At 57.8% G+C, this 92,419-nt stretch carries 72 protein-coding genes and 4 tRNA genes; 30 read left to right on the forward strand and 46 right to left on the reverse strand.

What is annotated here, in order from left to right; genetic code table 11:
* Positions 1–81: 81 nt before the first annotated feature.
* The 4 genes from ABIE59_RS15335 to ABIE59_RS15350 all read right to left on the reverse strand — a co-directional run bounded on the left by ABIE59_RS15335 (position 82) and on the right by ABIE59_RS15350 (position 3,215).
* The gene (locus ABIE59_RS15335; protein ID WP_354448288.1) at positions 82–291 is read right to left on the reverse strand and encodes a hypothetical protein; all 210 of its coding nucleotides are present in this window, start codon (positions 289–291) and stop codon (positions 82–84) included.
* Positions 292–348: 57 nt separating this feature from the next.
* Positions 349–1,149, reverse strand: a complete 801-nt coding sequence (locus tag ABIE59_RS15340) for a C39 family peptidase (RefSeq protein ID WP_058089514.1) — start codon at positions 1,147–1,149, stop codon at positions 349–351.
* A 242-nt stretch (positions 1,150–1,391) separates the two neighbouring features.
* Positions 1,392–2,855: an SLC13 family permease gene (locus tag ABIE59_RS15345; protein WP_354448291.1), complete on the reverse strand. Its 1,464-nt coding sequence runs from the start codon at positions 2,853–2,855 to the stop codon at positions 1,392–1,394.
* Positions 2,856–2,894: 39 nt separating this feature from the next.
* Positions 2,895–3,215, reverse strand: a complete 321-nt coding sequence (locus tag ABIE59_RS15350) for a TraR/DksA family transcriptional regulator (RefSeq protein ID WP_058089512.1) — start codon at positions 3,213–3,215, stop codon at positions 2,895–2,897.
* Between the two features lie 136 nt (positions 3,216–3,351).
* Between ABIE59_RS15350 and ABIE59_RS15355 the strand changes: the two genes are divergently transcribed.
* From ABIE59_RS15355 to ABIE59_RS15365, 3 genes are all read left to right on the forward strand, one after another.
* Positions 3,352–3,708 carry a phasin family protein gene (locus ABIE59_RS15355; protein WP_354448293.1) on the forward strand — a complete coding sequence of 119 codons (357 nt, stop codon included), beginning with the start codon at positions 3,352–3,354 and terminating at the stop codon, positions 3,706–3,708.
* A 73-nt stretch (positions 3,709–3,781) separates the two neighbouring features.
* Positions 3,782–5,584 (forward strand): PHA/PHB synthase family protein, encoded by a 1,803-nt coding sequence (locus ABIE59_RS15360; protein WP_354448295.1) that lies wholly within the window; start codon positions 3,782–3,784, stop codon positions 5,582–5,584.
* Positions 5,585–5,625: 41 nt separating this feature from the next.
* Positions 5,626–7,350, forward strand: coding sequence for a diguanylate cyclase domain-containing protein (locus tag ABIE59_RS15365; protein ID WP_354448297.1), 1,725 nt, complete (start codon positions 5,626–5,628; stop codon positions 7,348–7,350).
* A gap of 26 nt (positions 7,351–7,376) precedes the next feature.
* Here the strand turns inward: ABIE59_RS15365 and ABIE59_RS15370 are convergent, their stop codons facing one another.
* Positions 7,377–9,524 (reverse strand): methyl-accepting chemotaxis protein, encoded by a 2,148-nt coding sequence (locus tag ABIE59_RS15370; protein WP_354448299.1) that lies wholly within the window; start codon positions 9,522–9,524, stop codon positions 7,377–7,379.
* A gap of 362 nt (positions 9,525–9,886) precedes the next feature.
* On the opposite strand from ABIE59_RS15370, the gene ABIE59_RS15375 reads away from it, so the two are divergent.
* The 5 genes from ABIE59_RS15375 (at position 9,887) to malK (ending at position 18,621) form a co-directional block, all read left to right on the forward strand.
* Positions 9,887–11,137, forward strand: coding sequence for an ABC transporter substrate-binding protein (locus tag ABIE59_RS15375; protein WP_354448301.1), 1,251 nt, complete (start codon positions 9,887–9,889; stop codon positions 11,135–11,137).
* 149 nt (positions 11,138–11,286) lie between these two features.
* Positions 11,287–12,819 carry a glycerol-3-phosphate dehydrogenase gene (gene glpD / locus ABIE59_RS15380; protein ID WP_354448303.1) on the forward strand — a complete coding sequence of 511 codons (1,533 nt, stop codon included), beginning with the start codon at positions 11,287–11,289 and terminating at the stop codon, positions 12,817–12,819.
* A gap of 55 nt (positions 12,820–12,874) precedes the next feature.
* Positions 12,875–15,649, forward strand: a complete 2,775-nt coding sequence (gene malT / locus ABIE59_RS15385) for an HTH-type transcriptional regulator MalT (RefSeq protein WP_354448305.1) — start codon at positions 12,875–12,877, stop codon at positions 15,647–15,649.
* A 211-nt stretch (positions 15,650–15,860) separates the two neighbouring features.
* A complete protein-coding gene (locus ABIE59_RS15390) occupies positions 15,861–17,474 on the forward strand; it encodes an alpha-glucosidase family protein (RefSeq protein ID WP_354448307.1) in 1,614 nt (537 codons plus the stop codon).
* A 31-nt stretch (positions 17,475–17,505) separates the two neighbouring features.
* Entirely contained in the window at positions 17,506–18,621 is a 1,116-nt protein-coding gene (gene malK / locus ABIE59_RS15395; RefSeq protein ID WP_354448309.1) for a maltose/maltodextrin ABC transporter ATP-binding protein MalK, read from the forward strand.
* 427 nt (positions 18,622–19,048) lie between these two features.
* Here malK and malG read toward each other — a convergent pair whose 3' ends face one another.
* From malG to malE, 3 genes are all read right to left on the reverse strand, one after another.
* Entirely contained in the window at positions 19,049–19,939 is an 891-nt protein-coding gene (gene malG / locus ABIE59_RS15400; RefSeq protein ID WP_058089505.1) for a maltose ABC transporter permease MalG, read from the reverse strand.
* Between the two features lie 10 nt (positions 19,940–19,949).
* A complete protein-coding gene (gene malF, locus ABIE59_RS15405; protein WP_354448311.1) occupies positions 19,950–21,491 on the reverse strand; it encodes a maltose ABC transporter permease MalF in 1,542 nt (513 codons plus the stop codon).
* Positions 21,492–21,600: 109 nt separating this feature from the next.
* Positions 21,601–22,800, reverse strand: a complete 1,200-nt coding sequence (gene malE / locus ABIE59_RS15410) for a maltose/maltodextrin ABC transporter substrate-binding protein MalE (protein ID WP_354448313.1) — start codon at positions 22,798–22,800, stop codon at positions 21,601–21,603.
* 263 nt (positions 22,801–23,063) lie between these two features.
* On the opposite strand from malE, the gene ABIE59_RS15415 reads away from it, so the two are divergent.
* Both ABIE59_RS15415 and ABIE59_RS15420 read left to right on the forward strand, forming a co-directional pair.
* On the forward strand, positions 23,064–24,893 hold the full coding sequence (locus tag ABIE59_RS15415; RefSeq protein WP_354448315.1) for an alpha-amylase: 1,830 nt from the start codon (positions 23,064–23,066) through the stop codon (positions 24,891–24,893).
* Positions 24,893–25,777 (forward strand): aldo/keto reductase, encoded by an 885-nt coding sequence (locus tag ABIE59_RS15420; RefSeq protein WP_354448317.1) that lies wholly within the window; start codon positions 24,893–24,895, stop codon positions 25,775–25,777. Before ABIE59_RS15415 ends, ABIE59_RS15420 begins: the two co-directional genes overlap by 1 nt.
* A 1-nt stretch (position 25,778) precedes the next feature.
* Here ABIE59_RS15420 and ABIE59_RS15425 read toward each other — a convergent pair whose 3' ends face one another.
* Genes ABIE59_RS15425 through edd form a run of 3 tightly spaced genes read right to left on the reverse strand, consistent with a single transcriptional unit; the run spans position 25,779 to position 29,206 of the window.
* A complete protein-coding gene (locus tag ABIE59_RS15425; RefSeq protein ID WP_354448319.1) occupies positions 25,779–26,381 on the reverse strand; it encodes a uracil-DNA glycosylase family protein in 603 nt (200 codons plus the stop codon).
* Between the two features lie 42 nt (positions 26,382–26,423).
* Positions 26,424–27,389 carry a glucokinase gene (locus tag ABIE59_RS15430; protein ID WP_354448321.1) on the reverse strand — a complete coding sequence of 322 codons (966 nt, stop codon included), beginning with the start codon at positions 27,387–27,389 and terminating at the stop codon, positions 26,424–26,426.
* Positions 27,386–29,206 (reverse strand): phosphogluconate dehydratase, encoded by a 1,821-nt coding sequence (gene edd, locus ABIE59_RS15435; RefSeq protein WP_354448323.1) that lies wholly within the window; start codon positions 29,204–29,206, stop codon positions 27,386–27,388. The genes ABIE59_RS15430 and edd overlap by 4 nt, the downstream gene beginning before the upstream one ends.
* A gap of 162 nt (positions 29,207–29,368) precedes the next feature.
* Here edd and gap point away from each other — a divergent pair, with 162 nt between their 5' ends.
* Both gap and pyk read left to right on the forward strand, forming a co-directional pair.
* Complete coding sequence (gene gap / locus ABIE59_RS15440; RefSeq protein ID WP_354448325.1) at positions 29,369–30,373, forward strand: type I glyceraldehyde-3-phosphate dehydrogenase; 1,005 nt, start codon at positions 29,369–29,371, stop codon at positions 30,371–30,373.
* 22 nt (positions 30,374–30,395) lie between these two features.
* On the forward strand, positions 30,396–31,844 hold the full coding sequence (pyk, locus tag ABIE59_RS15445) for a pyruvate kinase (protein WP_354448327.1): 1,449 nt from the start codon (positions 30,396–30,398) through the stop codon (positions 31,842–31,844).
* Positions 31,845–31,924: 80 nt separating this feature from the next.
* Here the strand turns inward: pyk and ABIE59_RS15450 are convergent, their stop codons facing one another.
* From ABIE59_RS15450 to zwf, 3 genes are read right to left on the reverse strand one after another with little or no spacing between them, the layout of a single operon-like run.
* Positions 31,925–32,575 carry a bifunctional 4-hydroxy-2-oxoglutarate aldolase/2-dehydro-3-deoxy-phosphogluconate aldolase gene (locus ABIE59_RS15450; protein WP_354448329.1) on the reverse strand — a complete coding sequence of 217 codons (651 nt, stop codon included), beginning with the start codon at positions 32,573–32,575 and terminating at the stop codon, positions 31,925–31,927.
* A gap of 52 nt (positions 32,576–32,627) precedes the next feature.
* On the reverse strand, positions 32,628–33,341 hold the full coding sequence (gene pgl, locus ABIE59_RS15455; protein ID WP_354448331.1) for a 6-phosphogluconolactonase: 714 nt from the start codon (positions 33,339–33,341) through the stop codon (positions 32,628–32,630).
* A complete protein-coding gene (zwf, locus tag ABIE59_RS15460; protein WP_354448333.1) occupies positions 33,334–34,809 on the reverse strand; it encodes a glucose-6-phosphate dehydrogenase in 1,476 nt (491 codons plus the stop codon). The genes pgl and zwf overlap by 8 nt, the downstream gene beginning before the upstream one ends.
* Before the next feature lie 204 nt (positions 34,810–35,013).
* Here zwf and ABIE59_RS15465 point away from each other — a divergent pair, with 204 nt between their 5' ends.
* The 4 genes from ABIE59_RS15465 to ABIE59_RS15480 all read left to right on the forward strand — a co-directional run bounded on the left by ABIE59_RS15465 (position 35,014) and on the right by ABIE59_RS15480 (position 41,353).
* Positions 35,014–35,886 carry a MurR/RpiR family transcriptional regulator gene (locus ABIE59_RS15465; RefSeq protein ID WP_354448335.1) on the forward strand — a complete coding sequence of 291 codons (873 nt, stop codon included), beginning with the start codon at positions 35,014–35,016 and terminating at the stop codon, positions 35,884–35,886.
* A 268-nt stretch (positions 35,887–36,154) separates the two neighbouring features.
* Complete coding sequence (gene lamB, locus ABIE59_RS15470; RefSeq protein ID WP_354448337.1) at positions 36,155–37,480, forward strand: maltoporin LamB; 1,326 nt, start codon at positions 36,155–36,157, stop codon at positions 37,478–37,480.
* Positions 37,481–37,704: 224 nt separating this feature from the next.
* Positions 37,705–40,863 (forward strand): pullulanase-type alpha-1,6-glucosidase, encoded by a 3,159-nt coding sequence (pulA, locus tag ABIE59_RS15475; protein WP_354448339.1) that lies wholly within the window; start codon positions 37,705–37,707, stop codon positions 40,861–40,863.
* Positions 40,864–40,924: 61 nt separating this feature from the next.
* Positions 40,925–41,353 (forward strand): early set domain-containing protein, encoded by a 429-nt coding sequence (locus tag ABIE59_RS15480; protein ID WP_354448341.1) that lies wholly within the window; start codon positions 40,925–40,927, stop codon positions 41,351–41,353.
* Positions 41,354–41,424: 71 nt separating this feature from the next.
* Here the strand turns inward: ABIE59_RS15480 and ABIE59_RS15485 are convergent, their stop codons facing one another.
* The 10 genes from ABIE59_RS15485 to ABIE59_RS15530 all read right to left on the reverse strand — a co-directional run bounded on the left by ABIE59_RS15485 (position 41,425) and on the right by ABIE59_RS15530 (position 50,705).
* Complete coding sequence (locus ABIE59_RS15485; protein ID WP_354448343.1) at positions 41,425–43,278, reverse strand: SurA N-terminal domain-containing protein; 1,854 nt, start codon at positions 43,276–43,278, stop codon at positions 41,425–41,427.
* 146 nt (positions 43,279–43,424) lie between these two features.
* On the reverse strand, positions 43,425–43,697 hold the full coding sequence (hbs, locus tag ABIE59_RS15490; protein ID WP_008174603.1) for a non-specific DNA-binding protein Hbs: 273 nt from the start codon (positions 43,695–43,697) through the stop codon (positions 43,425–43,427).
* Positions 43,698–43,934: 237 nt separating this feature from the next.
* Complete coding sequence (gene lon, locus ABIE59_RS15495; RefSeq protein ID WP_354448346.1) at positions 43,935–46,352, reverse strand: endopeptidase La; 2,418 nt, start codon at positions 46,350–46,352, stop codon at positions 43,935–43,937.
* Between the two features lie 172 nt (positions 46,353–46,524).
* Positions 46,525–47,808 (reverse strand): ATP-dependent Clp protease ATP-binding subunit ClpX, encoded by a 1,284-nt coding sequence (gene clpX, locus ABIE59_RS15500; protein ID WP_058090436.1) that lies wholly within the window; start codon positions 47,806–47,808, stop codon positions 46,525–46,527.
* A 76-nt stretch (positions 47,809–47,884) separates the two neighbouring features.
* Positions 47,885–48,520 carry an ATP-dependent Clp endopeptidase proteolytic subunit ClpP gene (gene clpP / locus ABIE59_RS15505; RefSeq protein WP_354448349.1) on the reverse strand — a complete coding sequence of 212 codons (636 nt, stop codon included), beginning with the start codon at positions 48,518–48,520 and terminating at the stop codon, positions 47,885–47,887.
* A gap of 165 nt (positions 48,521–48,685) precedes the next feature.
* Positions 48,686–49,990 carry a trigger factor gene (gene tig, locus ABIE59_RS15510; protein ID WP_354448351.1) on the reverse strand — a complete coding sequence of 435 codons (1,305 nt, stop codon included), beginning with the start codon at positions 49,988–49,990 and terminating at the stop codon, positions 48,686–48,688.
* A 216-nt stretch (positions 49,991–50,206) separates the two neighbouring features.
* Positions 50,207–50,291 (reverse strand) — tRNA-Leu (locus ABIE59_RS15515).
* A gap of 68 nt (positions 50,292–50,359) precedes the next feature.
* A tRNA-His gene (locus ABIE59_RS15520) sits at positions 50,360–50,435 on the reverse strand.
* Between the two features lie 84 nt (positions 50,436–50,519).
* A tRNA-Arg gene (locus tag ABIE59_RS15525) sits at positions 50,520–50,596 on the reverse strand.
* Positions 50,597–50,628: 32 nt separating this feature from the next.
* Positions 50,629–50,705, reverse strand: a tRNA-Pro gene (locus ABIE59_RS15530).
* A gap of 247 nt (positions 50,706–50,952) precedes the next feature.
* Here ABIE59_RS15530 and folD point away from each other — a divergent pair.
* Positions 50,953–51,807 (forward strand): bifunctional methylenetetrahydrofolate dehydrogenase/methenyltetrahydrofolate cyclohydrolase FolD, encoded by an 855-nt coding sequence (gene folD / locus ABIE59_RS15535; RefSeq protein ID WP_354448353.1) that lies wholly within the window; start codon positions 50,953–50,955, stop codon positions 51,805–51,807.
* 254 nt (positions 51,808–52,061) lie between these two features.
* Here folD and ABIE59_RS15540 read toward each other — a convergent pair whose 3' ends face one another.
* From ABIE59_RS15540 to ABIE59_RS15550, 3 genes are all read right to left on the reverse strand, one after another.
* Positions 52,062–54,242 carry a malate synthase G gene (locus ABIE59_RS15540; protein ID WP_354448355.1) on the reverse strand — a complete coding sequence of 727 codons (2,181 nt, stop codon included), beginning with the start codon at positions 54,240–54,242 and terminating at the stop codon, positions 52,062–52,064.
* A 151-nt stretch (positions 54,243–54,393) separates the two neighbouring features.
* Positions 54,394–55,779 carry a cysteine--tRNA ligase gene (gene cysS / locus ABIE59_RS15545; RefSeq protein ID WP_354448357.1) on the reverse strand — a complete coding sequence of 462 codons (1,386 nt, stop codon included), beginning with the start codon at positions 55,777–55,779 and terminating at the stop codon, positions 54,394–54,396.
* Positions 55,779–57,458 (reverse strand): glutamine--tRNA ligase/YqeY domain fusion protein, encoded by a 1,680-nt coding sequence (locus tag ABIE59_RS15550; protein ID WP_354448359.1) that lies wholly within the window; start codon positions 57,456–57,458, stop codon positions 55,779–55,781. The genes cysS and ABIE59_RS15550 overlap by 1 nt, the downstream gene beginning before the upstream one ends.
* Before the next feature lie 159 nt (positions 57,459–57,617).
* Here ABIE59_RS15550 and ABIE59_RS15555 point away from each other — a divergent pair, with 159 nt between their 5' ends.
* Both ABIE59_RS15555 and ABIE59_RS15560 read left to right on the forward strand, forming a co-directional pair.
* Positions 57,618–58,118, forward strand: coding sequence for a peptidylprolyl isomerase (locus tag ABIE59_RS15555; RefSeq protein ID WP_072677569.1), 501 nt, complete (start codon positions 57,618–57,620; stop codon positions 58,116–58,118).
* On the forward strand, positions 58,115–58,846 hold the full coding sequence (locus ABIE59_RS15560) for a UDP-2,3-diacylglucosamine diphosphatase (protein WP_354448361.1): 732 nt from the start codon (positions 58,115–58,117) through the stop codon (positions 58,844–58,846). Before ABIE59_RS15555 ends, ABIE59_RS15560 begins: the two co-directional genes overlap by 4 nt.
* A 29-nt stretch (positions 58,847–58,875) precedes the next feature.
* On the opposite strand, the gene ABIE59_RS15565 is transcribed toward ABIE59_RS15560, so the two are convergent.
* Complete coding sequence (locus tag ABIE59_RS15565; RefSeq protein ID WP_354448363.1) at positions 58,876–61,206, reverse strand: PQQ-dependent sugar dehydrogenase; 2,331 nt, start codon at positions 61,204–61,206, stop codon at positions 58,876–58,878.
* Positions 61,207–61,375: 169 nt separating this feature from the next.
* On the opposite strand from ABIE59_RS15565, the gene ABIE59_RS15570 reads away from it, so the two are divergent.
* Together ABIE59_RS15570 and ABIE59_RS15575 are read left to right on the forward strand one after the other, a co-directional pair.
* A complete protein-coding gene (locus ABIE59_RS15570; protein WP_061330957.1) occupies positions 61,376–63,235 on the forward strand; it encodes an LTA synthase family protein in 1,860 nt (619 codons plus the stop codon).
* A gap of 25 nt (positions 63,236–63,260) precedes the next feature.
* A complete protein-coding gene (locus tag ABIE59_RS15575) occupies positions 63,261–65,042 on the forward strand; it encodes a glycerophosphodiester phosphodiesterase family protein (RefSeq protein ID WP_354448365.1) in 1,782 nt (593 codons plus the stop codon).
* Between the two features lie 23 nt (positions 65,043–65,065).
* Here ABIE59_RS15575 and ABIE59_RS15580 read toward each other — a convergent pair whose 3' ends face one another.
* Positions 65,066–65,836 carry a ferredoxin--NADP reductase gene (locus ABIE59_RS15580; RefSeq protein ID WP_061330955.1) on the reverse strand — a complete coding sequence of 257 codons (771 nt, stop codon included), beginning with the start codon at positions 65,834–65,836 and terminating at the stop codon, positions 65,066–65,068.
* A 221-nt stretch (positions 65,837–66,057) separates the two neighbouring features.
* On the opposite strand from ABIE59_RS15580, the gene ABIE59_RS15585 reads away from it, so the two are divergent.
* Both ABIE59_RS15585 and ABIE59_RS15590 read left to right on the forward strand, forming a co-directional pair.
* On the forward strand, positions 66,058–66,846 hold the full coding sequence (locus tag ABIE59_RS15585) for a universal stress protein (protein ID WP_061330954.1): 789 nt from the start codon (positions 66,058–66,060) through the stop codon (positions 66,844–66,846).
* 90 nt (positions 66,847–66,936) lie between these two features.
* Complete coding sequence (locus ABIE59_RS15590; RefSeq protein WP_061330953.1) at positions 66,937–67,815, forward strand: LysR family transcriptional regulator; 879 nt, start codon at positions 66,937–66,939, stop codon at positions 67,813–67,815.
* A 52-nt stretch (positions 67,816–67,867) separates the two neighbouring features.
* Here ABIE59_RS15590 and ABIE59_RS15595 read toward each other — a convergent pair whose 3' ends face one another.
* Positions 67,868–68,476: a MiaE family protein gene (locus tag ABIE59_RS15595; RefSeq protein ID WP_061331163.1), complete on the reverse strand. Its 609-nt coding sequence runs from the start codon at positions 68,474–68,476 to the stop codon at positions 67,868–67,870.
* Positions 68,477–68,736: 260 nt separating this feature from the next.
* Here ABIE59_RS15595 and ABIE59_RS15600 point away from each other — a divergent pair, with 260 nt between their 5' ends.
* A complete protein-coding gene (locus ABIE59_RS15600; RefSeq protein WP_061331162.1) occupies positions 68,737–71,331 on the forward strand; it encodes a bifunctional aconitate hydratase 2/2-methylisocitrate dehydratase in 2,595 nt (864 codons plus the stop codon).
* 300 nt (positions 71,332–71,631) lie between these two features.
* Here ABIE59_RS15600 and putP read toward each other — a convergent pair whose 3' ends face one another.
* The 12 genes from putP to ABIE59_RS15660 form a co-directional block, all read right to left on the reverse strand.
* Positions 71,632–73,122, reverse strand: a complete 1,491-nt coding sequence (gene putP, locus ABIE59_RS15605; RefSeq protein WP_138436473.1) for a sodium/proline symporter PutP — start codon at positions 73,120–73,122, stop codon at positions 71,632–71,634.
* A gap of 301 nt (positions 73,123–73,423) precedes the next feature.
* Positions 73,424–74,203 carry an AraC family transcriptional regulator gene (locus ABIE59_RS15610; protein WP_061331911.1) on the reverse strand — a complete coding sequence of 260 codons (780 nt, stop codon included), beginning with the start codon at positions 74,201–74,203 and terminating at the stop codon, positions 73,424–73,426.
* 98 nt (positions 74,204–74,301) lie between these two features.
* Positions 74,302–74,943, reverse strand: coding sequence for a dTMP kinase (gene tmk / locus ABIE59_RS15615; protein ID WP_061331910.1), 642 nt, complete (start codon positions 74,941–74,943; stop codon positions 74,302–74,304).
* Entirely contained in the window at positions 74,943–76,001 is a 1,059-nt protein-coding gene (gene mltG / locus ABIE59_RS15620) for an endolytic transglycosylase MltG (RefSeq protein ID WP_061331923.1), read from the reverse strand. Before mltG ends, tmk begins: the two co-directional genes overlap by 1 nt.
* A 5-nt stretch (positions 76,002–76,006) precedes the next feature.
* Positions 76,007–76,825, reverse strand: coding sequence for an aminodeoxychorismate lyase (gene pabC, locus ABIE59_RS15625; protein ID WP_061331909.1), 819 nt, complete (start codon positions 76,823–76,825; stop codon positions 76,007–76,009).
* Between the two features lie 7 nt (positions 76,826–76,832).
* Entirely contained in the window at positions 76,833–78,080 is a 1,248-nt protein-coding gene (fabF, locus tag ABIE59_RS15630; RefSeq protein WP_061331908.1) for a beta-ketoacyl-ACP synthase II, read from the reverse strand.
* A 125-nt stretch (positions 78,081–78,205) separates the two neighbouring features.
* On the reverse strand, positions 78,206–78,439 hold the full coding sequence (gene acpP / locus ABIE59_RS15635) for an acyl carrier protein (protein WP_008938713.1): 234 nt from the start codon (positions 78,437–78,439) through the stop codon (positions 78,206–78,208).
* 132 nt (positions 78,440–78,571) lie between these two features.
* Positions 78,572–79,315: a 3-oxoacyl-ACP reductase FabG gene (gene fabG / locus ABIE59_RS15640; RefSeq protein WP_354448371.1), complete on the reverse strand. Its 744-nt coding sequence runs from the start codon at positions 79,313–79,315 to the stop codon at positions 78,572–78,574.
* A gap of 15 nt (positions 79,316–79,330) precedes the next feature.
* Positions 79,331–80,269: an ACP S-malonyltransferase gene (gene fabD / locus ABIE59_RS15645; RefSeq protein ID WP_354448373.1), complete on the reverse strand. Its 939-nt coding sequence runs from the start codon at positions 80,267–80,269 to the stop codon at positions 79,331–79,333.
* Between the two features lie 125 nt (positions 80,270–80,394).
* Positions 80,395–81,399: a phosphate acyltransferase PlsX gene (gene plsX, locus ABIE59_RS15650; protein WP_354448375.1), complete on the reverse strand. Its 1,005-nt coding sequence runs from the start codon at positions 81,397–81,399 to the stop codon at positions 80,395–80,397.
* A gap of 43 nt (positions 81,400–81,442) precedes the next feature.
* Positions 81,443–81,622 (reverse strand): 50S ribosomal protein L32, encoded by a 180-nt coding sequence (gene rpmF / locus ABIE59_RS15655; RefSeq protein ID WP_011785345.1) that lies wholly within the window; start codon positions 81,620–81,622, stop codon positions 81,443–81,445.
* 30 nt (positions 81,623–81,652) lie between these two features.
* Positions 81,653–82,210 carry a YceD family protein gene (locus tag ABIE59_RS15660; protein ID WP_354448378.1) on the reverse strand — a complete coding sequence of 186 codons (558 nt, stop codon included), beginning with the start codon at positions 82,208–82,210 and terminating at the stop codon, positions 81,653–81,655.
* Between the two features lie 147 nt (positions 82,211–82,357).
* Here ABIE59_RS15660 and ABIE59_RS15665 point away from each other — a divergent pair, with 147 nt between their 5' ends.
* Positions 82,358–82,960, forward strand: a complete 603-nt coding sequence (locus tag ABIE59_RS15665; RefSeq protein ID WP_354448380.1) for a Maf family protein — start codon at positions 82,358–82,360, stop codon at positions 82,958–82,960.
* A 19-nt stretch (positions 82,961–82,979) separates the two neighbouring features.
* Here ABIE59_RS15665 and ABIE59_RS15670 read toward each other — a convergent pair whose 3' ends face one another.
* Genes ABIE59_RS15670 through rluC form a run of 3 tightly spaced genes read right to left on the reverse strand, consistent with a single transcriptional unit; the run spans position 82,980 to position 85,783 of the window.
* Positions 82,980–84,035, reverse strand: a complete 1,056-nt coding sequence (locus ABIE59_RS15670) for a S49 family peptidase (RefSeq protein ID WP_354448382.1) — start codon at positions 84,033–84,035, stop codon at positions 82,980–82,982.
* Positions 84,036–84,059: 24 nt separating this feature from the next.
* Positions 84,060–84,707, reverse strand: coding sequence for an HAD family hydrolase (locus ABIE59_RS15675; RefSeq protein ID WP_106695474.1), 648 nt, complete (start codon positions 84,705–84,707; stop codon positions 84,060–84,062).
* Positions 84,707–85,783 carry a 23S rRNA pseudouridine(955/2504/2580) synthase RluC gene (gene rluC / locus ABIE59_RS15680; protein ID WP_354448384.1) on the reverse strand — a complete coding sequence of 359 codons (1,077 nt, stop codon included), beginning with the start codon at positions 85,781–85,783 and terminating at the stop codon, positions 84,707–84,709. Before rluC ends, ABIE59_RS15675 begins: the two co-directional genes overlap by 1 nt.
* Positions 85,784–86,371: 588 nt before the next feature.
* On the opposite strand from rluC, the gene rne reads away from it, so the two are divergent.
* Together rne and ABIE59_RS15690 are read left to right on the forward strand one after the other, a co-directional pair.
* On the forward strand, positions 86,372–89,425 hold the full coding sequence (gene rne / locus ABIE59_RS15685) for a ribonuclease E (protein WP_354448386.1): 3,054 nt from the start codon (positions 86,372–86,374) through the stop codon (positions 89,423–89,425).
* A gap of 2 nt (positions 89,426–89,427) precedes the next feature.
* The gene (locus ABIE59_RS15690; RefSeq protein WP_354448388.1) at positions 89,428–89,970 is read left to right on the forward strand and encodes a YecA/YgfB family protein; all 543 of its coding nucleotides are present in this window, start codon (positions 89,428–89,430) and stop codon (positions 89,968–89,970) included.
* A gap of 3 nt (positions 89,971–89,973) precedes the next feature.
* On the opposite strand, the gene ABIE59_RS15695 is transcribed toward ABIE59_RS15690, so the two are convergent.
* Positions 89,974–90,846 carry a PHP domain-containing protein gene (locus ABIE59_RS15695; RefSeq protein ID WP_502915376.1) on the reverse strand — a complete coding sequence of 291 codons (873 nt, stop codon included), beginning with the start codon at positions 90,844–90,846 and terminating at the stop codon, positions 89,974–89,976.
* Between the two features lie 81 nt (positions 90,847–90,927).
* On the opposite strand from ABIE59_RS15695, the gene ABIE59_RS15700 reads away from it, so the two are divergent.
* The 3 genes from ABIE59_RS15700 (at position 90,928) to ABIE59_RS15710 (ending at position 92,338) form a co-directional block, all read left to right on the forward strand.
* Entirely contained in the window at positions 90,928–91,227 is a 300-nt protein-coding gene (locus ABIE59_RS15700) for a YciI family protein (RefSeq protein ID WP_354448392.1), read from the forward strand.
* 134 nt (positions 91,228–91,361) lie between these two features.
* Positions 91,362–92,030 (forward strand): TIGR04211 family SH3 domain-containing protein, encoded by a 669-nt coding sequence (locus ABIE59_RS15705; protein WP_354448394.1) that lies wholly within the window; start codon positions 91,362–91,364, stop codon positions 92,028–92,030.
* A gap of 5 nt (positions 92,031–92,035) precedes the next feature.
* Positions 92,036–92,338, forward strand: coding sequence for a PilZ domain-containing protein (locus ABIE59_RS15710; RefSeq protein WP_354448396.1), 303 nt, complete (start codon positions 92,036–92,038; stop codon positions 92,336–92,338).
* Positions 92,339–92,419: the final 81 nt, after the last annotated feature.

Consider the following 92,419-nt stretch of genomic DNA (forward strand, 5'->3'; position numbering starts at 1 on the left):
AGCCGGCATTGAATCGCTTTATTATCGAGTTCGGTGACCGCCTGGACGGCCACCTGTAATGGGATGGGCAGTTACACAGATTTATTTACAGGCTCCCTTTTTCTGCAACGAATAGTTTTTCTCCGCTGCCTGGAACACTTCTTCCAGCTGCCTTGTTGCATCCTCATCGCCTTCCTGACGGGCCAGCGCTTCCCGCGCCTGATCGACATTGCCATCCTGCGCCATCGACATGGCCGGAAGCAGACCCGAGGCGGAAACAAGGATAAAGCCTCGCACTAACCAACGATTCATCCTGACTCCCTACTATTATTGGTTTTATTCCTGTCCCGGGCTTTGCCGCCCGGAAAATTAGTTGCGGCGGTAGTACAGCTGTTTTCGCGTGTTCTCTACGCTGCCGTCCGGGTTGTTTTTCTGACGTTCGAGCACATTCTGGATGCGTCTCTCTGTGGATTCATGGAACACAGGCATTTGCTGTAACGCCAGCAGGGTCATTGTCTGGTCATCCACAAATCGCAGATCTTCTTCTTTGAGTTCAAGGTTATCCAGCGGCTTGTCACTACCCGGAAAAACGATAAACAGAACGTTGTCGTCCCATTTCTCTTCGAACTGATCGAGGGTGAAGGAGATGTTGCCAACGGCAGGATCTGCCAGGTATACCCGCCCGTCACGGATGGTCCTCAGCACCACAAAATGCTTGAAACCGGCGTGATCAATGGGAACGATGGCCGGGTGGTCGAGCTCCATGAGGTCATCAATCTTGGCCCGGAATCCACCCGACGGATAGCCCAGGGCGGTGACCAGTCGTTTCATATCCAACATGGAGAACGCCCGGCGCTGAACAATGCGTTCGCTCTCACCGTAATGAAGCAAACCTTCCATCACCTGCCGCTCAGACAAGTTCCTGCCCAGATAGAAGTTCAGGACGGTTGTCAGTGCCGCACTGCCACAGCTGTAGTCGTATGCCTGCCGTACGATGTTGCGGAATTTCTGTTCAACCAGAGGCTCAACGCGAACATCGGAACGTAGCAGAGCTGGGCTGGTATCCACGTTTTGCTGGATAACAATCGTGCCACGATCAAACGGCTCAACCTCGGTGGCTTCCTGCACCATAGTGAACGTGAGAATGGATCCGGCTAGCACCAGCAGCATCTTGGAAAGTCCCTGTTTTTATTAGACGTGCAACTTATCGGGTTACATGTTGTTACGGTACGATACCGAAATCGGGACTGGCTTAAAGATAACTGTGCCTCAAATCTGTTGCTGCAGAAGGGGCCTGATAGGAGCGGATTGAGAACTGGTTCAAGGCTCGACGGAGCCACAAACACTCGCCTGTTCCGGACGGTATCCGAAACAGGCGGGTGGGACGGAAAACCGCTGGGCGAGCTACCCCTTCACAGGGTAAAGACAACCCCCAGCAGCAGGTAGCTGAACAGGGTCACAACCATGATGCCGATAATGTTCAGGGCAAAACCGGCACGGATCATATCGGCGATTCGCATGTGGCCACTGGAAAACACAATGGCGTTGGGCGGTGTGGCTACAGGCATCATGAAGGCGCAACTGGCCGCGATGGCCGCCGGTACCGTCAACAGCAGCGGTGACACACCCTGCGACATGGCCAGGGCGCCCAACAGGGGCAGGAACGCCGCCGCGGTGGCGGTATTGCTGGTCACTTCGGTCAGGAAAATAATGACTGCTGCGACCAGGGCAATCATAACCAGCGTCGGCAGCAAGCCGGCAACGCCGAGGCTTTGGGCGATCCACTCAGCCAGCCCGGAACTGCTGATAACACCGGCCATGGCAAGACCACCACCAAACAACAGGAGCACCCCCCAGGGCAGCTTGTTCGCCGAGTCCCAATCCAGTACAAACACCCGCTCTGAGGCGTTGACCGGAATAATGAACATGGCAATGGCGGCGGCAATGGCGATACCGGTATCACTGAGCCACGGCATCAGGTTGGCCGACAACAGAGGCCGGAAGATCCAGGCCGCTGCCGTTACCAGAAACACCAGGGCAACCAGCTTTTCACCCCGGCTCATGGCGCCGAGCTTGGCCAGCTCATCACGAATCATCTCACCGCTGTCTGCCGAACCACCGATACCGAAATCCTTACGGGTCAACCACCACCAGGCAAGAACCAGCATGACCAGCGATACCGGCACACCCAGCAGCATCCATTGGGCAAAACCCACTGAAATACCCTGATTTTCGCTCAGGTACGCCGCCAACAAAGCATTGGGCGGTGTACCAATCAGGGTAGCGATTCCGCCAATACTTGCGGAATAGGCAATGGCCAACAGCAAGGCCGTCGCATAGCGCCGCACACCCTCAGGATTGGAGCTGTCCATCATCGCCACCACAGACAAACCTATGGGTAACATCATGATGGCTGTGGCCGTATTGCTGACCCACATGCTGAGAAATGCGGTGGCCAACATGAACCCGGCCACCTGTCGCTTTGGCTGGTCACCCACGGCTCTGAGCGTGAGCAGGGCTATTCGCCGGTGCAGGTTCCAGCGCTGCATGGCCAGCCCCAGGGTGAAGCCACCCAGAAACAGGAAAATGATCGGATTGGCGTAAGGTGACGTCGCCTGACCAATGGACCCCAACCCCAGGGCCGGAATCAGCACAATCGGCAGCAAAGCGGTCGCAGGAATGGGAATGGCTTCGGTTGACCACCAGGTGGCCATCAGCAACATCAGCCCCAGTGCCCCCCAGGCCTCCGGGCTCATGGTCTCCGGCGCCGGCAGCAGAAGGGTTACAAGAAGAAACAGGACACCCAGGAAGAAACCAATAACCTGGCTTTTGGGTAAACCCCGAGGCTTGCTCTCCGAAGACTGCGTTGCTGTCATGTATTAACTACCCTGGTTTGGGACGATGTATTGGCCTGCTCAATCAGCGGCGCAATTTACACAAACTGTGGTATATGGCAACACCTGCAAACGTCTGGGGTCGATTTCCTCACCACATTTTTCACACTCGTCCCCAAGCCCGCTATTCATACGATCCAGAGCATGGGCAATCTGCACCAGCTCTGCCCGGGTTTCCGCTTCCAGAGAATCTACTACTTCGTCGTTCTGGGTCTGGGTTGCCTGCTCTTCAAAATCCTTGTCGAGGGCACCGGTTTCACGACGCTGATGGGCCTGATAACGCACCAGCCTGGCTTCAAGGTCGGCTTTCAGGGTTTCAAGTTCAGATTTGCGATTGCTCATGGTGATCTCCCAACGGGTTGTTATGGGTCTCTACCCTAGAGAATATGCTGGATCGCGGTTTGACGCTTGTCAAAATCGTGTCATCACTCATACAGTAAACTGGCCATTCATCCCATATACAAAGGAGTTGTATTAAATGAACACCGATCTGTTCGAAAAAGCCAATCGCCTGAATCAAACCCTGTTCGCCCAGTTCAGCAAAGCCACCGAAATGCAGATGGAGGCGTTTCGTCGCTACGCCGACGTTGCCATGGATCAGGCGCGCAAAGTATCCGAAGTACGCGACCTCGAGGGTTTAAAGCAGGTAACGTCCGAACAGGCAGAAACGCTGAAATCACTCAGCGAGCAGTTCACCAGTGACTGGAAGGCCTGGCAGGACTACCTCACCGAAACCCGTGAGCAGGTGCAGAAAGTGTTCGAGGCAGAAGCGGCTGAACCAGTAAAAGAGAAAGCAACGGCCCAGAAGTCTGGCGGTAACAAATCCGCAGCCTGATTGATTAACCGCTGCAACGGTCGGAATGGCATTGCCTTTCCGACCTTTTTTTATCGGCTGCCAGGAGCGCGTCATGTTTGGTCTGGATTTCGTAAGTAAAACGGCAAACCAGTTGGTAAAGGCGTTCGACGACAACGTTCGCCAAGGCCAGCAGCAGTTGGAAAAATGGCTCGGTGACACAGGCCTGGTAGACGAAACCAAGTTATCTACCATGAGTGAAATGTCGGATGCGTATCGAACCATGGCGGAAGACCTCCTGTTGCATCCGTTACGGTTTGCCAGCGCCGAAATCGACCTGGCCAGGAAACACCTGAGCCTGGCCCGTTACACCCTGGCACGCCTCACCGGCAAATCAAAAGATCCGGTGGCAGAGCCAGAGGCAGATGACCGCCGATTTCTTGCGGAAGACTGGCAGAAACACCTCCCTTTCGATGTCCTTCAGCAGGCGTACCTGATCAATTCAAAGGCGTTCCTGCAGTGGGTTGAGAACATGGAGGGACTGCCAGGCCCAAGCCGGGACCAGATGCTGTTCTACGCACGCCAGCTCACCAGTGCGCTGTCACCGTCCAACTACCCGCTGACCAACCCGGAAGTATTGCGCATTACCTGGGAACGCAAGGGCATGAACCTGGTGGACGGCATGCGCAATCTGGTTGAAGACCTGCGCCAAAACCCGAACCTGTTCAACGTGGGCATGACCGACCGCTCGGCGTTCGAGGTGGGCGGTAACCTGGCCACAACGCCAGGCAAGGTGGTTTACCAGAACGAGCTGATGCAACTGATCCAGTATGCACCGACAACAGAGACCGTCGCCCAGCGCCCGCTGCTGATTGTCCCGCCCTGGATCAACAAGTTCTACATTCTGGACCTCACCGCCAGGAACTCGTTTATTCGGTGGCTGGTCAGCCAGGGCCAGACCGTTTTTGTCGTGTCATGGCGCAACCCCGGGCCTGCGCAGAAAGATAAAGGCTGGGAAGACTACATGGAGCTCGGCCCTCTGGCTGCTATTGATGCCATCAGGGAGGCGACCGGTGAAGACCAGCTGAACGCCATTGGCTACTGCATTGGCGGAACCCTGTTGGGCTCTACCATGGCCTGGCTTGAGAAAAAGCAGCGCAAGCCCATCGTCAGTACTACCTACCTGACCACCTTACTGGACTTCTCCGACCCCGGCGGGATTGGCGTGTTTATCAATGACCACTCGATTCGAGGCATTGAACGCGCCATGGACAAGAAGGGCTATCTCGATGGCCGGGCCATGGCTTTCACCTTCAACCTGCTGCGAGAGAACGATCTGTTCTGGTCGTACTGGACCAACAACTATCTCAAAGGCCTGAAACCCGCCGCGTTTGACCTGCTCTACTGGAACACCGACGGCACCAACCTACCCTTCCGCATGCACAGCTACTACTTGCGGGAAATGTACCTGCACAACCGGCTGGTCGAGCCCGATGCCCTCACCCTGGCTGGTGAGTCCATCAACCTGGCCGAGATTCAGGTTCCGTCATTCTTCCTGTCTGCCCGCCAGGACCACATCGCCAAGTGGAAAACCACCTACGAAGGCGCCAAGGTTTACGGAGGCCAGGTCACTTTCGTACTGTCTGGTTCCGGACACATCGCAGGGGTTATCAATCCACCCTACAAGGAAAAGTACGGTTACTGGACCAACGACAACCTGCCGGCGGACGCCGACGACTGGTTCAAGTCCGCAGAGCACCACCCGGGTTCCTGGTGGCCACACTGGAAAACCTGGATAGCGAACTTTGAAGGCCCCCAGGTGCCAGCGCGGCAGCCCGGAGACGGCAAGCTTGACATCCTGGAGGATGCGCCGGGCAGCTACGTGAAAGTTAAGGCAGCAGAGGCCGGTCGTTGCTAAACTGGAGCGGTGATAAAACGCTGATAAAAACAGGATTATCCATGGCGCAGCCGCTCCCCATTTCCCGCATTATGTACAGCGGGCTTTTACTGCAATGTAGTCCTCAAACCAGTATTGCCGACGCAGCGGCGCGAATGTCGGAAAACTCCGTGAGCTCGATCCTGATCGCAGACCAGGATCAGGTGATCGGCATCTGGACAGAGCATGATGCCCTGGCACTGGATTTCACTGACCCCGACCGGTTCAACCAGCCGGTCAGCACGGTGATGAGCTCTCCGGTTCTGACCTTACCCAGCACCATGGACGCCGGCCAGGCAGCCATCAGATTGAGAGACAGCGGCAAGCGACACTTCCTGGTCGTCGATGAAAATGAAGCACCCGTTGGCATCTTGTCCCAGACCGACCTGGCGCTCAACCAGGGGCTGGAACCCTACCTGAGACTCCGGGAAGTCCGGGCTGTGGTTGCCCGGCCACCCTTGTTGGCCAATGGTACCCAATCACTCGCTGAAGTAGCCAGCCAGATGCACCGTCACCACGCAGATGCGGTGGTGGTGACCTGTGGCGACGGTGAACTGGGCATCCTGACCGAAAGGGATATGGTGCGTTTTATCGCCCGCCACACCAGCAACACTCCGGTACATGAGCTGGCAACACGCCCCCTGCTCACCGTCAACGAAGACGACCCATTGATCCACGCCCGCGATTTGCTGATCGATCACCGGATACGGCATCTGGCGGTGGTCAACCTTAGTGGTGACGTGACTGGTCTGATCGGCTACCAGGATATGCTCGCCGGCGCCGAACAGATGTACCTGGATGACCTGCGGGAAGCGCTTGAACAGCGGGACCAGGCGCTGGCAAAATCCCGCCGTACTCTGCAGCTGGCCGAGAGGGTTATCGAATCCTCGTTCGAAGGCATTATGGTGACCGACAAGGATGTAAGGATTGAGTTCGTGAACCCGGCCTTTACCCAACTGACCGGATACAGTCCGGACGAGGTAATCGGGCGCACACCAGAGGTGCTATCCTCCGGCCGGCACGATGCCGAGTTCTACAAGCGCATGTGGCAGTCCCTGACAACCCATGGCTACTGGCGCGGTGAGATCTGGAACCGCCGCAAAACCGGTGAGCTTTACCTGGAGCTGTTGACCATCACCGCCATTACCGATGACCACGGGCAGACCACGCACTACGCCGGATTGTTTACCGACATCACCCAGAACCGCAAGAACGAAGAACAGATCCGCCAGCTCGCCTACTACGATGCGCTCACTGGCGTTCCCAACCGGCGGCTTCTGGAAGATCGTCTGGACCACGCCATACGTCACGCCCACCGCAAAGACATGCTGCTGGCGGTGATGTTTATTGATCTGGACCGCTTCAAGGAAGTGAACGACACCCTTGGACATGCAGTCGGCGACGAGCTATTGCTGCAATTTACCGCCCGGGTACGCAATTACCTGCGTGAAGACGACACCCTGGCGCGGCTCGGCGGCGATGAGTTCATTGTACTGCTGCCGGAGCTCGACAAGCTTTCCGACGTTGTCCAGGTGGCGGAGCGGCTGATCGAGCTGAACCGGAAACCTTACATCATCAATAACGAAAGCATCCAGATCGGCTCCAGCATCGGCATCAGCCTGTATCCGGAGGACGGCACTACCGTTCAGGAGCTTCTGAACGGTGCCGATATCGCCATGTATCGTTCCAAGCGCGACGGCCGGAACCAGTATCACCTGTTCAATCCGGACGTCGCTCAGTCAGCCTGATACCGTAGCTCAGTGTTCACTATCCTTCAGGCAACCTCAGCAGAGACCTGGAACTGCCCGGTCAGTCTCTGCAACTTCGCCGCCGCAACCTGGGTTCGTTCCGAGCTGGCAGAGAGCTGTTCCACAACGCCCCGCATTGCTGCCGCGCTTTCCGAAACGCCTTGGGTCTGATGACTTTGCTCGCGATTCGTTTGCTCGATACTGGCAATGGCCCGAAACAGCTTGCCAACCATGTGGTGCAGGTCTGAGCTGTCATCGGCTGCGGCTTCCGCCTTGGCCAACCGGTCTTCCATTTCAGAAATACCTTCTTCCATAACGGTGACGGCCCGCTGAGTCTCATCCTGCACCCCTTGCAGCCGCTGGCCAATCTCTTCCGTTGCCCTTGCTGTGCGGCTGGCAAGCTGGCGCACCTCATCCGCAACAACCGCAAACCCGCGGCCCGATTCGCCCGCACGGGCGGCTTCAATCGCAGCGTTCAAGGCAAGCAAGTTGGTCTGGGCTGCAATATCATTGATCACCAGCGCGGTTTTGCTGATTTCTTCAGTCCGATCATTGGCGGCCCGGATACCCTCGGCTGACCGGGCAATCACGGTCCGGATACTTCTGGCCTCCTCACTGACCCGGGCAAACTGCGCCTGGGCGCGACTAACCACTGCGTCCATACCTTCACGCATTTCCTCGGCGGTCGTTGAAGCATTATTTATCTCTTGCTCCTGAACTCCGGCACCACGCACCATGTCTTCGATATGAGCCAGCACAGACTGAACCCGCTCATAGGCACTGCGATTATGGCTCACCATCTGTTCACTAGCCTGCCGGGAGTCTGCCGCCAGCGTCAACACTTGCCCCACCATGCCATCCAGGCTGTCAATAAAGCTGTTGGTCCAGCGAGCCAGGTCTCCACTCTCGTCCCGGCGTGTCTGGCCCAGGTCAATCCTCTGCCGCAGGTTGCCACCGCCTTCGGCAATGTCCCGGATGATATCCCCCATGGCCGACAACTGCTCCGACACCGGTTTGACGGAAGTGGACCGGAAGACCATCACCATGGCGAAAATGGCCAGGGCATTGATCCCGCTTTCGAGCCATACCGACACCCCCAACATGGACAGCGCAAGATTCACCAGCCACAACGCCGTCGCCAGCAAGCCCAAACGACTGGATAACCGCCAACTGATAGAACGCCGGCGGTACACTTCTTCCAGATCACCTTCACACATCATGCCCCAGGTATCGGGCGAGCCTGGCATCTGGAAGGTGATGCCTTTGCCGATGACCGGGATGTGTCGATAGTCGGAATAGCCCGGGTATAGCACGTACAGGTTCTCACCATTGGCAATCGTCTCCCTGACACCCGGGTGCAAGTGGCCAGTTGCCGGATCGGTAAAACGGATCTCGAACTCCGTGTGCTCCCGGATACGCACCACACCGAAGCCGGTTTCTATGCCGTCCTTCAGATTGTCGCCATGACTGAAGGTGGCATCCTCAAAGCGGGACCGGGACAGCGCAGTTCCCGGAGAGATAGAACCATCGAAGCGACTGTCAATCATGAACAGGTAGTTGTCGCCGGATTCCTCGAAGACATGCCCAGCCTCTCGCTGAATCAGGTCACTCATCACATCGTTGGGAATTCGTGCACACACGGCCGCACGCTGGCCTCCAGCCAGTTCTATGGGCTGATAGAACATCAGCGTTACCGCATCGTGAAATCGACTGGTGGTCTTGCCCAACGCCGCGGTTATGGGGTCTCGGTAGGGTCCATGCAGGAATCGCTCACCAACTCCCCTCCGGACTGCCGCCGGCGCCAGGTCACGCTTGCCTTTGCGGGCGGGCACACTGGACGCCAATACCAGGCCATCCTCGGTCACCACAAACAATTCGGATATCTCCCTTAACCTGGTGGAAGCCAGGTCAAGGACGTCCCTCAAAGCCGCAGGCTCTCTGTCATACATTCGACCGGCCACGGATTCCAGAAACGACCATTTGTGTTCAGCCCATCCAATCAGGGCATCGCGCCTGGTTCTGGCCAGGTTCTCGAAAATCTGCTCATTGGTCTCGTACATGTTTCGATTCAGGAAACTGGACCAGCGCATGGCCAGCTTTCCGGAACGCCCCCAGACAGGCAGCCAGGACCGCTCACTGGCAGACAAGTGCATGGTGTAGCTTTTCAAAGTCATTTCAGGATTCTCCAGACCGTACATCGGAGCAGAACAGAGTTATTCGCTCCCTCGGAACCCTGAGACATCAGCAAAGATCGGGCCTGCCCGCGCCCGACAGCCCAAACGTGAGCTAATTCACACCAATCGCCCTGGAACCTACAGATTGCAGCGCATCAGATTGGTGCGCGCAAAGAATGTGACGCCAAATTATGCACTAATTCCGTGCAATCTGATTTATATCAAGACCCTACAAATTGTTACGCCAAATTCCACTTTAGTCCCATTGTTGAGCTACCAACGAGGGCAGACACTAATCCCGCTTTAACCCAACAACAAAAATAACCCGCATTCGGGGTCCAAACCGTTGGAGGCCAACCACAATGACTTTCAGAAACTTCCTGCTCACGGCATGCCTACTGCTGCTGGGCAGCTCGGTCGTTTATGCAGAAACACTCAAGATAGGACTCAACTACCCCCAGACTGGCCGGTACAAAGACCAGGGCCTGCAGCAACGGCTGGGCGCATACCTGGCGGTTGATGAGATAAACCGAGCCGGTGGTGTCCTGGGGCAGCCCCTGGAGCTGGTTATCCGCAACTCCCGGGGGGAACCTGATCAGGGTGCACAAAACACCGCCGAACTGATCGACCGTGAGGGTGCACAGATGGTCTTTGGCGGGGTATCCAGTGCCGTTGCCATCTCCTCAGGAAAGGCAGCCAGGGATCGCAATCGACTCTATTTCGGCACCCTTACCTATTCCAATGCCACCACCGGCAGTGAAGGCCACAGCCATATGTTCCGGGAACCCTACAATGCCTGGATGACCGCCAAGGCGTTGAGCCAATACCTCAATCGCCACCATGCGGACCAGAACTACTTCTACATTACTGCCGATTACACCTGGGGCTGGTCAGTTGAAGAATCTGTGCGCAAGTTTTCCAACACCGAAGACACAGAACAGCATAAAGGCGTGAAAACCCCCTTCCCCCGGGCCCTGATCACGGATTTCCGTACCGCCCTGGAGCAAGCCGCCGAGAGTGACGCCGAGGTACTGATGCTGGTGCTGTTTGGCGACGACATGGTGCGAGCCCTTAACACCGCCTATGAAATGGGCCTGACCAAACGAATGCAGGTTGTGGTGCCAAACCTCACCCTGGGTATGGCCCGCCAGGTCGGGCCGACCATCATGGAAGGCGTGGTGGGCGCCGCCCCCTGGGTATGGACCCTACCCTATGAACACAACTATCAACGCGGAAAAGACTTTGTTGAAGCCTTCTCCAGCCGCTATGAAATGCGCCCCTCCTCGTCTGCCGCATCAGCGTACAGCATTGTTTATCAGTACAAAGCGGCCGTCGAACGCGCCGGCACCACCAATACCCAAGCGGTCATCCGCCAGCTTGAGGGGCATCGCTATAGCTTCCTGAAAGATGAGCAGTATTGGCGGGCGTTTGATCACCAGAACGTGCAGACCGTCTACGTGGTGAAGGTAAAGCCTCGGGAGAAAATCATGGCAGATCAGTTCAGCTCGGATTACTTCGAAATTATCGACTCCATGCCAGGCGACGAAGCCGCCCAGACCAAGGAAGAGTGGGAAACTCGCCGCCGCGAAGCCGGCAAACCGCTTTCACTCTGACCCGAACCGCCCCGGGGCACCCTGCCCTCGGGGCCTCTATTCAGTGACGCCGTCGCTTTACCCCCTGCGCTCATTCTCTGATAATCAACGTTCACTCAATGGATGGTCAGGGGCAAGCACGCGTGTTAACAGGGCAAAGCAGTCAACGAATGGAAGCAAACGGACCGTCAGGCGTTCCTGACCAGTGTGATCTGCTGGTTATTGGCGGTGGTGTTAACGGAACCGGAATTGCCATGGACGCTGCCGGGCGTGGCCTGAGCGTCATTCTATGCGAGATGAACGATCTGGCATCCGCCACCTCATCAAGCAGCAGCAAGCTGATCCACGGCGGGCTTCGGTACCTGGAGCATTATGAATTCCGGCTGGTCCGAGAGGCTCTGGCCGAGCGGGAGGCGCTGTTACGCAATGCGCCCCACATCATGTGGCCCATGCGCTTTCGTCTGCCTCACCAGCCCCACCTGCGCCCGGCCTGGATGATTCGCACCGGGCTGTTTCTGTACGACCACCTGGCAAAGCGGGAAATGCTGCCTGGCTCAAGGGCCATCAGCTTTGACCAGAACTCTCCCCTGAAACCCGACATTACCAAAGGCTTCGAGTACTCAGATGGCTGGGTGGATGATGCCCGGCTGGTGGTGCTTTCCGCCCGCAAGGCGCAGCAGAAAGGCGCCACCATACTGACACAAACTCGCTGCATTCAGGCAAGCCGCCAGGGGCCACGCTGGAAAGCGGTACTGGAAGATACCCGAAGAGATCGCCAACACACCGTTCACGCCAAGGTGATCATCAACGCCACAGGCCCCTGGGTCAGCCAGCTGTTTGGCGATAGCTTCGGCATGCAGGCCCCGAAACAGATACGGATGGTCAAAGGCAGCCACATTGTGGTGCCCCGCCTGAACGCCGACACCGAGGCCTACATCCTGCAGAATCAGGACGAGCGCATCGTCTTCGTCATCCCTTACGAAGAACACTTCTCCCTCATTGGCACCACCGATGTGGATTACGAAGGCAACCCGTCCGAGGCCCGGATATCACCGGAAGAAACCGATTACCTGCTGACCATCGTCAACCAGTATTTCCGCCGCCAGCTTTCGGCGGAAGATGTGGTGTGGAGCTACTCTGGTGTCCGGCCACTGATGGATGATGAACAGGGAACCGCCCAGACCGCCTCCAGGGACTACTCCTTTGAGGTAGACGAAGAGGACGGCCAGCCGCCCCTGATCTCCGTGTTCGGCGGCAAGATAACCACTTTCCGGAAGCTGGCCGAGGCGGTGACCGACAAAGTATGCGAGTACTTCCCAGGCGCCGGTAAATCCTGGACCAGGCAAGCCATTCTGCCGGGCGGAGACTTTGGTAACCAGCAACAACTGGCGGCGGAGCTTGAGATTAACTACCCGTGGCTGGGCACCGACAGTATCCGAAGGTTCGTGCGCTGTTACGGTACCGACAGCCATCAGATCCTGGCCGGCTGTAAATCGAGGGATGACCTTGGGCACTGGTATACCGACACCCTCAGCCAACGGGAAGTCGATTACCTGGTGACACGGGAATGGGCGGTTACCCCGGAAGACGTCCTTTGGCGAAGAACCAAACAGGGGCTCTACATCAACCAGGCGGAACTCCAGAAGCTAAAAAACTACCTGCAGTCCCAATCCTGCCCGGAAATGCTAGAGTGTTCTTCCTGACCACCGTGATTAACGAATACGTTTAACCCTGGCTCGGCCAGAGGACAATAATAAGATGCCTGAGAAACAGTTCATGCCAACTACACCGGCGCCAGCAAACCTGACCTTTATTGCCGCTAAAACCAGCGTCCCTTTGCCGCCGGCGGGCTTATTACACCGGGAAAAATTCAACGATCTGCTGCAACCCCGGGAGCCGGTTTCCCTGTTGCTGGTTCATGCTCCGGCAGGCTATGGCAAAACCACCACCCTGGCCGAACGCCTGGACGAGCTGGGGGCAAAGGCCGCATGGTACCGCCTGGAAAATACCGACAACGACCCCGTCCGGTTTGCCGGGTACCTGGCCCATGCCCTTGGCCAGATTGTCGATACGCCGGAAATGCCTGCGTTCGATCCAACAGGGCACCAACAGGATCGCAGTCTCGAATCGTTTCTCACAGCACTTCTTGCCGGGATGCCACCCTCTGAAGATCCCAGTTACCTGGTTCTTGATGACTACCAGGTCATCAGCAACCCGGAGATTCATCAAGGAATCAGGTTCCTGCTGCGGCATCTGCCGTCCTACCTAACTCTTGTTGTCATCTCCCGCACGCTCCCGCCCCTCGGAGTTGCCCAACTAAGAATGAAGGGCCAGATGATTGAGATGACCAGCCGGGATCTCGCCTTTGATGCCGATGAGGCGCAAAGCTACTTCGAGCAACGGCTGCCATTTGAGGTTTCCCGGGAAAACATCGAGCGGGCGGTTCGACGGGTAGAAGGCTGGGTTTCGGCACTGCAACTGTTGTCTGCCTCCGCCCGCACCAGCATCGAGTTCAGCCATTTTGTCGACCAGCTCGACCAAGGTAACCAGCACATTTTTGACTACTTTGACGAACTGGTCGGGCAGGACCTGAGCGAACAACAACGCTCCTTCCTCTTGCGTACCAGCATCCTTGACCGTTTCAACGCGGGCATGGTCATGCGGGTGATGAACGATTCCGATGGCCAGGCACTGCTCGGCAGCCTCCTGGCCATGGGGTTGTTTATCACGCCGGTTGATAACAGCGCGCTCTGGTTTCGTTACCATCAGCTGTTCTCTGTCTACCTCAGGCACTTGCTTGCCAGTACCACCCACGAAAACCAGAAAGCACTGCACCAGCGCGCCACCGATGCCTGGCTGGAGCTGGACCACGCAGAGGAAGCCGCCCGGCATGCAGTCGCCGCAGAAGACCCGGAGCGCATTACCCGGGTTCTGAATCAGCATGGCCGCAAGTTCTTTACCGAAGGCCAGTTCACGCTGCTGCAACGATGCCTGGACGCCCTGCCCCAAAAAATTATCGCAGAAGATCCAACACTGACTTTGCTTCGGGCCTGGGTAGCCCAGGGACAATACAAGTTCGACGAGGTGGAAAACTGGCTATCCGCCGCTGAGACCCAACTGAAAGCCGTGATGAGCGAGGAGTCCCAGCGGGCGGTTCATGGCGAATTCAGCGCCATCAGAGCCCAGGTGGCGATGAACTATGGCGACAGCGACCGCGCCCTGGCATTGGCACGAGAGGCGATAGCGCAAGAAGCCGCCTACCTGCCCACCTCACGGGTTGCAGCTGCTTCGGTTCTGGGTGAAGCCCTGTTTGTCCGGGGCGAGCTGCAGGAAGCCTTGACCCGGATGCAAGAAACCGAACATATGGCCCGGGCCCATCAGGCGCACCAGAATGTGATCTGGGCCCTGTGCCAGCAAAGCGAGATCAGCGTGGCCATGGGGCTTTTGCAAAAGGCCTACAACATTCAGGAGCGGGCATTTCAATATGCCGAAGAAAACCAGCTGAACCACCTACCCATTCTCGAGTTCCTGTTCCGGATCCGCAGTCAGGTGATGTGGGAATGGCATCACCTGGAGAGCGCAGAACGTTGCGCACTCCAGGGCATAGAGATTCTGGAAGCCCAGGGCGAACGCTGGTATGTCCAGAGCTACACCACCCTGGCGAAGGTTGCACAGGCCCGCGGCCGCCAGAGCCTGTGTGCAGACTACATAGCCAAGGTCCAGAAGATGCTCGCCGCTGGCGACTACCACCTGGATTGGGTTGCCAACGCCCATGCCACCATGCTCACGTACTGGGACGCCGTGCGGGACCAGGATGCCATTCAGCGTTGGCTGACCATTGCACCACCGTGTAAACCGGAGGCAGCGACCAACCATTTCTATCAGTGCAACGGTCGAAACCGGGCCCGTGCCCTGATGAGTCTGGGCCAATATCAGGAGGCCCGGCCAATCCTGGAGGCACTGACCAGCGTTGCCGGCCAGATTGGCCTGAAAACCGACCTGAACAGGAACCATATTGCGCAGGCCTATCTGTTCTGGCAGATCGAAAATCGCGAAAAGGCTCTGGAACACATGCGCCTGGCCCTGGAACTGGCCAGCACCACCGGCGCAGTGGGAAGTTTTCTGCGCCTGGGCAAGGTTCTGATCGTCATTCTCAAAGCGCTGATCAATGACGGCCTGATTGAGGGCATGGAACAACAGCGGGCCGAACGCCTGATTCAGCTTGCCCAGCAGCAGCGGGATTTCAGCCGGGCAATCCGGATATCCCTGGACGAAGCCATCATCCAGGACATCATCGACCGGCCGGATGTGCCGGAACTGATTCGCACCTCACCCCTGACCCGACGAGAGTGGCAGATACTGAGCCTGATTCATGCCGGCCTGTCCAACGACCAGATTGCCGAGCATCTTAAAGTGGCTTCCACCACGGTGAAAACCCACATCCGCAGCCTGTACCAGAAGCAGAACATCAGCCACCGCTCCGAAGCGATTGAACTGGCCAAGGACCTGCTGAGCAAAATCCAGGGGGAGTGAGCCGGTCTCGGCTCCTCCACCCTTCACGCCCACTACTACCCCATACGCCCCGCTACGCCCCCCTCCTCCCCCCGGCTACGCCGACAAAAACACGGGCAGGAGGATGAACCACCCAAGGCAACATCGCACCATGGCAGGTGTATTGATCGGTGGGGATTCGCCTCCATCGCACAACAAGAACTTTTCACCACCAGGGTGTAAGTGAGGCAAGATGAGCAGAAATCCGGACTGGTGGCGTGGCGCCGTTATCTATCAAGTGTATCCACGCAGTTTCTATGACTCCAACGGCGACGGTGTAGGCGACCTGCCCGGGGTGACCGCCAAGCTGGACTACATCGCCAGCCTGAATGTGGACGCCATCTGGCTGTCCCCGTTTTTCACCTCGCCGATGAAAGACTTTGGATACGACGTCTCTGATTACCGCAATGTCGACCCGATATTCGGAACCCTGAAAGATTTCGATGAACTGATCGCCGAAGCCCACAAGCGGGGCCTGAAGATCATGATCGACCAGGTGCTGAGCCACTCTTCCGACCAACACCCCTGGTTTGTGGGAAGTCGCCAGTCTCGTGACAATCCAAAAGCCGACTGGTATGTGTGGGCCGACCCCAAGCCAGACGGCTCTCCGCCCAACAACTGGCTGTCAGTGTTTGGCGGTTCCTCCTGGGCCTGGGACAGTCGACGCAAGCAGTACTACCTGCACAACTTCCTGGCCAGTCAGCCAGACCTGAACTTCCACAACCCGGAGGTTCAGGAACAGGTGCTGTCCGATGTAAAATTCTGGCTGGACCGGGGAGTTGACGGGTTCCGCCTGGACGCCATCAACTTCTGCTTCCATGACCGCAAGCTGCGGGACAACCCGCCAAGCAAGGCATTGCAGGAAGGCTCCATCGGTGTTCGCAAGGAAAACCCCTACGCCTACCAGCATCACAAACATGACAAGACCCAGCCGGAGAACCTGACGTTCCTGCAACGGCTCCGCGAGCTGCTGGACCAGTATCCGGGCACCACGACCGTGGGCGAGATAGGCGATGATGATTCGTTACAGACCATGGCAGACTACACCAGTGGCGGTGACAAGCTGCACATGGCCTACTCGTTTGACCTGCTGACCGAGCAACATGGTGCCGATTTTTTCCGCAAGACCGTGGACACCATTGAACAGAAACTCACCGATGGCTGGCCGTGCTGGGCTATTGGCAACCACGATGTGGCACGGGTGGCCACGCGCTGGCAGGCCCGCTCGGAACAACAACTTAAAGCCTACATGGCCATGCTGCTGACACTGCGGGGCAGCGTGTGCATCTACCAGGGTGAAGAGCTTGGTCTGACCGAAGCCGAGCTCCAGTACGAAGACCTGGTGGACCCCTACGGCATCAACTTCTGGCCAGAGTACAAAGGCCGGGACGGCTGCAGGACGCCCATGGTCTGGCACCACGAAGAAACCCACGGCGGCTTTTCCAGCACCAGCCCCTGGCTGCCCGTGTATGATGATCATTACAACGCCGCCGTTGCCCTGCAGCACGCCGAAGAGAATTCCGTGCTCACCGCCTACCGGAGTTTTCTGGGCTGGCGCCGGGAGCAGGCTGTCCTGCTGGAAGGAGACATCGAATTCCTCAAGAGCCCGAAAGACACACTGGTGTTCGTCAGAAGTCTTGGCGAGGAACGCTTGATCATCGCTCTGAACCTGAGCGAGACCGGAAATACCGTGACCCTGCCGACGCAAGGCTCTCCCATTTCCGGAGCCCCCGATTTCATCGGCGGGCAATGGCGCGGCAAACAACTGAAACTGGGGCCCTGGGGTATTGAAATCGCCAGGCTCTGACGGGTGACCATCGAACAAGAAGATAAACGCTATGGCCAGTGTAACCCTGAGAAATATCTGTAAAAGCTATGACGACGCCCAGGTAACCAAGAACGTTAATCTGGACATCGATGACGGCGAGTTTGTGGTGTTCGTCGGCCCCTCCGGCTGCGGCAAGTCGACACTGCTGCGGATGATTGCCGGGCTGGAGGACATCACCTCCGGCGACCTGTACATCGGCAATGACCGGGTGAATGACCTGCCCCCCAAGGAACGGGAAGTGGGCATGGTCTTCCAGTCCTATGCGCTCTACCCCCACATGGATGTGGCCGAAAACATGGCCTTCGGCCTGAAGCTCGCAAAAACCCACAAGGACGAAATAAACCGGAGGGTTCAGGACGCCGCCACCTTGTTGCAGTTGGACAAGCTGCTTGAGCGCAAACCCAAAGACCTGTCTGGCGGACAACGCCAGCGGGTCGCCATCGGCCGCACCATCGTTCGGGAGCCGGCAGTGTTCCTGTTTGACGAGCCGCTGTCCAATCTGGACGCTTCACTGCGGGTACAGATGCGTATCGAGATCTCCAGACTCCACAAGCGCCTCGATGCAACCATGATCTATGTCACCCACGATCAGGTGGAAGCGATGACCATGGCTGACAAGATAGTGGCGCTGGATAACGGCTGCATTGCCCAGGTGGGCAAGCCCATGGAACTCTACCACTATCCGGCCACCCGCTTTGTAGCAGGCTTTATCGGCTCACCGAAGATGAACTTCATTGACTGCCAGGTGGCTTCTGCCAGTAACCAGTCGGTCACCGTGAGCCTGCCGGGTGACCATCAGCTGGAATTGCCGGTGAATGGTCATAACCTGCTTGAGGGCGAAAACGTCACTCTGGGTATACGCCCGGAACACCTGACCGAAGACCAGGAGGCCGACATGTACCTGCAAGGTGAGGTTCACGTTGTTGAGCGTCTGGGTTATCAGACCCTGGTGCACCTGGACGTTAACAACGTGGAGGGCGTGCTGACCATGCGCACCGATGGCGGTAACCCCGTTCAGGAAGGCGCACCCATGACATTGGGGCTGAATGCCAACAAGTGCCATCTGTTCCGGGAAGACGGCGCCGCCTGCCCCCGCCTCTACCGGGAACCGTGCATCGACTTCTAGGGCCCTGCCCCCGCTGATTTGATCTGCAGCACACTCTCCTTGGCCGGTATTCGTTACCGGCTTTTTTGTGACCCCTACCTTGACCTCACTGGTGACAGCCGGCCGCACGCCCATGTGGGAGGCCCATTCCAAAACACGCTGTGAATACATCCCTGTACGCTCGGCTCCGCCATCCCTGGCTCCGCACGGTTTTGGAATGGGCCTCCCACACGGGCGCGCTACATCAGGCGATAGGCAACCGGAACCAAGGGGCTGTGCACCACCCTGTTGAATCCACAAAAAAAGCCCGGTCAGCAGGGGGGGATAACTCTGACCGGGTCGCGAAAGATAACGCGGGAAGACGCAGGTCGCGTAAGGAAGCCGTGCGGGATCTTCCGCTACGGCCTGGGAGAGCGGGCCCTTGCGGGCCCTGAGAGCAACAACAAAGCTAGCCTTTGACACCACCGGCGGTCAGCCCGCCAACAATCCACTTCTGGCAATACAGGAAAATCACGGTGATCGGCAGACCAGACAACACCGCCGCCGCGGCAAAGTCGCCCCACAGGTAGTTCTGCTCGTACAGGTACTGCTGAGCACCCACCGCCAGGGTCAGCTTGTTGGTATCCACCAGCAGCACCGAGGCCATCGGGTATTCCATGATGGTCATGATGAACGCCAGGATGAACACCACCACCAGAATGGGCACCGACAACGGCAGCAGGATGTAGCGGAATGCCTGCCAGGTGGTGGCACCGTCAACGATGGCAGCTTCCTCCAGTGACCGATCGATGGAATCGAAGTAGCCTTTAATGGTCCAGATGTGCAGCGCCATGCCGCCCAGAGAGGCCACGATGACGGCACCATGGGTATTCAAACCCAGCCAGCTGACATGATTGCCGATCTGGTCGAACAGCGCATACAGCGCCACCAGGGACAGCACCGGCGGGAACATCTGAAAGATCAGCATGGATTTGAGCACTGCGCCTTTGCCCGCAAACCGCATGCGGGCGAAGGCATAGGCACTGGTGGTGGACAATGCCAGAATCAGAATGGACGAAACCACCGCCACCTTGATTGAATTCCAGAGCCAGAGCAGCACAGGAAACGGCGGCTGGGTAGTAATGCCGGCGTCGTCTGTGTAGGGAATACCCAGCGCCAGATACCAGTGTTCCAGCGAGGGATTCTCCGGCAACAGGCTACCGGAGGCAAAGTTACCGCTGCGGAAGGAGATGGAAATCACCATCAGCAGCGGGAACAGAATCACCGCGATAAATGCCAGCATGCCCAGATGGGATGCCAACACACGGTATTTCGTGGAGCGCGGTTGAACCATCGCCATGGGAAGCTCCTTATACCTTGACCTTGGACAGTTTCAGGTTGATCAGCGACAACGCGCCAACCACCAGGAAGATCGCTGTGGCGATGGCAGCCGCCAGCCCGAAATTCTGCCCGGAATCCTGGAATGCAATGCGATAGGTGTAACTCACCAGCAAATCGGTTGTGCCAGCGGGCGTGCTGGCTCCGATAATATCCGGTGCGCCACCGGTCAACAGGGCAATCAGAACAAAGTTGTTGAAGTTGAATGCAAAACTGGCAATCAGCAACGGCGTGAGCGGTTTGATGATCAGCGGCAGAGTGATGTTGAACAGATTGCTGATGGGCCCGGCTCCGTCCATTGCCGAGGCCTCATAGAGGTCCCGGGGGATGGCCTGCAACAGCCCCATGCACAACAGCATCATGTAGGGATAACCCAGCCAGGTGTTGACGATAAGAATCATCGAACGGGCCAGGGCCGGATCACTGAACCAGTCCGGGCGGACGCCAAACAACCCCTCCAGAACCAGGTTGATCTCCCCGAAGTTCTGGTTGAACAGACCTTTGAATACCAGAATCGAGATGAAGGCGGGCACCGCATAAGGCAATATCAGCATGGTGCGGTAAAAACCCTTGCCTCGAATCTGATCCCACTGCAGCAGATTGGCCAGCACCAGCCCGAGGGCCAGGGTAAACACAACCGTTGCCAGGGCAAACGACAACGTCCAGACAAAGATCTGCAAAAAGGGCCCGCGAATACTCGGGTCGCTCACCACTTTCATGTAGTTATCCCAGCCAATATTGACTGTCCAGCCCGGGGAAATGGCATTGCCATCGGCGTCACGATAGAACCCCGTCTCGTGGTCCGGAAAGTAGGTCACGCCGGTTTCGTTATTGGTCAGGGTTTCGTTGTCGTGCAGCGTAAACCGGCTGTGTATCGCCGCGAAGGAGCGCAGGCTCGCCAGGCTCAGCTCCCGGCCATCTTCGGTGACCAGCTTCAGCTTCGACAGGTCGCTCCGCAGCTGGATGATGTCACGGATAGCCAGAGGCTCGCCCTCCGGGAGGTCCGCGGATGGCAATACCGGGAAACGGGACTCTTCCGTTCCCAGTTCAATGGGGGGCGACACCAGGTCCTGATGGACGCCGTCCAGGTACAGGACATAGCCTTGATCCGTCTGAAACAGCTGGTAGTCATAGCGAACCGACTCGGATTGGTAGGTCCGGCCAAGCAGGTTTTCTTTCACCTGGTCAAAGCTCAGAAGATTGCTGGCGCTGTAATTGGTGAAACCGATGCCCACTGTGTACATCAGCGGGAAGATCACAAAGACGCCCATACCGGCGACCGCCGGAAATATGTAACGATGCGCATAGAGTTTCCGGCTGACAAACACTGCCACGGCAGAGGCGGTCAGCACCAGAAACAACATGGCGAACACAAATTCGCGCTGGGCGTACAACGCCAGGATCAGGTAGAGCGCCGCTATCAGCAATGCCGCCAACGTGCCCCACTTCAGGAATACTCGTGTCATGGAGTGTCTGCTATCAGTCGCGGAGGGAGACAGGGTTTCCGTTATCATTGTAGTCAGCCTGTAGGTTGCCGTCGCCTCGGGGCAACGGCTTCATCACTCAGGGTCCGGCATGACAGGCCGGGCAGGCGTCACCCTGCCACGGCGCAATCACAGGCGATCAGCGGGTAATGCGCTGGGCCGCCGAGTTGAGGGCGTCTTCCACGGACTGGCGTCCAGAGGTAATGTTCTGAAGTGCCGGCCCCATGGAAGACCAGAACGCACCCATGGCCGGTACGTTAGGCATGGGCTCACCCAAACGGGCGTTCTCGAAGGTGGCCTTGATGTTGTCATCGGAGGACAGTTCCTCCATGAATTCCCTGTTGGCCACAGCGCCCAGGGGCACATCGTCGTTCACCATCTTCAGGCCTCTAACCGACAGAGCGTAATTTTCCAGAAACTCAACGGCCAGGTCCTTATTGGGGCTTGCAGAATTCAGGGTGGCAGCCATTACACCAACCATGGGCTTGCCAGGTTTGCCGTCAATCGCCGGAATGGTGGCCACCCCAAAATTGATACCGCTCTTGCGAAGGTTGGCCCAGGCCCAGGGGCCATTGATCATCATCGCCGTCTCGCCTTTGTTAAACGAGGATTCCATGGCACTGTAATCCGCTCCACGGGGCATGACGCCCTCTTCAATCAGCATCGCCAGCGCCTTGGCACCTTTCATGGCGCCGTCGTTGTTAACGCCGGTATCCTTTACATTAACGCTACCGTCGCCATTCTCGCCAAAGATATAACCGCCAGCGGCGGCCAGCATCGGCCAGGTGAAATAGGTGTTGTTGTAGTCCCACAGTATCGCCCGCTTGCCATCCTCAGCCAGCTTCCTGTGGATTGCGGGAATCTCGTCAAAAGACTCCGGCGGCTCGGGAAGCAAATCCCGGTTGTAGATCAGGCCGATGGACTCAACTGCCATCGGATAGCCGTACATCTTGCCGTCCACGGTAACGGCTTCCCAGGTAAAGTCGTAGTTGGCATCAATGACTCTCCGGGAGGGCTGGATTTCAGAAATAATGCCGCTCTGCGCCCATTCTCCGAAACGGTCGTGGGCCCAGATGAAAATGTCCGGGCCGTTCCCGGTCGCCGCCGATTGCTGGAACTTATCGGTGGCGCTGTCCGGATGAGCCACCTCCACCGGAATGCCGGTCTCTTCAGTGAACCAGTCACCCACCTCCTGCAGGCCGTTGTAGCCTTTGTCACCGTTAATCCAGACCAGCAGTTTGCCTTCTTCAATACCAGCGAAAGCGGGTGATCCGGCGCCCAGGGTGGCGGCCATTACCGAAGCGGCGAGCGTGCTGCGAATAAAAGTTCGACGATTCATCAGGTCTTTCCTCTGTGTGTTCCTGCCTTTTTGTTCTTGTCCGGCCTGCCAAGAGGTCGCCTGGCCGGGCTTGCCGCAAAACCTTCTTTTGCGAGTATTCAAACTGTGTTGCAAATCCGGGGAATAAGCATCACCCCTTATATCATTCCCCGAGGCGTAGAACGGGGGAGTAGTAGGGAGTAGAAAATTCCTTCTACCCGTTACCCCATGACTCTGGTTTTATGTGCCCAACAACAACGACAATCCGACCTGGAGTCATTGCCATGGTTCACATTACTTTGCCGTTCAAACGCCGGCTTCTGCTGTCTGCCTTTCTCGGGCTTGCTGGTTGTGCCACCACTGTCGACGGGCCCACTCAGGCCATTTCCGGCCCTCCGGCGCTCAATGATAGCAACGTTTTCTGCGAGGCTTCCCGAACTGAGTTGGTAATTCCGGTTGGCGGGGCCTTTGCCGAGGGCAATCTGGTGAGGGACTTCTACACTGGCAACACCGCCCGCGTTCGCGATGGCCAGGTCACGATGACTCCGGACGATAACGCCGAGGGCCTGATATTGCTGGAGCCGGTAGACGAGACCGCACACGCCTTTACCTGGGCCGGCGCCACCGTCTACTTTGCGGTGACCGACAGGTTTGCCAACGGCCGCACCGATAACGACATCAACTACGGCCGGCAAAAAGACGGTAAAGATGAGATTGGCACCTTCCATGGCGGCGATTTCGCCGGCCTGACCCAGAAACTGGATTACCTGGCCGATATGGGCGTCGACGCCCTGTGGATTACCCCACCCTTCGAGCAGATGCACGGATGGGTTGGCGGCGGTGACCGTGGAGATTTCCGGCACTATGGCTACCATGGCTACTACGCCCTGGACTTCACGGTGCCAGATGCCAACTTTGGCACCCGGGAGGAATTCCGGGCCCTGGTGCGACAGGCCCATCAGCGGGGTATCCGGGTGGTCATGGATGTGGTGATGAACCACCCCGGCTACAGCTCCCTTCAGGATATGCAGACCTTTGACTTTGGTGCCCTGCACTCGGGTTTCGAAAAACACCTGCCGGAGCACTGGGGTGACTGGCGCCCGGAGTCCTGGGAAAACCATCATGCCTATCACGCCTTCATCGATTACGATCACGCGGACTGGCGTAACTGGTGGGGCAAAGACTGGGTGCGGGCCGGTATCGCCGATTACGACACGCCACCCAGTGCATCCGTCGACCCGGTACGTGGGTCCCTCGCCTTTCTGCCGGACTTCAAGACCGAATCGACCAAGCCCGTGGAGCTGCCAGTCTTCCTGCGAAATAAAGAGAGCAGCCGGGCGGAACACCTGGACAACGCCACTGTTCGCGAGTACCTGATTACCTGGCTCACGGATTGGGTAAGGGAGTTCGGTGTTGACGGTTTTCGGGTAGACACGGCCAAGCATGTAGAACCCGACGCCTGGCGTGAACTGAAAGCGCGGGCGCAGGAGGCCCTGGACGATTACCGCGAGAGACACCCGGACACTGCCCTGCCCTCCGAAGAATTCTGGATGGTTGCCGAAGTGTTTCCGCACTCGGTTCGCAAGACCGGCTACTTTGACGCCGGCTTTGATGCTGTCATCAACTTTGATCTGCAGGCAGAGGCCAAAGCAGGCGCCCGATGCCTGCAGGCCATGGAGCCAGTCTACCGCGAATACGCCGATAAGCTGCACGGCGATGACCCGTTCAACGTGCTGAGTTACATTTCCTCCCACGACACCAAACTGTTCGCCCAGATTGCCGGTGATGACAATACGCTGAAAAAACGCGCGGCCGCTGCCCTGTTGTTCACGCCAGGGGCAGTCCAGCTGTTCTACGGTGACGAGTCCGGCCGTGCCTTTGGCCCCACCGGCTCTGACCCTCATCAGGGCACCCGCTCTGCCATGAACTGGCAAGCCATAGAGGCCGGCGAGGTTTCCGACATCCTGAACCACTGGCGCACCCTGGGTCAGTTCCGCCAACGCCATCCTGCCATCGGCGCCGGGGCGCATACGCTGATCAGCCAGCAACCGTATGTGTTCTCACGAAAGCACGGGAATGACACGGTGGTCATCGCGTTCGGGAGCGGGAATTGATGCAAACAGCCGGGCCCGAATATCTCGAAAAAACGCCTCTGGTTGTCGGATTGATGCGCCTTCTGGAACATCGGGAGCTGCACTCCCCGGGGGCCCTGGCAGCCTGGATCACGCAGTGTCTGGACGATGGTCTTGAGGTGTTTGACCATGCCGATATCTACGGTGACGGTGAATGCGAACGCCTGTTTGGCCAGGCCCTGCGGGCAGCTCCCCACCTGAAGCACAAGGTAAAACTCATAAGCAAGGCCGGTATCGTGCTGAAACATCAGGACACAAGCCCCTGGCGGAGCAAGCACTACCGGGCGGAGGCAGGTTATATCAGCGCCGCCATTGACGCCTCGCTTCAACGCTTGCAGGTAGACCAGCTACACACCTTCCTGATCCACCGGCCCGACCCGTTGCTGGAAGCGCCAGCCCTGGCCAGGGAGCTTGAGCAAGCCGTCGAATCGGGCAAGGTCAGGCATATCGGTGTGTCCAACTTTTTGCCGGAGCAATGGCGATGGTTACAACAAAACACCCATCTGCCACTGGTCTGCAACCAGTCCGAACTGTCTCTTGGCCACCCGCAACCACTCTTCGATGGTGGCCTGGAAGCCATGCTGTCTGATGGACTACGCTGGCTTGCCTGGTCACCGCTGGCCGGCGGCAAGTTGCCGGAGCGCATTCCAGGGCAACTGCTTACCGACGCCCAACGGGAAACCGGGCTCTGTGAGACGGGGCTGGCCATCGCATGGATTCGGCAACTGCCCGGCGCGCCGATTCCGGTGATTGGCTCGCTTCGGTCAGATCGGCTTCAAGCCGCATCGCGGGGCGCGCAGGCTGATCTGCCCCGGGGGCTCTGGTATGCCTTGCTCGAAGCGGTGCAGGGGAACCCGGTACCCTGAGTCAGGCAGTCGAAAGCAATCCCCTGACACGTCCCCGAAGCGCCGGAATCACCTCCTTTTCAAACCAGGGGTTACGCCGCAGCCAAAGATTGTTTCGGGGACTGGGGTGCGGCATCGGTAGCTGCTGAGGCCAGTAATCGCGCCACTGCTCCACATTGGCGGTCACCTTTTTACTGCCGTCGGGCAGATGCCAGGCCTGGGCGTACTGGCCGATCAACAAGGTCAATTCGATATTGGGGAGGCGGGCCATAAGGGCCTCCCGCCAGGTCTCCGCGCATTCCGGGCGCGGAGGCAGATCACCGGATTTGCCGGTGCCCGGGTAGCAGAACCCCATCGGAAGAATGGCCAGCTCCTTCTCGTTATAGAAGGTACACCGGTCGATGCCCATCCAGCCCCGGAGCCGATCACCGCTGGGATCATTGAAAGGCAGGCCCGTTTGGTGAACCTTGCGCCCGGGCGCCTGGCCGACCACCAGGATCCGAGCCGTTTCACTTAACTGCACCACAGGGCGCGGCCCCTCCGGCAGTACCTCGGCGCACAGCGTGCAGGCACGCACACGGGCAACCAGTTCGGAAAAGGAAAGATGGTCCAGATTGCCTGACATACTTTGGCTCTCCGTGTGCCTGCCCTTCGCCATTTCTGGCCGTCAAACCTCCGGATTCGCCAGGGCCTCGGCGGCGCCAAGCAGTCCGGTATAAGGCTCTGTCACGACATAAACGGGCGTGGATTCAAGAAGGGGTCGCATTCTGCCCTTGTCCTCGAACCCGTTCCGGAACGGGCTTTCCAGAAAGAACTCGAGGATACGCGGGAGAATGCCCCCGCACAGGTAAACACCGCCCAGACTGCCCAGCGTCAGCACACCATTGCCAGCCACCCGGCCCAGAATTTCACAGAAATGACGCAGGCTTTCCCGTGCCAGCACATCTTCGTTGGCCAGGGCCGCCGCGGTGATCTTCTCCGGGGAATCCAGGGGGGCAGGCACACTACGGATTTCCGCATGGGCCTGATAGAGATTCAGCAAACCCTGACCGCACAGAATGCGCTCCACAGACACCCGGCCGAACCGGGCACGGAGAATCCGCAACACACCCATTTCCAGGTCATCTGTCGGTGCGTAGTCCACGTGTCCGCCTTCCGTCATCAGGGGCACCCAGCCATTGTTGATGGGCACCAGCCCCGACACGCCCAAACCCGTTCCTGGCCCCATCACCAACCGGGGCCGGCGTGGATCCCCCGGGCCACCGCAGACGTGTACCAGATTGGCTTCCGGCACATGGGGCACGCCCAGGGCCATGGCGGTAAAGTCGTTAATGACCTTGAAGGCCGACCAGTCAAACTGCCGGCGAACCTCTTCGGTATCAAAGCGCCAGTGGTTGTTGGTCATTCGAACCTGGGTACCACGGACCGGCGATGCAACCGCCAGGCACGCCTGACCAACTTCCTTGACCCCGACGCGCTGGAGGTAATCCACCACGGCACAGTCCAGGTTGTCGTAGTCACGACAGGCAAGCACCTCGATTTCCCGGGGCCGCACGTCGCCCTGCGCCACCAGAGCAAAGCGCGCGTTGGTGCCTCCAATATCACCGACCAGTGAATACAGCTTGTCTGTCATGACTCGTGATTCCAGAAAAAGCTCGCCCCCTGTTCCGGATTGCTGGCCGACCGACGCAGCCAACCGAACAGCTCCCGGCCAAACCCGTGATGATAGCTGCTAATGTCCGCTTTTTCAGGCTCGCGGGCGGCAAGCGCCTGGTCAGTGAGTTCAATACTCAAGGTGCCTTTGACGGCATCCAGGCGGATGAGATCACCGTTGTGCACCCGCGCCAGCGGGCCGTCGTCCAGAGCCTCAGGGTACACATGAATCGCCGCCGGCACTTTACCGGAAGCCCCGGACATCCGCCCGTCGGTCACCAGGGCCACTTTGAAGCCGCGATCCTGGAGCACTCCGAGGTAAGGCGTCAGCTTGTGCAATTCCGGCATGCCATTGGCTTTCGGACCCTGGAAGCGAACCACAACCACACAGTCTTTATCCAGATCACCGGCCTCAAACGCAGCCTTCAGTTCGTTCTGCTCATTAAACACAACGGCGGGCGCCTCAATCACATGATGCTCCGGGGCAACCGCAGATACTTTGATCACCCCCCGACCAAGGTTACCGTCCAACACTTTCAGGCCACCGTCAGGGGCGAAGGGCTCATCCGCGCTGCTCAGCACATCCGGAGCCAGGCTTTTCTCAACGGCGGGCTTCCACACCAGGCGCTCATCTTCCATCTCAGGCATCTGAGTGTAGCGCTCCAGTCCCTGCCCCACGACGGTCTGCACATCGTTATGCAGATAGCCGCTCTCGAGCAGTTCCCTAATCAGGAACGGCGTGCCGCCGGCTTCATGGAAGGCGTTGATATCTTCCTGCCCGTTCGGATAGATGCGGGTCATGGACGGCACCACCGACGACAGCTCCGAGTAGTCGTTCCAGTCAATGATAATGCCGGCGGCGCGGGCAATCGCAATCCAGTGAATGGTGTGATTGGTGGAGCCACCGGTCACCAGCAAGGCCACCAGCGCGTTGACGATAGCCTTCTCATCCACCATGTCGGCCAGCCCCAGGTTACCGCCATGGGGCCTGGACAGCTTGATCACCTGTTCGGTGGCGGCCCGGGTCAGCGAATCCCTCAGCGGCGTGCCCGGGTTGACGAATGCCGAACCCGGCAGGTGCAGCCCCATCACCTCCACCAGTAACTGATTACTGTTGGCCGTGCCATAGAAGGTGCAGGTACCCGGGCTGTGGTAGGACTTGCTTTCCGCTTCGAGAAGCTCATCCCGGCCAATTTTACCCTCTGCATATAGCTGGCGGATGCGCTGCTTCTCTTTATTCGGCAGCCCGGACGGCATGGGGCCGGCGGGAACCAGAATGGTGGGCAGGTGACCGAAGCTCAGGGAGCCAATCAACAGCCCCGGCACGATCTTGTCACAGATTCCCAGTAACAGGGTGGCATCAAACATATTGTGGCTCAGTGCCACCGCCGTGCTCATGGCAATGGTGTCACGGGAAAACAGGCTCAGCTCCATGCCCGGCTGGCCCTGGGTAACGCCGTCGCACATGGCGGGCGTGCCACCGGCGAACTGGGCCACTGAGCCCATACCGCGAGCCGCCTCACGGATAACGTCCGGGAATGTCTGATAGGGCTGGTGGGCAGAAAGCATATCGTTATAGGCCGAAACGATCGCCACATTCGCCTTGTTCATAAACTTCAGGGTGTCTTTGTCCTGCTGACTGCAGGCCGCAAAGCCGTGAGCCAGATTGCCGCAGGACAAGGTGCTGCGATGCGGAGATTGCTCCTTCAATGTGGCCATTCGCGACAGATAGTCCTGCCGGGTAGGCCGACTGCGCTCAATGATCCGGTTCGTGACCTTGGTAATGATGGGGTGCATGGCAGACTCCGTGATTTCACTTATGTTTTGCTATATGACGTAAGTTTACTTACTTTTTTTCATCATTACAGCCAATCGACGTTCATTTATGAATTTTTTGTTGTTATATTTACTACATCAACCTGAAGACTGAACAAAAAACCGACAACAAGGAGTCTGGTCATGACTATCCGCATCGCCATCAACGGATTTGGGCGTATTGGCCGCAACATCCTGAGGGCCGTTTACGAAAATAACTACCGAAATCAACTACAGGTAGTCGCCATTAACGATCTTGGCGACGCCGAAACCAACGCTCACCTATTCAAATACGACAGTGTACATGGCCGATTTGCCGGCGTGGTCAGTCACGACGCAGAATCGCTGACCGTCAACGGCGATCGAATCGCCATTACCGCCATCCGCAACCCGGAAGACCTGCCCTGGAAAGACTACCACGTGGATGTGGTGTTCGAGTGTACCGGGCTGTTTACCAACCGGGACAAAGCCGCCGCACACCTCAACGCCGGCGCCCGGAAGGTGATTATCTCCGCCCCATCCGCAGACGCAGATGCCACCGTTGTCTATGGCGTCAATCATCAGGAACTGACTGCCAGGCACCAGATCATTTCCAACGCCTCCTGCACCACCAACTGCCTGGCACCGGTGGTCGCCGCCCTGCACGAGACCGTGGGCATTGAGAGTGGCCTGATGACCACCATCCACTCCTACACCAACGACCAGAAACTGAGTGACGTTTACCACTCTGACCTGTACCGGGCCCGGTCAGCCACCCAATCAATGATTCCCACAAAGACCGGCGCTGCCGCTGCCATCGGCAAAGTGATCCCGGACCTGGACGGAAAACTCGACGGCCTGGCCGTCCGGGTTCCAACCATCAACGTGTCGCTGGTGGATTTTGGATTTATTGCCAACCGTAACACCAGCGTAGCGGAGATCAACGCAGCCGTCCGCGACGCCGCGCAGCGCAGCCCGATACTCGGCTACAATACCGAAAAGCTGGTCAGCATCGACTTCAATCACAACGCCCTGTCCAGCGTGTTTGACGCAAATCATACCCGGGTTATCGGCCGTCATGTAAAAGTCATGGCCTGGTATGACAATGAATGGGGCTTTTCAAACCGCATGCTCGACAACGCCATCGAGCTTATGAAAGCCGCTCAGTAACACCCAATAAAGGATCCGCATCATGCTCAGGCGCACCAAAATAGTCGCCACACTCGGCCCCGCTACCGATACTCCGGAAGCCCTGGCCGCCATTATTGCAGCCGGGGTAGACGCCACCCGGCTTAACTTTTCTCATGGCAGTGCTGATGAGCATATTGCCCGGGCCCGACGGGTAAGAGAAACAGCTGCAGCCCAAGGGCGCTTTGTTGCCTTGCTGGCCGACTTGCAGGGCCCGAAACTGCGAATAGCAAGATTTGCCGAGAACAAAGTTATTCTGGTGGCGGGCCAGACCTTCGTTCTGGACGCCGCCATGGATAAAGAGGCCGGCACCAATGAGCGGGTCGGCATCGATTACGAGCAACTGATCGAGGATGTAGAACCGGGAGACATTCTGGTTCTGGATGATGGCCGCATCGAAATGGAAGTCCAGAGCGTGGATGGCCGCAGCATTACATCCCGGGTTCTGATTGGCGGCCCGCTTTCCAACAACAAGGGCCTGAACAAACGGGGAGGCGGCCTGTCGGCCGAAGCCCTCACCGACAAGGACAAACAGGATATCGTCACCGCGGCCCGCTTGGGCGCGGACTATGTGGCGGTTTCTTTTGTGCGCACGGCTGACGACATGCATGTTGCTCGCAAGTTGTTGCAAGAGGCCGGCTCGGATGCCGGGCTAGTGGCCAAGATCGAACGGGCCGAACTGGCCCATGACGAAGCGGCACTGGACGCCGTTATTCTGGCGTCCGACGCCGTCATGGTTGCCCGAGGTGATCTGGCGGTGGAAATCGGCGATGCCGAACTGGTTGGCGTTCAGAAACACATCATCTCCCGGGCGCGGGTATTGAACCGGGCGGTGATCACCGCCACCCAGATGATGGAATCAATGATCACCAACCCCATGCCAACCCGGGCAGAAGTGTCGGATGTGGCAAACGCCGTGATGGATTACACCGATGCAGTGATGCTGTCGGCGGAAACGGCCGTGGGCGACTACCCCACGGAGGCCGTTGAAGCCATGGTGCGCATCTGCCTTGGGGCGGAACGCCACCCTTCCATGCATCAGTCCAAGCACCGAATCCACGAAAGCATGGAGCGGGTTGATGAGGCCATCGCCCTCTCGGCCATGTATGCCGCCAACCACCTGGAGGGCGTTCGCGCTATCATCTGCATGACCGAAACTGGCGCCACTCCCAGACTGATGTCCCGCATAAAGTCCAGCCTGCCGATATTTGCTTTCTCGCGGCACCACTCCACACAACACCGGGTTGCCCTGTTCCGAGGAGTACAAACCGTACCCTTTGATTCCGCCAAGATTGCCAACGAGCAAACCAACGCCAATGCCGTTGCCGAACTCAAACGCAGGGGCGTGGTGAAGGAAGACGATCTGGTGGTGATTACCAAGGGCGATTACGTCAACGCCCAGGGAGGCACCAACACCATGAAGATTGTCCGCGTTGGAGCCGACATACGCTAACGCGGACCTGAGCAACGCGGCCTGATAGCAAAAAGCCCACTCCTGGAAGTGGGCTTTTTCATGCCTGAGGGCAAGCAACGTCACCTGAGCCGATCAAGACTGGCCCGCGCCACCTCGGTGATCACCTCCCACTCCCGGCGCTGGATCGCCTCCGCCGGCGTCAACCAGGAGCCACCCACGGCGGCCACATTAGGCAAGGCCAGGTAGTCCCGCGCGGTCTTCTGGTTAATCCCGCCAGTCGGGCAGAAGGTCACGTCCGGGAACGGGCCACGAAATGCCTTCAACGCCGGCATACCGCCTGACACTTCAGCCGGAAAGAACTTGAATTCACGGTAACCCAACGAGTAGCCCAACATGAGCTCAGAGACCGTGGCAACACCTGGCAATAATGGTGCCTCAGAGGTTAGCGCAAACTCCAGAATCGCCTCGGTAACACCCGGCGTAATCACGAACTGGGCACCGGCAGCCTCCACCTGCCGGTACTGGGCGATACTGGTTACTGTACCCGCACCAACCCATGCCTCGGGAATGGCTTTTCGAACCTGTTCAATAGCCCGCACCCCATGTTCGGTTCTAAGAGTAATTTCCAGCACCTTGATACCACCATCCACCAGCGCACGACACAAGGGAATGGCATCTTCCGGTTCATTGATGGCAATAACCGGCACCAGTGGCGAGGCACTGAGTACAGCCTGAATACGGTCTCTGTGATAATCGGAAAGTTGTGTCATCTACGTCTCCTGAATGCAGTTACTGACCGCATTGTTTCGTACTGTCTCGTCATCACGGACTCCAGAACACCTTCAGCCCGGGCTTGAGAAAGGCCCTGACCGGCATAGCCATAATGGCCTCGGGCCTTGCCATCGCTGCGGCCAGGGTATCCAGCTTGTCATTCCCCTTCAGGTGCAGGGCGGTATACCTGGCAGCAGCCAGCACCGGACGCGTCAAGGTAATGCGCTGCTGTGCCTGGGACGGCGGATTCATCGCCAGGACCAGATCCCCGGACTCCAGGTCCATAGCCTCTGGCAGCTCCGGTGCATCCGGAAACAGAGACGCGGTATGACCATCATTCCCCATACCCAGGATCAACACGTCCAGCGGCAGTTTCAGCCCGGCAAGTGCAGAGCGAACCCGTGGCAGGCCCTCCTCAGGCGTTGAACCAACCTGCTTCAGAGAGAGAAAGCTGGCATCAGCAGCCTTGTTCTGCAGCAGATTCTCACGCACCAGGGTGGTATTGCTGGCCGGATCTCCCTCGGGTACCCAACGCTCATCGGCCAGGAGCACATCCACCCGTGACCAATCCAGATCCACCTGCGAAAGCGCCCGAAAAAACGGCAACGGCGTGGATCCACCGGAAACCACCAGACTTGCCCTGTCAGCTCTCTCCAGACGCTGCATCAGAAAACGGGCGACATCAGCGGCGAGGGCTTCGGCCACCTCCTGCGGGTCTTCCCCCGACTCCAGAGTCACACCATCCGGCAGGGGAATATCAGGCATCTTCATACCAGCTCCTCCCGTCCCGGGTAATCATGGCAATGGATGCCACCGGCCCCCAAGTTCCTGCGGCATAGCGCTTTGGTGGTTCGCCGCTGTCATGCCAGTTTGCAATAACCTGATCCACCCAGCGCCAGGCGTACTCAACTTCATCACGACGCACAAACAGGTACTGATTCCCCTTCATTACTTCCCACAGCAAACGCTCGTAGGCATCGGGAATTCGGTCGGTTTCGAATGTCTCCGAGAACGTCAGCTCCAACGGCCCCTGGCGAAGGCGCATACCTTTATCCAGCCCCTGGTCCTTGGTGAGAATCTTCAGGGACATGCCTTCATCGGGCTGCAGGCGGATAATGAGTTTGTTATTGGCCAGATGCTTCTGGTCTGGATCAAAGATGTAATGAGGCGCCGGCTTGAAATGGATAATAATCTGGGACAACTTTTCCGGAAGCCGCTTGCCGGTACGGATATAGAAAGGCACGCCAGACCAGCGCCAGTTGTCGATCTCCGCTTTCAGGGCCACAAAGGTTTCTGTCTCGCTGCCCTTGTTCGCCCCCTCTTCTTCCAGGTACCCCGGTACCGGCTGACCGCCACTGGTGCCTGCGGTGTACTGGCCACGAACCACATGGCTGCCCATCAACTCCGGGGTAATCTGTTTGAGCGCCTTGAGCACCTTCACTTTCTCGTCGCGAATACTGTCCGCAGACAGATCTGCCGGCGGATCCATCGCAATCAGGCAGAGCAACTGCAGCAGGTGATTCTGGATCATGTCCCGAATCTGGCCGGCCTTGTCAAAATAGCCCCAACGCCCCTCGATACCCACGCTTTCCGCAACCGTAATTTCCACGTGAGAGATGTGGTTCTGATCCCACTGGGAAGCAAAGAGGTTGTTGGCAAAGCGCAGGGCAATCAGGTTCTGCACGGTTTCCTTGCCCAGATAATGATCAATCCGGAAGATCTGATTCTCGTTGTACACCTGCCCCAGCTCATCGTTGATCACCCTGGAGGTTTCCAGGTCGTGCCCAATAGGCTTTTCAACCACAACCCTCGTCCGCTCATTGCAGCAACGAGTTGCCTCCAGATTGCGAGCTATCACCCCATACATTGACGGCGGGGTTGCCATGTAAACGATTAGCTGGTTGTCCGGTTTGTCACGCCAGTCGCGCAACGCCTGAAAGCCCTCTGGGTCGTTGAAATCAAGACGCTGATATTCCACTCGCTGGAGAAAGTCCCTTGCGATATCCGGATCAAACTCATCGGGTTTCACGTGTTTTTTCAGTTTCTCCAGCAGCTGCTCTTTCACCTTTTCGGTATCAGCCTCTGTCCGGGCAATGGCCAGCATTCGGCTCCCAGGCGCCAGCAAGCCCGCCCGTTCAAGCTGATAAAGGGCCGGGAAGAGTTTGCGCTGGGCGAGATCCCCCAGCGCCCCGAATAGCATTAGGTCACAACGGGTAACGGTACGGTTGACCATCGGTTCCTTCTCTCAGTTTGCAGCGACGACCGTCGCCTGAAACGGATAATGTAGTAATTTTATAAAAATAATGACAGCTCATCGGGCATTTTCCAAGGGTATTTTTCATTAATTGATATTTTTACTACACCAAAAAGTTCATAAACACGGTATAATCACTACAATTTCCAATAACGATTGCACACCCTCAGGGAGTACCCAAACATGGCCGCAAACCATGCGCACCGTGACGACAACCTGCTGGAAGACATTCAGTCCCGGCTTGACAGCCTGAACAAATCGGAACGCAAGGTCGCGGAAGCTATCCTTCGTGACCCCAGCGCAGCCACTCGTTACAGCATAGCTGCCCTAGCCCGCGCTGCCGATGTCAGTGAACCCACGGTGAATCGTTTTTGCCGGGGATTCTCGGCCACCGGGTTCCCCGACTTCAAAATTCGCCTTGCTCAGAGCATCGCCACCGGCACACCCTACGTGGGCCAGAATGTCGAGCCCGACGATACCGTGGCGGAGTTCGCAGACAAGATCATGCTCAGCACCATCGCCAGCCTGGACAAAGCCCGTCAGTCTCTGGACCCAAAAGCCCTGGGCACCGTCATTGACTACCTGATTCAGGCCAAACAGATCAACTTCTTCGGCATGGGTGGTTCGGCGTCCGTTGCCCTGGATGCCCAACACAAATTCTTTCGCTTCAACATTCCGGTCACCTCTTACGACGACGCCCTGATGCAACGGATGGTCGCCGCGGGCGCCCAGGTGGGAGATGTCATCGTATTGATCTCCTACACCGGAAGAACCAAAGAGGCCGTTGAAATTGCCAAGGTGGCCCGCTCCAATGGCGCCACCGTGATTGGTATCACAAATCCGGAATCTCCGCTGGCTGAGTGCTGCACGGCGGTGCTTGGCGTAACTGCTCCGGAGGATACTGAAGTCTATATGCCCATGTCGTCACGTATTATCCACCTGACCGTGATCGACATTCTGGCAACCGGCGTGACACTCAAGCGCGGAAAGGATTTCCTGAGCCATCTCAAGAAGATAAAGGAAAGCCTCAAGGCTACCCGCTATCCACTGGAATAATTCCCCATAGTACTCGCCTGCACCACGCAGACATCCTCCGGAAGGGGCGCAGCCATCTACGCCCCTCCTCCCCCCTGAAACTCACCCCCCAAATTCTCTGACTCGGAGGATGTACAAAGACACGCCTTGAGGAACCATGAAATCCGGTTTCCCAATGTCTGATTGGCAGAAGCTGCAATCAAGGGAACCGGAAGCCTGACCGGGACCTAGGAACCGGAAATTCCGTTTCCCCGACATGCAAGAATGACAAAAACACAGGACTCAAACGATGCACAATAAAAAGCCTCTCTTCGCTAGCAAGCTTCCCCTGGCGGCTGCCATCACTGCAGCGGTTATGGCAACACCGGCCATCGCGGTGGACTTCCACGGCTACGCCCGGGCCGGAGCCTCCACCAATATCGGCAGCGGCGGCGAACAAACCTGTTTCGGCAATGGCGCCAGCGGTCACTATGTAGGCCGCCTGGCTGACGAATGCGACACCTATGCCGAGCTGTCACTGGGCGACGAGCTGTTCAGCCAGGACGGCAAAACCTTCCGCATTGATTCCATGCTTGCCTACAGTGCTGAGCCCCAGGGCAACGATTACCAGGCACTGAATGGTGGCAACAACATCAGCGGTATCGACTTCGCCAACGAAGAAGTCACTCGCAACAACGCAGACCCCTTCGGCGGCGGTGAGATTGCCCTGAGACAGCTTTATGTGTCTGCCAGGAACGTCGTCGAGTCGTTACCCGGCGCCACCCTCTGGGCCGGCAAACGCTTCTATCAGCGTAAAGACATCCACCAGATGGATCTCTTCTACGTCAACAACTCCGGCTACGGCGCGGGTATCGAGAACATCAAGGCAGGTGCTGGCCACCTGTCCGTTGCCTATACCAATGCCGACACCAGCGACGGTGAAGGCCTGGTTCAGAACAACAAACTTGACGTTCGCTACGCCTTCCCCGTTGCCGGCGGCCACACGCTTGAACTGATCGGTATCTACGCCATGGCCGATCTGACTGACCAGCAGAAAGACGCCGGCATTGAAGACGAGAACGGCTATTTTCTCACCGCCGAGCTGTCATCAGGTGTCATGGGTGGCTTCAACAAGTTCGCCGTGCAGTATGGAGCCGACTCCATGGGCTTCGCCAATGCCGAAGGCAGCAGTGGCGGGCGAGTTGATAACGGCAACGTTGCGGGTTACTTCGAGCCCAGCTGGCGAGTGCTCAACCACGGCGTGATCAAACTGGGCAATAACTGGGATCTGGGCCACTCCGTTGTCTATGAGAAAGCCAAACCCCATGATGCCGGCGCCCGTGATGGAGAGCGCCTGAGCATCATCGCCCGACCAATCTACAACTGGTCAACCGTCATGAGTACCGCGATTGAGATCGGCTACAGCGATACCGACCGCCCCTGGTTCACCGAATCCCAGGATCTCGGGAAAGTGGCCATCGCCCAGCAATGGCAGGCCGGCCCTGGCTACTGGGCGCGCCCCGTTATCCGCGCTTACGCTGCTACCTTCTTCGGAGATGAAGCCGAGGCCGCACGCGGTGGCGAAGGAATTGATGGCGACATCCAGATTGGCGCCCAGATCGAAGCCTGGTGGTAAGGCTCTAAACTCCACACACTCTACTTGGACCTCCTTCAGGGCCGGCGTATGCCGGCCCTTTTTTTGCCCCTCACCCAATGACATCTACGCCCCGCTGCCACCTACGGCTACGCCCCGAAAATCCGGTCCCGGAGGGATGTTCTCGTGCATGCTTCGCGCAACCATGAGGGAGATCCGGAGCGGATCTTCCACCAACAAAAACAATTGGAAAGAGGATGTTGACAATGCCTGACCATAAACGGCTCACGGGTGGCATAGTGCTGACCCTTGCGCTGGCTCTGACCGGCTGCAACTCCGGCAGTAGCAGCGACTCACCGGCCAACGGCGGAAACACTGGTGCTGACGGCCTGCTCGAACCCGGGGCCAACGAGGCCCTGCTCTATTACAAGCGACCAGATGCCAGCTATGACGGCTGGGGCCTGCACCTTTGGAACGACGCCGGCGCTGGCTGTAACGGACTGGCCGATGGTGTGCCCACCGACTGGGACAACCCAAGACTGGCCGACGGCATCAGCGACACCTACGGCGCCTATTACCGGATACCCATGCGCGAGGCCGGGGACTGCCTCAACTTCATTGTCCACAAGGGTGATGAGAAAGACCTTGGCGGCCAGGACCACCGCTGGCACTTTGGTGCGCTCGGCAACCGCATTTTCACCGTCAGCGGCAGCCAGCTGCTATCCAGTACACCGATCGAGACCGACGGTATTGCCATTGCCGGCGCCAGTGCCCATTGGGTTGATCGCAACACCCTGATCTTCCGGGACACCGGAAATCTGCCACGGGTTGAACTTCGCTATGACCACAATGCCGGTATTGGCGTCAGCGACTCCGACACCCTGAGTGGTGGCAACATACTGGAACTGACGCCCACCACGTTACCTGAAGCCAGTGCAGACAAGTTCCCCCACCTGGCAGATTGGCCAGCCTACGAGATCATCGCTGACAGCGAAACCATCCAATCCGCGTTAAAAGGCCAACTGGTCGCCGCAGCCTATAACAGTAACGACGACCTGGTAATCGCCACTGGCGTGCAGATCCCGGGGGTACTGGATGATCTGTTTACTTTTGGCGGAGAGCTGGGCGCCATTGTCGATGCAAGCTCCGTTACTTTTTCGGTCTGGGCACCAACCGCACAGAACCTGAAGCTTCATGTGTTCGATGAAGCCGGAAATCTCCTGCCCGGGTATCCGGCCGAGATGATCGAATCCAACGGGGTGTGGAGCCATTCAGGAAGCCGCAGCGACCTGCTGGAGATGTACTATCAGTACGAAGTCTCCGTTTACCACCCCAGAACCGGTGCCATCGAAACCACCCTGGTATCCGACCCCTACGCCCTAAGCCTTTCTGCGAATGGCCAGTATGCCCAGGTGGTGGACCTTGGCGCAGACTACAAGCCATCCGGATGGGACAGCCTTACGATTCCAGCGAGGCCAGCGCCGGAGGATGTCGTGGTGTATGAGGTACACGTTCGCGATTTCAGCGCCACAGACGAAACCGTTGAGCCGTCCCATCGCGGCAAATACAAAGCCTTTACAGCCCCTTCTGATGGCAGTGTCGATAGCGTCGCACACCTGAGGAACCTGGCCGAGGCAGGCGTAACTCACCTGCACCTGTTGCCTGCCTTTGATATCGCCACCGTGAATGAAAACCCGAATCAGTTGGTCGATATTCAGGACGATTTCAACCGGCTGTGCGAGCTTTCTGAAGCAGCCGCCAGCGAGTTCTCTGAATACTGCACAAGCGGGCAAACGATTCGCCAGGTTCTGGAAGGGTTTGACCCGCTCACCGGTGACGCCCAGGCGCTGTATAACACGTTCCGCGACCTGGACAGCTTCAACTGGGGCTATGACCCGGTTCACTTCACTGTGCCGGAAGGCAGCTATGCCACAGACGCCCAGGGCCCTCAGCGCATTACCGAGTTCCGGGAACTGGTGACGGCGGCCTCCGAATTGGGCCTGAACGTGGTTCTGGACGTGGTCTACAACCACACCAATTCGTCCGGTCTTGCCGACAACTCGGTTCTGGACAAGCTGGTACCCGGCTATTACCACCGCCTGAACCCGGAAACCGGAGCCGTCGAGCAGTCCACCTGCTGTGAGAATACCGCCTCTGAGCACGCCATGATGGAAAAGCTGATGGTCGACTCCCTGGTCACCTGGGCCCGGCATTACAAAGTATCCGGGTTCCGGTTTGATCTGATGGGCCACCACATGCTGAGCAATATGGAGAAGGCCCTGGCCGCGGTGCAGGCTGTCGATCCGGACACCTATTTTTATGGTGAAGCCTGGAACTTCGGCGAGGTGGCCAACAACGCCAGAGGCGTAAACGCCATCCAGACCAACATGGCCGGAACCGGTATTGGCTCGTTCAACGATCGCCTGCGGGATGCCGTACGTGGCGGCGGGCCCTTCGATGGAGGTGATGCCATTCGGGCCAACCAGGGATTTGCCAATGGCCTGTTCACCTACCCCAACGATCGGAACACGGGCGGCGAAGATGAAAGAAACCGGTTACTGCAGGTGAGTGACTGGATTCGTGTGGGCATCGCCGGCAGCCTGGCAGACTACCCGTTTGAGACCGCCACAGACGAGCTGAAAACCGCTGCCGAAATCGACTACAACGGACAGGCCGCCGGTTACACGGCAGATCCCCAGGAAATCATCAATTACGTTTCCAAGCACGACAACCAGACTCTCTGGGACAACAACCAGTACAAAGCCGACTACGCCGCCAGCACTCTGGAGCGGGCGCAGATGCAGGTTGTTGCCCTGGCCGTGCCGATTCTCAGCCAGGGTATCCCGTTCCTGCACATGGGCTCTGAACTGCTGCGTTCCAAATCCATGGAACGGGACAGCTACGATTCCGGGGACTGGTACAACGAGGTGGATTTCAGCTTCCAGGCCTCCGCCTGGAATCGCGGCCTGCCCCGCCAGGATAAGGACGGCTCGAACTGGGACCTGATCACCGAGGTCATCACCTCAGCTGGCAGTCACGCCAACCCCACGCCTGCGACGATCAGCTACACCAGGGACCAGGTACTGGAGCTACTCAGGGTGCGCAAGGAAAGCCCACTGTTCCGGCTGCAGACCGCCGAGGACATCAAGAACCGCCTCAGCTTCCTCAACACCGGCTCGCAGCAGATTCCGGGGCTGATCGCGTTCAGCCTGCTGGATGACGGTACCGCCGGTTTGCCGGAGCTGGACCCTGCCAATAACGAGATTGTGGTGGTGATCAACGCCAGCAACACCACCCAGACCCTGAACCACACCCTGGAAGGGGATTTCTCTGTCAGGGCCGACACCTCCCCGGCTCAGTCTGCGGCGGCCGATACTGGCGAGTTCCTGGTGCCCGGGCTCTCGGTTGCGGTATTTGCCCGCTGACCGGCGGGCCTCAACACAGCCGGCCATGCCGGCTGTGACCATTGATAACAAGGAGAACAACATGAAAAAAGTACTTGGCAATCTGGCTCTGATATCTGTGCTTGCCATGACCGGTTGTGCCACCACCGGTGGTGAGCGTGACTACAGCCAGTCACTGTATCTGCGCGGGCAGTTTGCCTGGTGGGATGCCCTGCCAGAATACAAGGTCAAAAAGGTCGACACCGGCGTCTACCGAACGGAAATCGAGTTAAAGGCGGACGGCCAACCCTATGAATTCAAGTTTGGCGATGCCAACTGGAGCAATGGGACCAACTGCGGTTACCTGTCCGAGAAAGACGACAAGGAGGTAACGCTCAACACGCCGGTTCGAGCGAACTGCTCAGCCGTGTTTGAGAACTTCCGTTTCACGCCGCCGGAATCAGCGGTGTACGGCTTCTATTTCGACGTAACCGGCGAGACTCCGACGGTGTACATCAAAAAAGCCAACTGATGCCCTGACACGCACAAAAAAGGGTGCCTGATCGGCACCCTTTTTTAATCGCTTTTCATCACACCCGGGAATCAATCCCTGTCGACCTCCGCGGTGTTTCTCAGGTATTGCTGATAAGCCATATATTCACGCTGGCCCTCAAGCTGGGTAAGGAATTGACGCAACTGCTGGTATTCAGCGCCATCTGTATCCACCGCACCTTCGTTCACGGCATCGACCAGAATAATGGCAGCCTCGCGCTGGCCAACAGCCTTGGCCATGGAAGGACTGCCTTCCTCAGGGCGCGGCATGGCAAAGGCACGCTGCACCACAAAGCGACTCAGGTTAGCGCCATCGCGCCCCTGATTTTCGAAACGTTGCCAATCACCGGCACCCAGCGATTCAGGCTCTTCTCCCGCTGCCAGGGCAGCCATGAGCTCATCTACGCGCGCCTCAAGCACCTCACGGGTCTTGCGAGCTTCCAGCAAGCCGGCAATGTCGTCACGAACATCGGCAAGCTCGCGCTGGCGGGGCTCGAAATACTCTCGTACCCGAGCCACCACAGACACGTTGTCACCAACATCAATCAGCTCAGTGTTGAAACCGCCCTGCAGGACATCGTCAGAGAACAGCTGGCGCACAAGGCCGGCATGATCGAAAGGCGCAGCACCACCGCCTCGGGTAACGCCATCCACTTCCCGAATTTCAAGACCAAGCTCGGCTGCCGGTCCGGCCAGATCGTCAGCAGCGTAGGCTGCGTCGGCCAACTGAGCGCGAACTTCAGCAAAGCGCTCGCTGGCGCGGGTACGGGCCAGTTCATCACGCAGTTCGCCCCGCAGAGACTCAAACGACGGCACATCGGAACGGCGAACGCTCTCCAGTCGAATCAGATGAATACCAAAACTGGTTTCAACCGGTCCGGACACTTCACCTTCTTCCAGGGCGAAGAGCGCGTTCTCGAAAGCCTCATCGTAGACACCCCGGCCGGCGTAACCCAGATCGCCACCGTCTCGTGCAGACGCGGTATCAGCAGAGAACTCCTCGGCCAGATCAGCAAATGATTCACCGGCTCCCAGGCGCTCCTGAATGGACGCGACGATAGCTTCAGCATCGTTCCCATCTTCAATCAGGATGTGGGCAGCGCGCCGCTCTTCACGGGCGTACTCTTCGGCCCGCTCATTGTAAAAGGCCCGCAGATCCTGCTCGGAAACTTCCATTGCCTCCGCCAGGGCACCCAGCGACAGTGTAATGTAAGCCGCATTAACCTGTTCGGGCTCACGGAATTGATCGGCGTTGTCGTCGTAGAACGCCTGAATCTCGTCATCCGAAACCGAAATCTGCTCAGAGAGGGAATCGGCGCTGACGGTCAGCACACGAAAATCGCGGGTCTGATTCTGGATGCGCAACAGCTGTTTGGCGTTTTCACTGGCCACGATGCCGGTCTGCGCGATGGCAGCGCGAATCTGGTTAACCACATAGTTTTTCCGGAGGTTTTCGCGGAATTCACCGACCCCCATGCCAACGTTGCGTACTGTCGCTACAAAACGGTCGCGGTTAAACTGGCCGTCAACCTGGAACTGGGGCATCTGGGTAATCAGTGCATCGATGTCTGCATCAGATAACTCCAAACCCTGAGCCTGCGCGTCGAGGGTCAGCACCCTCTCCTGGATCAGGGCTTCCAGCACATCCCGGCGAATCTGATCTTCATCCAGCATCGAGGGATCGGGGGTGTCCATCTGCATAAGCCGCTGCTGCGTCTCCAACTGCACGGTGCGCAAAAAATCCCGTTCGGTGATGGAGTCTCCGTTAACTGTGGCCACTTCCGGCTCACCCGAAAAACCGCCAACAATGGCGTCCATCCCCCAGATTGACAGAGAAATGATCAGAAGGCCGATAATAACCTTTGCAATAGTACCCTGGGCGTTATCCCGAATATCTTGAAGCATGTTGTTCCTGAATCCCTGTTCAAGGTCGTGCTGGTGTTATTGGTGAGGCGGCTGCACTTTAACGTAAAAAGGCGCACCCTGTCCGGAATGCGCCTTGAATTCTTGCGGCAGCTTTCGCAGGGCGAAAGCTGCCAGAGAAAGAGCCTTTACTTAACAGCGTCTTTCAGGGCCTTGCCTGCTTTGAATCCAGGCACTTTAGAGGCCGGAATCTTGATTTCAGCGCCAGTCTGCGGGTTGCGGCCGGTACGGGCGGCGCGCTCTTTCACAGAAAAGGTACCGAAGCCGATCAGGGTAACCTGGTCGCCTTTCTTCAGTGCTCCAGTGATGGAGTTGGTCATGGCATCCAGCGCACGGCCAGCTGCAGCTTTGGAGATGTCTGCGGACTCTGCAATTGCATCGATAAGTTCGGACTTGTTCACACTAAACCCCTTCGATTTCAGGTTGAAGATGTTATAGGTCGGTTTGTTTTTCGAGGACGTTCCCGACTATCGCATAAGCTGTCGGAGAATTCCATTCTTCAGTTTTCTTATTCCTTGCGGTAGTACACCGGTGTTCGGAATAGGCACTTACTGCGCGGGAGCCCTTGGTATTGGCTGCTTCACGGCGAAACAGTTATACCAACGGGCTCTCAGGCATGTCAACAACTCATCGGGTGTTTAATGTGTATTTATGCGCTCTGCGGCATCGCTGGCGTCGTCTCCGGCTTTCGAGGACGCGCCCTCTTTCGTCGAATCCGCCGCACGTGGCTCCGGCTGGTAAGCCAGCGCAATGTCCAGAACCTCATCGATCCACTTCACCGGGCGGATCTCCAGAGACTCTTTTATATTGTCCGGTATCTCCTTGAGATCCCTGACATTTTCATCAGGAATCACGACGGTTTTAATACCGCCCCGATGCGCTGCAAGAAGCTTTTCTTTGAGCCCGCCAATGGCCAACACCTTGCCCCGAAGCGTGATCTCACCGGTCATGGCAACATCCGCCCGGACCGGAATTTTGGTGAGCGCAGAAACCAGTGCGGTGCACATACCAATACCGGCACTGGGGCCATCTTTTGGTGTTGCACCTTCAGGAACGTGCACATGGAGATCGTGTTTCTCATGGAAGTCATCGGCAATGCCGAGGCCGGGGGCCCGACTGCGAACCACCGTCAGGGCCGTCTGAATCGACTCCTGCATGACGTCGCCCAGGGAACCTGTTTTGACCACACGGCCTTTACCCGGGGTCAGCGCACATTCGATGGTCAACAGCTCACCGCCCACCTGGGTCCAGGCAAGCCCGGTCACCTGGCCGATCTCGTTCTTCTCTTCCGCCAGACCATACTTGAACTTCTTGACGCCGGAGTAGTCCTCCAGCATCTCGGGCGAGAGGGTCACAGAGGCCTTGTCGTTGGCCTCTACGTGTTCCCTGACCACCTTGCGGCAAATCTTGGCAATTTCCCGCTCCAGGCCCCGTACACCCGCCTCTCGTGTGTAGTAGCGGATCAGGTCGCGCAGCGTCGCTTCCGGAATCTGCAGCTCATCCTTGCGCAAACCGTTTGCCTTGATCTGCTTGGGCAACAGGTAGCGCAGAGCGATATTGACCTTTTCTTCCTCGGTATAACCAGGAATCCGGATGATCTCCATCCTATCCAGCAGGGCCGGAGGTATATCCATCGAGTTGGAGGTACAGACGAACATGACGTCCGAGAGATCGTAATCCACCTCAAGATAGTGATCGTTAAAGGTGTGATTCTGTTCAGGGTCGAGCACTTCAAGCAAGGCAGACGCCGGATCACCCCGGTGGTCCATGCCCATCTTGTCGATTTCATCGAACAGGAACAGCGGGTTCTTTACCCCAACCTTGGACAGCTTCTGCAGCAGCTTACCCGGCAGGGCGCCAATATAGGTTTTCCGATGCCCGCGAATTTCGGCTTCATCCCGGACGCCACCCAGGGCCATCCGGGTATACTTCCGATTGGTCGCCTTGGCGATGGATTGCCCCAGCGACGTCTTACCCACCCCGGGGGGGCCAACCAGACAAAGTACAGGCCCCTTCACCTTCTTGACGCGACTTTGAACAGCCAGGTACTCAAGGATACGCTTCTTGACTTCATCCAGGCCGTAATGGTCCTTATCCAGGATCTCACGGGCCTTCTCCAGGTCGTGCCGCACACGGCTGCGCTTTTTCCAGGGCACCGCAAGCATCCAGTCAATGTATCCCCGAACAACGGTGGCTTCCGCTGACATGGGCGACATCATCTTCAGTTTGTTCAATTCGGTTTCGGTTTTCTTGCGCGCTTCTTCCGGCAGGCCGGCTTCCTCAAGCTTCTGCTCGAGTTCCTCAAAGTCATTGTTACCCTCACCCAGATTACCCATCTCTTTCTGGATGGCCTTCATCTGCTCATTCAGGTAATACTCACGCTGGCTGCGCTCCATCTGTTTCTTGACGCGGCCGCGGATGCGCTTTTCCACCTCAATCAGGTCGATCTCACCGTCCAGTTTGCCCAGCAGCAGGTCAACACGCTTGCGAACGTCCAGCGCCTCCAGCAATTCCTGCTTCTCGGGAATGCGCATTTCAAGATGGGCTGCCATGGTATCCACCAGGCGCTCAAGCTCCTGAATACCGGTCAAGGCATTGGAAACCTCTGACGGCACCTTCTTGGACAGCTTCACATACTTTTCGAATTCGTCCATGAGAGTCTTTGTGAGCACGTCCTCTTCGCGCTCAGGCAACGACTCTTCTTCCATCAGAATGGCCTGTCCTGACAGGAAATCACCCTCGGAAATATCGGTAATGTTGGCCCTGGCATTGCCCTCAACCAGCACCTTGACGGTACCATCCGGCAGACGAAGCATCTGCAGTACGGTGGCCAGAGTCCCCATCGAGAACACATCCACAGCACCAGGCTCATCGGTTGAGGCGTCTTTCTGGGCGACCAGAAGGATTTCCTTGCTGCCCTCCATCGCGGCTTCCAGTGCCTGGATGGACTTCTCCCGGCCCACAAACAACGGGACCACCATGTGCGGAAACACCACGACGTCCCGCAGCGGGAGCAGTGGGTAGTCTTGCACGGTTTCTTCAGATATACGGGTCATAGGGAATCCTCTGACAGCATTTTATTCAGCATATCACCCATCATTGGGGCGGCGGCGAAAATTGCAATCTTTTTACGAAAGGAACCGCTGGGCAGGAACAGCATTCAGCTGTCATGAAAAAGGGGCGATAGCCGCCCCTTTTCAATGCACTGCCAATACCCACAGAACTGAGTCAGTCCTCGGGTACCGCTTTGGCATGGTCGCTGCTTGCGTAGATCTTGAACGGCTCGGAGTCACCGCTGATGACGCTGGCATCAATCACCACCTTGGAGACGTCATGTTCAGATGGAATCTGGTACATGGTATCCAGCAGTGTGGCTTCCATGATTGAACGGAGGCCTCGAGCACCGGTTTTACGCTCCATCGCCTTGCGCGCGACGGCACGCAATGCGTCTTCCCGGAAGTCCAGCTCCACGCCTTCCATGTCAAACAGCTTCTGATACTGCTTGGTCAGCGCGTTCTTGGGCTCGGTGAGGATTTGCACCAGGGCTTGTTCATCCAGCTCTGTCAGCGTAGCAACCACCGGCAAACGGCCAACAAACTCTGGAATCAGACCAAATTTCACAAGATCCTCGGTTTCGACATCACGGATGATGTCACCGGTATTCTTGCTGTCGTCCTGGCTCTTCACCGTTGCGGAAAAGCCTATGGAACTGCGCTCCGAACGCTCCTGGATCACTTTCTCCAGGCCGGCAAAAGCGCCACCGCAAATAAACAGCATGTTGGTGGTGTCTACCTGCAGAAACTCCTGCTGCGGATGCTTGCGACCACCCTGGGGCGGCACCGATGCGACCGTACCCTCGATCAGTTTCAGGAGCGCTTGCTGCACACCCTCACCCGACACATCACGGGTGATGGAGGGGTTATCGGATTTGCGGGAAATTTTGTCGATTTCGTCGATATAGACAATGCCGCGCTGCGCCTTTTCTACATCGTAGTCACACTTCTGCAGCAGCTTCTGGATGATGTTCTCGACATCTTCACCCACATAACCGGCTTCGGTGAGCGTGGTGGCGTCTGCAATGGTAAACGGCACATTGAGCATCCGGGCCAGCGTCTCGGCCAGCAGGGTCTTGCCACTCCCGGTCGGACCGATCAGCAGGATGTTACTCTTGCCCAGCTCAACGTCGCTTTTGCCTTCGCCATAGCGCAGGCGCTTGTAGTGGTTGTAAACCGCGACAGACAACACAACTTTGGCGCGATCCTGGCCAATCACATATTCGTTCAGAGTCTCACGGATTTCCGCCGGCGTGGGAAGACGATCGCTGGCCTCTTCCTGGGCGTTTTCCTGGATCTCTTCGCGAATAATGTCGTTGCACAGGTCAACGCACTCGTCGCAGATGAACACCGAGGGCCCTGCAATGAGCTTACGGACTTCATGCTGGCTCTTTCCACAAAACGAGCAGTACAGCAACTTGCCGTTATCGTCGCCTCTGCCGTTTCTTTCATCTGCCATTGAAATACCTCTGTTCTTCGTTGGTCGGCGCAATCAAACAATACGCCGACCAGGGATGATGCGATGACTTTCAGTATTATTTATTCGGTACGCGCTTATCAAGTACTGTATCGATCAACCCGTACTCTTTCGCCTGCTGCGGATCCATGAAATTGTCGCGGTCAGTGTCGCGCGCGATGGTCTCCAGATCCTGGCCGGTATGTTCCGCCAGCAAGGTGTTGAGGGTATGGCGAATCTTCAGGATTTCGCGAGTATGAATCTCGATATCCGTCGCCTGCCCCTGGTAACCACCCAGCGGCTGATGAATCATCACCCGGGAATTCGGCAGGCACGCCCGTTTACCCTTGGCGCCCCCTGACAGCAGGAAGGCGCCCATGCTGGCCGCCTGGCCGATACACAAGGTGGCAACATCCGGCTTTACAAACTGCATGGTGTCGTAGATGGACATACCGGCAGTCACAGAGCCACCTGGGCTGTTGATATAAAGGTGGATGTCCTTGTCCGGATTTTCGGATTCCAGGAACAGCAGCTGAGCAACGACCAGGTTTGCCATGTGGTCTTCGACCGGGCCAACCAGAAAAATCACCCGTTCCTTGAGCAGCCGGGAATAGATATCAAAGGAACGCTCTCCGCGTGCCGTCTGTTCAATTACGATCGGCACCAGACCGGCGTTGGTTATCATTGTAGGACCATCAAACGATTTCTGCGTCATGTGCGCCTGAACTCCTTATGGACAATGGGCATGGACTCCTGTGGCAGGATATCCGGAAGTGATCGTCAGGATACCCTTATACTCTGCCACCAGTGAGCCCAGATGAAAACAGCCGGACACGCCGGCTGTTTCCAGAAAGCGACTCCGGGCCAGGCCCGGGGGCCATCAGCGCTGGGGCTGACCGGCCTGAACCGCTTCTTCGTACTTCATTTTCTTCTCTTTCACCTTGGCCTGACCAAGCACATAGTCGACCACGGCATCTTCCAGTACAGACGACTCGATCTGAGCTTTCTGGTCCGGGTTGTTGGTGAAGTGCGCAACAACCTCTTCAGGCTGTTCATACGTAGATGCGATCTCCTGGATCTTTTCATCTACCTGGGCCGGCTCGGCCTTCAGGTCGTTCTTCTTGACCACTTCCTGGAACAACAGACCCGTCTTCACGCGGCGCTTGGCCTGCTCTTCGAAGATTTCCTTGGGCAGTTGCTGGAAGTCAACCTGTCCGCCGAAACGCTGAACGGCATCCTGACGCAGGCGATCAATTTCCTGATCCACCAGGGCAGCCGGAATCTCCAGTTCGGTGGTTTCCAGCAGACCGTCAACAACGTCGTTCTTGACCTTGTTGGACACCGCCTGCTTGAGCTCGCGCTCCATGTTCTTCTTCACTTCTTCGCGGAAGGTCGCTTCGTCTTCGGCTTCAATACCGAACTTCTTGAAGAACTCCTGGTCCAGTTCCGGCAGCTGAGGCTCTTCTACCTTATGGATCTTGATTTCGAACTTGGCAGGCTTACCAGCCAGGTCTTCGTTGTGGTAGTCCTCGGGGAACTCCACTTCGATTTCCAGATCTTCACCGGCCTTACCACCAACAATGGCCTTTTCGAAGCCCGGGATCATCTGACCAGAACCCAGAGTCAGACGATGGCCTTCAGCGGCGCCGCCTTCAAACTCTTCACCGTCGATGAAGCCTTTGAAGTCGATGGTCAGAACATCTTTGTTCTTGGACTTGCGCTTGACTTCTTTCATGGTGGCCTGCTGACGACGCAGGTTGTCAATCATGGTATCGATGTCTTTGTCGGTCACTTCAGCAACCGGCTTCTCTACCTCAACCTTGGACAGGTCGCCCAGCTCGATTTCAGGCAGCACTTCGAAGATGGCCACGAACTCGAGGTCTTTGCCCTCTTCCATGGTCTTCGGCTCAAACTTCGGCCAGCCAGCCGGGTTGATGTCCTGCTCCTGCAGTGCCTTGATGTAATGGTCGCGCATGGCCTCGCCAACCACTTCCTGGCGAACGCTGTCACCGAAACGACGCTTGACCACGCTCATGGGCACCTTGCCAGGACGGAAACCGTTCAGGCGCACGGAGCGGGCAGTTTCCTGCAGGCGTTTCTGAACCGCCTGATCGATTTCCTGGGCGGGCACACCAATCGTCATGCGACGCTCGATGTTAGAGGTCGTTTCAACAGACACTTGCATGGAAGTTCCTCAAATTACAGATTCTGTAGGTGAATGAAAATTAAGACAAAACCCTGTTCAAAGCGACAAGCCCGAAAGGGACGCAAAATTAAAAGCCGGTAGTTTATCACGGTTTACCCCACCGAGAGAATCACCCGGTAAGGCTGAATATCGCTTTGAGACCAGCGCCACAACCGACATAGACAAAAGTGGGGGCATTACTGAAAAAAGAAAGGGTGGTGCGAGAGGAGAGACTCGAACTCTCACGGGTTGCCCCGCTGGAACCTAAATCCAGTGCGTCTACCAATTCCGCCACTCTCGCGTATCTGGCACTGTACCGAAACGACCAAACGCCGTACAGACAGGCAGAAAAACAAACAAGGGGAAAAGTGGGGTGGACGAAGGGGTTCGAACCCTCGACCGCAGGAGTCACAATCCTGAGCTCTACCAACTGAGCTACGTCCACCACATCAGGGAGGTGCCTTTGGCACTCACTACTGCTTGCTTTAACTTTGCTGGTTTGGCGATCCGGTCCGGACTCACGGCTTGATGGCGCGCCCGGCAGGACTCGAACCTGCGACCATCCGCTTAGAAGGCGGATGCTCTATCCAGCTGAGCTACGGGCGCTTGACCGTTCGCCCACCTGAATATCCAGAAAATGGTCGGGGTAGAGAGATTCGAACTCCCGACATCCTGCTCCCAAAGCAGGCGCGCTACCAGACTGCGCTATACCCCGTTTCGACTGAACAACAAGTGCCTCAGCAAAGTTGGCGCGCATATTACCGGCGGCTGAGGCATACGTCAACAACGATTTCAAAAATCATAGAGATAACGTTGCCTAAGAAGACCTGGGCGGGCACAAAAAGTTCCCCAAGGAGCTTTGCCTGAGTCCCTGTTCAGCGCATTGGCGTAGATGCCGAAGCATGAGACAATGCCCGCCCTTCACTTCTTCACTATTCATGCCCAACCGACAAGACGGAAACATGAGCGCCAAACTGATTAACGGAAAAGAGATCGCTGCCAAGGTTCGACAACAGGTTGCTGCAGGCGTACAGACCCGGAAAGACAAAGGGCTGCGAGCACCCGGCCTGGCAGTGGTTCTGGTGGGCAACGATCCCGCCTCCCACGTGTATGTAGGCAATAAACGCAAAGCCTGTGATGAAGCGGGCATTCTGTCGCTGTCCTATGACCTGCCGGAAGACACCTCTCAGGAAGCTCTGGAAGGACTGATTGATGAGTTGAACGAAAACCCCGCCGTGGATGGCATCCTGGTTCAGCTCCCCCTGCCCTCACACCTGGACGCCGACCCGATTCTGGTAAAGATTCGCCCGGATAAAGACGTGGACGGGTTTCACCCCTACAACATCGGCCGCCTGATGCAGCGCAAACCCTGCCTGCGCCCTTGTACGCCGGCCGGCGTGATCACCCTGCTCGACTCCATAGGCACACCCTACAAAGGCCAGCACGCGGTGATTGTAGGCGCCTCTAACATCGTGGGGCGCCCCATGAGCATGGAACTGCTGCTGAAAGGCGCCACCACTACTGTATGCCACCGGTTCACCGGCAATCTGGAGAAGTTTGTGGGCGAGGCGGATATCCTGATTGCCGCCGTCGGCAAGCCCGGCATTATCAAAGGCGAGTGGGTAAAACCCGGCGCCACGGTGATTGATGTCGGCATCAACCGCATGGACGACGGCAAACTCTGCGGCGACGTAGACTTCGCCGCAGCCGCCGAGCGCGCAGCTTACATCACCCCGGTACCCGGCGGCGTAGGCCCCATGACCATCGCAACCCTGCTGGAGAACACCCTTTACGCGGCGGATGTGCTTCACCGCTAGCTGTCTGTCGGGCCTGTAAGGGTCTGTCCCCGAACGGGGACTGACCCACCTTTGCCCGTCCTTGCCCTCAAGCTAGAACCCATGGGCCAGGGTCTGTCCCCAAAGGGGACTGACCCACCTTTGCCCGTCCCCGCCCCGAAGCTCGAGCCCATGGGTCCAAAATGGGTCAGTCCCCGTTCGGGGACAGACCCCAGGAGACAGACCCCTGACCAAAAAAAACCCGCCGAAGCGGGTTTTTTTGAACACGGAGCAGATTACTGCCCGTACTTGGCCTTGGCCTTCTGGCGATACGCGTGCAGAAGCGGCTCAGTGTAACCAGCCGGCTGTTCACGACCTTTCAGAACCAGATCCACAGCTGCCTGGAAGGCGATGCTGTCATCGAAGTTCGGGGCCATGTTGCGATACGCGGCATCACCGGCATTCTGCTTGTCTACTACGGCAGCCATACGCTTCATGGTTTCCATGATCTGCTCTTCAGAGCAGATACCGTGGTACAGCCAGTTGCACAGCAGCTGGGAAGAGATACGCAGGGTCGCGCGGTCTTCCATCAGGCCGACGTCGTTGATATCCGGCACCTTGGAGCAACCCACACCTTGGTCGATCCAGCGCACAACGTAGCCAAGGATACCCTGGGCATTGTTGTCCAGTTCCTGCTGGATGTCTTCGGCGCTCAGTGAAGACGGATCGTCCATCACCGGAACCGTCAGGATGTCATCCAGAGATGCACGCTGACGGTTGGCCAGCTCTTTCTGCACATCAAACACGTTCACCTGGTGATAGTGGGTAGCATGCAGGGTAGCGGCCGTCGGCGACGGAACCCAGGCGGTGTTGGCGCCAGACTTCGGATGGCCGATCTTGGCTTCCAGCATGCCGGCCATCAGATCAGGCATGGCCCACATGCCTTTACCGATCTGGGCAACACCAGACAGACCTGCTTCCAGGCCAATGTCGACGTTCCACTGCTCGTAGGCGTTGATCCAGGTAGCCAGCTTCATCGGGCCCTTACGGATGAACGGACCCAGCTCCATGGAGGTGTGAATCTCGTCGCCGGTGCGGTCCAGGAAGCCGGTGTTGATGAACACGGTGCGATCTTTGGCAGCGTGGATACAGGCTTTCAGGTTCACCGTAGTGCGACGCTCTTCGTCCATGATGCCCACTTTCAGGGTAAAGCGTGGCAGGCCGAGAGCATCTTCAACGCGGCCGAAGAATTCGTTGGTGAACGCCACCTCTTCCGGACCGTGCTGCTTGGGCTTAACAATGTAAACAGAGCCCTTGGTGCTGTTCTGGAACTTGCCATCAGCCTTCAGATCGTGAATGGCGATCAGGGAAGTGACCAGGCCGTCCATCAGGCCTTCCGGAATTTCGCTGCCGTCTTTCAGCAGGATGGCCGGGTTGGTCATCAGGTGGCCAACGTTACGAACGAACAGCAGGCTACGGCCCTTCAGGGTCAGCTCGCTGCCATCAGCACCGGTGTAGGTGCGGTCGCCGTTCATGCGGCGAGTCATCATCTGGCCGCCCTTCTCGAAGGACTCTTCCAGGTCACCTTTCATCAGGCCGAGCCAGTTCTTGTAGGCTACTACCTTGTCGTCTGCGTCTACCGCCGCAACGGAGTCTTCACAGTCCATGATGGTGGTCAGGGCCGATTCCATCAGTACGTCTTTGACGTTGGCACCGTCGTCTTTGCCGATCGGATGGCTGGCATCGATCTGGATTTCGAAGTGCATGCCATTCTTCACCAGCAGAACGCCAGTGGGGGCATCAGCAGCACCGGTGTAACCAACAAAGCCGGACTCGTCTTTCAGGCCGGTGACTTCACCATTCTGCAGTTTCACCGCCAGCTTGCCGCCGTCGATGTAGTATTTGGCGGCATCCTTGTGGCTGCCGGCCGCCAGGGGCGCAGAGCCATCCAGCAGATTACGGGCCCACTCGATAACCTTGGCACCACGAACCGGGTTGTAACCGCGGCCTTTCTCAGCACCATCTTCCTCAGAAATAGCATCGGTGCCGTAGAGGGCATCGTACAGGCTACCCCAGCGCGCATTGGCAGCGTTCAGGGCGAAACGGGCATTCATCACCGGCACAACCAGCTGCGGGCCGGCCATGGTGGCGATTTCCGGATCTACATTGGCAGTAGAGATTTTGAAATCGGCGGGCTCATCGACCAGGTAACCGATCTCTTTCAGGAACGCCTTGTACTCGGCCATGTCCAGCTTCTGGCCCTTGTGGTCACGGTTCCAGGCATCCATCTTTTCCTGAAGGGCATCACGCTTGGCCAGCAATTCGCGGTTGCGCGGAGCCAGTTCGTTCACAATCTTGTCAAACTCGGCCCAGAATTTGTCAGCGTCAACACCGGTGCCCGGGATCGCTTCGTTATTTACGAAATCGTACAGATTCTTGGCGATCTGGATGCCGCCAACTTGAACGCGTTCTGTCATCGTTGCTTGCCTCAATGGGTTTGTAGTTCCCGACTCCCCTTCTAGCGCCACGGGCGCGGGGCATTCTGATTTGAGCGCAGCATTGTACGTGAAATTCCCTACAAGGTCATTCCCATACAGCACAATGCGGCTTTAGGTGTAATGGTGCGAGTCAGGCCCGGCGCCAGGTGGTGCCTTCGCGACTGTCGTCCAGAATAATACCCTTTTCGAGAAGCTCATCCCGGATACGATCGGCCCCAGCAAAATCTTTCGCTTTGCGGGCATCGGCGCGGGCCTGAATCATGGCCTCAATATCTTCAGCCGTCAGCTCACTACCGGTATCGGCCTGAAAGAAAGCTTCCGGGTCTTGCTGAAGCAGCCCCAGCACGCCACCCAGACGAACCAGTATGGCTGCGCTGCGTTTGGCCTGCTCGTCATCGCCTTCACGGCGGTGATGATTGATGTCGTTGGCCACGGCATGCAAAACCGCGATTGCACCGGCGGTATTGAAATCGTCGTCCATCACTTCGGCGAACCGGCGATCGTGGTCGGTTTCCGGCACATCACTATCCTTGGCCGGAGTAATGCCACGCAGGGCGTGATACAGCTTGGTCAGTGTGCGCCCTGCCTCAGCAAGGCTTTCCTCGGAATAGTCTACCTGGCTACGGTAATGGCTGGAGACCAGGAAGTAGCGCACCACTTCCGCCGGATACTTTTCCAGGATTTCCCGGATGGTAAAGAAGTTGCCCAGAGACTTGGACATCTTCTCTTTGTTCACCCGAATGGCGCCGGCGTGCATCCAGGTATGAACAAACTTGTGGCCGGTGGCACATTCCGACTGGGCAATTTCGTTCTCGTGGTGCGGGAACAGCAGGTCCGGCCCACCACCGTGAATGTCGAAGGTGTCGCCCAGGCACTTGGTGGACATGGCCGAGCACTCGATGTGCCAGCCCGGCCGGCCATCGCCCCAGGGAGACTGCCAGCTGACTTCGCCAGGCCTGGCGGCCTTCCACAAGGCAAAATCCGCAGGGCTGCGCTTGGCTTCCTGCACATCCACCCGGGCACCGGCAACCAGGTCTTCGAGTTTTTTCTTGCTCAGCTTGCCGTAGTCCGGGAAGGAATCCACCGCGAAATACACGTCACCGTTATCAGCCGCGTAGGCATGGTTGCCCGCAATCAGCGTCTGGATCATCGCAATGATGTCATCAATGTAGGCGGTAGCCCGCGGCTCATCGCTCGGAGCCAGCACGCCCAGGCGTGCTTCATCTTCGTGCATGGCGTGAATCATGCGATCGGTCAGGTCGGTGTAGACCTCGCCGTTTTCATCCGCCCGGCGCAGGATCTTGTCGTCGATGTCGGTGACATTGCGCACATAAGTCACGTCATAGCCACGGTGGCGCAGGTAACGGGTAACCACATCGAAGGCCACCAAGACCCGAGCGTGGCCCAGGTGGCAGTAATCGTAGACCGTCATGCCACACACGTACATGCGTACCTTGCCCGGCTCGATGGTCTTGAACGCTTCCTTCTGCTGCGTCAGCGTATTGTAGATACGCATTACTTGCCTCCCTTGCCCCAGGAATCCCGAAGTGTAACGGTCCGGTTGAACACCGGCTTGCCGGCCTTGGCAGTCAGCTCCTGATCACAGAAGAAATAGCCCTCGCGCTCGAACTGATACGGCAAATCGGTCCTTGGCTCGGCCAGACTTTTCTCAACCCGCGCCCCCTTCAGCACCACCAGAGACTCCGGGTTCAGGTGATCCAGGAAGTCGCCTTCCTTGTCGCTGTCCGGATTCTCGTGGTTGAACAGACGGTCATACAGGTTGATGTCGGTCTCGACGCTGTCACTGGCCGATACCCAGTGAATCACGCCGTTGGGCTTGTAACCTTCCGGGTTCACACCCAAGGTGTTCGGGTCGTACTCGCATTTGAGTTCCACGATCTCACCGCTGGCATCGCGCACCACCTCTTTACAGGTCATCACGTAACCGCCGCGCAGACGCACCGCCTGCTCCGGCGCCAGCCGTTTCCACTTACGCGGAGGCTCCACCTCGAAGTCTTCCCGGTCGATGTACAGGGTGTGACTCCAGGTGACGTCCCGCTCGCCCATCTCCGGCTTCTGAGGGTGCACTGGCAAGGTCAGGGTTTCGGTCTGATCAGCCGGGTAGTTGGTGAGAGTCACTTTTAGCGGGCGCATGACGCACATGGCGCGGGGTGCACGGTCGTTCAGGTCTTCCCGGATGGCATACTCCAGCATGCCCACATCCACGGTACCACCAGCTTTGTTAACACCGATCATGTCGCAGAAGCTGCGAATGGATTCCGGTGTGTAACCACGGCGGCGCATGCCGGAAATGGTCGGCATGCGCGGATCGTTCCATCCGTCTACCACATGCTCGTCCACCAGGCGCTTCAGCTTGCGTTTGCTGGTGATGGTGTAATTCAGGTTCAGCCGCGCAAACTCAATCTGGCGCGGATGGCACGGAACGGTGATGTTATCCAGCACCCAGTCATACAGGGGCCGGTGGTCTTCGAATTCGAGCGTACACAGGGAGTGAGTAACCCCCTCCAAGGCATCAGAAATCGGGTGGGTGAAGTCGTACATCGGGTAGATGCACCACTTGCTTCCGGTCTGGTGATGGTCGGAGTAGCGAATGCGGTAAAGAATCGGGTCCCGCAGGTTGATGTTCGGGGAGGCCATATCGATCTTGGCCCGCAACACCAACTCGCCGTTCTGGAACTTACCGTCGCGCATGTCACGGAACAACTGCAGGCTTTCTTCCACCGGGCGGTCCCGGTATGGGCTGTTCTTGCCGGGCTCCTTCAGGGAACCACGGTATTCAGCCATCTGCTCAGCATTCAGTGCACACACATAGGCCTTGCCTTTTTCGACCAACTCCTCGGCAAAGGCGTACAGCTGGTCAAAGTAATCTGAGGCGTAACGTACGTCGTCCGCCCACTCGTAACCCAACCACTCGACATCCTGCTTGATGGCGTCGATGTATTCCTGGCTTTCCTTTTCCGGGTTGGTGTCGTCAAACCGAAGGTTGCACTCGCCCGCAAAGGTTTGCGCGATACCAAAGTTCAAACAGATCGACTTGGCGTGACCAACATGCAAATAGCCGTTGGGCTCCGGCGGAAAGCGGGTAACGACCTTGCCGGTGTGCTCACCCTTGGCGATGGCGTCTTCGATCAGGCTCTGAATAAAATTGTGGGCTTTCTTCGACTCGGCGCTCATACAATCTCTGTCAACAGGGAATGGATCCTGGGAGCATGGTGCAGGCTCCCTTAAACCGCCTATTATACTCACAAATCGTTGCCGGACTCATGCACAGGACGAAACTCTTGAGTACAATGCAACCTTCAGACCCACAACCCCCTTTAACAGGACGACCTGATGATTCTGCTGCAAACCAACCACGGTGATATCAAACTGGAACTGGACTACGAAAAAGCCCCGGAAACCGCAAAGAACTTTGAACAGTATGTTCGAGACGGTTTCTACGATGGTCTGATTTTTCACCGTGTTATCAGCAACTTCATGGTTCAGGGCGGTGGCTTTGAGCCGGGTATGACCCCGCGCAAAACCCGTGAGCCCATCCAGAACGAAGCCGACAACGGCCTGAGCAACATGGTCGGCACCATTGCCATGGCCCGCACCATGGACCCACACTCAGCCACTGCCCAGTTCTTCATCAACGTGGAGAACAACGGCTTCCTCGACCACACCGCCAAAAATGCCGAGGGCTGGGGCTACTGCGTGTTCGGCAAGGTGGTTGACGGCATGGAGACCGTGAACAACATTCGCGCCGTACGCACGACCATGCGCGCTGGCCATCAGGACGTTCCGTTTGAGGACGTCATCATTGAAAAGGCCGAGGTTCTGGAGGACGCGTGACCACGCTGTTTATCTCGGATCTGCACCTTGAGGAATCGCGTCCGGATATTACGGACGCGTTCCTCGCGTTCCTGCGCGAAAAGGCCATGGGCGTTGAACAGCTCTACATTCTGGGCGACTTTTTTGAAGCCTGGATTGGCGACGACGAGCGCACACCGCTTCAGGAACAGATTGCCGGCGCCCTGAAAGAACTCAATGACCGCGGCACCCGCATCTTCCTGATGCATGGTAACCGGGACTTCCTGATCGGCGAAGACTTCTGCGACCGGGCAGGCGCCACACTGCTGGACGACCCGACCGTGATCGATCTTTATGGTACCCCTGCACTGCTGCTGCACGGCGACAGCCTGTGCACTGCCGATGTGGAATACCAGAAATTCCGCGCCAACATGCGCAACCCGCAGATGCAGAAAATGATGCTGGCCCGCCCCCTGGAGGACCGCCAGCAAATGGCAAAGCAATTACGGGCGCTGTCGATGGCCAAGAACCAGGGCAAGGCGGAAGACATCATGGATGTGACGCCGGAGGAAGTGGTCAAGGAGCTCGAAGCTCACGGCGTGCAGTTGATGATTCACGGCCACACCCATCGCCCGGCCGTGCACCAACTGGAAGCCAACGGCAAACCGGCACGCCGTATTGTGCTCGGTGACTGGCACAGCCACCTTTGGTGGTTGGAAGTGCAGCCGGGCAAGGAAGCCGAGCTGAAAAAACAGCCCCTGCAGCCATGACGCCGCAGCTTTAGCCCCTTGCTCAAGCCTTACCCGGCGGGCTCCCGATAGGTTTCCAGGCGGCGCAGCCAACCCGGCAACCAGCGTTCCCGCTCAATGGCCTGCTCTGCAAGCTCCGCGCGCCGGGTAAGCACCCGGCCCGCAGCCTCCCGAAAGCGATCCAGCGGGCGAAGCCCCGGGCTCGTATCCATAGCCTGCAAGACCTGCAACAACCCCCAACCTTCGCCCTCATAGCGCTCCGTTTCTGAAAGTCCTTCGCCCTTGAAGTTGACGTAGTCCATCAACGCGTAGACACCACCGGGCGTTTGCCCAAGCTGCCACAAACGCTCCCGAATAACCGGCCGCTGCGCCTCTGGCGCGGCATTAACCACCGTCTCCAGGGAGCGGACGGCGCGATCCTGGATAAAGCGCACCTGATGCCCGCGGGTTTCGTACAGGAGTACCCGCAGCGCCTTTACCTCATCGGTTTCACTCGAACGACTGAGAAAACTGACACGGTCTGGCCAAGGCGCGCCCTGGGTGCGGGCGTCTTCCAGCCAGCCGGGAAGCTGCACACCGCGATCAACCATAAAATCCAGAAGTGCCGGGAAGCTCTCGGTAAAGCGTCCGCTTTCGCCCTCCGGATACCAGATAAAGTGGCCAATCCCCAACGAAGGAAACGCTTCGCCCTCATTCCAGTGCACCAGGCATTCATGCCGCCCGGCACATTCGTTTCGGAAAATCTGCTCACCAACCCAGGCCAGCTCTTCGGCCGTCAACGTCATGGCCTGTGCCTGCTCCGGCACCTGGCCAGACATGCGCAGCAACCGTCCATCGGCTGAGTCGGTCAAGAGATACAGTGCGCCGTCCGGGCCTTGCCGCACATCGCGGATGCGCTCTCCAAGCTCGGAAAACAGGCGTTCGGTTTCCACAACCCGGCCCTCGCTGAGCACCACCCGGTGCACGCTCTTGTTGGCCAGGGCGCCAACAAACAGGTTGCCCTGCCAGTGGGGGAACTGATGGCCGTCATACAATGCCAGGCCCGATGGTGCGATGGACGGCGTCCATGACCACAGGGGTTGCTCGGTACCCTCGTATCGTTTGAATGGCGTTACCATGGCACCGGTATAGTCACGGCCATCGGTGGCCAACGGCCAGCCGTAATTGCGCCCGGCCTGGATCAGGTTGATCTCGTCACCGCCACGGGGGCCGTGTTCGTGAGCGATGACCCGGTCATTACCGGCATCGTAGACCAGCCCCTGAACATTTCGATGCCCCAGGCTGAAGATCTCCGGCAGAGCGCCATCCACCTGTACGAACGGATTATCCGCCGGAATGGAACCGTCCGGATTCAGTCGCACGATGGTGCCCAGATGGCTGGACAGTTTCTGTGCTTCCTCCCGAAAATCGAAGCCATCCCCCAGGGTTACCAGCAAGGTGCCGTCGGCCAGCCAGGCCATGCGCCCACCGTAATGGGCATCACCATATTTACCCGGCCTGGCCCTGAAGATTTCCCGCACTTGCATCAGTTCGCTTCCGACAAGCTGGCCACGGGCGACGCACAGATGATTTTCCCGAACCGTGCCACAGGCATAGGCGAGGAACACACCACGACGTCGATCATCCCCCGCCCTGCCATCAAAGCCGGGCTCGAGTAGCACATCAAACAATCCGGCCTGGCCGGAGACGAATACGTCCGGGACACCCGACACCTGCACCTGATGCCCATCCGGCGATACTTTTTTCAGTTCTCCAGCGCGCTCGGTCACCAGAAAATCACCCCCTGGCATGAATGCCAACGACCACGGGTGATCAAGCCCTTCAGCGACCACGTCTATCCGATAATCGGCCGCTTCCTGGGCCAATGTCGGCTCCGGAGCGCCCACGCCGGCCAATACCAAGAAAGGTGCTATCAGACCATGACGGGCCACGGTCATGGTCATCTTGCCCGTCAGTTGCGCAAACACCCATCCCGCTACTGCTGCGGTCCCCAGCATCGCCAACAGCCCGGGCAGGGTTCGGGTTGCTGCGATCAGTGTCGGCATGGGCGCCAACACATCAACCAGGGCCAGCGTTGCCCACAACGCAAGAGCTCCACCAAGGGCATACCAGAAATCCCGGTAGGGCCAGCCCAACAACCGGAGCAATCCCGCAGTTACCAGGAAGCCCGGAACCAATGCAGCGGCCAGCAGCACCCCATAGACAGGCGCGAACCCAACCAGGTCCTGCCCCATGACAACGAGGCGATCCACCAGGCTGAACGAGGCCCCAAGGGCCGACAACGCCGACAGGTTGAACTGAGTCTGCACCAGACTGCCGAGAAACGCGCCGCACACCACCGCGATGGCTCCCGCAATTACGATTTGGACACTTTTTTTCATTCCCCTGCGCTTCCCGTAGTGATGATTTTCTGACAAAGGCTCTGATAACGAAGGAATTTTCAGAAACTTCCCGGCCATCTGATCCGTTACCTTAGCAAGCTCCAGCGGTTGAAGCACAAGCCTCTTGCCTCATACTGTTCATATAACGCAACTGACACGAGTGAACCCTATGACAGGGAACCGGGCTTCTCTTGCAGCCTGTTTCATACGCACCTTCTTCCTTGCCTGGATCTGGCTGGCAGTGATTCGCGGCCTGCTGATCATTCAAAGCGGGGTACTCCCGAGCCTGCCCGGTACCCTGGGCGGCGACGTTGCCGGGGCTTTTTTGCTGGCCGTATTCCTGCATCTATCGGTTGGCGTTGTCCGCGCCCTGTTGATCACCGCCCTGGGCGTCGCACTCTATGTGGCCGGCATGCACCTGACAGCCCATGGCACGCTTTTCCAACTGGCCTTCGCCGGCAAGGGTATGGACAGTACGTTCATTACCGGCAGCCTGCTCAACATCTATCTGATAACCCTCCCGGGCTACCTCGTGCTGGCCTGGCTGTTGCACTGGCTGCATCGAAAATGGGTGCCCACTTCAGAGCGTGCGCCAGTCCTGCTTATCAGTTCCGCCGTTCTGGTCACCGGCCTCTACACTCTGTCGTTTCCGAGCCTGACGACACCCGCCAATAATGTGGTGGCCAGCACTGTCGCCCAGGTTCCAGGTGCGTTGCTCAATCCGGTTGGCACTGCTATCGGTGACGAAACCACTGAACTCAGTGAGCAACTGGACAGACGAACAAACTTTTTCCACCAACAAACCAGCAACTTTCAGAATCCCGAGCCACCCAATGTTCTGTTGATCATGATCGAGGGGCTGTCCGGAGGCTACCTGCCGAAAATCAGCCAATATCACAACCTTCAGCCCATCGTCTCTCTCGACACTCTGGAGGCGACGTTCGACGCCTTCGGTTTCCGGGTCTACAACAACGTGCTGAGCATGGAACGGCAGACGGATCGCGGCACCTTTGCCCTGGTGTGTGGGCGCTACCCCGACTTGCGCCGGCCATCGGAGAAGATGTTGGCCGTCGCGGAAGACAAAGCCAATCCCGACTGCCTTCCGGGGAAGCTGAAAGATCAGGGCTACACCACCGCTTACTGGCAAGCTGCGCCAATCGAATACATGAAAAAAGATCAGTTCATGCCCCGGGCGGGCTATGAGAACGTCACCGGCGCAGAGGCATTTGGTCACGCGCAGGAACAGGATGGCTGGGGACCGCCAGACCCGACGTTCTTCCCGGACATTGCTGAACGCCTGAGTGAACTGGATAGCCAACGCGGCCCCTGGTTTGTCACAACCCTGAATGTCGGCACCCACCATCCGTTCAACATCGGACCAGAAGCCGAACAGGAACTGGAAGCCGAGCAGGCCAACCAATCTCCTTCTGAAGAAACAACGGGGCTCCCTGCCACCCAGATGGCTCGCAAAAAGGCCATGGTGGTCATGGCCAACTCCCTAGAACGCTTTCTGACACAGCTTGAGCAGGAAGGACTGCTGGACAACACTCTGGTGATTGTCACATCCGATGAATCCGGCGGCTTTGTTCGCGACGACCATGAGACCTTGCCGCTGAACAGCAACCTCGGCGTGCTGGCCATACGCTCGCCGGGCCGGCCAGACCTCAGTGAATTCGCACCGGAAAACCGGATTGTTGCCCAGTTCGACATCCCGATGACCATTCTGGATGCTACGGGCAACGGCCACCTGGCCGGGGACATGCTTGGCCGAAGCCTGCTGTCTGAGCCGACGGAGCCTGCTCGCGACCTGATGCTGGCCGACACCTACACCGGCATGAAGTACTTTCTCCGGGAATCCGGCACCCTGCTCGCCTGTACCGAATTGACTACCCGCTGCAGCAACTGGGCGTTCGATCCAGACAGACTGTTCGGAAGCCTGCAACAAACCGAAGACGAACCCTTCCTGTCCTTCGATGAGCGCCTGGCACTGCTGGAGAAAGCCACACTGCTGACCCAGGAAGGCGAATAACGTGCTACCCCTGCTAAGACAAGGCTTGGCCCTGTTCCGCCACCATCATCGGTCATTGCTTGCGCTCTACCTGACCTTCACCGGTTTATCCATCGCGGTATTTACACCGCTGATTACTGCCGCGGTGTCTCTGCTCAGGCCACTCACCGGTGACGCGGCCATCACAACCGGTGGCCTGCTGGACTTTCTGGCATCGCCGGGCGGCGTGCTCTGGCTGCTGGTAACCCTGTTACTTGCAGCGGTACTGATCGTCCTCCAACTGGCCGGGGTTACTTTGATCGCCGCCCAGACTGGCAATCACACCTCGAGGGCAGCCATCCGTGCCTTGGTGGGGATTGGTCGGCGCTTGCCGCAACTGGCTCTACTGGCCATCATTCAAACCCTGGCGCATTTGTTGATTGCCTTGCCATTTCTGGCGGCCATGGGCTTCGCCGCACATCTGTTGCTCAACAACTTCGACCCTTACCTGCTAAACCTTGAGCGCCCACCGATTCTCTGGTGGTTCCTTGGCTTCTGTCTGGTCATGCTGGGTGCCATTGTGGTGGTCAACGGCACCCTGTTTCTCCGCTGGATTCTTTCCATCCCGGCCCTGATGCTGGACCAACAAACACCGATGGCGGCCCTTCAACAGAGTGCCCGCGACACCCGCGGCGCTCATCGCGAAACGGTCGGTCTCCTGTCGCTTGTTATTGTCGCGGTGCTGGCCATGCCGGCCGTGGTAACGCTGGTGTTTGATTTGCTGGCGGCCAGTGTGTTCAGGGTTGTGCCAGCGAAAGCCAGTATCCTCTTGCCCGTGGTTATCCTGTTGGTGGGGAGCTACCTTCTCGTCAGTCTTGCCCTTACCTTCCTGGCCAGCTCGGCACTGGGCACCCTCATCGTCGCCCGCTACAAAGCAATACCCGGGCGCAAGCTGCAATGGCAGCAGCCGTCTCCGGACCGACAGGATGCAAAAACCGGGCGCCGGCTTTGGCTGCTCGAGGTCGTGATCATCGCGCTGGTACTGACCCAAAGCGTTCAAGTGGTCAACTCGCTGAACCAGCAAGACAAAGCGACCATAACGGCCCACCGTGGCAGCGCCTTCAAAGCTCCGGAAAATACTCTCAGCGCCATACACCAAGCTGTAGAGGACGGTGCCGACTACGTTGAAATTGATGTCCAACTGACCGCAGACGGCGTACCAGTGCTCTGGCACGACCAGGATATGGCGAGGATATTCGGAAAGCCGGAACGGATTGGCGATGTCCGGTATGACGACATCCATCATCTGGATGCCGGCTCATGGTTTGGTGATCACTTTGCCCATGAGCGTATCGCAACGCTGGAGCAAGCGGTCAAGGCCACCCGTGGCCAGGCCCGACTGTTTGTTGACCTGAAACCGAACCGCAACGAGCGGGCACTGGTAACCGCCGTTGTCCAGACCCTGCAAGAAAATAATGCCGTGGAAGGCACTATCATTGCAGCAGCTGACTGGCCCAGCCTGGAACTGGCAAAGCAAATGGAACCGGGCCTGAAAACCGCGTTGCTGGCACAGTTCGTGGTAGGCCCCTTGTGGCAGGATCGTTACGACATTCTGGCGCTGCGCCTGAACCGGGCCACCCCGGCAGCGGTCGCCAGGGCGCACAAGGCGGGCAATGAGCTGCATGTGTGGACTGTCAATCAACCGTCCGACATGGCACGCTTTCTGGATATGGGCGTTGATAATATCATTACCGACCGCCCGGATGTGCTGGCTGAGCTGATGGCAGAGCGCGCGGCGCTCAGCGATGGTGAGCGCCTGGCAATGCAGATCCGCAACTGGCTGAGGTAGACCGCAGCAGGCCCAAAGGCGGTTTACTGCTCCACAAACGCCCGTTCAATAACGTAGTGGCCCATGTCGCCGCCGCGAGCCTCACGGAAGCCCATGTTATTGAGAATGCTGCAGGTGTCCTTGAGCATGCTCGGGCTGCCGCAAATCATGAAGCGATCCTGCTCCACATCAAAATCGGGCAAACCGAGATCACGGGTGATCTTGCCAGTCTCCATGGCATCGGTCAGGCGACCCTGGTTGCGGAAGGGCTCACGGGTGACCGTCGGGTAGTACAGCAATTTGCCGTGCACCATCTCACCGAAAAACTCGTTTTCCGGCAGGTCCTGGATATCCTGCTGGTAAGCCAGCTCAGACACATACCGTACCCCGTGGGTCAGGATGACCTTGTCGTAGGCTTCATACACCTCAGGGTCTTTGATAATACTCATGAACGGCGCAAGCCCGGTGCCGGTGCTGATCAGCCAGAGGTTGCGTCCCGGCAACAGGTTATCCAACACCAGGGTGCCGGTGGGCTTACGACTGACCAGAATTTCATCCCCCACCTGAATCTTCTGCAGTCGTGACGTCAGTGGGCCGTCCGGAACCTTGATCGAGAAAAACTCAAGCTCTTCCTCATAGTTGGCGCTGGCGATACTGTAGGCCCGCATAAGCGGCTTGCCGTCTGTTTCCAGACCAATCATGACAAAGTGCCCGTTCTTGAAACGGAACCCCGGGTCCCGGCTGGTCTTGAAACTGAACAGAGTATCGTTCCAGTGGTGAACGCTGGTGACCGTTTCTTTCATCAGATTACTCATGGCAGCCTCGTTGTTGCGACTTCATACAGGTTATATGGGAATTCAATGGGTAAAGTTTAACCCGACAGGTTAAATCGACAAAACAGGCAATACTCATATATGTGTTCGATTTTATAGATATACATCGATAACAAACTGACCGGGGTCATGGTCTTCAGGTTACTCCTGAACTAGCCTGAAAGAAATTGGTCCCAGAACAAACAACCACCAGGGAGAACACCATGCTCGATCACCTGATTCTGACCGTGGACTACACCAAGGAATGGGAACAGGCTATGGAACAGCTGCCAGCTTTGCTCAAACTCCTGGGCACCCGGAAGATTACGCTCACCTATGTCCTGCAGACCCATAAACGACTGCATCCGGACGACACCGAAGGCTCGGCTACAGAACGGTTACGGAGGATCGGGGAACACCTCAAGAACAGCCTGGGCATAGAAACCGCCACCCACGTTTCCAAGGGCTTTGTTGCCCAGGAAGTCCAGGCTCTGGCCAAGAAACTCAACGCCGACGGCGTCGTAGCGTGCAACCGCAGCCATCGGGCAGCCAAGGAACTGTTCTTCGGAAACACCGCCCTGAACCTCGCCCGAATGACCAAAGTTCCGCTCTTGATCATTCCGGTCCAGGACGAGCCACCGGCGGCCGAAGAGGAGATTTTGCTTGCCACCGATGGATCAAAGGCGTCATTCAATGCCCAGGCAGTCTTTGAAAAGCTCATGGCCAACCAGCGCACCGGGCGCGTGGTATGGGCACATTCCGAGGAGCCGGAACAATCTGATGAAGCCACGGAACAGAGGATCAATGAACTGGCAGAGCGTCACCCAAACGTACACCGGAATATCCTGACCGGCCGGCCGGTGGACCAGATCCTGAAAACCATCAATGACACCCGCCCCCTGTTGACCATTATGGGGAAACGGGGCTCAACACCCATTCAGGAGATCATGATCGGCAGTACCACGGAACATGTGGCGGCCGGCAGCCCCTACCCGGTACTGATGATCCCCTGAACCGGCCATCACGGTTGTGTTGGCGGCAGTGACCGGCTAACGTATCGATCAGACAGGACATTTTCTTTCATCTATCCGGCCTGATCGATTATGAAGTACAGCTTCCGCCAACTCGAGGTCTTCCTCGCCGCCGCCCATTTCCAGAACATCACCCGGGCGGCGGAATCCCTTGCCATGTCGCAATCCGCGGCCAGCAGTGCCCTCAAGGAGCTGGAATCCCAGTTCGATATCCAGCTGTTTGACCGGGTGGGCAAACGGCTGCAACTGAACGAGCTGGGCCGACTGTATCGGCCGAAAGCCGAAGCCCTGCTGGCTCAGGCGAGGGAGCTGGAACAGGCCTTCAGCAAACACTCCGAGGTCGGCGCTCTGAAAGTGGGTGCCACACTCACTATCGGCAATTACCTGGCGGTAGGCGTGATGGCCGAGTACATGAGCTCGCCAAACCACCCGAAAGTTTCTCTGGAAGTTGCCAACACCAGCACCATTGCAAGACGGGTTCGGGACTTTGAACTCGACATCGGTTTGATCGAGGGCGAACTGCAGGCGTCGGAGCTGGAAGTGATTCCCTGGCGAGAAGACCGGCTGGTGGCCTTCTGCTCCCCTGACCACCCGCTGGCCGGCAAGGGCGAACTGACCGACGACGATCTGCGCGCCGCCACCTGGATTCTCCGGGAACAGGGCTCCGGCACCCGCCAGAGCTTCGAACGGGGCATGCACGGGCTACTGCCAGACCTGAACGTGCTACTGGAACTGGAACACACCGAGGCCATCAAGCGGGCAGTAGAAGCCAACCTGGGCATCGGCTGCCTGTCAGAGGTGGTCCTGGCCGACGCCTTCAAACGCGGCAGCCTGGTGCCCCTGGCCATCCCTCACCGCCAGTTCGACCGGCACTTCTACTTCATCCTGCACAAGCAGAAATACCGAAGTGCGGGGATTGCCCGGTGGATGACGCTGTGTGAGGAGCTTTAGAGATTTTTTTCTCTTTTGTCCGTGAGCGTCTGTGAATGTCCGTGGCGAAGGGTCAGTAAGCGAGAGGCCCACTGTGAAACCGGAACTCCGTATCCGGCTCTTCAATCAGCTTCTGCTCGATGGCCATAAACTCCGCCACCCGATCTTGCACCGGGCCACCGTTGGCCCGCTGTGCCAGTACCAGATAATCCTGGTAATGCCGCGCTTCAGATTTCAGCAAACTGTTGTAGAACTCCGCCAGCTTGTCATCAAGGTGCGGCGCCAGGGCGGCAAAGCGTTCACAGGATCTCGCCTCGATGATGGCGCCTACAATCAACACATCCACCAAGCGGCCAGGGTCATCCTTGCGAACGGCTTCACGCAGGCCTGCAGCGTAACGGGCCGGCGAAAGATGTGAATAAATCACCCCCCGCTTCTTCATGATCGCCAGCACCTGCTCAAAATGCCGCAACTCCTCCCGGGCTAGGCGGGACATCTTGTTGAGCAGATCGGTGTTGTCCACATAGCGGTATATCAGGCTCAGCGCCGTGGAGGCCGCTTTCTTCTCACAGTGGGCGTGGTCAATCAGCATCACATCCTGGTTGGCCAGCGCATTCTCAATCCACTGTACCGGCGTGCGGCAGGGCAAAAATTCGTGTATCTCTTTCAGGGCGTCGTTCATGGCTTCAGCAGCAGTCTGATTCATCAAGCGCGGCAGTATAGCGCAGCTAGCAGATCTCTCCGACCTCTGTCCAACTTAACTTTATAAGGGGTTTCCTATAGAATGCAGCGCCAGATCAAGGAGTCTCTGAATAAATCCTGAAACCCCATCGGTGATTTGAGGCGTTATTCAGAGGCTCCTGCGGCCTTTTCGCCAAAAAACCTCCCGCCAGGCAAGCTTGCCTCCGGCGCGGGACATTCCAACTGATGAGGGTCCATATCGTGTTAGAAGCCTACCGTGAACACGTTGCCGAACGTGAAGCCCTGGGTATCCCACCCAAGCCCCTGAACCCCGAGCAGACTGCTGGTCTGATCGAGCTGCTGAAAAACCCGCCGGCCGGCGAAGAAGCCACCCTGGTTGACCTGTTGGAAAACCGCGTACCACCGGGCGTGGACGAAGCAGCTTACGTTAAAGCTGCGTTCCTGACCGCGATTGTTAAGGGTGAAGCAACGTCTCCTCTGATCGACAAAAAGAAAGCTGTGCAGCTGCTGGGCATGATGCAGGGCGGCTACAACATCGCGACTCTGGTTGACCTTCTGGACGACAGCGAACTGGCCGAGCTGGCCGGTGAAGAACTCAAGCACACCCTGCTGATGTTCGACGCGTTCAACGACGTTAAAGAAAAGATGGACGCTGGCAACGCCGTGGCCAAGTCTGTGGTTGAGTCCTGGGCCAACGCCGAGTGGTTCACCAAGAAGAACAAGGTTCCCGAAAGCACCAAGATGGTGGTGTTCAAGGTGACTGGCGAAACCAACACCGACGACCTGTCTCCGGCTCCGGATGCCTGGTCCCGTCCGGACATCCCGCTGCACGCCCGCGCCGCTTACAAGATGGAGCGCGACGGCCTGAAGCCCGAAGAGCCCGGCGTAACCGGCCCGATGAGCCAGATCGACGAAATCAAATCCCGCGGCCTGCCGGTTGCTTTCGTCGGTGACGTAGTCGGTACCGGCTCTTCCCGTAAGTCTGCCACCAACTCCGTTCTGTGGTTCTTCGGTGACGACATCCCGGGCGTGCCGAACAAGCGTGCCGGCGGTGTGTGTATCGGTAACAAGGTTGCCCCGATCTTCTTCAACACCATGGAAGACGCTGGCGCCCTGGTATTCGAAGCACCGGTCGACAACATGAACATGGGCGATGTGATTGAAATCCGCCCGTACGAAGGCAAGATCCTGAACGAAGCCGGTGACACCATCTCCGAGTTCAAGTTCAAGTCTGACGTGATCCTGGACGAAGTTCAGGCTGGCGGCCGTATCCCGCTGATCATCGGCCGTGGCCTGACCGCCAAGGCCCGTACCGCACTGGGCATGGGCGCAACTGATCTGTTCCGTCTGCCAAAAGATCCGGAAGCCGGCACCAAGGGCTTCACCCTGGGCCAGAAGATGGTCGGCAAGGCCTGCGGTCTGGATGAAGGCCAGGGCGTGCGCCCGGGCACCTACTGTGAGCCGCACATGACCACCGTAGGCTCCCAGGACACCACCGGCCCGATGACCCGTGACGAGCTGAAAGACCTGGCGTGTCTGGGCTTCCAGGCTGACCTGGTGATGCAGTCGTTCTGTCACACCGCCGCTTATCCGAAGCCGGTAGACGTAGAAATGCAGCACACCATGCCGGACTTCATCCGCACCCGTGGCGGTGTTTCCCTGCGTCCGGGCGACGGTATCATCCACTCCTGGCTGAACCGCATGCTGCTGCCGGACACCGTAGGTACCGGTGGTGACTCCCACACCCGTTTCCCGATGGGCATTTCCTTCCCGGCCGGTTCTGGTCTGGTTGCGTTTGCTGCTGCCACCGGCGTTATGCCGCTGGATATGCCGGAATCGGTTCTGGTTCGCTTCAAAGGCGAAATGCAGCCGGGCATCACCCTGCGTGACCTGGTACACGCCATTCCGCTGTACGGCATCAAGCAAGGCATGCTGACTGTTGAGAAGAAGGGCAAGATCAACGAATTCTCCGGCCGTATCCTGGAAATCGAAGGTCTCGAGCACCTGACCGTTGAGCAGGCGTTCGAGCTGTCTGACGCTTCCGCTGAGCGCTCTGCAGCCGGTTGTACCATCAACCTGTCTGAAGAGTCTGTTGCCGAGTACCTGCGCTCCAACATCACCATGCTGCGCTGGATGATTGCCGAAGGTTACGGCGATCCGCGCACCCTGGAGCGTCGTGCCCAGCAGATGGAAGAATGGCTGGCCAATCCGAAGCTGATGCGTGCTGACAAAGACGCCGAATACGCTCACGTGGTTGAGATCGACCTGGCCGACATTAAAGAGCCGATCGTTTGCTGCCCGAACGACCCGGACGATGCCAAGTTCCTGTCCGAAGTGGCTGGCGACAAGGTGGACGAAGTGTTCATCGGCTCCTGCATGACCAACATCGGTCACTTCCGTGCCGCCGGCAAACTGCTTGAGCAGCACAAAGGCCCCCTGAGCACCCGTCTGTGGATGTCTCCGCCCACCAAGATGGACCAGGCCCAGCTGATGGAAGAAGGCTACTTCAACACCTACGGCACCGCCGGTGTTCGCACCGAGATGCCGGGCTGTTCCCTGTGCATGGGTAACCAGGCACGTGTAGCGCCGAAGTCGACTGTTCTGTCTACCTCTACCCGTAACTTCCCGAACCGTCTGGGTGATGGTGCCAACGTGTACCTGACCTCTGCGGAACTGGCAGCTGTGGGCGCGGTACTGGGCAAACTCCCGACTCCGGCAGAGTACATGGAGTACGCCAAGGACCTGAACAGCATGTCCAAAGAGATCTACAAGTATCTCAACTTCGACCAGATGGACGAGTACACCAAGAAGGCGTCTGAAGCTTCTGTAGCCTGAGACCTTCTGAGGTAGCTTACCTCTGATCTGAAAACGCCAGCCTTCGGGCTGGCGTTTTTTTATGCCTCTAGTGTGGAATTGGCTGCCTCTGGGGTTCAGGTTTCGGAGTGAGCTGGCCCCGAGGTGGGGGAGTCTTTTCTTCCGGGAAAAACAACTCGCTTCGCTCAGACATCTTTTTCCCTGCAGAAAAGACTCCCCCACCCCGCCGCCAGCGCTGAACCATATGCAGTTTTCAGGTACAAAAAAGGGCTCCCCGCAGGGAGCCCTTATCAGATCACTGAATAGTATCAGTGACTGCTGTTATCGCTCGATATGCTGGTACTCTCCAGCATCGCTGGTAGCCAAGGTGACTACTACGATAGCGATGAACGCAGCGATGAAGCCTGGGATGATTTCATAGACGCCCGGGCCACCCATGAAGCTGCCGTTCCAGCCCAGAGCAATCCACGCCATTACCGTGACAGCACCCACGATCAGACCAGCAAGTGCACCGGCACCGTTGGTACGTGACCAGGTCAGGCCGAGAATGATCAGCGGGCCGAAGGCGGCACCAAAGCCTGCCCAGGCGTTACTGACCAACGCCAGAACCTGAGAGTTGGGATCAGAAGCAATGAGCGCTGCAACCAGACCCACCGCAACAACACAGGCACGGCCGATGTTCACACACTCCTTGTCGGAAGCCTCTTTACGCAGGAACAGGCGGTAGAAATCCTCGGTCAGGGATGAGGAAGCCACCAACAGCTGACTGGAGATGGTACTCATAACCGCTGCCAGCAGAGCCGCATACAGGAAACCGGTGATCAACGGGTGGAACAGCAGGTCCGCCAGGATGATGAAAATGGTTTCCGGGTCAGCCACGTCCATACCGTTCCGGATAGCGTAAGCGCGACCGAAAACGCCCAGGGAGATGGCGCCGATCAGGGAGATGGCCATCCAGGACATGCCGATGTTACGGGCCACAGACACTTCATGTACGGTGCGGATTGCCATGAAACGCACAATGATGTGCGGCTGGCCGAAGTAACCCAGACCCCAGGCTACCGCTGAGAGCCAGCCAATCAGTGTCAATCCTTCGGTCCACGATAGCAACGTCGGATCAACGCTGTTCAGGGTTTGAGACGCCTGAGCGAAACCGCCGCCGCCTTCACCGAACAATACCACTGCAGGCATCAACACCAGAGCCAGCATCATGATGCAGCCCTGTACAAAGTCGGTCATGCTCACCGCGAGGAAACCACCAACCACGGTGTACGCCAGAACGACACCGAGGGTGATCACGATACCTACGCCATAGTCGCTCAAACCGCCGAAGTTGAAGATGCCGGAAAAAGCACTTTCAAACAGCTTGCCGCCTGCAACCAGACCAGATGCCGTGTAGACCGCAAAGAATACAACGATAACAATCGCCGATACCGTGCGTAGCGGCAGCGCCTTGGTCGGAAAACGGTTGGCCAGGAAGGCCGGAATAGTCAGGGCGTTACCGTAGTGAACGGTTTGTTCACGCAACCTGGGTGCAACAATCACCCAGTTGATAAACGCACCCACAAACAGGCCGATACCGATCCAGGCGTCCGCCAGGCCGGTAACAAACAACGCCCCGGGCAAGCCCAGAAGCAGCCAGCCACTCATGTCGGAAGCACCGGCCGACAAAGCCGCTACTTTTGGGCTGAGCCCACGTCCACCCAACATATAATCTTCAGCTGTCGCCGAGGCTTTCCGCATGGCGTAAACGCCAATGCCGATCATAATCGCAAAATACGCAAATAGACTGATCCAAACGCCAATAGCCATAAGGCTCCTCCGGTTTATTGAGTCGGACTGAGTCCGCTCTTAAGGCACAGGTACCACATCACTGTTGGTTGACTGGCCGTTGTTCTTGTTTACCCAAAATCCATCCGAATTGGAGCGAGGCAAGCCCCCGCACAGCCACTCCTTCACTATAGTTATTATTCACACCTTTACGACCAGGATTGCCGAGCAAAAAGTGCGATTCTACAGATGCATTAAGTTAGTATTACTACGGACCTACGGCTTACAAAATCCTACGATTCTTTTGCATAATCCTACGGGACTACCGAATTTACCGCCCAGTTCAGGCAACACTTTCATTAATCTGCAATCTGGAGGGTGTTGTGCCCTTGTATTTGCGCAACGCATTGGTCAAGGCACTCTGGGAGGAGAACCCGGTTCGGTAGCTTATTTCCGACACCGAGAGAGACGATGATGCGAGCAGGTGAGCGGCCTGCTCAAGGCGGGTCTGCAGCAGAAACTGATGAGGGGTTATGCCCGCCACCTCCCGAAAAACCTCATGGAATCGACTGACACTGAGGCACGCCTCACTGGCCATTTCCTCGACAGTAATTTTTCGATGCAGGTTGGCCAGGATATAACGTCGGATCACCTCAGGGCTGATGCTTGCCCGGCTGGAAGACTGGACCTGACGGTCCACAATGCGGTCCGCCATGCAGTAAAGAATACTCGAAGCCAGATGCTGCTGCAGGGTGAGGTTGTCTGGCGCGCGGTCAAATTCACCGGCGGTAAACTGGACCAGCCCCTGTAACCGGCTGTCCATCTGCAGGGTGCGCGGCTTCTCGAAAAACCGCATCATCCGTTCGTAATCCGCATGGGCCGGCGTATTGATAGCTGGGGTGAGCGGGTCAAGATTGATCACCAGAACGTGGTTCTGATCATCGCCACAGTAATCGTGGCTTGCCTCAGTGGGCACAACACAGGCTTTCCAGGTATCCAGGTGAGCCCCGGTGCCACCGACACTCAACTCAGCCTCTCCCCTCACCCCGATGACAATCTGGTGGTGTTCGTGCCGATGCTGGTGAGCGGCGATGGGAAGCTTGAGAAGTTTTGCGTTGAGCATTAATGCTGCCGGCCGTTAACTGAGAATGTACATCAATTAAAGCAGAACATTACAAAAAGTGCACGAAATCGACGCAACTATGGCCGTACTCCGGTTAATCAGGCGGATTCCGCCATTTTAACCAGGGCAGCCAACAACGCCGACACACTGGCCGATACCTGCTCCAGCGGCAATGCTGCATTAACCACATGGTAGTTGCCAGGCATCGCCGTAGCCCGCGCCAGGTAGGTATCGCGAATGCGCTGGAAAAAGGCCAGGGTTTCCTGTTCAAATCGGTCGAGCTCTCCCCGCTTTTTCGCCCGGGCCATACCGGTTTCCACGGGCGCATCCAGCAGGATGACGTGGTCTGGCCGTACCTCACCCTGAACCAGGGTTTCCAGCAACGCGATACGCTCGGCGGGCACACCCCGGCCGCCGCCCTGATAGGCAAAGGTGGCATCGGTGAAGCGGTCGCACAGTACCCACTGCCCCTTGTCGAGGGCCGGAAGAATCCGGTTATGCAGGTGCTGGGCCCTCGCTGCGAACATCAACAGCAATTCTGTGGTTTCATGAACCGGCTCTTCCCGGGGCGACAACAACAACTCCCGAATGTTTTCCGCCATAGGCGTGCCACCAGGTTCACGAGTGACGATAAAATCGACGCCGAGGTCCTTGAGGGTGTTCGCAGCGTTTTCCAGCTGTGTGGATTTGCCAACGCCCTCGGTGCCTTCGAAGGTAATAAAACGGCCTCTGTTGTGCATCATTCTTCCCGGCTGTTGTTCAGGGTTCCCGGTGCCGGAAACGAGCGATAGCCCTCACGGCGATTCAACTGATACTCCCTGACCGCTTTCTGGTGCTCCGCCAGGGTTCGGGAGAACTTGTGGCTACCATCACCACGAGCAACAAAGTAGAGGGTATCGCCGTCCTCCGGGTGCAAAGCGGCGTGCACAGAGTCCCGCCCGGGCAGCGCAATCGGTGTGGGCGGAAGACCGTTGATTCGATAGGTGTTATAAGGGGTGTAGGTCTGAAGGTCGCTGCGGCGGATACGACCCTGGTACTGATCCCCCATACCGTAGATAACGGTGGGATCAGTCTGCAGCCGCATGCCTTTGTGCAGTCGCCGCACAAACACACCCGCCACTTCCCCACGCTCCCAGGGCACACCGGTTTCCCGCTCAACGATAGAAGCCATGATCAGAGCTTCATAAGGGGTATCGTAAGGCAACCCTTCGGCCCGGTTCTGCCATTCTTCCTCAAGCACACTCACCATACGACTGTGGGCACGCTTGAGAATATCCAGGTCAGACTCGTTGGAGCTGAACATGTAAGTGTCCGGAAAAAACCAGCCCTCCGGGTGCTGGTCTTCAGCACCCACCGCCGCCATGACGTCTTCATCAGACCAGTCAGTGGTGACCTTTTTAAGCCGTTCAGAGCGCGCCAGCGCAGCGCGCATGTCCCGGAACGTCCAGCCTTCGATAAACTGTACCGACCACAGCTTTACCTTGCCTTCAACCATAGCGTCTACCATGGCGACTGGTGTCATTCCGGGCAAGAATTCGTAGTCACCCGCCTTGATCCTGGTCTGGTCGGGGTAGAGGCGGCCATAGAGCCTGAGCCAGAGGGCATCCGACACATAGCCCGCATTCTCCAACTGGCGGGCCACTCGGCTGAATGCTGTGCCTGTTGGCACTTTAAACAGCACCGGTTCTTCCAGCGCAACGGGTTGCTTCAGGGTTTGCAAACCCTGCCAGGCCCACAAGCCACCGCCGGCAGCAGCGAGCACGAATACAGCAACAACGATCAGTAACTTCTTGAACACGCGAATCAATCCAGTCTTGCCGGTGAACCGACGATTGTCGCAAGTCGCTGGTCAACAGGCAAATCGTGCCCGGCCAGATTGCGAACCGGCACCACCCCGACAACACTGTTGCTGAGCCAAAGCCCCTGACAGCTGCCGCCCAACAGTGTATCAAGCGTCAGTGGCATCTCCCGGAATTCGTGGCCGGCAATTCTCAGCCGGTCAAGCACGTAACGACGCATCACACCCGCAACCGCCAGGGTTGAAGCGGGCGGTGTCAGCCATACGTCTTCAAACAGCATGAACAGATTGGTCCGGGTGCCTTCCACCACATGGCCATCACGATTGCTCATCAGCACCTCAAAGACATCCCCTTGAAGCTCCCTGGCCGCCATCACCTGCTCAAGTCGGTTCAACGACTTGATCCCGGCCAGAAGCGGGTTCACTGTCAGCGGAACACGGGAGAAGTCGGCCACCACACCTTCCGGCCCGGGAACACTGGGGAAAGCGGAATGGGACACAATGAGAGACGGCTTCATGCGGGGCTCCGGGCGGTAGCCCCGCCCGCCCGAACCACGGGTGAGGGTCAGTTTGAGCACCCAGTTTAAGGACGGGTACAGGCCGGAATATCGTTCCAGGGCGCGAGCGCAGGCTGCCTCAAGTTCCGGGCGCGCCACCGGGATGGCAAGCCGGCCGGCATCACGGACCATCCGGTCAAGATGATAACCCAACAGGCTGGCCTTACCGCCCATGATGGCAATGGTCTCGAACAGACCATCGCCGTAGGCAAGGCCCCGGTCTCCCGGTGGAACACCACCGTCTTCAGCCCAATACAGATCAAACACGGTAGGGTCAGTCTTCGTAACGACTTACAATCAGCGTGCCGTTGGTGCCGCCAAAACCGAACGAATTCGACAGAGCAATCCGAACGTCCGCCTCTCGGCTCTTATGCGGCACCAGGTCCAGATCACAGCCCTCGTCTGGCTCGTCCAGATTGATGGTCGGCGGCAAAACCCCGTCGCGCACGGCCAGTATCGAGAAAATGGCTTCGACAGCGCCAGCGGCCCCCAGCAAGTGGCCGGTCATGGACTTGGTGCTGCTCATGGCAAGCTTGTGTGCGTGCGCACCAAACACCGACTTGACCGCTGCCACTTCCGCTACATCCCCGACCTGGGTGGAGGTGCCATGGGCATTGATGTAGTCAACCTGTTCCGGTTGCAGACCTGCGTCACGGATGGCGTTAACCATGGACCGGCCGGCACCTTCGCCACTGGCGGGGGGCGCCGTGATGTGATGGGCATCATCGCTCATGCCAAAACCGATCACCTCGCCATAGATGGTGGCTCCGCGAGCCCGAGCATGCTCCAGCTCCTCCAGCACCACCACCCCGGCACCGTCACTCAATACGAAACCGTCACGGCCCTTATCCCAGGGACGACTGGCTTTTTCCGGCTCATCGTTACGGGTTGATAACGCACGGGCCGACGAAAAGGCCGCCACGCCAGAGCGGGTTGTTGCCATTTCCGAGCCACCAGCCAGCATCACATCAGCATCGCCATAGGCGATGGTCCGGGCAGCGTAGCCAATATTATGGGTGCCGGTGGTGCAGGCGGTGACAATGGCAATATTCGGCCCCTTGTAACCAAAGCGAATGGCAGCGTTGCCAGAGATCATGTTGATAACAGAGGCGGGCACAAAAAACGGAGACACCTTGCGGGGGCCGGATTTCTCCATCTGGATCACGTTCTTCTCGATGTACTCCAGGCCACCGATGCCGGATCCGATGGCAATACCAACCCGCTCCTTGTCGAGATCGCCAAACTGCTCCAGGCCACTGTCATCAACCGCCTGCTGGGCAGCAATCAGGCCATAATGAATAAAAGCATCCAGTTTGCGCGCTTCCTTGCTGGACAGATAGGGTTCAATATCAAGATCCTTTATTGCCCCTCCAATCCGGGTGCCGTAGTCAGTTGCATCAAACCGATCAATCAGCCCGATACCGCTGCGCCCTGCCCGGATGGCCGCCCATGACGACTGTACATCATTCCCCACCGGAGAAAGCATTCCCATGCCCGTGACAACAACCCGTCGTTTACTCATAACCCTGTTCACCCGATTATTCCGTGTAACATCCAAACACTGAGACTTTCGTTCCACCAATAAAAAAGCCGTCCTTCATCAACCCCAAAGGACGGCTTTAGCCTGGCTATCTGATCAGCAGAGTATCAGGTGTGCGCGACGATGTAGTCGATCGCGTCCTGAACCGTGCCCAGCTTTTCGGCCTCTTCATCAGGAATTTCAGTCTCGAATTCCTCTTCCAGGGCCATAACCAGCTCAACAGTGTCCAGTGAGTCAGCGCCAAGATCCTCTACAAAAGAAGATGTGTTCTGAACCTCGGACTCTTTCACGCCCAGCTGTTCACAAACAATCTTCTTAACGCGCTCTTCAACTGTACTCATAATGTCCTCACTTTATGTGTCAACCAAGCAACTCTATGGCTGCCAGTTTAGTTTAAACCCTACCTGCAAACAAGCAGGGATTCTGTCAAACATGTTGTGCGACAAGGGGTTGCACATCAGCCCGCAACGGGCTTAACCCATGTACATGCCGCCATTCACATGAATGGTTTCTCCGGTAACGTAAGCAGCGCCTTCCGATGCCAGAAACGCCACCACCGAGGCAACCTCCTCCGGTGACCCCAGGCGACCAGCCGGTATGATTTCCAGCATAGCCTCACGCTGCTTATCGTCCAGTTTTTTGGTCATATCCGTGTCAATAAAACCGGGTGCCACGCAATTGGCGGTAATGCCGCGGTTAGACATCTCTTTCGCCAGGCTGCGGGTGAAACCCTCCACCCCGGCCTTGGCTGCACAATAATTACCCTGCCCGGGGTTGCCCATACCCGCCACCACCGAGCTGATGTTGATAATCCGGCCCCAACGGGCCTTGGCCATGCCGCGAAGCACCGCCTTACTGGTGCGATACACGCTGGAAAGGTTGGTTTCCAGCACGGCAGCCCAGTCATCGTCTTTCAGGCGCATCAGCAGATTATCGCGGGTGATACCGGCATTATTCACCAAAATCGCAGGCGCTCCGGATTGTTCTGACAGCTGCTTCAGGCCCGCTTCAATACTTTCCGGTTCAGCCACGTTCATCACGATGCCATAACCCTGGTAGCCGGCCTCTTTCAGGCCACGGGTAATGGCTTCTGCGCCGGCTTCGCTGGTCGCGGTACCGATAACTTCTGCACCCAGGCGGGCCAACTCATGGGCAATGGCTTTCCCAATACCACGGCTTGCGCCGGTAACCAGCGCAACCTTGCCTTCCAAAGACATAAACAACTCCGTTTATCAGGACCGGCCGAATGCCGCCAGGGCGCCGGCCAGAGAATCGGGATCTTCAATACCGTGCACCGGCAAACCGCGCTCAATCCGCTTAATCAACCCGGCAAGCACTTTACCAGCACCGCATTCAACCGCTACCGTCACGCCCTCATCACTGAGCGTGCGGATCGAGTCCGTCCACAACACAGGAGAGTATAGCTGCTTCAGCAGATTGCTCTTGAGCGTGTCTGCCTCTTTGACAACAGTAGCATTCACATTCTGGACCACCGGGATGACAGCATCGTTAAACCGAACATCTTCCAGGGCTTCGGCCAACTGTTCGGCAGCACCTTTCATCAGGGCACAATGGGACGGCACACTCACCGGCAGCGGCATCGCTTTACGCGCCCCGCGGCCCTTACAGGCCTCAATAGCCCGCTCAACGGCAGCGGCGGAGCCGGCAATAACCACCTGCCCCGGGGCGTTAAAGTTCACCGCAGCCACTACATCGCCCTGGGCCGCCTCTTCACAGGCCGCAACAACGTCTGCGTCCTCAAGACCCAGAATGGCAGCCATGCGACCTTCACCGGCAGGGACAGCATTCTGCATAAGTTCGCCACGAAGCTGAACCAGTTTGACTGCTTCAATGAAGTCCAGACTTTCCGCGGCCACCAGCGCGCTGTACTCGCCCAGACTATGACCTGCGACGAAATCAGGACCTGGCCCATCCGAGACACACCACTGGCGCCACAGGGCAACACTGGCGGTTAACAGGGCCGGCTGGGTAACCATGGTCTGATTCAGCTCTTCAGCAGGACCGTGCTGGCACAGGTGCCAGAGATCGTAGCCAAGAACGTTAGACGCCTCATCGAAGGTTTCGCTGATCATTGGCCACGCCTCGGCAGCATCCTTAAGCATACCGACCGATTGGGAGCCTTGTCCGGGGAAAATAAACGCTGATTTCATAAGCGGAATCTTATCGTCATTGATGGGTTACTGGAGATTAGCCAATAGTACAATTCAGGCCAATTATCCGCGATTAACCCTGAAAATGCGGGTCTACTTTAGTCGGGACCCGACCGGGACAGGCATCATAACATCAGATCATCGAGTCTTTCGTTGATCCTTCGTGGCACTTCGAGCTCTACTTCCCGAACGGCCTGGCGAATAGCGGCCAGCATGGCGCGCTCGTTGGCATTGCCATGACTTTTAATGACCACACCCTGGAGCCCAAGCAGGCTCGCACCGTTATGACGGGACGGGTCCATCAACTGAAGGAGGCGGCCAATAATCGGTTTTGCCAACCAGCCCACAAAGCGACCATAAAGCGAGCGGGTAAATGCCTGCTCAAGAAGCTCTATCAACAACCCGGCGACACCTTCGCCGGTTTTCAACGCAATGTTGCCGACAAAACCGTCACAGACTACTACATCGGCCACATCCCGAAACAGGTCACTGCCCTCGACATAACCAATGTAATTGACAGTGTCGCATTGGGCTAACATATGAGAGGCAAGGCGAACCTGCTCGTTGCCCTTGATCTCTTCCTCGCCAACATTAAGCAAAGCAACACGAGGCTCAGGCTGAGCACAAATGGCCGAGGCCATGAGCGACCCCATCAGCGCATACTGATACAGGTTCTCCGCCGTGGAATCGACATTCGCACCGAGATCCAGAACGTGGCAACGACCACGGAGGGAAGGAATAAGTTTGGCAATGGCCGGCCGCTCAATACCGGGATACATGCGGATAATCGACCGGCCGAACGCCATCAGGGCACCGGTATTGCCAGCACTGACACACCCCTGGGCCTCGCCGTCCCGGACAAGCCCGAGCGCAATGGCCATGGAGGAGTTTTTCTTGTGACGAATGGCATGGGAAGGGCGCTCGTTCATGCGCACCACGTCCGCCGCCTCGACAATGCGAATCCGTTCGTGCCCATCAATCAACAAGGCCTCGAGCTCGCTCCGGATTCCCACCAGAACAAGACTCAAGGCCTCATTTTCACGCACTGCTTCCAGCGAAGCATGAACCACCACCTCGGCGCCACGATCACCGCTCATGGCGTCGATAGCAATGGTGACCGGTTTACTCACCGCTCGTCCATGCGTCACGGGTCAGAAGGGTATCCCGACGATCTTACTCGTCGCGAGCCTCAACAACCTGCTTTCCGCGGTAAAAACCGTCCGGAGAGACGTGGTGACGACGATGAACTTCGCCGGTGGTTGCGTCTGTGGACAGAGCGGCGGCGCTCAGTGCGTCGTGCGAACGGCGCATGCCACGCTTGGAACGGGTCTTGCGATTTTGCTGTACAGCCATGGTTATGCTCCTGACCTATTTACGAAAACGTTAATGCTTTGTCGTCTTGAGACCCGCCAGCACACTGAACGGGTTGTCTTCTCTTTTCTTTACCTCTGGCTCACTGGCAGCCTTTGATGGCTCCAGTGCCTCCAGGTCTTCCTTTGCCGGGCATTCGTCCCTCTCATGAAGAGGAAAGGGTGGTAATACCAGCAATAGCTCGTCTTCCACCATGGCCCACAAGTCTGCGCTGAAATCCTCAAACAGAAAGGGCTCCAGTGCTTTCGGCAACCGTTGGGCCTGCTCATCGTTGATGACCAACCCGAGATCAAAACGGGATTCCAGTGTCGTATGCATATCAGTCATGCAACGCTGGCACTCCAGTGTGACCGGCGCAGACAGCTCGCCCGACACAACCCTTCGGCGCTCACTATCCTGATAAAAGGCCAGCTTAACATGGCATTCACTGCCATCCTGCAAGCCAGGAACTGCTTCTCGAAAACGAGCGAGACCCTTGAGTGGAACTACCCCCTCAAGTGTTCTGTTCTGCTCAGCCAACCCGATAGGGTCAACGGATTTCGGCAGTTCGGCGATCGGCGCTTTAGACATAGGCGCGCAATTTTAGGGGCGCGACCCGCCTCTGTCAAAGACTTAATCCACTTTCTGCCGGGGGTTCCGCTCCGTGTAGGGGTATTTTACGATATGGACCGGCAAACCTGACCAGATCCATCCACCCACCACCTCTACAAGGCAACCATGACCTCATCCGGCCTTTTGCTAGCGTCATCATCCCCTTACCGCAAACGCCTGCTCGAACAGCTAGGCCTGCCCTTTGAGACAGCCAACCCAAATATCGACGAATCGCCGCTACAAGGCGAACTACCGGATGCTCTGGCGGTTCGACTGGCCACCCAGAAAGCCCAGTCGCTTGCACCGGAGCACCCCGGAAAACTCATCATAGGCTCAGACCAGGTCGCCGCCCTGCCGGACGGCACGTTGTTAAGCAAACCTGGCAGCCATGAGCGGGCGCTTGAACAACTCAGCCAGAGCAGCGGAAAAAGCGTGCATTTCCTCACCGGCCTCGCGGTGCTCGACACCCGGACAGGCGTTCTCGAACACTGCTGCGAAACCTTTGTTGCACATTTCCGCAACCTTACCAAGGAGGAAATCAGCAACTACCTGCGCAGAGAACAACCCTATGACTGCGCTGGCAGCTTCAAGATGGAGGGGTTGGGCATAACCCTGTTCAGGGGATTGGAAGGGCGAGACCCCAACAGCCTGATTGGATTGCCGCTGATCGCCCTGAACGAGATTCTGATCCGGCTCGGTAACAACCCGCTGCTACACCCCGAACCATAACCCGGGGTGTAGCAGACAGTTAACGCAATTCGAGGCGCGATTCCAGCAAACGGGTAGCGACACCCTCGCCGACCGAGACACCCAACTGGTCCACAAGCTCGCGGAAGGGCGAGCGGCGGCGGCTGTAGTCCACCAGCTTCTCCTCACCCACCAACTGGCGGGCCACCCAGGAGGTGCTGCCCAGCCCGTCCACCAACCCCAACTCAACAGCCTGCTCGCCGCTCCACACCAGACCACTGAACAACCGCTCGTCGTCTGCCAGGCGATCACCCCTGCCCTCTTTCACGGCGTTAATGAACTGCTGGTGAGTGTTTTCCAGCACACTCTGCCAGAAAGCAACGTCTTCATCGCGTTCAGGCGAGAACGGGTCAAGAAAAGCCTTGCTCTCTCCGGCGGTATAAAGACGACGATCCACGCCGATCTTGTCGAGCATTTCACTGAACCCGAATCCGCCGGCAATAACGCCGATCGATCCCACCAGGCTGGCCCGGTTGGCGTATATTTCATCAGCCGCCGCCGCGATATAATAAGCACCAGAGGCGCCGATGTCCGAGATAACCGCGTAGACCTTCTTGTCTGGGTACTCTTCCCGTAGACGCTTGATTTCATCGTAGACGTAGCCTGCCTGCACCGGGCTGCCACCGGGGCTGTTGATCCTCAACACCACCGCCTTTGAGCGCTCAGCCTCGAACGCATTGCGCAGTGAGGTCACCAGGTTATCGGCACTCGCCAACTCGTCTGCAGCGATCGTCCCCGTGACTTCCACCAACGCTGTGTGGTAGCCGGCAGCGGATTCAACGCTGTCACCCAGAGGCGAGCGAATAAAAAACAACAACGCGAACAGGTAGCCAAACGTCAGAATCTTGAAAAAGATCCCCCAGCGACGGCTTCGGCGCTGCTCGGCCTGAAGCGACATCACCAGCTTCTCGATCAGTCGCCAGTCGCGCCCCGATTCCGGCGGCAACGCCGGCTCTTTACTGCCAAACAAACCTCGCTTTCGCGCCGGCGCACTCTGCTCAGGCTCTGCAGGCTTGTCACCCCAGCCCGGCTCCCTATCCGATTCCCAGTCACTCATCCGCTATTCCTTAACCACAAACGATCATAGCCCCAGCGTACGCCGAAGCTCGTCAACAGAACTCACTACTGCGTGGGGATCATACTGTTCCAGCACGTCACGCTTATGCACGCCCCACTCCACCCCGATCGCCGGCATACCAATACGGCGAGCCATATCCAAATCGTAACGGGTGTCACCGATCATCACCGCCTGCTCCGGCCGGTAACCGTAGAAATCCAGAATTTCTTCAAGCATCAGCGGGTCAGGCTTGGATTTGGTTTCGTCAGCACACCGGGTAATGTCGAAATGGGTGCCCAGCCCGCTGGAGGTGAGTGCCACTTCCAGCCCCCGTCGGCTCTTGCCGGTGGCCACCGAACAGCTCCGGCCAGAGCCGCGCAAGTCGGCCAATATGTCAGCCATACCCTCGAATACGTTCTGTGGCGTGGTCACTTTCTGGAAAAAGTAACCTGCGTAACCCTCCCGAATCCGCATCATTTCCTCGCGACTCAACCCCGGATACAGGCGCTCCAGAGCCTCGATCATGCCCAGCCCAATAATATCCCGATAGGCCTCGCGCTCAAGCTCCGGATACCCCAGCTCGGTTGCTGCCTGGTGCAAGCTGTCTGCGATATGATCTACGGAATCAATGAGCGTTCCGTCCCAGTCAAAAATAACAACCTTTACATCCATCAATAACTACCCTTGGTACGCTGCTCAAGCTCTTTGAGCACCTTGGCGAATGGCTCATCATACGGCGCTTCGAGGCGCATTGCCTCATCAGATCCCGGCAATGTGAACTCAAGAGCCCTGGCATGAAGCATCAGCCGCTGCCCGCCGATGGCTCGAAAGGCCTTGAGACTGGCATCATCCATATATTTGTCATCGCCGGCTATCGGGTGACCCGCCCAGGCACTGTGCACGCGAATCTGGTGCGTACGACCGGTTACCGGCGACGCCTGCACCAGACTATACCCCTGGTATTGCTGCAAACAGCGGAACAGAGTCAGCGATTCCTTGCCTTCGGCACTTACTTTTACCCGCCGCTCGCCATTCGGCATCTCATAGCGCAGGAGCGGTTCGTCAACCCGACCAATGCCTGCTGGCCAGGTGCCCGCCACCAGGGCGTGATAATGCTTACGAATGCGTTTGTGCCGCAGTTCATCCTGAAGAAAACGCAACGCCGACCGTTTTTTAGCCACCATCACCAAACCGGACGTATCCCGGTCCAGCCGATGCACCAGCTCCAGGAACTTTGCCTGCGGCCGGGCCGACCTGAGCACCTCGATCAAACCAAAACTCAAGCCACTGCCACCATGAACGGCAATACCCGAGGGCTTGTTCACCACCAGCATATCGTCATTTTCAAAGACCACCGCCGCTTCCATAACCGATTGCACCCGATCACCGGGCATGGGCGACTCCGGCTTGCTCTTCTGGACAATCGGCGGAATGCGCACCACGTCGCCAGCCTGAAGGCGGGAATCCGGCCTTACTCGACCCTTGTTAACCCGCACCTCACCCTTGCGAACAATTCGATACACAATGCTTTTGGGCACACCCCGCAGGCGGGCGAGGAGAAAGTTGTCTACGCGCTGGCCGGCCATATCCTCGTCCACCGTCACCCACTGGACACCCTTCTGAACCTGGCCTGCCGGCAACTCTCCGCGACGCCCATCAGAGGACACCGGCCCTGCCCGGCCCGATCCCCCACGGGACGGATTGCCGCGTTTCGGCGGCTGACGACGGGCTACTGGCTTGCGCGACATGGGATACCTTTTACTGGGTGATCAGCGCGGGATTGAACGAATACCGCTTTACTGTTATATTCCGGCGTGCTCTGCCGTTTGTCTACGGCCTGACGAACTCTGGTCAGAAGCCGGAGCGGCAGCAGTATACCGACACTGATTAAGAGATTGAACGCCGAAGCCCAATCATTACCGGGCCCGGCGTGAAACAAACTCCCGGACCACAGGGCAGACCCAGAGAGGCTGCGACCTGCCCGGGAGAGGAAAAACCGACCGGAAAACCGTCGGGCGACATCGCGAAGAATCACTACCATGCAAACCCGGGCCGTCCAGCAAACCAATACGACGTGAGACCCAGGAGTTTGCGTGAACCTGAAAACGGATATTATGCGTCAACAGACACTCACCCTATTCGACCTCTCCCTGCTGTCAGGCAGGCGGATTGTCGGCGGTGGTCTCAGACTTACAGGATCGCAACCCATAAGGGTTTGATCCGTCTGGCCGCCGGCCGCCCTGCTGTAACGGGCCCGCGGCACGCACATCCCGCTTCGCTGATGCGAACGCTCCCGGTTTTCTGTCACTAACAAACGACAGGAACCCTTTCTTTCCATGAAAAGAATGCTGATCAATGCAACTCACCCTGAAGAGTTGCGCGTAGCTCTGGTAGACGGCCAACGGCTTTTTGACCTGGATATCGAATCCAGCACCCGTGAACAGAAAAAAGCCAACATTTACAAAGGTCGTATCACCCGCGTAGAACCCAGCCTTGAAGCGGCGTTCGTCGACTTTGGCGCAGAGCGCCACGGCTTCCTCCCGCTGAAAGAAATCTCCAAAGAGTACTTCAAGAAGTCTCCCGGCCAGATCGAAGGCAAAATCAACATCAAGGATGTTCTGTCTGAAGGACAGGAAGTCATCGTGCAGGTTGATAAAGAAGAGCGTGGCAACAAGGGCGCAGCCCTGACCACCTTTATCTCTCTGGCCGGTCGCTACCTGGTGCTGATGCCCAACAACCCCCGCGCCGGTGGCATTTCCCGTCGCATTGAAGGCGATGACCGGGCGCAACTGAAAGACGCCATGAACGGCGTACAGGTTCCCAAGTCCATGGGAATCATCGTGCGTACTGCCGGTATTGGCCGCACCACCGAAGAGCTCCAGTGGGATCTTGATTACCTGGTGCAGTTCTGGGAAGCCATCACCCAGGCCGCTGGGGAGCGCAAGGCGCCCTTCCTGATTCACCAGGAAAGCAACGTTATCATCCGGGCGGTTCGTGACTACCTCCGCCAGGACATCGGCGAAGTCCTGATCGACGCTGACGGCGTTTACGAAGACGTACTCAGTTTTGTACGCGCCGTAATGCCTACCTTCGAGAACAAGATCAAGCTTTACAAGGATGAGATCCCCCTGTTCAGCCGGTATCAGATCGAAGGCCAGATCGAAACCGCGTTCCAGCGGGAAGTGAAGCTGCCCTCTGGCGGCTCCATTGTGATCGACCCCACCGAAGCACTGGTCTCCATTGATATCAACTCCTCCCGCGCCACCAAAGGCCACGACATTGAGGAGACTGCCCTGCAGACCAACCTGGAAGCGGCAGAAGAAATCGCCCGCCAGCTGCGCCTGCGAGACATGGGCGGGTTGATCGTTATCGATTTCATCGACATGACCCCGGCCAAGCACCAGCGCGAAGTCGAGCAGAAAATGCGTGAAGCCCTGGAAATCGACCGGGCCCGCGTTCAGGTCGGCAAGATTTCCCGTTTCGGCCTGCTGGAAATGTCCCGTCAACGCCTGCGCCCATCTTTGGGTGAAACACGCAGCGAAGTGTGCCCTCGCTGTGAAGGCCAGGGCACCATCCGAGGTATTGAATCCCTGGCCCTGAGCATCATGCGACTGATCTACGAAGAATCGTCCAAGGAAAAGACCGCCGAAGTCCGCGCCATCGTGCCGGTGTCCGTGGCTACCTTCCTGCTGAACGAAAAACGCAAGCAGTTGGCCGACATCGAGGCACGCCAGGGCGTTTCCGTGGTGGTTGCCCCGGTGCCAAATATGGAAACACCGCACTTCGAGATCATCCGCCTGCGTCAGGATGAAGCAACCCCTGAGCACATTGCCAGCCATCAGGTTGCCCAGGAATACAACGAGCGGGAAGAAGAAAGCGCCGAAGTAACGACCACCGAAAAGCCGGTTCGTGAGCAGGCTGCCGTGAAGGCCATCCGCCCCACAGCCCCTGCCCCAACAGCCCCCCAGGCCGCCGCTGAACCAGCGGAGCCCGAGGAAGGCCTGTTCCGCAAGCTCGGCAAGAAAATCGCCTGTTTCTTCCGCGGCGAGCAGGAGCAAACCGACACCAAACAAGCCGCCGGCAACCGTGACCGCGCCGGAGACCGTCGCAATCAGGGCCGCCAGGACCGTCGTAAATCACGGGTAGCCCGTGACAACCAGCGCCAGGGTGGCAATCGCACCGGCAACGACCGCCGACAGGGTGGCCAGCCAAACCGCGCCGATGACAACCGCAACCGTAATCGCGGCAACCGCAACGAAGACCAGCCCCGTGCGGCCCAGAATCGCTCAGGGCAGCAGGACAAGGGTAGCGATAACCGTGGTACCGACAACAAGGGCGGTGAGAACCGTCGGGATAACCGTAAGGACTCACAGGGTCGCAACCAGAACCGCAATCGTCCTCAGCGCGACGCAAAAGACCAGAAAGACAACCGCGAGCCGCAGGACGGCCCAAAAGCCCAGGCCGAGAACAAGCAAGGTGGCGACGACAAGCGTCGTAAGCCGCGCCGCCAGCGTAATCGCGACGGCTCACCTGCCGAGTCTCCGGCCAGCACACCGGCCGCTCGCAAGGCAGAACGGAGCGAAAGGCACCAGAAGGACACTCAGCCCGAGAAAGGTATAGAGACCGGTAACGAAGAGGCGAAGCAACAGCCAGCCCAGCAACCGGTTGAACAGCCCAGGAAGGTTGAAGCACCGAAGAGCGCTGCCGCCGAAGACAAAGCCACGGTGGAGGCACCCAAGGCTGACAAGCAGGAACAGGCGAAAGCCGACAAGGTTTCGGAAGAAAAAGCCGACAAGGTTCCGGACGAGAAAGCCGAGCAACCTGCCCAGCCGGCAGAGCAAGGCAACCCGACTGACAGCCAGAAGGCGAGCGAAACGACCGACGCCAGGGCGGACATCGAGAAGCCGGCTGACGCGCCTGACTCCGGTACCTCTGAGAAGGACAAAGAGCCCAGGGAACCCCGCAAGACTCGCCCGGCAAACCGTCAGCGTAAACCGAAAGCCGCAGACAAGGCTGCAGATAGCGACAACGCTGAAGCGCCGGCTACCAAGACCGACAGCGAAGTAAAAGCGACTGAGCCGACGGACAAGCCGGAAGCAACGCCGAAGTCCGAGAGCAAGCCTGCCGAAGCGGCAGAAGCGCCAAAAACTCAGCCAGAAAGCTCCGAAGCCAAGGCCGATGCCGAGGCTGACAAGACAAAACCGGAAGCTGAGGCCAAGACTGTCGCAGAGACCAAGGCAAAAGAAAAAGCCGACGATGCGCAGAACGCCCCCGCACAGGACGAAATGCCAGACGTTCCGGTCACTCCGGGCCGTGCATACAATGACCCACGTGAGGTCCGTAAGCGCCAGCGTGCGGCCGCCGAAGCCAAGAAGGCCGGGAGTAACTGAATATGCTGACCAATTCGGATATCGAGGCGCTGGAAGACATCCTGTTTGCTGAGCCCTGGGGAGACGAAGCCCTGGACTTCTTCGGATTCCACGGCGTGGTGTGTGCCAGCGTTATCGGCCCGGTCAGCCTGGAGGCGGAAGATCTCTTCCGCCTCGCCACCGGCGCAGACACCCTGCCAAACGGCAAGGTACCGGAGGTCTTCGCTCACTGTGTGAAGGTGTTGGCTTCTGATATGGCCCACGCCCTGGACATGGGCCAGCCGCTGGAACTGCCTGAACCGGAAGACGGCGACCCCATGAACGCGCTGGAAAACTGGTGCGCCGGCTTTGTGGACACCTTCCTCGAGAACGAAGAGGCTTGGCTGGAGGCCGCCAGCGAGGAGGAGGTTGCGGACCTGATGGTGCCGATGCTTACCCTCTCCGGCCTGTTCGAAGACGAAGACTTCCAGAATGTCCGGAACGATGAGAAGTTGGCCGGCCGCATGGCAGAAGCCATTCCGGATTCACTGACCGACCTTTACCTGCTGTTCCACGCGCCGGATTGAGCCCTAAGCGCTCACCGGCTGCTTGAAATGATGCCAGACGGGCTCCAGCCCCTCTGGCATTTTCATTATACGGCCCAGCTCGCACCAGGGCGCGCCGGGAAAATGAAAGTCACTGCCCTGAGACGCCAGCAACTGCTCCCGCCTTGCCAACTCGGCTACAAAACCCAGATCACCACTGGACTGCCCGGATACTGAAACCTCGATGGCCCGGCCTCCTGCCCGGCGAAAATCTGCTGTTAGTTCACGCAAACGGGTGGCCGTCAGCCGATACTTGCGGGGGTGCGCCAGTACCGCAATACCACCGGCGGCGGTAATCCAGTGCACCACCTCAGACAACTCAGGCCAGCAGGCCTTTACATCACCCGGCTTGCCGGAGCCAAGATAACGCTTGAAGGCATGGGCGGTCTTGGGCACCACCTCGGCATCTACCAGCGCCTGAGCAAAATGTGGCCTCCCGGGTACATCACCACCGGCCAGGGTGGTCGCTTTTTCCAACAGCCTATCAACCTTAAGCCGGGCCAGCTTATCGGCAATCAGCCGCGCCCGCTGCCAGCGGTTGTCATTTTGCTGCGCCAATGCTTTCAGGAATACGGGATCGACGTCATCAAAGTCCAGTCCGACCACATGAATGGTATGGCTGCGCCAGACACAGGACAGTTCAACACCGCTAATCAGTGACAACCCCAGCTCCTGCCCCCGGGCACGAGCCGGTGCGAGGCCGGCAATAGTATCGTGATCGGTCAGGGCCAGATGACTGACCCCCTGCTCTGCCGCACGGGCAACCAGGTCTTCCGGCGTCAACGCACCATCCGATGCGGTGCTATGGCAATGCAGATCAATGCACGGGTTCGGGTCTTGAGGTATAGTCACAAACATTCCTGAACTGGGTGATAGCCACCAGTGTAACAGTGTTGGTTATCCGGCCCTAACCAAAGCGCGATTTGTACCGGAGTATCCATGTATTACGCCATTATCAGCGAAGATGTCCCCAACAGCCTGGCCCTTCGGATGACTGCCCGCCCTGCTCACGTTGCCAGGCTTGAGGCGTTGAAAGCCGAAGGGCGCTTGCTGGTGGCTGGCCCTCACCCTGCCATCGACTCCCCTGATCCGGGCGACGCCGGTTTCAGTGGCAGCCTGGTGATTGCCGAGTTTGAATCACTGGAGCAGGCGCAGGCGTGGGCAGATGCCGACCCGTACATTGAGGCAGGTGTTTACCAATCCGTCACTGTGAAGCCCTACAAAGTTGTGCTTCCCTGAGTCGGGACAGCGCCGCCAGAGAGCACCACAGCATGAGCGGATTGTAACCCGCGATTGCTTGAATACCCGTCACTGTGTGACAAAATTGCGTGTTTGAATGACCGTCAACAGAACCATATCAGGGAACGTAATCCGTGACATCGCTACGTCTTCTTCTCAGCCTTTTGCTTATCATCGCTTCGGTTTCCGTCGCCCAGGCCCGCACCGTATGGGTTGACGACAAGCTCTACCTGCCTGTTCGTGCCGGAGCCGGCACACAGTTCCGGATTATTGAAAATGCTGTTCCCAGTGGCACACCGCTGGAAGTGCTTGAGGTGGGAGATAGTTACACCAGAGTGCGAACACCGAAGGGCACCGAAGGCTGGGTTTCGAGTCAGTATCTCAGCAACCAGCCGATTGCCGCTGACCGGTTGCGACGGGCTACTCAGCAGTTGGAACAGACGCGATCCGAGCTCACCAGTGTTCGTGAGCAGTTGTCGGCCGTTACCGAAGAACGTGACAACCTGCAGAACGCCGAAAGCAGCCTTTCCAACCGCGCAGGCGAGTTACAGGAAGAGCTCAACCGAATCAAGAATATCGCGGCGGATTCCATCAATCTGGAACGCCGCAACCGCGAACTGCGCGAAGAGAATCAGAAACTTCGCAACGATCTGGAAATACTGACGGCAGAGAATGAACGGCTCGAAGCCAGCAAGGACTCCGACTTCATGCTACTGGGCGCAGGCCTGGTGCTGGGCGGCGTGCTGCTGGCACTGCTCATCCCACTGCTCAAACCAACAAGAAAAACCGACAACTGGGCCTAAACGCCATGAAAGATTACTCAGAGAAACGTGACTTTCACCGGATGCAGGTAAACAGCCGCATCGAGATTACCGACGCCAGGGGCGATACGGTTACAGGTATTTGCAGGGATCTGAGCGCCGCCGGCATGCAACTGTTCGTAGACAGTGCGATCGCCGTAGGTAGTGAACTCAAGACCCGCCTGGAGGGCGCGGACGATCAGTTTCCTCCGTTGGAGACCGTGTGTGAAGTCATCCGCTGTGAGCCGGAAGGAGAAGGCTACCTGGTCGGGGTCAACATCACGGAAGTGACACAATATCGAGTAGGGTGAGGCGTCACCGCCTCATCCCTCTCACAGAACCGTACATACGGGCCTCGTATACGGCTCATGCCATTAACTTACCCCGAATTC

This window comes from Marinobacter sp. MBR-99, from assembly GCF_040547575.1.
GTDB lineage: Bacteria > Pseudomonadota > Gammaproteobacteria > Pseudomonadales > Oleiphilaceae > Marinobacter.

Excerpts from the sequence above, each read along its gene's own strand:
- ABIE59_RS15335 (WP_354448288.1), bottom strand. The coding sequence starts at position 291 with ATGAATCGTTGGTTAGTGCGAGGCTTTATCCTTGTTTCCGCCTCGGGT.
- ABIE59_RS15340 (WP_058089514.1), bottom strand. The coding sequence starts at position 1,149 with ATGCTGCTGGTGCTAGCCGGATCCATTCTCACGTTCACTATGGTGCAG.
- ABIE59_RS15345 (WP_354448291.1), bottom strand. The coding sequence starts at position 2,855 with ATGACAGCAACGCAGTCTTCGGAGAGCAAGCCTCGGGGTTTACCCAAA.
- ABIE59_RS15350 (WP_058089512.1), bottom strand. The coding sequence starts at position 3,215 with ATGAGCAATCGCAAATCTGAACTTGAAACCCTGAAAGCCGACCTTGAA.
- ABIE59_RS15355 (WP_354448293.1), top strand. The coding sequence starts at position 3,352 with ATGAACACCGATCTGTTCGAAAAAGCCAATCGCCTGAATCAAACCCTG.
- ABIE59_RS15360 (WP_354448295.1), top strand. The coding sequence starts at position 3,782 with ATGTTTGGTCTGGATTTCGTAAGTAAAACGGCAAACCAGTTGGTAAAG.
- ABIE59_RS15365 (WP_354448297.1), top strand. The coding sequence starts at position 5,626 with ATGGCGCAGCCGCTCCCCATTTCCCGCATTATGTACAGCGGGCTTTTA.
- ABIE59_RS15370 (WP_354448299.1), bottom strand. The coding sequence starts at position 9,524 with ATGACTTTGAAAAGCTACACCATGCACTTGTCTGCCAGTGAGCGGTCC.
- ABIE59_RS15375 (WP_354448301.1), top strand. The coding sequence starts at position 9,887 with ATGACTTTCAGAAACTTCCTGCTCACGGCATGCCTACTGCTGCTGGGC.
- glpD (WP_354448303.1), top strand. The coding sequence starts at position 11,287 with ATGGAAGCAAACGGACCGTCAGGCGTTCCTGACCAGTGTGATCTGCTG.
- malT (WP_354448305.1), top strand. The coding sequence starts at position 12,875 with ATGCCTGAGAAACAGTTCATGCCAACTACACCGGCGCCAGCAAACCTG.
- ABIE59_RS15390 (WP_354448307.1), top strand. The coding sequence starts at position 15,861 with ATGAGCAGAAATCCGGACTGGTGGCGTGGCGCCGTTATCTATCAAGTG.
- malK (WP_354448309.1), top strand. The coding sequence starts at position 17,506 with ATGGCCAGTGTAACCCTGAGAAATATCTGTAAAAGCTATGACGACGCC.
- malG (WP_058089505.1), bottom strand. The coding sequence starts at position 19,939 with ATGGCGATGGTTCAACCGCGCTCCACGAAATACCGTGTGTTGGCATCC.
- malF (WP_354448311.1), bottom strand. The coding sequence starts at position 21,491 with ATGATAACGGAAACCCTGTCTCCCTCCGCGACTGATAGCAGACACTCC.
- malE (WP_354448313.1), bottom strand. The coding sequence starts at position 22,800 with ATGAATCGTCGAACTTTTATTCGCAGCACGCTCGCCGCTTCGGTAATG.
- ABIE59_RS15415 (WP_354448315.1), top strand. The coding sequence starts at position 23,064 with ATGGTTCACATTACTTTGCCGTTCAAACGCCGGCTTCTGCTGTCTGCC.
- ABIE59_RS15420 (WP_354448317.1), top strand. The coding sequence starts at position 24,893 with ATGCAAACAGCCGGGCCCGAATATCTCGAAAAAACGCCTCTGGTTGTC.
- ABIE59_RS15425 (WP_354448319.1), bottom strand. The coding sequence starts at position 26,381 with ATGTCAGGCAATCTGGACCATCTTTCCTTTTCCGAACTGGTTGCCCGT.
- ABIE59_RS15430 (WP_354448321.1), bottom strand. The coding sequence starts at position 27,389 with ATGACAGACAAGCTGTATTCACTGGTCGGTGATATTGGAGGCACCAAC.
- edd (WP_354448323.1), bottom strand. The coding sequence starts at position 29,206 with ATGCACCCCATCATTACCAAGGTCACGAACCGGATCATTGAGCGCAGT.
- gap (WP_354448325.1), top strand. The coding sequence starts at position 29,369 with ATGACTATCCGCATCGCCATCAACGGATTTGGGCGTATTGGCCGCAAC.
- pyk (WP_354448327.1), top strand. The coding sequence starts at position 30,396 with ATGCTCAGGCGCACCAAAATAGTCGCCACACTCGGCCCCGCTACCGAT.
- ABIE59_RS15450 (WP_354448329.1), bottom strand. The coding sequence starts at position 32,575 with ATGACACAACTTTCCGATTATCACAGAGACCGTATTCAGGCTGTACTC.
- pgl (WP_354448331.1), bottom strand. The coding sequence starts at position 33,341 with ATGCCTGATATTCCCCTGCCGGATGGTGTGACTCTGGAGTCGGGGGAA.
- zwf (WP_354448333.1), bottom strand. The coding sequence starts at position 34,809 with ATGGTCAACCGTACCGTTACCCGTTGTGACCTAATGCTATTCGGGGCG.
- ABIE59_RS15465 (WP_354448335.1), top strand. The coding sequence starts at position 35,014 with ATGGCCGCAAACCATGCGCACCGTGACGACAACCTGCTGGAAGACATT.
- lamB (WP_354448337.1), top strand. The coding sequence starts at position 36,155 with ATGCACAATAAAAAGCCTCTCTTCGCTAGCAAGCTTCCCCTGGCGGCT.
- pulA (WP_354448339.1), top strand. The coding sequence starts at position 37,705 with ATGCCTGACCATAAACGGCTCACGGGTGGCATAGTGCTGACCCTTGCG.
- ABIE59_RS15480 (WP_354448341.1), top strand. The coding sequence starts at position 40,925 with ATGAAAAAAGTACTTGGCAATCTGGCTCTGATATCTGTGCTTGCCATG.
- ABIE59_RS15485 (WP_354448343.1), bottom strand. The coding sequence starts at position 43,278 with ATGCTTCAAGATATTCGGGATAACGCCCAGGGTACTATTGCAAAGGTT.
- lon (WP_354448346.1), bottom strand. The coding sequence starts at position 46,352 with ATGACCCGTATATCTGAAGAAACCGTGCAAGACTACCCACTGCTCCCG.
- clpX (WP_058090436.1), bottom strand. The coding sequence starts at position 47,808 with ATGGCAGATGAAAGAAACGGCAGAGGCGACGATAACGGCAAGTTGCTG.
- clpP (WP_354448349.1), bottom strand. The coding sequence starts at position 48,520 with ATGACGCAGAAATCGTTTGATGGTCCTACAATGATAACCAACGCCGGT.
- tig (WP_354448351.1), bottom strand. The coding sequence starts at position 49,990 with ATGCAAGTGTCTGTTGAAACGACCTCTAACATCGAGCGTCGCATGACG.
- folD (WP_354448353.1), top strand. The coding sequence starts at position 50,953 with ATGAGCGCCAAACTGATTAACGGAAAAGAGATCGCTGCCAAGGTTCGA.
- ABIE59_RS15540 (WP_354448355.1), bottom strand. The coding sequence starts at position 54,242 with ATGACAGAACGCGTTCAAGTTGGCGGCATCCAGATCGCCAAGAATCTG.
- cysS (WP_354448357.1), bottom strand. The coding sequence starts at position 55,779 with ATGCGTATCTACAATACGCTGACGCAGCAGAAGGAAGCGTTCAAGACC.
- ABIE59_RS15550 (WP_354448359.1), bottom strand. The coding sequence starts at position 57,458 with ATGAGCGCCGAGTCGAAGAAAGCCCACAATTTTATTCAGAGCCTGATC.
- ABIE59_RS15555 (WP_072677569.1), top strand. The coding sequence starts at position 57,618 with ATGATTCTGCTGCAAACCAACCACGGTGATATCAAACTGGAACTGGAC.
- ABIE59_RS15565 (WP_354448363.1), bottom strand. The coding sequence starts at position 61,206 with ATGAAAAAAAGTGTCCAAATCGTAATTGCGGGAGCCATCGCGGTGGTG.
- ABIE59_RS15570 (WP_061330957.1), top strand. The coding sequence starts at position 61,376 with ATGACAGGGAACCGGGCTTCTCTTGCAGCCTGTTTCATACGCACCTTC.
- ABIE59_RS15580 (WP_061330955.1), bottom strand. The coding sequence starts at position 65,836 with ATGAGTAATCTGATGAAAGAAACGGTCACCAGCGTTCACCACTGGAAC.
- ABIE59_RS15585 (WP_061330954.1), top strand. The coding sequence starts at position 66,058 with ATGCTCGATCACCTGATTCTGACCGTGGACTACACCAAGGAATGGGAA.
- ABIE59_RS15590 (WP_061330953.1), top strand. The coding sequence starts at position 66,937 with ATGAAGTACAGCTTCCGCCAACTCGAGGTCTTCCTCGCCGCCGCCCAT.
- ABIE59_RS15595 (WP_061331163.1), bottom strand. The coding sequence starts at position 68,476 with ATGAACGACGCCCTGAAAGAGATACACGAATTTTTGCCCTGCCGCACG.
- putP (WP_138436473.1), bottom strand. The coding sequence starts at position 73,122 with ATGGCTATTGGCGTTTGGATCAGTCTATTTGCGTATTTTGCGATTATG.
- ABIE59_RS15610 (WP_061331911.1), bottom strand. The coding sequence starts at position 74,203 with ATGCTCAACGCAAAACTTCTCAAGCTTCCCATCGCCGCTCACCAGCAT.
- tmk (WP_061331910.1), bottom strand. The coding sequence starts at position 74,943 with ATGCACAACAGAGGCCGTTTTATTACCTTCGAAGGCACCGAGGGCGTT.
- fabF (WP_061331908.1), bottom strand. The coding sequence starts at position 78,080 with ATGAGTAAACGACGGGTTGTTGTCACGGGCATGGGAATGCTTTCTCCG.
- acpP (WP_008938713.1), bottom strand. The coding sequence starts at position 78,439 with ATGAGTACAGTTGAAGAGCGCGTTAAGAAGATTGTTTGTGAACAGCTG.
- fabG (WP_354448371.1), bottom strand. The coding sequence starts at position 79,315 with ATGTCTTTGGAAGGCAAGGTTGCGCTGGTTACCGGCGCAAGCCGTGGT.
- fabD (WP_354448373.1), bottom strand. The coding sequence starts at position 80,269 with ATGAAATCAGCGTTTATTTTCCCCGGACAAGGCTCCCAATCGGTCGGT.
- rpmF (WP_011785345.1), bottom strand. The coding sequence starts at position 81,622 with ATGGCTGTACAGCAAAATCGCAAGACCCGTTCCAAGCGTGGCATGCGC.
- ABIE59_RS15660 (WP_354448378.1), bottom strand. The coding sequence starts at position 82,210 with ATGTCTAAAGCGCCGATCGCCGAACTGCCGAAATCCGTTGACCCTATC.
- ABIE59_RS15665 (WP_354448380.1), top strand. The coding sequence starts at position 82,358 with ATGACCTCATCCGGCCTTTTGCTAGCGTCATCATCCCCTTACCGCAAA.
- ABIE59_RS15670 (WP_354448382.1), bottom strand. The coding sequence starts at position 84,035 with ATGAGTGACTGGGAATCGGATAGGGAGCCGGGCTGGGGTGACAAGCCT.
- ABIE59_RS15675 (WP_106695474.1), bottom strand. The coding sequence starts at position 84,707 with ATGGATGTAAAGGTTGTTATTTTTGACTGGGACGGAACGCTCATTGAT.
- rluC (WP_354448384.1), bottom strand. The coding sequence starts at position 85,783 with ATGTCGCGCAAGCCAGTAGCCCGTCGTCAGCCGCCGAAACGCGGCAAT.
- rne (WP_354448386.1), top strand. The coding sequence starts at position 86,372 with ATGAAAAGAATGCTGATCAATGCAACTCACCCTGAAGAGTTGCGCGTA.
- ABIE59_RS15690 (WP_354448388.1), top strand. The coding sequence starts at position 89,428 with ATGCTGACCAATTCGGATATCGAGGCGCTGGAAGACATCCTGTTTGCT.
- ABIE59_RS15695 (WP_502915376.1), bottom strand. The coding sequence starts at position 90,846 with ATGTTTGTGACTATACCTCAAGACCCGAACCCGTGCATTGATCTGCAT.
- ABIE59_RS15700 (WP_354448392.1), top strand. The coding sequence starts at position 90,928 with ATGTATTACGCCATTATCAGCGAAGATGTCCCCAACAGCCTGGCCCTT.
- ABIE59_RS15710 (WP_354448396.1), top strand. The coding sequence starts at position 92,036 with ATGAAAGATTACTCAGAGAAACGTGACTTTCACCGGATGCAGGTAAAC.